At 68.8% G+C, this 114,051-nt stretch carries 99 protein-coding genes and 3 tRNA genes (1 of these 102 only partly in view); 49 read left to right on the forward strand and 53 right to left on the reverse strand.

Going from position 1 to position 114,051, the window contains the following annotated elements; all coding sequences use genetic code 11:
- Positions 1-158: 158 nt before the first annotated feature.
- Entirely contained in the window at positions 159-866 is a 708-nt protein-coding gene (locus ACWGQ1_RS11140) for an FtsX-like permease family protein (protein ID WP_452312970.1), read from the forward strand.
- Positions 867-1,152: 286 nt separating this feature from the next.
- On the opposite strand, the gene ACWGQ1_RS11145 is transcribed toward ACWGQ1_RS11140, so the two are convergent.
- The 8 genes from ACWGQ1_RS11145 to ACWGQ1_RS11180 all read right to left on the reverse strand — a co-directional run bounded on the left by ACWGQ1_RS11145 (position 1,153) and on the right by ACWGQ1_RS11180 (position 10,663).
- A complete protein-coding gene (locus ACWGQ1_RS11145) occupies positions 1,153-2,223 on the reverse strand; it encodes a hypothetical protein (protein ID WP_136035618.1) in 1,071 nt (356 codons plus the stop codon).
- On the reverse strand, positions 2,220-2,840 hold the full coding sequence (locus tag ACWGQ1_RS11150; protein WP_136033269.1) for an ATP-binding cassette domain-containing protein: 621 nt from the start codon (positions 2,838-2,840) through the stop codon (positions 2,220-2,222). Before ACWGQ1_RS11150 ends, ACWGQ1_RS11145 begins: the two co-directional genes overlap by 4 nt.
- Entirely contained in the window at positions 2,831-3,847 is a 1,017-nt protein-coding gene (locus tag ACWGQ1_RS11155; protein ID WP_136033267.1) for a hypothetical protein, read from the reverse strand. Before ACWGQ1_RS11155 ends, ACWGQ1_RS11150 begins: the two co-directional genes overlap by 10 nt.
- 20 nt (positions 3,848-3,867) lie before the next feature.
- Complete coding sequence (locus tag ACWGQ1_RS11160) at positions 3,868-4,488, reverse strand: hypothetical protein (protein WP_452312971.1); 621 nt, start codon at positions 4,486-4,488, stop codon at positions 3,868-3,870.
- Positions 4,489-4,702: 214 nt separating this feature from the next.
- Positions 4,703-4,990, reverse strand: a complete 288-nt coding sequence (locus ACWGQ1_RS11165) for a lactococcin 972 family bacteriocin (RefSeq protein ID WP_452312972.1) — start codon at positions 4,988-4,990, stop codon at positions 4,703-4,705.
- 445 nt (positions 4,991-5,435) lie between these two features.
- Positions 5,436-7,214 carry an RNA-guided endonuclease TnpB family protein gene (locus ACWGQ1_RS11170; protein WP_452312973.1) on the reverse strand — a complete coding sequence of 593 codons (1,779 nt, stop codon included), beginning with the start codon at positions 7,212-7,214 and terminating at the stop codon, positions 5,436-5,438.
- Positions 7,215-7,536: 322 nt separating this feature from the next.
- Entirely contained in the window at positions 7,537-10,233 is a 2,697-nt protein-coding gene (locus ACWGQ1_RS11175; protein ID WP_452312974.1) for a phosphoribosyltransferase-like protein, read from the reverse strand.
- 10 nt (positions 10,234-10,243) lie between these two features.
- A complete protein-coding gene (locus tag ACWGQ1_RS11180) occupies positions 10,244-10,663 on the reverse strand; it encodes a hypothetical protein (protein ID WP_452312975.1) in 420 nt (139 codons plus the stop codon).
- Between the two features lie 220 nt (positions 10,664-10,883).
- Here ACWGQ1_RS11180 and ACWGQ1_RS11185 point away from each other — a divergent pair, with 220 nt between their 5' ends.
- A complete protein-coding gene (locus tag ACWGQ1_RS11185) occupies positions 10,884-11,594 on the forward strand; it encodes a DUF6338 family protein (RefSeq protein WP_452312976.1) in 711 nt (236 codons plus the stop codon).
- A gap of 447 nt (positions 11,595-12,041) precedes the next feature.
- On the opposite strand, the gene ACWGQ1_RS11190 is transcribed toward ACWGQ1_RS11185, so the two are convergent.
- Complete coding sequence (locus ACWGQ1_RS11190) at positions 12,042-12,935, reverse strand: hypothetical protein (protein ID WP_452312977.1); 894 nt, start codon at positions 12,933-12,935, stop codon at positions 12,042-12,044.
- A 337-nt stretch (positions 12,936-13,272) separates the two neighbouring features.
- Between ACWGQ1_RS11190 and ACWGQ1_RS11195 the strand changes: the two genes are divergently transcribed.
- Complete coding sequence (locus ACWGQ1_RS11195; protein WP_452312978.1) at positions 13,273-14,292, forward strand: DUF4236 domain-containing protein; 1,020 nt, start codon at positions 13,273-13,275, stop codon at positions 14,290-14,292.
- A gap of 48 nt (positions 14,293-14,340) precedes the next feature.
- Here the strand turns inward: ACWGQ1_RS11195 and ACWGQ1_RS11200 are convergent, their stop codons facing one another.
- Entirely contained in the window at positions 14,341-15,597 is a 1,257-nt protein-coding gene (locus ACWGQ1_RS11200; RefSeq protein ID WP_452312979.1) for a hypothetical protein, read from the reverse strand.
- A 1-nt stretch (position 15,598) separates the two neighbouring features.
- Positions 15,599-16,126, reverse strand: coding sequence for a hypothetical protein (locus ACWGQ1_RS11205; RefSeq protein WP_452312980.1), 528 nt, complete (start codon positions 16,124-16,126; stop codon positions 15,599-15,601).
- Positions 16,127-16,213: 87 nt separating this feature from the next.
- Here ACWGQ1_RS11205 and ACWGQ1_RS11210 point away from each other — a divergent pair, with 87 nt between their 5' ends.
- The 3 genes from ACWGQ1_RS11210 (at position 16,214) to ACWGQ1_RS11220 (ending at position 17,723) form a co-directional block, all read left to right on the forward strand.
- Entirely contained in the window at positions 16,214-16,759 is a 546-nt protein-coding gene (locus tag ACWGQ1_RS11210) for a hypothetical protein (protein WP_452312981.1), read from the forward strand.
- Between the two features lies 1 nt (position 16,760).
- Positions 16,761-16,976: a hypothetical protein gene (locus ACWGQ1_RS11215; RefSeq protein WP_452312982.1), complete on the forward strand. Its 216-nt coding sequence runs from the start codon at positions 16,761-16,763 to the stop codon at positions 16,974-16,976.
- Between the two features lie 417 nt (positions 16,977-17,393).
- A complete protein-coding gene (locus ACWGQ1_RS11220) occupies positions 17,394-17,723 on the forward strand; it encodes a hypothetical protein (protein ID WP_452312983.1) in 330 nt (109 codons plus the stop codon).
- 143 nt (positions 17,724-17,866) lie between these two features.
- Here the strand turns inward: ACWGQ1_RS11220 and ACWGQ1_RS11225 are convergent, their stop codons facing one another.
- Positions 17,867-18,214 carry a hypothetical protein gene (locus ACWGQ1_RS11225; protein ID WP_452312984.1) on the reverse strand — a complete coding sequence of 116 codons (348 nt, stop codon included), beginning with the start codon at positions 18,212-18,214 and terminating at the stop codon, positions 17,867-17,869.
- On the opposite strand from ACWGQ1_RS11225, the gene ACWGQ1_RS11230 reads away from it, so the two are divergent.
- Positions 18,206-18,541: a hypothetical protein gene (locus ACWGQ1_RS11230; protein WP_452312985.1), complete on the forward strand. Its 336-nt coding sequence runs from the start codon at positions 18,206-18,208 to the stop codon at positions 18,539-18,541. The two genes, ACWGQ1_RS11225 and ACWGQ1_RS11230, sit on opposite strands and share 9 nt — an antisense overlap.
- A 211-nt stretch (positions 18,542-18,752) precedes the next feature.
- On the opposite strand, the gene ACWGQ1_RS11235 is transcribed toward ACWGQ1_RS11230, so the two are convergent.
- Positions 18,753-18,835 (reverse strand) — tRNA-Leu (locus ACWGQ1_RS11235).
- Between the two features lie 144 nt (positions 18,836-18,979).
- On the opposite strand from ACWGQ1_RS11235, the gene ACWGQ1_RS11240 reads away from it, so the two are divergent.
- Genes ACWGQ1_RS11240 through pknB form a run of 7 tightly spaced genes read left to right on the forward strand, consistent with a single transcriptional unit; the run spans position 18,980 to position 27,832 of the window.
- Positions 18,980-19,702 (forward strand): FhaA domain-containing protein, encoded by a 723-nt coding sequence (locus ACWGQ1_RS11240; protein WP_136035625.1) that lies wholly within the window; start codon positions 18,980-18,982, stop codon positions 19,700-19,702.
- Positions 19,702-20,217: an FHA domain-containing protein FhaB/FipA gene (locus ACWGQ1_RS11245; protein ID WP_136033230.1), complete on the forward strand. Its 516-nt coding sequence runs from the start codon at positions 19,702-19,704 to the stop codon at positions 20,215-20,217. The genes ACWGQ1_RS11240 and ACWGQ1_RS11245 overlap by 1 nt, the downstream gene beginning before the upstream one ends.
- A gap of 7 nt (positions 20,218-20,224) precedes the next feature.
- Positions 20,225-21,529 (forward strand): PP2C family protein-serine/threonine phosphatase, encoded by a 1,305-nt coding sequence (locus ACWGQ1_RS11250; protein WP_136033227.1) that lies wholly within the window; start codon positions 20,225-20,227, stop codon positions 21,527-21,529.
- Positions 21,526-22,911 (forward strand): FtsW/RodA/SpoVE family cell cycle protein, encoded by a 1,386-nt coding sequence (locus ACWGQ1_RS11255; RefSeq protein WP_452312986.1) that lies wholly within the window; start codon positions 21,526-21,528, stop codon positions 22,909-22,911. The genes ACWGQ1_RS11250 and ACWGQ1_RS11255 overlap by 4 nt, the downstream gene beginning before the upstream one ends.
- Before the next feature lies 1 nt (position 22,912).
- Positions 22,913-24,367: a peptidoglycan D,D-transpeptidase FtsI family protein gene (locus ACWGQ1_RS11260; RefSeq protein ID WP_136033222.1), complete on the forward strand. Its 1,455-nt coding sequence runs from the start codon at positions 22,913-22,915 to the stop codon at positions 24,365-24,367.
- Positions 24,364-26,100: a protein kinase domain-containing protein gene (locus tag ACWGQ1_RS11265; RefSeq protein ID WP_452312987.1), complete on the forward strand. Its 1,737-nt coding sequence runs from the start codon at positions 24,364-24,366 to the stop codon at positions 26,098-26,100. The genes ACWGQ1_RS11260 and ACWGQ1_RS11265 overlap by 4 nt, the downstream gene beginning before the upstream one ends.
- A gap of 40 nt (positions 26,101-26,140) precedes the next feature.
- Positions 26,141-27,832: a Stk1 family PASTA domain-containing Ser/Thr kinase gene (pknB, locus tag ACWGQ1_RS11270; protein ID WP_206252142.1), complete on the forward strand. Its 1,692-nt coding sequence runs from the start codon at positions 26,141-26,143 to the stop codon at positions 27,830-27,832.
- A 24-nt stretch (positions 27,833-27,856) separates the two neighbouring features.
- On the opposite strand, the gene ACWGQ1_RS11275 is transcribed toward pknB, so the two are convergent.
- Genes ACWGQ1_RS11275 through ACWGQ1_RS11285 form a run of 3 tightly spaced genes read right to left on the reverse strand, consistent with a single transcriptional unit; the run spans position 27,857 to position 29,462 of the window.
- Complete coding sequence (locus ACWGQ1_RS11275) at positions 27,857-28,489, reverse strand: glutamine amidotransferase-related protein (protein ID WP_452312988.1); 633 nt, start codon at positions 28,487-28,489, stop codon at positions 27,857-27,859.
- Positions 28,486-28,641, reverse strand: coding sequence for a hypothetical protein (locus tag ACWGQ1_RS11280; protein ID WP_168387293.1), 156 nt, complete (start codon positions 28,639-28,641; stop codon positions 28,486-28,488). The genes ACWGQ1_RS11275 and ACWGQ1_RS11280 overlap by 4 nt, the downstream gene beginning before the upstream one ends.
- A gap of 26 nt (positions 28,642-28,667) precedes the next feature.
- A complete protein-coding gene (locus tag ACWGQ1_RS11285) occupies positions 28,668-29,462 on the reverse strand; it encodes a class E sortase (protein WP_452312989.1) in 795 nt (264 codons plus the stop codon).
- A gap of 101 nt (positions 29,463-29,563) precedes the next feature.
- On the opposite strand from ACWGQ1_RS11285, the gene ACWGQ1_RS11290 reads away from it, so the two are divergent.
- The 3 genes from ACWGQ1_RS11290 (at position 29,564) to ACWGQ1_RS11300 (ending at position 30,108) form a co-directional block, all read left to right on the forward strand.
- The gene (locus ACWGQ1_RS11290; protein ID WP_136033213.1) at positions 29,564-29,803 is read left to right on the forward strand and encodes a cell division protein CrgA; all 240 of its coding nucleotides are present in this window, start codon (positions 29,564-29,566) and stop codon (positions 29,801-29,803) included.
- Between the two features lie 130 nt (positions 29,804-29,933).
- Positions 29,934-30,010: transfer RNA gene (locus tag ACWGQ1_RS11295), tRNA-Ile, on the forward strand.
- A gap of 22 nt (positions 30,011-30,032) precedes the next feature.
- A tRNA-Ala gene (locus tag ACWGQ1_RS11300) sits at positions 30,033-30,108 on the forward strand.
- A 189-nt stretch (positions 30,109-30,297) separates the two neighbouring features.
- On the opposite strand, the gene ACWGQ1_RS11305 is transcribed toward ACWGQ1_RS11300, so the two are convergent.
- From ACWGQ1_RS11305 to ACWGQ1_RS11315, 3 genes are all read right to left on the reverse strand, one after another.
- Positions 30,298-37,638 carry a DUF7507 domain-containing protein gene (locus ACWGQ1_RS11305; RefSeq protein WP_452312990.1) on the reverse strand — a complete coding sequence of 2,447 codons (7,341 nt, stop codon included), beginning with the start codon at positions 37,636-37,638 and terminating at the stop codon, positions 30,298-30,300.
- Between the two features lie 151 nt (positions 37,639-37,789).
- Positions 37,790-38,914 (reverse strand): M24 family metallopeptidase, encoded by a 1,125-nt coding sequence (locus ACWGQ1_RS11310; protein ID WP_136033712.1) that lies wholly within the window; start codon positions 38,912-38,914, stop codon positions 37,790-37,792.
- Positions 38,915-38,964: 50 nt separating this feature from the next.
- The gene (locus ACWGQ1_RS11315; protein WP_136033714.1) at positions 38,965-39,414 is read right to left on the reverse strand and encodes an iron chaperone; all 450 of its coding nucleotides are present in this window, start codon (positions 39,412-39,414) and stop codon (positions 38,965-38,967) included.
- Between the two features lie 137 nt (positions 39,415-39,551).
- Between ACWGQ1_RS11315 and ACWGQ1_RS11320 the strand changes: the two genes are divergently transcribed.
- Positions 39,552-39,974 (forward strand): NUDIX hydrolase, encoded by a 423-nt coding sequence (locus ACWGQ1_RS11320; RefSeq protein WP_136036487.1) that lies wholly within the window; start codon positions 39,552-39,554, stop codon positions 39,972-39,974.
- Between the two features lie 10 nt (positions 39,975-39,984).
- Here the strand turns inward: ACWGQ1_RS11320 and ACWGQ1_RS11325 are convergent, their stop codons facing one another.
- The gene (locus tag ACWGQ1_RS11325) at positions 39,985-40,467 is read right to left on the reverse strand and encodes an aminoacyl-tRNA deacylase (RefSeq protein ID WP_206252146.1); all 483 of its coding nucleotides are present in this window, start codon (positions 40,465-40,467) and stop codon (positions 39,985-39,987) included.
- Positions 40,464-40,961, reverse strand: a complete 498-nt coding sequence (locus ACWGQ1_RS11330) for a DNA helicase (protein ID WP_136033719.1) — start codon at positions 40,959-40,961, stop codon at positions 40,464-40,466. Before ACWGQ1_RS11330 ends, ACWGQ1_RS11325 begins: the two co-directional genes overlap by 4 nt.
- Positions 40,962-41,107: 146 nt before the next feature.
- On the opposite strand from ACWGQ1_RS11330, the gene ACWGQ1_RS11335 reads away from it, so the two are divergent.
- Together ACWGQ1_RS11335 and ACWGQ1_RS11340 are read left to right on the forward strand one after the other, a co-directional pair.
- The gene (locus tag ACWGQ1_RS11335; RefSeq protein WP_136033721.1) at positions 41,108-41,665 is read left to right on the forward strand and encodes a peptidylprolyl isomerase; all 558 of its coding nucleotides are present in this window, start codon (positions 41,108-41,110) and stop codon (positions 41,663-41,665) included.
- Between the two features lie 21 nt (positions 41,666-41,686).
- On the forward strand, positions 41,687-42,577 hold the full coding sequence (locus tag ACWGQ1_RS11340; protein ID WP_136036486.1) for a rhomboid family intramembrane serine protease: 891 nt from the start codon (positions 41,687-41,689) through the stop codon (positions 42,575-42,577).
- 158 nt (positions 42,578-42,735) lie between these two features.
- Here the strand turns inward: ACWGQ1_RS11340 and ACWGQ1_RS11345 are convergent, their stop codons facing one another.
- From ACWGQ1_RS11345 to ACWGQ1_RS11355, 3 genes are read right to left on the reverse strand one after another with little or no spacing between them, the layout of a single operon-like run.
- Positions 42,736-43,665 (reverse strand): DUF4097 family beta strand repeat-containing protein, encoded by a 930-nt coding sequence (locus ACWGQ1_RS11345; protein ID WP_247638039.1) that lies wholly within the window; start codon positions 43,663-43,665, stop codon positions 42,736-42,738.
- Complete coding sequence (locus ACWGQ1_RS11350; protein WP_136033727.1) at positions 43,662-44,351, reverse strand: LuxR C-terminal-related transcriptional regulator; 690 nt, start codon at positions 44,349-44,351, stop codon at positions 43,662-43,664. The genes ACWGQ1_RS11345 and ACWGQ1_RS11350 overlap by 4 nt, the downstream gene beginning before the upstream one ends.
- Positions 44,339-45,604, reverse strand: coding sequence for a histidine kinase (locus ACWGQ1_RS11355; protein ID WP_452312991.1), 1,266 nt, complete (start codon positions 45,602-45,604; stop codon positions 44,339-44,341). Before ACWGQ1_RS11355 ends, ACWGQ1_RS11350 begins: the two co-directional genes overlap by 13 nt.
- A 117-nt stretch (positions 45,605-45,721) precedes the next feature.
- Here ACWGQ1_RS11355 and ACWGQ1_RS11360 point away from each other — a divergent pair, with 117 nt between their 5' ends.
- Complete coding sequence (locus ACWGQ1_RS11360; RefSeq protein ID WP_206252150.1) at positions 45,722-46,432, forward strand: VIT1/CCC1 transporter family protein; 711 nt, start codon at positions 45,722-45,724, stop codon at positions 46,430-46,432.
- A gap of 65 nt (positions 46,433-46,497) precedes the next feature.
- Here the strand turns inward: ACWGQ1_RS11360 and ACWGQ1_RS11365 are convergent, their stop codons facing one another.
- From ACWGQ1_RS11365 to dnaA, 7 genes are all read right to left on the reverse strand, one after another.
- Entirely contained in the window at positions 46,498-46,902 is a 405-nt protein-coding gene (locus ACWGQ1_RS11365; RefSeq protein WP_136033734.1) for a DUF3566 domain-containing protein, read from the reverse strand.
- Positions 46,899-49,457, reverse strand: a complete 2,559-nt coding sequence (gyrA, locus tag ACWGQ1_RS11370; protein WP_136033736.1) for a DNA gyrase subunit A — start codon at positions 49,455-49,457, stop codon at positions 46,899-46,901. Before gyrA ends, ACWGQ1_RS11365 begins: the two co-directional genes overlap by 4 nt.
- A 51-nt stretch (positions 49,458-49,508) precedes the next feature.
- Positions 49,509-51,590, reverse strand: a complete 2,082-nt coding sequence (gyrB, locus tag ACWGQ1_RS11375) for a DNA topoisomerase (ATP-hydrolyzing) subunit B (protein ID WP_452312992.1) — start codon at positions 51,588-51,590, stop codon at positions 49,509-49,511.
- Positions 51,591-51,708: 118 nt separating this feature from the next.
- Positions 51,709-52,212 (reverse strand): DUF721 domain-containing protein, encoded by a 504-nt coding sequence (locus tag ACWGQ1_RS11380; protein WP_136033739.1) that lies wholly within the window; start codon positions 52,210-52,212, stop codon positions 51,709-51,711.
- Positions 52,205-53,398: a DNA replication/repair protein RecF gene (recF, locus tag ACWGQ1_RS11385; RefSeq protein WP_136033741.1), complete on the reverse strand. Its 1,194-nt coding sequence runs from the start codon at positions 53,396-53,398 to the stop codon at positions 52,205-52,207. Before recF ends, ACWGQ1_RS11380 begins: the two co-directional genes overlap by 8 nt.
- A gap of 59 nt (positions 53,399-53,457) precedes the next feature.
- Complete coding sequence (gene dnaN / locus ACWGQ1_RS11390; protein ID WP_136033743.1) at positions 53,458-54,600, reverse strand: DNA polymerase III subunit beta; 1,143 nt, start codon at positions 54,598-54,600, stop codon at positions 53,458-53,460.
- Positions 54,601-55,078: 478 nt separating this feature from the next.
- Positions 55,079-56,767 carry a chromosomal replication initiator protein DnaA gene (gene dnaA / locus ACWGQ1_RS11395; protein WP_452313030.1) on the reverse strand — a complete coding sequence of 563 codons (1,689 nt, stop codon included), beginning with the start codon at positions 56,765-56,767 and terminating at the stop codon, positions 55,079-55,081.
- A gap of 15 nt (positions 56,768-56,782) precedes the next feature.
- Between dnaA and rpmH the strand changes: the two genes are divergently transcribed.
- From rpmH to ACWGQ1_RS11480, 17 genes are all read left to right on the forward strand, one after another.
- Positions 56,783-56,920, forward strand: coding sequence for a 50S ribosomal protein L34 (rpmH, locus tag ACWGQ1_RS11400; protein WP_022879826.1), 138 nt, complete (start codon positions 56,783-56,785; stop codon positions 56,918-56,920).
- 6 nt (positions 56,921-56,926) lie between these two features.
- On the forward strand, positions 56,927-57,277 hold the full coding sequence (gene rnpA, locus ACWGQ1_RS11405; RefSeq protein ID WP_452312993.1) for a ribonuclease P protein component: 351 nt from the start codon (positions 56,927-56,929) through the stop codon (positions 57,275-57,277).
- Positions 57,274-57,624, forward strand: coding sequence for a membrane protein insertion efficiency factor YidD (yidD, locus tag ACWGQ1_RS11410; RefSeq protein ID WP_136033749.1), 351 nt, complete (start codon positions 57,274-57,276; stop codon positions 57,622-57,624). Before rnpA ends, yidD begins: the two co-directional genes overlap by 4 nt.
- Before the next feature lie 3 nt (positions 57,625-57,627).
- The gene (gene yidC, locus ACWGQ1_RS11415) at positions 57,628-58,698 is read left to right on the forward strand and encodes a membrane protein insertase YidC (RefSeq protein ID WP_136033750.1); all 1,071 of its coding nucleotides are present in this window, start codon (positions 57,628-57,630) and stop codon (positions 58,696-58,698) included.
- Complete coding sequence (locus tag ACWGQ1_RS11420) at positions 58,695-59,186, forward strand: Jag family protein (protein WP_136033753.1); 492 nt, start codon at positions 58,695-58,697, stop codon at positions 59,184-59,186. The genes yidC and ACWGQ1_RS11420 overlap by 4 nt, the downstream gene beginning before the upstream one ends.
- A complete protein-coding gene (gene rsmG / locus ACWGQ1_RS11425) occupies positions 59,186-59,851 on the forward strand; it encodes a 16S rRNA (guanine(527)-N(7))-methyltransferase RsmG (protein ID WP_247982478.1) in 666 nt (221 codons plus the stop codon). Before ACWGQ1_RS11420 ends, rsmG begins: the two co-directional genes overlap by 1 nt.
- A 3,217-nt stretch (positions 59,852-63,068) precedes the next feature.
- Positions 63,069-63,992 carry an AAA family ATPase gene (locus tag ACWGQ1_RS11430; protein ID WP_452313031.1) on the forward strand — a complete coding sequence of 308 codons (924 nt, stop codon included), beginning with the start codon at positions 63,069-63,071 and terminating at the stop codon, positions 63,990-63,992.
- A complete protein-coding gene (locus ACWGQ1_RS11435) occupies positions 63,992-64,960 on the forward strand; it encodes a ParB/RepB/Spo0J family partition protein (RefSeq protein ID WP_452312994.1) in 969 nt (322 codons plus the stop codon). The genes ACWGQ1_RS11430 and ACWGQ1_RS11435 overlap by 1 nt, the downstream gene beginning before the upstream one ends.
- 60 nt (positions 64,961-65,020) lie before the next feature.
- Positions 65,021-66,469, forward strand: a complete 1,449-nt coding sequence (locus ACWGQ1_RS11440; RefSeq protein WP_452312995.1) for a sugar porter family MFS transporter — start codon at positions 65,021-65,023, stop codon at positions 66,467-66,469.
- Between the two features lie 9 nt (positions 66,470-66,478).
- The gene (locus ACWGQ1_RS11445; RefSeq protein ID WP_136033761.1) at positions 66,479-66,814 is read left to right on the forward strand and encodes a tryptophan synthase subunit alpha; all 336 of its coding nucleotides are present in this window, start codon (positions 66,479-66,481) and stop codon (positions 66,812-66,814) included.
- A 470-nt stretch (positions 66,815-67,284) separates the two neighbouring features.
- On the forward strand, positions 67,285-68,472 hold the full coding sequence (locus ACWGQ1_RS11450; protein ID WP_452312996.1) for an exo-beta-N-acetylmuramidase NamZ domain-containing protein: 1,188 nt from the start codon (positions 67,285-67,287) through the stop codon (positions 68,470-68,472).
- Positions 68,473-68,584: 112 nt separating this feature from the next.
- A complete protein-coding gene (locus tag ACWGQ1_RS11455; protein ID WP_452312997.1) occupies positions 68,585-69,541 on the forward strand; it encodes a GNAT family N-acetyltransferase in 957 nt (318 codons plus the stop codon).
- Between the two features lie 24 nt (positions 69,542-69,565).
- Complete coding sequence (locus tag ACWGQ1_RS11460) at positions 69,566-70,870, forward strand: extracellular solute-binding protein (RefSeq protein ID WP_136033767.1); 1,305 nt, start codon at positions 69,566-69,568, stop codon at positions 70,868-70,870.
- A 66-nt stretch (positions 70,871-70,936) separates the two neighbouring features.
- A complete protein-coding gene (locus tag ACWGQ1_RS11465) occupies positions 70,937-71,911 on the forward strand; it encodes a carbohydrate ABC transporter permease (protein ID WP_205812707.1) in 975 nt (324 codons plus the stop codon).
- On the forward strand, positions 71,911-72,798 hold the full coding sequence (locus tag ACWGQ1_RS11470; protein ID WP_136033769.1) for a carbohydrate ABC transporter permease: 888 nt from the start codon (positions 71,911-71,913) through the stop codon (positions 72,796-72,798). Before ACWGQ1_RS11465 ends, ACWGQ1_RS11470 begins: the two co-directional genes overlap by 1 nt.
- A 24-nt stretch (positions 72,799-72,822) precedes the next feature.
- Positions 72,823-73,509 carry a PIG-L deacetylase family protein gene (locus tag ACWGQ1_RS11475; protein ID WP_136033771.1) on the forward strand — a complete coding sequence of 229 codons (687 nt, stop codon included), beginning with the start codon at positions 72,823-72,825 and terminating at the stop codon, positions 73,507-73,509.
- Entirely contained in the window at positions 73,506-74,156 is a 651-nt protein-coding gene (locus tag ACWGQ1_RS11480; protein ID WP_452312998.1) for a GNAT family N-acetyltransferase, read from the forward strand. The genes ACWGQ1_RS11475 and ACWGQ1_RS11480 overlap by 4 nt, the downstream gene beginning before the upstream one ends.
- A 275-nt stretch (positions 74,157-74,431) precedes the next feature.
- Here the strand turns inward: ACWGQ1_RS11480 and ACWGQ1_RS11485 are convergent, their stop codons facing one another.
- The 5 genes from ACWGQ1_RS11485 to ACWGQ1_RS11505 form a co-directional block, all read right to left on the reverse strand.
- Positions 74,432-74,956, reverse strand: coding sequence for a hypothetical protein (locus ACWGQ1_RS11485; protein WP_452312999.1), 525 nt, complete (start codon positions 74,954-74,956; stop codon positions 74,432-74,434).
- A gap of 366 nt (positions 74,957-75,322) precedes the next feature.
- On the reverse strand, positions 75,323-75,646 hold the full coding sequence (gene trxA, locus ACWGQ1_RS11490; protein ID WP_136033773.1) for a thioredoxin: 324 nt from the start codon (positions 75,644-75,646) through the stop codon (positions 75,323-75,325).
- A gap of 68 nt (positions 75,647-75,714) precedes the next feature.
- Positions 75,715-76,689 carry a thioredoxin-disulfide reductase gene (gene trxB / locus ACWGQ1_RS11495; RefSeq protein WP_136033775.1) on the reverse strand — a complete coding sequence of 325 codons (975 nt, stop codon included), beginning with the start codon at positions 76,687-76,689 and terminating at the stop codon, positions 75,715-75,717.
- A 98-nt stretch (positions 76,690-76,787) separates the two neighbouring features.
- On the reverse strand, positions 76,788-78,404 hold the full coding sequence (gene murJ, locus ACWGQ1_RS11500) for a murein biosynthesis integral membrane protein MurJ (protein WP_452313000.1): 1,617 nt from the start codon (positions 78,402-78,404) through the stop codon (positions 76,788-76,790).
- The gene (locus tag ACWGQ1_RS11505; protein ID WP_206252163.1) at positions 78,401-80,596 is read right to left on the reverse strand and encodes a DUF6049 family protein; all 2,196 of its coding nucleotides are present in this window, start codon (positions 80,594-80,596) and stop codon (positions 78,401-78,403) included. The genes murJ and ACWGQ1_RS11505 overlap by 4 nt, the downstream gene beginning before the upstream one ends.
- Positions 80,597-80,692: 96 nt before the next feature.
- Here ACWGQ1_RS11505 and ACWGQ1_RS11510 point away from each other — a divergent pair, with 96 nt between their 5' ends.
- Both ACWGQ1_RS11510 and ACWGQ1_RS11515 read left to right on the forward strand, forming a co-directional pair.
- On the forward strand, positions 80,693-82,201 hold the full coding sequence (locus ACWGQ1_RS11510) for a DUF7059 domain-containing protein (protein ID WP_452313001.1): 1,509 nt from the start codon (positions 80,693-80,695) through the stop codon (positions 82,199-82,201).
- Between the two features lie 28 nt (positions 82,202-82,229).
- Positions 82,230-83,288, forward strand: a complete 1,059-nt coding sequence (locus tag ACWGQ1_RS11515) for an LLM class flavin-dependent oxidoreductase (protein ID WP_452313002.1) — start codon at positions 82,230-82,232, stop codon at positions 83,286-83,288.
- A 32-nt stretch (positions 83,289-83,320) separates the two neighbouring features.
- Here ACWGQ1_RS11515 and ACWGQ1_RS11520 read toward each other — a convergent pair whose 3' ends face one another.
- From ACWGQ1_RS11520 to ACWGQ1_RS11565, 10 genes are all read right to left on the reverse strand, one after another.
- A complete protein-coding gene (locus ACWGQ1_RS11520; protein ID WP_452313003.1) occupies positions 83,321-85,090 on the reverse strand; it encodes an alkaline phosphatase family protein in 1,770 nt (589 codons plus the stop codon).
- A gap of 147 nt (positions 85,091-85,237) precedes the next feature.
- Positions 85,238-86,281, reverse strand: a complete 1,044-nt coding sequence (locus ACWGQ1_RS11525; protein WP_136045690.1) for an ABC transporter ATP-binding protein — start codon at positions 86,279-86,281, stop codon at positions 85,238-85,240.
- Positions 86,281-87,081 (reverse strand): ABC transporter permease, encoded by an 801-nt coding sequence (locus ACWGQ1_RS11530; RefSeq protein WP_206252167.1) that lies wholly within the window; start codon positions 87,079-87,081, stop codon positions 86,281-86,283. Before ACWGQ1_RS11530 ends, ACWGQ1_RS11525 begins: the two co-directional genes overlap by 1 nt.
- 2 nt (positions 87,082-87,083) lie before the next feature.
- Positions 87,084-87,911, reverse strand: a complete 828-nt coding sequence (locus ACWGQ1_RS11535; protein WP_136037433.1) for an ABC transporter permease — start codon at positions 87,909-87,911, stop codon at positions 87,084-87,086.
- Entirely contained in the window at positions 87,908-88,993 is a 1,086-nt protein-coding gene (locus ACWGQ1_RS11540) for an ABC transporter substrate-binding protein (protein WP_136045691.1), read from the reverse strand. Before ACWGQ1_RS11540 ends, ACWGQ1_RS11535 begins: the two co-directional genes overlap by 4 nt.
- A gap of 46 nt (positions 88,994-89,039) precedes the next feature.
- Positions 89,040-89,507 (reverse strand): DUF3830 family protein, encoded by a 468-nt coding sequence (locus ACWGQ1_RS11545; RefSeq protein ID WP_136033794.1) that lies wholly within the window; start codon positions 89,505-89,507, stop codon positions 89,040-89,042.
- Entirely contained in the window at positions 89,504-90,262 is a 759-nt protein-coding gene (locus ACWGQ1_RS11550) for a gamma-glutamyl-gamma-aminobutyrate hydrolase family protein (RefSeq protein ID WP_452313004.1), read from the reverse strand. Before ACWGQ1_RS11550 ends, ACWGQ1_RS11545 begins: the two co-directional genes overlap by 4 nt.
- On the reverse strand, positions 90,259-91,749 hold the full coding sequence (locus ACWGQ1_RS11555; RefSeq protein WP_452313005.1) for an aldehyde dehydrogenase family protein: 1,491 nt from the start codon (positions 91,747-91,749) through the stop codon (positions 90,259-90,261). Before ACWGQ1_RS11555 ends, ACWGQ1_RS11550 begins: the two co-directional genes overlap by 4 nt.
- 115 nt (positions 91,750-91,864) lie before the next feature.
- Entirely contained in the window at positions 91,865-92,890 is a 1,026-nt protein-coding gene (locus ACWGQ1_RS11560; protein ID WP_136045693.1) for an Lrp/AsnC family transcriptional regulator, read from the reverse strand.
- 107 nt (positions 92,891-92,997) lie between these two features.
- Complete coding sequence (locus tag ACWGQ1_RS11565; protein ID WP_452313006.1) at positions 92,998-95,571, reverse strand: fibronectin type III domain-containing protein; 2,574 nt, start codon at positions 95,569-95,571, stop codon at positions 92,998-93,000.
- Positions 95,572-95,702: 131 nt separating this feature from the next.
- Between ACWGQ1_RS11565 and ACWGQ1_RS11570 the strand changes: the two genes are divergently transcribed.
- Positions 95,703-97,130: a CCA tRNA nucleotidyltransferase gene (locus tag ACWGQ1_RS11570; RefSeq protein WP_452313007.1), complete on the forward strand. Its 1,428-nt coding sequence runs from the start codon at positions 95,703-95,705 to the stop codon at positions 97,128-97,130.
- A 22-nt stretch (positions 97,131-97,152) separates the two neighbouring features.
- Here ACWGQ1_RS11570 and treZ read toward each other — a convergent pair whose 3' ends face one another.
- From treZ to ACWGQ1_RS11595, 5 genes are all read right to left on the reverse strand, one after another.
- Positions 97,153-98,901 carry a malto-oligosyltrehalose trehalohydrolase gene (gene treZ, locus ACWGQ1_RS11575; RefSeq protein ID WP_452313008.1) on the reverse strand — a complete coding sequence of 583 codons (1,749 nt, stop codon included), beginning with the start codon at positions 98,899-98,901 and terminating at the stop codon, positions 97,153-97,155.
- A gap of 16 nt (positions 98,902-98,917) precedes the next feature.
- Entirely contained in the window at positions 98,918-101,266 is a 2,349-nt protein-coding gene (treY, locus tag ACWGQ1_RS11580) for a malto-oligosyltrehalose synthase (RefSeq protein WP_452313009.1), read from the reverse strand.
- Positions 101,263-103,440 (reverse strand): glycogen debranching protein GlgX, encoded by a 2,178-nt coding sequence (glgX, locus tag ACWGQ1_RS11585; protein ID WP_452313010.1) that lies wholly within the window; start codon positions 103,438-103,440, stop codon positions 101,263-101,265. Before glgX ends, treY begins: the two co-directional genes overlap by 4 nt.
- Positions 103,437-103,724 carry a hypothetical protein gene (locus tag ACWGQ1_RS11590; protein ID WP_136033824.1) on the reverse strand — a complete coding sequence of 96 codons (288 nt, stop codon included), beginning with the start codon at positions 103,722-103,724 and terminating at the stop codon, positions 103,437-103,439. Before ACWGQ1_RS11590 ends, glgX begins: the two co-directional genes overlap by 4 nt.
- A 119-nt stretch (positions 103,725-103,843) precedes the next feature.
- A complete protein-coding gene (locus tag ACWGQ1_RS11595) occupies positions 103,844-104,413 on the reverse strand; it encodes a dihydrofolate reductase family protein (RefSeq protein WP_452313011.1) in 570 nt (189 codons plus the stop codon).
- A gap of 70 nt (positions 104,414-104,483) precedes the next feature.
- On the opposite strand from ACWGQ1_RS11595, the gene ACWGQ1_RS11600 reads away from it, so the two are divergent.
- The 5 genes from ACWGQ1_RS11600 (at position 104,484) to ACWGQ1_RS11620 (ending at position 109,780) form a co-directional block, all read left to right on the forward strand.
- Positions 104,484-105,050: a TetR/AcrR family transcriptional regulator gene (locus ACWGQ1_RS11600; RefSeq protein WP_136033830.1), complete on the forward strand. Its 567-nt coding sequence runs from the start codon at positions 104,484-104,486 to the stop codon at positions 105,048-105,050.
- 111 nt (positions 105,051-105,161) lie between these two features.
- Positions 105,162-106,496, forward strand: coding sequence for a GAF domain-containing protein (locus tag ACWGQ1_RS11605; RefSeq protein ID WP_247638022.1), 1,335 nt, complete (start codon positions 105,162-105,164; stop codon positions 106,494-106,496).
- Positions 106,497-106,505: 9 nt separating this feature from the next.
- Entirely contained in the window at positions 106,506-107,618 is a 1,113-nt protein-coding gene (locus ACWGQ1_RS11610) for an epoxide hydrolase N-terminal domain-containing protein (RefSeq protein ID WP_452313012.1), read from the forward strand.
- Between the two features lie 109 nt (positions 107,619-107,727).
- Positions 107,728-109,278, forward strand: coding sequence for an acetaldehyde dehydrogenase ExaC (gene exaC / locus ACWGQ1_RS11615; RefSeq protein WP_136033837.1), 1,551 nt, complete (start codon positions 107,728-107,730; stop codon positions 109,276-109,278).
- 115 nt (positions 109,279-109,393) lie between these two features.
- On the forward strand, positions 109,394-109,780 hold the full coding sequence (locus tag ACWGQ1_RS11620; RefSeq protein WP_452313013.1) for a DUF779 domain-containing protein: 387 nt from the start codon (positions 109,394-109,396) through the stop codon (positions 109,778-109,780).
- Positions 109,781-109,791: 11 nt separating this feature from the next.
- Here ACWGQ1_RS11620 and ACWGQ1_RS11625 read toward each other — a convergent pair whose 3' ends face one another.
- Positions 109,792-110,706: a LysR substrate-binding domain-containing protein gene (locus ACWGQ1_RS11625; protein WP_452313014.1), complete on the reverse strand. Its 915-nt coding sequence runs from the start codon at positions 110,704-110,706 to the stop codon at positions 109,792-109,794.
- A gap of 104 nt (positions 110,707-110,810) precedes the next feature.
- On the opposite strand from ACWGQ1_RS11625, the gene ACWGQ1_RS11630 reads away from it, so the two are divergent.
- On the forward strand, positions 110,811-112,190 hold the full coding sequence (locus tag ACWGQ1_RS11630) for an MFS transporter (protein WP_452313015.1): 1,380 nt from the start codon (positions 110,811-110,813) through the stop codon (positions 112,188-112,190).
- Positions 112,187-112,933: a 3-hydroxybutyrate dehydrogenase gene (locus ACWGQ1_RS11635; RefSeq protein ID WP_378803054.1), complete on the forward strand. Its 747-nt coding sequence runs from the start codon at positions 112,187-112,189 to the stop codon at positions 112,931-112,933. Before ACWGQ1_RS11630 ends, ACWGQ1_RS11635 begins: the two co-directional genes overlap by 4 nt.
- A gap of 12 nt (positions 112,934-112,945) precedes the next feature.
- Here ACWGQ1_RS11635 and ACWGQ1_RS11640 read toward each other — a convergent pair whose 3' ends face one another.
- The gene (locus ACWGQ1_RS11640) at positions 112,946-113,584 is read right to left on the reverse strand and encodes a TetR/AcrR family transcriptional regulator (protein WP_136045389.1); all 639 of its coding nucleotides are present in this window, start codon (positions 113,582-113,584) and stop codon (positions 112,946-112,948) included.
- Between the two features lie 63 nt (positions 113,585-113,647).
- Here ACWGQ1_RS11640 and ACWGQ1_RS11645 point away from each other — a divergent pair, with 63 nt between their 5' ends.
- Positions 113,648-114,051: the start of a nucleotide disphospho-sugar-binding domain-containing protein gene (locus ACWGQ1_RS11645; RefSeq protein WP_452313016.1), read on the forward strand. It continues 910 nt past the right edge of the window; the window shows 404 of its 1,314 coding nt (coding positions 1-404); it begins with the start codon at positions 113,648-113,650; its stop codon lies off the right edge, out of view.

Raw genomic sequence — 114,051 nt, forward strand, 5'->3', positions numbered from 1 at the left:
CGGGAAAAGACCGGGAAACAAATGGGGGGGGGGGGGGTCATCCGGGGATGGGGGGAGGAGGGGGGTTTTTACGGAGCCCTGTCCCCCCTTCCCCCCCGCTGCGGCTCGAGGTCGACTGGGCGGAGGGGGCGGACGCCCTCGGTCCCGGCGAGGTGCTGGTGGGCACGCACCTCGCGGCGAACCTGGGCCTCGGCCCGGTCGAGCGGGCGCCCACCGTGAGCATCGACGGGGAGACGTTCGTGGTGGCCGGGGTCGTGTCGTCGTCGCCACGGCGCACGGATCTGCTGGGCAAGGCGATGATCCTCGCGGCGGCCGACGCGGCACCCCCCGTCGGCTCGGTGTCGGGCTACCTCGTGACGCGCGCGGGTGCTGCCGGCCAGGTCGCGGCGGAGGCCCCGGTGGCGTTGGATGCGTTCCGGCCGGAGCGCTTCGACGTGTCGCAGCCGCCGGCGCCGAGTGCGACCCGCGAGAAGGTGGAGGCCAGCGTCGGCATGAGTCTGGCGGTGCTCACGGCCGTGGCACTGGTCGGCGGCGTGCTGTCGATCGTGCTGGCGACGGTGAGCTCGGTCGCGGAGCGGCGCGCGGAGATCGGACTGCGGCGAGCGCTGGGGGCCAGACGGCTGCACGTGAGTGCGATGCTGGTGGCGGAGTCGATGCTGCTCGGCGTGCTCGGCGGGCTGGTGGGGGTGGTCCTGGGGATGTCGGCGATCCTGGCCGTCACGCTGGCGCGGCAGTGGACGCCGGTGTTCGACGTGCGACTCGCGCTCCTCGCCTTGGGCGGCGGTGTCGCGATCGCCTGTCTGGGCGCGATCGCCGGGGCCGTGCGAGCCGGGGCGGTCCTTCCGAACGCGGCCCTGCGCTCGTGAGCGTGTGCCCGAGTCCGCGACGCTCTCAGTGTTGCGTTCGCGGGTGCGTCGCCCGCTGCATCACCCGCGCGCGCATCGAAGGCGGCGATCACCGCGATCATGTCCTGTCCGCCCAGCCCCGCCCGATTGGCCTCGTCGAACAGGTCGCGGCTCGCGTGGATGAGGGGGTGCGCGGTCCCGGCGGCGATGAAGCCCACGGTGCGTGTGTCCATCCCCGCCTCCTCTCAGGTCAGCCGGTCGGCGCAGTGGACCATTTGTTGCGTTCCGCATGAAGAGTTCGCGCTGGCTAACGGCCCTTCACATAGTGGCCGAGCCGCCCTTCACGAACCAGGAAGAAGCCGAACGCCGTTCCCGTAAGCGTGCCCACGGAGAAGGAAAGCGCGATCTCCGCGGATCGGAGCGCCAGGCTGGGCAGCTCAGTGGGCGCGGTGATCGTCGCCGTAAGGAATCCCGCCATCCATGCCGCCGCGACAGCGGGCAGCGACCAGGCCACGCTCTCGATGAGGTGCTGAAGGTAGAGAGTTCCACGGCTCGCGCCAGCGTGCAGATTGGATGCGATCTCTACGCGACGGAACCAGACGGCCATGGCCGACAAGACGAAGCCGACCAGCGCTGCAAGGTAAGGCGCGTACCGGGTGATCCGAGACTCGTACTCGGTGGACCCAGCGAACGTGAGACCGTACTTCGTGTTCAGCTGAGAGACGATGGGTTGCTCGCTGGCCGCGGCGCCAGCTGCCGCAGGCGTGACGGAGGTGAGAAGCAGCTGTCGGAGGTCAGACCGTTGCGGCCAGGACAGCACCCAGCACTCGTCGAATGCCCCGTCGCTTGCGCTGGTCGGCGACAGCACCGCCCAGCCGAAGCCCGCGCGGCGACCGTCCGGCGGGTACGGGTAGGTGCCGCGGACAGGCGTGGGAGCGCCCGCCGTCAGAGGCAGAGCAGTCGACCCGAGATTCGAGGCGACATCCGTGCTGACATAGACTCCAGAGCCGCCGTCCTCCGCTCCAAGTACCCGTGCGAACGCAGGGGTCGTCGTATACAGGTCGAGCGGCTCGCCAGGTAGGGTTCCGGCTGTCACCTTGCCTTCCGGGCGCATCGCGCCGGCGGCGAGAACGTTCGGGGTGTCGGCGAGCGCATCGCAGGATGCTCCGTTGATACGTCCGGGGAGCGCCAGAGTCATCACGGCCGCGCCGGAGCCGCGATACTCGATCGCGTCGTCCACCGTCCGCGAGATGGTGAGGACGTCGGAGAGAACGGCGACGGTCAGGGCCAGAGTTGAGATAAAGAACAGCGCCCCGAGGCGGGACGTGCCTGAGGTGAGGTTGCGGATGATCTCCCGAAGCAGCGCGTGTGCTCTCATTCGGCGAAGGCCCTCGGCGAGTACTGGGCGAGGTCAAGGTTGATGTCGCAGGCATCCCGCGTCTCCTCATCGTGTGTTGCGACGATGACGATGGTGCGGGAGGACGCGACGTTCGAGAGGACAGCGTTTACGACATGGGCGGTTGCGCGATCCAGCTGCGCGGTCGGTTCATCGACGAGGAGAAGGTCCGGTGAGGAGGCGGCCGCCCGCGCCAGCATCAGTCGTTGCGCCTCGCCACCCGAGAGGTGGCGAAACTGTCTGTCGCGGACATCGTGCAAGTTGAATCGCCCGAGGAGCTCGAGGGCGCTCTCATCCGCCTCATCGGCGCGCATGCCGGAAGCGATGAACGGGAACGCGACGTGGTCGATCGCGGTTCGTTTCGCCACGCCGTAGGGGTTCTGGAAGACCCAACTGGTCGAGTCCACGCCGTCCATGCTCACGTGGCCGGCCGCTGGCGCGGTCCACCCCGCGAGGATCGCCATCAGCGTGCTCTTCCCCGACCCGGATGCACCGGTCAGCGCGTAGATGTGCCCCGGCGTGAACGTGTACGACAGCCCCCGGAACAGCCACGCATCACGCGAGTACGCGTGTCCCAGGTCCGACACCTCTACCCGCATGTCGGCCGTTTGCCGGGTTGCGCATCGACCGAGGCGGGCGATTCGTCTGCCGAGAAGACGACGAAGGAGTTGCCGAATTCCGACCCGACCACCGTGACGACCAACGGATCGTTGTCGACGAACACGCAGGAGGAGCCCGTGGAATCCGTCATGACAGCAGTTGCGGGGATGGCCGCGACCTGAACAGGTGTCTGCAGAACCACCGTGCCTTTGAGGGTCAGCGACGTTGCCTCCGGGGATGCGCTTGCCGCTTCCCGGAAAGCATCGGTGTTGCGGACGGCGTCGCTGGTCACCTCGGGCGGCAGTTCGCCCGCATCGCCCAGCGCTACCGGCTCCGGGAGGAGATCCAGATACCGTGCGCCGGGAAGCCGGCCTTCGGGGAGCGACACCGCAGAGATGACGACCCCGGAGTCGACCGTGGCGAGTGAGCCGCCCGGCGCCACGGAGCCACTCAACTGCGCGTCGCATTTCTCCACCGTCACGGCGGGAGAGGGGAGCCAGACGACGAGGTCTCGTGTCAGAGCCCCGTCGAGCTCGACGCCGACGGTCTTCGCGAGCGTGGTCAGCGTTCTCATCTCGTCGCGCGAGAGTGCGGAGTCGACGTTGGCAGGTTGCCCCAGACGAACGAGTTCCTCTTCGAGCGCCCGCACGTCCTGTCCTTTGTCTCCGGGAACGAGATCCCGCCACAGGGGTACAGAGGTCGAGAGGCTGAGCAGGTTGACGCCATCGACCGCCACAGACGACGTTGCCGAGCTCAAGGTCGTCCCCCGGGTACACGCCCACGACGTCACGGTTCCGGGGCGGTTCACCGCGATACTCATCGGCGGCAAGATCTCCGCCGTGAGTTCGACGCTTCGCGGATCATCGAACTCCTGCATCGTCACGGCGATGGTGGAGAGTTCGTCCTCACCCTTCAATGTGCCCGGGGTGTTCGCGGTCAGAAGCGAATAGGCCAGGCCGATGCCGAGCGCCGCGCCCACGACGAGCGTGCACCCGACGATCGTCAAGCTCGAGGAGACGGAACCTCTCATTTGTTGAAGGAGAAGTCCGCGTTGCACGCTTCGAAGATCGCGAAGCCGTGTTCATCGGTGAAGGGGAACGCCAGGTTCGGGGCGTCCTCGAGGTACTGCTCCTCCGTGTAGGACGCGGGAACAGCCTTGTTGCGGATCAGGCACTCGGTGAGCAGCTGGGTCGCGGGAACGTTCTCCGGGTTGGACGTCTGGGAACGATAGAGGTACCCGACCCAGGCCTCGCCGCTTTCCTCTTCACACCCGCCCATTCTCTGATTGGCGATCTCGCCATCCATGCCACCGGCGTTCACCTCGTAGCTCCCGTTGGCCTTGTACTCCGTCAGGGAGATGCCGTTGTCGTCGAGGCACGTCTCAAGCTTTTTCAGTACCTGCGACCATTCCTGGTCCGTGATCTGCTCATCCTCGAGGATCGCCCTCACGTCGTCTGTGTTGCTCTTCTTCCACGCCTCTTGGTACTCGGCGGCGAAGCTTCCTTGAAAAACCGGCATCCCTGCGGCGCTGTCCGCCTCGGTTGAACTCGATGAGTCGGGTGCCTCTCCCGCCCCGCACCCTGTCATGAGCGCCATCAGCACGCTCGCCGTCATCACGAGCCGAAGCGAGCGGGACTTCATTCTCATCACATACCTCTTTACTGGGCGCCGGTCGTGGTTTCGGCTCTGAGGTGGCCGCCGAACGGCCCCCGCACTACATCGCAGTCGCGAGGAGTCTCACGCGACGACCTGACTGTTCAGATCGGACCGACGTGGATGTCGTCGGTCCGATCCTTGTGAGTTCGGCGAACACGACACGGTCGTGGCGGTGGGCTGAGAGACCGTGGCGGGCTGCGTCAGCTCAGTACGTGAACCAGTACGCCTCGTTGCCGGACGCGGTTCCGGGCTGCCATGCGCGGGCCCAGATTCCGCCGTTCTGGTCTGAAGACCGAACGATGGAACCCGTGCTGTTCTTCACGCTCGACCGATGCTTCTTGGAGGCGTGGTAGTAGCTGCTGTCGTTGCCACGGTTCGACCCGTTCAGGTTCTCGTGCACGCCGTACCAGTGCTTGCCTCCGCCCGCAGCCGCTCCTTCCACCTTGGAGCTTGCGGCCCAGCCGTAGCCCAGGTCGTGGGCGCTCGCGGACACAGTTCCTCCGGCCACGATGCCAACTGCCAGCAGACCTGCCAGTAAGGATGCAGTGCGCTTCTTCATCGAGACAATCCAATCTGTCATCACACACGGATGGCGATTTACCCCCCGGTCAGAGAACGGTCCCGCACGGCCACGCCGAATTCTCGCGTGGGTCAGCTTCCCGCCTCGTGTGTTGACTCTCCCAGGATTGGTGTCTCCCGCGGTCGGCGTCGCTGGCCCCTTCTTGGGTGCTTCGACGAGTTCCTTACCAACCTTGTTGCACACCGGATCCATGTCGGTGGCGCGCCCGACAAGACACGATGAGCTCGCATGAACGTCGAAAGAGCCGGTCAAGAACAATGCCTGACCGGCTCTCTCACTCGCTGTGGGGGGGTTCAGGAAATCCGCGATCCCAGTCGGGAGTAGGGCTCGCAGAAGGGGGTTTTCAGCGCTTTCCACGCTAAGCACCTCCGTTTTCCACGACACCCCGGAAACCGTTGAGTTTCCGCGGATCTGAACTTGCCTGCACGCGCCCGGAAAGGGCACGCTTCCGCCTGCGAGGAAGACCCTCGGATCGGTGGCTTCCTGCTTCATCCGGGACTGCTTCAGCGAGCTGAAGTCTTGTGTCTCGTCCACAGGCGTAGACCGCGGGCCCCGCGGCAAGGATGTTGGTCGCGGCATTGAAGTCGCGGTCCAGGGTGACGCCACAGGGGCACTGCCAGGTGCGGACGTTCAGTGGCTTCTTGCCACCGTTCATCCCGCAGATCGAGCAGACCTGTGTCGAGGCGTAGAACCGCGGTGCCTTGACGAGGGTGACGCCCTTGCGGGTGCATGCCTCCTCAAGGAACCGGAGGAACTGGCCCCAGCCGGCATCGTTGATGCTTTTGGCCATGTTCGTGCGTGCCATGCCGGCGATGTTCAGTGTCTCGATGACGACCGTTTGGTTCTCACGGCTGAGCTTCGAGGCGAGCTGACGGGCATGGTTCTCACGAAGGTTCGCTACGCGACGATGTGCACGAGCTCGCACCCGCTTCGCCTTCACGTAGTTGTTACTCCCGGGAGTCTTCCGGGAGAGGTTCTTGTCCGCACGTCGAAGACCGTCTTCGGCCTGGCGGTAGTGACGTGGGTTAGCGATCTTCTCGCGGGTGCCGTCGGAGTAGGTGATGGCGGCGTAGTCGTTCAGGCCGACGTCAATGCCGGCTGCGCGAGGTCCGCGGGTCGGCTGCTTCGGGCGTTCGACCGGAACGCGGACGATGAACGACACCCAGAACTTGCCGTCGGGGTCTTCGCGCACGGTCACAGCACTGGAGTAACCGGGCAGGGGACGATGCCAGTTGACGGCGATGTCCTGGCTGATGTTCGCAAGGTGGAGGCGACCGCCACCCCGCCCGGTGTTCTGCCATCCGCCACGGATCGCGAAGGCATTCTCGGAGAACCGGGCGGACTTGCGTGCGGTGCGGCGTGACTTGAACTTGGGGTATCCGACTCTTCGCCCCTTGATCTTGCTGGCTGCGGAGTCGAAGAAGCGCTGGTAGGCGTCCGCGGCGTCGTGAACGGCGGCGGTGAGCGCGGTGTGCGACACCTCTGCGAGCCACGCGGTGTCGGGGTTCCGCCGGGCTTCGGTGACGAGCGTCTTCGCCGCGTCGTAGCCGGACGGGTGCTTGCCGCCGGTGGCGTGCTGCTCGCGGGCGAGGGCGATGTACGAGTTGTATACGAAGCGGCACGATCCGAACACGCGCCGAAGGCTGTCCATCGCCTCAGGTTCCGGATGGATCTGGTAGCTGTAGCGGCGGACCTCGACAGGACCGTCGTGCTCAGCGCGCTTTCTGGCGCGCGCGTCCGCCCGCATCCGGGTCCCCGCCAAACGGCATGGGGCGCACGCGCAGTCCCAGTAGCCATAGCCGCGGCGGGTGCCGTGATCCTCGTCCGGCATGACGGCGAGGTCCGGCTTCACTCGCGGCGTGCGCGGACGGGTCTTCGACCGCGCCCGCGCGACCTTGTTGCAGCGCCTGCACCGGCAGTTCCAGAACGTGTAGCCACTGGGTGTCCCGTGCGCGGCGCCAGGCATGCCCTCGGCCAGTCGCTTGGCGCGACGTGCAGCCGCCGCGGCGGTGTTGGCAGCCCGGCAGTCGGCGCACTTCGGACGACAGTGGGCATAGGCACGGGTGGTGCCATGCTCGTAGCCATCGGGCAGTTCAGGGAGGGTCACGCCCTCTTCATGCGCGGTCTCGATGGCCATGGTGACCATGTACGCGGCCGCAGTCACCATCCCGCGAAAGACGAACCCCAGGGTTAGGCGTAGTGAGTGGACATCTTCGCTTCCCCGTCCCAGCGCTTGGCAACCTCGAACGAGGTCGGCATGACATATAGCTCGGCGCCTCTCCGCTTGACCGCGCGGCATACCTTGCGTCCAATCAGCGGCGGGCCTACGCAACCCGGTGGTGGGCTGCTGACGATGACATGGTCGTACGACGGTGAGACTGAGGTGCACGAGGTAACTCGACGTCTGTAGTCTCGTCCGGTCGACGAGCAGCTTCAGCTGAGAAGAACGCTGACGGCCGCTACTTCTTCTTGCGGCGCGGGAGCAGTGGACGCCATTCGACACCGTCGACCGCGCCCTTCGCCCACAATGCCGTGAGGCAGATCGTGGGGGTGTTGTACGAGCTGACGACGAGAGTCTTGTGGTTGCCGTAGCCCAGGGCCCTCTCGGCCCGCCACTGGGCATCGTGGCGTTCCTCGCCATCGTTGAGCACTGCGTCACCGATCCGCCGGCATTCTTCGAGGAACTCGTCCTTCAGGCTCGAAGAGGTGCCTGCGCTATCCAGGACCGAGTCGACGGTGGGAAGCGTGCTCGCGTCGAGCATCACGTCGACGATGGCGTTCTTGAACCCCAGCTCGCGCATCCGCTCACGCAGGTTAGCGACTCCTTCGGTGAAACCCACGGACGCGACGACAGCGACGGGTCGTGCCCGTAGCGCATGCTGCGCGTCTTCTCGGAGCGCTCCCGCACGCTGCTCATCAAGGTTCTGTGTAGGCGCTGCTTCGAGGAGCGATTCGAAGATGCTGATGGCCGAGGCTCCGAGCCCGATGAGGTCGTCGACGAGGATGATGGGTTTGCTGGTCAGGAGCGCGTCCGACATGGACGACAGTGTCAGGCCGAGCTCGGAAGCCGAATCGCCCAGATGGTATGTGTGCACCGAAGACCCGTCCTTCGGCTCTCCCAGCGGCACCACGTGCGCGTCCTTGAACTCTTCATGCGCGTTCACGAATTCCGTCAACGCACTGTTGGCGTCGTCGCGGGAGAGCATCTTCACTCCGCCGGCCACCTTCAACGCCAGCGGAGCGAGATGGTCGGGGAACTGGACCAACCAGTCGCGGATCCGCTGCTCGTTCAGCAGCGACGACGTGTCCTGCTGCGACGGTCCCATGTACCCCTGCAGCTGGGCCATCACGGTCCGGATATCGGAGTGCGTTTCCGCGAGGTCCAGGTATTCGGGCTCTGGACGGAGATCCCGAGGCAGATCGTTGTAGTAACCGGCTGCTTCCAGACGACGACGGATATCGTGCATCTCGTCGCCGCCTAGTTTGGCGTAGGCACGCATTTCCTGGGGCACGCGGACCTTGTAGAGCTTTCGGGCGCTGACTTCGGCAGCGACATGAACCATATCCATGATCCCGCGCGGGGCGAACACGAAACCGACATCTTTGGTGTTGATGTAGGCGTCGGTCAGGCCGCGTGATTCTGCCCGCACCTTCTCGAACTTGAAGACTCGCTTATCTTCGATGAGGAACGCGCGGCTCTGATCTGACTCTGACCCGCGACCGGAACTGGTGGGTGGATCCACCCGGATGTACTTGCGGAGCTCTCCGGGGAGCTCGGTCACATGAGCGGTGCGGTCGAGCTTCTGAGCGATGACGTGCACCTGAGCGACGACTTCTTCGATGAAAGCGTCCCGGTGCGCCGGCTGGTCGGACAGCTCGCGGATAAACGCCTCATTCGCTTGGCGCGCGGACGCGTCGTTCCGATAGGCATCGAACGGCATGGTCTGGGCGAAAGCGAAAGCGCGCGCGAACAGCTGCCGGTGGCGAAGTCGGTCAAGAATCTCAGCCGCGGAATCCAGGTCGTCATCAGTCACCGGCTCGCCGGCGGCGCGGTTCCGCTCGGCGAGGACAGTTCGGTCGAGGTCCAGGAACGCCTCGTCGTTGAGTCGCAGGGGGAGCATCGGCGCCCACTCCGCCAGGAGGGGACCCACGCTCTCGATGACGGACGCAATCATCGCTTCTGCAGAGCGCACCTTGTGGTGGCGGTAGATCTTGTCGAACATGAGGCTTCGGCTGAGGGACACCTCATCTAACGCGCTCGCCCCAGATCGAGCGACGCCCGTGATGACGTGGCCGGTGGGGAGGGTCTTCACGCCGTGGATGTCCTCGGGGAGCTTGTCGGAACTCACGGGAAGCGACCGAATCTTCTGGATCAGCCTCACGACGTCGGTGACGACCGGCACTCCGCACATGGTCGCGTCGCGTGGCATGTAGTCGAGTTTGTCGGCGTCGAAAGGTCCGCTGATGAGCTCGTGGATGAGGGGGAACTGGTCGTCCACCTTCAAGCCGACAATCATCCGGGAGATGTTGTCGAGCTGCGTATCCGGAAACTTCTTCAGGGGTGAGCGTTCATAAGCTTTCGTGAACAGCTCGCGGACGGCGGGGCTACGCATCATGTAGTACGCGGCCATCTCCGACAGTTGCGGTGGAGACGACCTGTTGACCGACTTCTTGAACTCGAGCAGCACCGTGGAGGTCTCGTCGTCATCGACGAGCGCGTTCTCGACGACGTGGGACATCAGACCGTGCCCGATGTCATGGCAGAGTCCTGCCAGGCGAAGAGTGTCCTGCCACTCAGGCGGCAGGACGACGTCGTTGTGGTGTGCGTTGATGGACCCTGCCAGCTGGCCGACCTGGTGGCAGACGCCGAGGCTGTGTTCGAATCGGCTGTGATTCGCGCCGGGGTACACGAAGTGCACGACACCGAGCTGTCTGACCCGCCGCAGACGCTGCAGCAGCGGACTGTCGAGGATCACGACTTCGTGAGGTTCGAGGGCGATGGTGCCCCAGACCGGGTCGTTGAACTCCTTCGGTTGACGGCTGCCGTTCGGCCCGTCGAGCGCGTTGAGATAACCGCGAAGGAGCTGTTCAGTGAACTCGTTGATGCAGCCTTCGTACCTCTCCAGCGCCGTCGCTGGTGTCTCGTCCCCCTGCACGCTGCGGGCTCTAGCTGTATGCCCGGTACTCGCGCATGAACACCTCGGCGAGTTTCATGTACAGCTCGGGTCCGCCGGGGACGCGCGCGAGATAGCCTTCGGCATCGTCTTCGGCGATCTTCAACCGCATCTGTTGATAGGTGGGGTTGTCCAAGCTGATGAGGTCGCGCTGTACGGCCTTGGTGATGCCTTCGCGCACTTCAGGTGCATCTCCGTGCGTGTCGTCCTGTGTCAACCAGAACCTGAGGCGGACGTTGGTCCCTGCGACCGTTCGCTCGAGTTCCTCGAAGGTCTTCACCACGGCGGCGTAGAACTCGGTCTCTCGAATGGACACGACTTTCACCCGGTGTGCGGCGAGACCCGCCAGCAACCCGGTCATGAAGTCGTTCAATGTGATCCGAGCCGGAGCTTCGAGGATCGCAGAAGCCATTCTTACCTCCGCTAGTGCGTCTGTGGTCGGGGACGCTAAACCGTCGTGCCAACGACTGCGAAAGCCCGTTAGCAGGTGGATACTCCACACCATACCCTGCGGCACCCACATTCGCTCCGAAGGTGCGTGCCTGTTGCGATGGCCCGGGTCCGCGCTCGTCGACGTCCGGGGAGGGCGCGCTCCCCGGACTGGCGTCCGCGAGGGCGGATAGCCTGACGCTGTGAACGTTCCCGAGTCTCTCCCGCAAGTGCTGATTTTCATCGCGATGCTCGTGCCGGGTATCAGCTTCGTCACCGTGCGGACGTGGTTCGTGGGTTGGCGAGCTCCGGATCATGGCGCGGGCGCTCGGATCCTGGAGGCGCTGTACGTCAGCGCGATCTTCGTCATCGTTTACGTCGGCCTTGGCCTTGCCGCGTTTGGCCTGGCCAGCGAGGTGACGGGGATGGTGACGCTCGGCTCCTTCGAGAACTGGATCGACGATGGGTGGCGGGACACCCCCGCGTGGTGGATCGGGCTCGTCGTGGTCCTCCTGCTCGTGGTGATCCCGGGTGGTGTGGCGGCCGCCATGAGCTGGGTTCGCGTCGTCAAAGAGCTCGACGTCGGCGGCAACGTCGTTCGGAAGCTGCGTCGCATCAACCGCAACCAGGGGACGCCCCGCGCGTGGGACCTCGCGGGGTACGGCGCCGAGACGCCGCGATTCGTTCGCGTGAAGACGACGACAGGTGTGTATGTCGGCGGATGGTTCGATGAGCAGGGCTACGTCAGCACGTACCCGTTCGAGCGCGATATCTTCGTCGCGCACCAGTGGCGCATGAGCACGCAGGGAGAGTTCCTGGAACCGCTCAGCGATTCGCTCGGAGTGTGGGTGCCCATCACCGATGATTGCCTTGTGGAGTGGATCGATGCACCTGCGCAGAAAGAGGAGAAGTAGCGATGACCGACAAGGGACGCCAGTCCGAGCCGTTCTCCAAGGGCAGTTCCCCCCGCCGTGCGGGTGAAGGAGCCAAGCCAACCAACGGCAGCAAGCCCAGTCCTGCAGTGAAGCCACCGACCAGCGGCCCTTCCGGTGGGGCAGGCGATTCCGGCGCGTCGGACAAGTAGGTCATCGTGGTCAAGGACCATATACCGCCGCGGCGTCCGTCGAAGAGCGATGGTCAGTTCGGGGCGCGGCCTTCAACAGCACGGCCATCGACGAGTTTCGACGGTTGCACACAGACCAGCACTATCCGGGCCTCGGATACGTCAAAAAGCTGTCGATGCGCCATCACACCGAAACGCTGGCGAACTTCCACGCGCGATGACGTCGGGGAACGTTCGGCGACGGGCTTGACGAGACGAATGAGGCGCGGCCTCCCCACCCACCGACGCTCTCGAGTCGCTAGACGCTGAGTTGTGTGCCCGCTTCATAGATATCAAGCTTCACTTCTCGTAGGGCAGCGGGGAAACGACCCAGAACCTCGTTGGCCGTGTCGGCGAGCAGTTCCAGGGCTGCATCACTTTCCGCGCACACCTCTGTGAGGTCCGGAAGGACGTAGTCCGCGGGCGGGAACGTCGCGGTACGTGTGCCATCCGCGAGTGCTCTCCAGAAGCTTTCCGCAGCAACGCCTCCAGCGACGCTCTGAGGACGCCACTGGTGATAGTCCTCGGCACGCCGGGCATCCAGGTCGATCCACCGCGCGTCCTTGCGTAGACGGAGAAGCGCTTCTGCCGACGCTCGAAGCTCCGGAACGTCGGCGGCGTCGATGGAGTCCTTGACGGTCGCGAATGCTTTCTCGCTGAACTGGATCCAGTCGTTGCGGTCGGCTGAGAACGGATGAAAGCCCTTGTTGTTGCTCCAGCGCGCTTCGATCCGAGTCCGGATGTCGTCGTTCAGGAGTCCCATCCGGAGGATGACGTTGGCGAGTCCAGCGGCGGCCGCGAGAGTGTAGTAGCCCTGCATCTCGGCGAGAGCACGAACAGGAAGATGGATCTCTTGGTCGTGTGCTTTCTCCATCCAGCGGCGCGCGTCGAGGCGGAGCGTCAACGCCAACCCCAGCTGCTCGCCGGCTGAGGCGGCGCGGCCGAAGATCTCGACGGCGCGTCCCTCTTGCACTCCATTCAGCGTGGCGTGCAGTTCAGCGATCTGCGCGTTGCTCCCGACCACCTGCCACGCGTCCGCGACCTTGGCAATGTGTTTGTCCGTCTCCGTCACCGAGATCTTCTGGGTACTGAACAGTGTTCTCAGTACGGCCGAGACCTGAGTGCCTCCCCGCGGTTCATGGTTGTCCGTCATCGAATGTCTCCGTGATCTGAATGAAAGCTGCAGCGATGGGCTAGTGGTCGCGCGACTGCGCCTGCCAGCTGAGAAAGCTCCTGGTTCTCGGCACCATTGACCGTGATGGCCGTCGGGTACGTGCGTCGTTCAGGCATCAGGGCTCCTCATTGTGCCATCGCGCGTGCGCGCGACATCGTTCATGAACACTCCCATTTGCATGACGCGTGACCGTGTGGAGCGGGCGCTCTTGTCTCAGATTCTGCACTTTCGGTTAACGATATGCACCGCGGCGTCTACGCCAAGGCGATATCGTGCTGCTGACGTCAGTTGCTCGACCCAGTCAGTGAGGCAGCCCATGGGGTTCAAAGTCCGGAAATCCATCAAGATCGCACCCGGGGTGCGCTTGAACGTCTCGAACAAGAACATTGGCCTGTCGGCAGGAGTGCGCGGAGCACGCGTCAGTGTCAACACGAACGGGCGAACTACTCGCACCGTGGGTATCCCGGGAACGGGCATCTCTCACACCTCGACATCGAGCACGCGGTCGACATCGAGCGCGCGGTCGACACCGCGTCCGAAGCAGCAGCCGCAGCCGGTTCGACAGCCGAAGCCGAAGAAGGTCAAGCCCGGGCTCACGGCTCCTGCATGGGAGAAGCAGCTGTTCAAATTGATCCAGGGTGCCCCCGACGCCACGGCGATCCACGCCATCGGTCAGCAGAACCCGACGGTGGCGCCCACGGCGGCGATGGTCGAGGTCCTCCGTGTTGTCGGGCCAGCATCCGACGGTGAGCGCGGCCGAACCCTCCTGGGGTGGCTCTTCGACATCGGATATGACCCGTCCACCGACCCTTTCATCGTCAAGTACCTCGAAGCACCCGAGATCCGCATACCTATCGCTACCGGCATCACGGCCGAGATGCGGTGGGATCGCCAGGCGATGGGGCTGTTCGTGGCCGAGCTCGAGCAAGCAGCCGGGGAGCTGGATCGGGCCATCGCTGTCGTCGAGATGTTGGAGCCGACGACCGTCGCTGCTGTCTCGCTCGCCGAACTCTACGCTGACGCGGGGAGGTGGGCAGACATCGTGGACGTCACCAACGGTCTCCATAACGAAGACGCCGCCTCGACGTTCCTTCTCATCCAGCGCGGCACCGCGCTCCGCGAACTCGGGTACTTCGAGGCGTCACGGGAGGCGTTGAAGGAGGCGCTGCGAGTCCGTTCACGCCAATCCGAACTGCGCCATCTCGCCCTGGTCGCGCGTGGCCAGACATATCTCGCGGAGGGCAAGAAGTCGATGGCCCGCAAGGATTACGAGCGTGTTCTCGCCGACGACGCGTCATACCCCGGGCTGGACGAGCTCCTCGAAGCAGTCGGCTAGTCGCGAAGTCTCGCACGCAGGCCTCGTCTCAGAGCTCGCCGGGACCGCTCACCATCGTTGGTCCAGCTCCCGCCCCAGGTGGTCGGTGGCGCGGCTCCACCAACTGCCGAAGCGATCCGCCGACGACAACCCGAAGATGACGGATCCTGCTGGCATGTCGGTGAGGTGTGCGGGGTATGCCGCAACTTCGATAAAGGGAATGTCCGGGTCTGAATCTGCCGATGCCACGTCGTCGGCGATCCATCCGGGAAGGTCGTGCTGCTGGGGGCGGAGGATCTCGAGGATGTCTGGCAGTGCTGTGCGGATCAGGTTGTCGAGGTCTTTCCCGCCGTGCTGCTCTTCGAACAGGATCATCGAGATGCCGCTTCGAGCACGCATGGGGAACAAGCTGGGGTAGCTCGCACGCCGCTCGTGGAGAAGCGCGCGCAGCTGTTGGCGAAAGTCTTGGCCGCCTCCGTGTGTGGGGAGCACGCCGAGGTCGAACAGGTAGGGCGTGTAGCTGAGGCGACTGCGTACTCGACTCCAGATGCCGAACCGGTCTACGGGCAGGTCTGTCAGCAGAGATGAGAAGACCAGGTCCACCAGGTGCTGCTGCTGAGCTTGGTTCTGGTAGTCGATGCGATTCGTGATGAGCTGTCTTTGACGTTGATCCTCGTTTGTCTCTTCGTCGAATCGCGACCGGTAGTCGAGGAGCTCGTCGATCTCCCATCCAACCTCGAGCGGGTCGCGGTGATGCACACCGTGCTCGTCATCGAAAGGATCCCACCGCTCATCGAGTTCAGCAGCCGCGCGCAGGTCTTTGAGGACGTTGGCCCTCGTCTGGGCCGTGATGTGCAGCGTGGGTTCTCTCGCCGCTGCTGATGATTTCGACCTGCCCCAGAGGCTCTCGAAGACCTCTTCGCCCGGCGCGGCGATGGTTGTTCGACGCTGGGGCGCGGATGCTCGCGCGGCGGCGGCGTACAACAGCTTCACCTGACGGTCATCCGCATAGACATGACCCGCCAGTTCGTCGAGCAGCCACTTACAGATGCTGTCAACGCGAGCCCCGTTGCGAGCCGAGCTGAACAGCACGATGTCCAAGGCGATGGCCGCTCGGGGTTTCGGCCAGGATGTCAGCCTCCGTGCCCATCGGGCCCGAACATCGGTGTCGAACGCGGATGCGAGCGCAGCACGGGCCTTCTCCTTGGTGCCTTTCCGGGTCTTCTTAGTCGGAGGCTCCAGCGCGAGAGTGATGTCCAACGCCTCAGCTCGTCGATGGTGGAAGCGGGCGGACTGGCCCTCTGGTGAATCCCAGAAATCGTGCACGTCACACTCGAGCAGCGGAGTCGAGATCCGAGAGTAGCTCTCGGAGCAAGTGCCCCATGTCGGGTGTCCGGGTAGAACCGGACGGTGACGGCAACACGATGTGCTCCTGTTCCCCACCGATGCCCACGCTGATCTCTACGACTGCCGGCCAGGTAGCGCGGGAGGGCGAGAACAGCCGACCGGCTTCCGTCGCCCCGACCTCCACGATGCGGCTTCGCGGTACAGCACGAACGCTGAGCTCTTCTTGACCAAGGCGCGAGTCCGTCACCGCCCGGATGATTCTCCGGCCGGTGACGACGTCGACGGACACTGGCCCTGACTCTCCGGTGGTTGAGCTGAACACGGCGATGACCTCATCGCCTGTCGTAAGCAAAGTGATGCTCGACAGCAACCGGCCGTACCACGCGGGGATCTGGTCGGTGGAGCCGACGACGGCCTGCATGCGGACGTTGCTCCACAGCCAGTCGTGCAGATCGTCCGCGGTCCTTCGGTCCTCATCAGCGAGCGAGGTGTTCCAGGTGGCGTACATGAGGATCTCCGTTCGTCTTCTCCACCGTAGCTGCGAGCTCCGACAGCGCCAGATGGGATGTCGGCAGGGTCCCCTAGTATCAGAAGTATGGGGGAGAAAAACCGTGCTGCGGACGTAGCGACGCCGGCGGGCGCGCCCGCCAAGCCGACCGAAGAGACACGGCTGCGGAAGCAGAACTACGACCGGATTCGCATGGTCCACGATGAGCTCGACAGGCTGGGTGTGGACGCTGCCGAACGGACGCAGAGCATGGCGACGAAGGCGTCGTTCCTCGCCGTGTCTGCAGGTGTCATCATCGCCGCAGTCACTGCGCAGGTCTGGGGACACTTGGTATGGTTCGGGATCGTCGCGCTCTCCCTGGCGTGCCTCGCGCTCATCTGCGCTGCCGTTGCGCTGCGTCCCGGGCGGCGGGCTGGACTTCCGGCGCGACGAATCGCCGACAAATACATCAATTCGACCTCCTCGGTCGAAATGATTGCCCCCGCTCTCGCGGAAGAGAAGGCCACCATTCTCGCTGCCCGCGAAGACGGTCTTCGACAGCAGGCGATCTGGGTCTGGATCGGGTTCATCTGCCTGGGCGCGGCATCACTCTCACTGACCGTTGTGTTCACCGCAGAACTGCTTGGAGCCTGACATGGGACATCCCGACTTCGACCCCGACGCCGACTGGGCAGGTTCGATGGACTCGTCTGACTCCTCCGGGGGCTACCTGTACGCCGCACAGACTACGCAGGACATGCTCTCCGAAGGTCTCACCGCGAGCGGTCAGCCCCGTGTCCACCGCGTCCTCGCGGAAGACATCGACTCGGCGCAGAACCGTCGCGCGCGCCTCCAGGAATCTGGCGAGTAGTACACGATTCCCGGTAACCCTTCGCCCGTCGCGGCGACGTGGGGTGGTCGGTGGACCCTCTCGAACGCCGTGCGTGGATCGGTGCGGACATCGGCAACAACTTCGACGACGCCAACTACGACGCCGACTCAAGAGAAACGGGACCTCGGTTTCCCCAGACTCTCCACACCTTCACGGGTCGATTGAACGTGCTGTCGCTGCGTTTTCCCGCGTCTCGTGGGAGCTATCCACGGATTCGTGCCAGTTATCCCCACGTTCTGCACATAGTTATCCACAGGCGGCGTTGCCGCCGGCGTGGAAGAGGTACACAGTGGAACCGCCGTCGATGACGGATGAGGCGGATACAAAAGAGGAGCGGCTCCGGGACTGCAATCACGGGAGCCGCTCCATCACCCACTGGACCTGAGGAGGCCCCCGATGAGCGACACCCAGCCTAACCACCGCACGGCAGGAGCGACCGAGATCGCCGGCGCCGTCCGCCGGACTGCACGTACAACCCGGTCCGGGCAGGCACGTATCGCCCAGCTCCTCTTCGACCGCTATGGATGGGAGGTGGACCGCATTGCGGAGGACCTCGACATCGACATGGCAGCGGCCACGCGCCTCCTCGCCGCCGACGGAATCCATAGATGCGTGGAGTGTGCTTTCGCCTTCCACCGCGCATGTCTGGGGGAGCTCGACGTGGGCGTCGATGACGCCTCTCGCCTCTGCAAGTGCGAGTGTGACCACAACCCTGCTCTTATGTAATGCGTCTGATCTGGCTACGTGCACGATGACCACGGCGTTCAGGTTGTCCGGCCGAACCGTCTGCGTTTCTTCCTACCCGCGCAGCGCAGTCAGCGGACTCACCCTCGCGGCCCGGGCAGCGCCCAGGAACGAACTCAGGGTCGCTAGGCAGAGACCCGCGAGTACAGCCGCTGGGCCTTCTCGACCAAAACAGCGGACAGCGGTACGAGGAGTGCGTCACGTGCGAGCGGCTCCTTCTGCAGCACCACGGTAGCCGGACGCCCGACCAGCTCGGCATTGACCGCACTATCGTCCGCGGGCAAGACGACGGCAAAGTACGTGGGGGCAACGTTCTCGGCGTTCTGGCGAGGGTCCGAGCCCGCCTCCTGGGGCGCGATCTCGACGCTTGTCACGGTCGCCAGGATGGATTCCCCACCTTCGACGGCCACCCGTCGAAGAACACCCTCCGCGGCTCGGTCACCATCCACCCGCACCCCGATGTCGTGCGCCATCTGCAGCGCCACCCGTGGGGAACCAAGGAGTGGAAGGCCGTCTACGGGCAGCGCAACCAGGTCGAGTCGGTGAACCGGTCCATCAAGCACACTCGATTCACGGACCTGGAGTCGGCCGACAAGCGCCCCGGACGCGGTGAGGCCTATCACTCCATCGCCACCGCTCTCCAGGCTGTCGCCTACAACCTCCGCGTGATTGTGCGCGCCATCCGTGAGGAATGCACGCCACTCGAGAAGAAGCGTCGAAAGTCGCGCAAGAAGTTCACGATGGCGGACGTCCCCAACGCGCGGCCGGCGACCGTCGGAGCGCTCGCTCCTCCGGCATAGTTGGCATCACTCGTAAGCAACGGAACAGCTCGACCAGCCAGCCCCTTTAGGGGCTATTCGCCGTGCGTCGAAACTGCGGCGAGCGGGGATCAGCTGGGCAGATCGTCGAAGGAGCCGGAAAACGAAGCGGCGGCCGCCTCATTTCTCAATGAGGAAGCCGCCGGACTCGCATTTCATGAACTGATTCACGGTTTTTCATGAACCTGCCCTGTGCGCGAGGGGGGACTTGAACCCCCACGTCCATAAGGACACTGGCACCTGAAGCCAGCGCGTCTACCATTCCGCCACTCGCGCGAGTGTCTCGTTCCGAAGAACTCAACTTCCCGAGGATATCACGCGTTTTCGGTCGCGTTGCACACGCCCCGAGGGACCGCGGCGGCGTTCCCCCAGGTCACCTGGCTACGATGTCCCTACCGGTCGGCATGCCAGAGGAGCCCAGTGGGACTACTTGACAGCTTTGAGAAGGGTCTCGAGCGCGCAGTGAACAGCGCGTTCGCGAAGACCTTCCGCAGCGGTATACAGCCGGTGGAGATCGCCTCGGCTCTGCGCCGCGAGGCCGACACGAAGGCCGCGGTCGTCAGCCGCGACCGCATCCTCACCCCGAACAACTACGTGGTGCGGTTGAGCCCCGACGACGCCGACCGCATGCGTGGTCTCGGCGGCGCCCTCACCGACGAGTTGCACGCACTGCTCACGACGCACGCGAAGTCCCAGGGCTACAGCTTCGCCGGGCCGCTGTCGCTCACGCTCGAAGCCGACGAGAAGGTCGCGACGGGCACGGTGCGCGTCAACTCCGGCACGGTCGAGGGCCGCGTCGACTGGCAGGCCGTGGTCGACGTCGACGGCCGCCGCCACGCGCTCACCCGGGCTCGCACGGTGATCGGCCGAGGGTCCGACGCCGACATCACGATCGCCGACGCGGGCTCGAGCCGCAAGCACGCGGAGATCCTGTGGGACGGCGAGCGCGCCATGCTCCGCGACATGGGCTCCACGAACGGCACGAAGGTGAACGGCCAGAAGCTGCGCGAGGCCGCGCTGCCCTCCGACACCACGATCACGATCGGCCGCACCGACCTGGTGTTCCGCATCGTCCCCGTTGCCGCCCCCTCGCGCCCCCCGCGCCCGGGCGACGACGCGACCAGGGCGTTCGGAGCCTTCTGATGAGTGAACTCGTCCTGCTCCTGCTCCGCATCGGCTTCCTCGTCCTGCTGTGGTTCTTCGTGTTCGGTGTCGTGTACTCCCTGCGCGCCGACCTGTTCGGGGTCAAGGCGCGCAAGCTGCCCGCCGAGGCCGCCGCCGGCGCTCCGGTCGCCGCCGCGCCGGCCGCCCCCGCGAAGCCCTCCTCGTCGTCGCGCCCGTCGTCCGGCCCCGCGACCGTGGCGACCGCGAAGCGTCTGGTCATCACGTCGGGGCCGAAGGCGGGGCTGGAGCTTCCGCTCGGCGCCGACTCGATGACGATCGGCCGCTCCAGCGAATCCGCCCTCGTCATCCGCGACGACTACACCTCCAGCCACCACGCCCGCCTCCTCCTGCGCGGGGACACGTGGGCGATCCAGGACCTCGACTCCACGAACGGCACCTTCGTCGCCGGGCAGCGCGTGACCGGGGGACCGGTCGCCCTCAGCCTCGGCACCCCCGTCAAGGTGGGCGCCACGACGTTCGAGCTGAGGGCCTGACGCCGGCATGGTCTTCGAGGGCTCGAGCGTCGCGATCTCCCACACCGGGAAGGTCCGCTCCAACAACCAGGACTCCGGGTACTCCGGGGCGAACCTGTTCGTCGTCGCCGACGGCATGGGCGGTCACGCCGGTGGAGACGTCGCCTCGAGCATCGCGATCCAGCGCCTGGAGCCCCTGGACCAGCCCTACTCCTCGACGGAGGATGCGCAGGCCGCGCTGCAGGCCGCCGCGACGACCGCCGCGGGCGACCTGATCCGTGCGGCGAAGGACCGACCGGAGCTCGCGGGCCTCGGCACCACGCTCAGCGCGATCATCATGGTCGACGAGTACGCGGTGATCGGGCACATCGGCGACTCCCGCATCTATCTCTACCGTGACGACGCGCTCACGCAGATCACGGCCGACCACACGTTCGTGCAGCGCCTGGTCGACTCCGGTCGCATCACGCCGGAGGAGGCCCGCTACCACCCTCGCCGCTCGGTGCTCATGCGGGTGCTCAGCGACATGGACTCCGACCCCGAGCTCGACATGTTCGTCATGCACACGCAGCCCGGCGACCGGTGGCTGCTGTGCTCCGACGGGCTGTCCGGTGTGGTCGACGAGGCGCGGATCCTCAAGGCCATGCAGCTGGGGCTCGCACCGGGCCGCACGGCCGACAACCTCCTCAAGCAGGCGCTCGACGGGGGCGCGCCCGACAACGTCACGATCGTGCTGGTCGACGTGGGCGGGCAGCATCCCATCCACTCGGGCACCGCGACGATCGTCGGCGCCGCCTCCAACCCGTCCGGTGTGTACGTGCCGCCGGTGCGCGCACCGCGCAGCAACTGGCTGCACCCGGTGCGTCAGGCCGCGAACGAGCCGAGCCACTTCGAGCCGGCGCCCGAGTACCTGGAGGAGCTGATCGAGGAGGACCGGCGCCGTGCCAAACGCCGCCGCCTCGGCTGGATCGCCGGAGTGCTCGTGGTGATCGCGATGCTGGCCTTCGCGGCCTTCGCCGCCTACAGCTGGACGCAGACGCGGTACTTCATCGGCGCCGACGACGACAGCGTGGTGATCTTCCAGGGCGTGCAGCAGAACATCGGCCCGATCACGCTGTCCACCCCGGTGGAGGACACCGACATCCTCCTCGCCGACCTGCCGCCGTATCAGCGGGCCTCGGTCGAGCGCACGATCTCGGCCCGCTCGCTGTCCGACGCGATGGCTATCGTCGACCGGCTGCGCACGGGCGCCGAGGCGAACGTGATCGAGCAGACCCCGCTGCCCACGCCGGCGCCCACCCCGAGCGACACTCCGGCGGGGGGTGACGGATGAGCACCGACGTGCAGGCCGACACCACCGTCATCAAGGCCCTGCGGCGCCTGCGCATGCCGCAGACGCAGCGCAACCGGGAGTTCTGGCTGCTCCTGTTCGCGTGCGCCATCAGCGGCGCTGCGCTGACCCTCGTGCAGCTGGGCGCGCTGGGCGTGATCGACCCGATGATCCTGGCGATCGGCGGCGGTCTGGCCGTGCTGGCGTTCGCCCTGCACATCGTGCTGCGCTTCGTGGCGTCCGACGCCGACCCCTTCGTGCTGCCGATCGCGACCCTGCTGACCGGTCTGGGCGTGGCGATGATCTACCGGATCGACATCGCGTTCAAGAACACCGGGTGGGACGCATATTCCACCAAGCAGCTCGCGTGGACGGCGATCTCCCTCGCCGGCGCCATCGCGGTCGTGATCCTGCTGCGCAACTATCGTGTGCTCTTCCGGTACACGTACATCTTCGGCCTCGCGGGCATCCTGCTCCTGCTCCTGCCGTTCGTCCCCGGACTGCGCATCGCCGACGCGAACGCGCAGGTGTGGGTGTCGCTCGGCGGCATCTTCGCGTTCCAGCCGGGCGAGCTCGCGAAGATCTGCCTCGCGATCTTCTTCGCCGGCTACCTCGTGCGCACGCGCGAGAGCCTCACCTCGGTCGGCAAGCGCGTGCTCGGCATCACGTGGCCGCGCATGCGGGAGCTGGGTCCGGTGCTGGTGGTGTGGGCCATCTCGCTGGGGATCATCGTGTTCCAGCGCGACCTCGGCACGGGAACGCTGATCTTCGGCATGTTCGTCGCGATGCTGTACGTCGCCACCGGCAAGACCAGCTGGGTGCTGATCGGGCTCGGGCTCGTGGTCGCCGGTGTCGCCGTTGCCACGCAGATCCTCAGCTACGTGCGCGGCCGCTTCGTCAACTGGCTGTTCCTGTTCGACTCGTCGCAGGTCGACCCCGACGTGGCCGGATACCAGCCGATGCAGGGCCTCTTCGGTCTCGCCCGCGGCGGCCTCATCGGAACCGGATGGGGCCAGGGACGCCCCGAGATCACGCCGCTCGCGCACAGCGACTACATCATCACGAGCCTCGGGGAGGAGCTCGGGCTGATCGGGCTGTTCGCGATCCTGTGCCTGTACATGGTGTTCGTGAGCCGCGGTGTGCGGATCGGTCTCGCGGGTCAGGACGACTTCGGCAAGCTGCTGGCGACGGGACTGTCGTTCACGATCGCGCTGCAGGTGTTCATCATGGTCGGCGGTGTCACCCGGCTGATCCCGCTGACGGGTCTGACCACGCCGTTCCTCGCGGCCGGCGGCTCCTCGCTCGTCGCGAACTGGCTCATCGTGGCGCTGCTGCTGCGCATCTCCGACGGCGTGCGCCGTCAGCCCCGGGTGGTGATCGGCTGACATGACCAGGGAACTCCGCCGCCTCAGCATCATCATGCTGTTCATGTTCATCGCGCTGTTCGCCGCGACCAGCTGGATCCAGGTCGTCGAGTCCGACAGCCTCGCGCAGAACCCGCACAACAAGCGCACCCGTCTGGACAGCTTCGAGATCCAGCGCGGCGCGATCATCGTCGACGGCGCGGCGATCGCGAGCTCGACGCCCAGCGACGACCAGTACCGGTTCCAGCGCGTGTACACCGATCCGGCGCTGTGGGAGACGGTCACGGGGTACTTCAACCCCGCGCTCGGCTCGACCACCGGCATCGAGAAGGCGATGAACGCCGACCTCTCCGGCACCGGCTCCAACGCGTTCTTCTCCGAGATCGAGCGCATCCTGTCGGGTCAGCCGCAGCGCGGGTACAGCGTCGAGCTGTCGCTGAACACGGCCGCGCAGCGGGCTGCCGCCGAGGCGCTCGACGGTCTGCAGGGCGCGGTCGTGGCGATGGACCCGAAGACCGGGCGCATCCTCGCGATGGTGTCGACCCCCGGCTTCGACACGAACCTGATGGCGACGCACGACGCGAACGCCGCGAACGCCACCTATGACCAGCTGGTCGCCGACCCGGGCAAGCCCCTGTCGAACCGCGCGATCGCCGGCGACCTGAACCCCCCGGGCTCCACGTTCAAACTCGTCACGGCGGCCGCGGCATACGCGAGCGGCAAATGGACGCCGGAGTCCACGCTGCCCAACCCCGCGCTGTACACCCTGCCCGGCTCGTCCAACCGCGTGTCCAACGCGTGGGGCGGCACGTGCGGTCCCGGTGCGACCGTGACGATCGCCGAGGCCATCCGCCTCAGCTGCAACATCCCGATGGCGGAGCTCGCCGTGGAGCTCGGCGACGACGCGATCCGGGAGATGGCGGAGAAGTTCGGCTTCAACCGGAGCTTCGACACGCCGCTCGCCTCGACCCCGTCCAGCTACCCGCGGGCGCTCGACGACGCGCAGACCGCGCTCAGCGGTTTCGGGCAGGGACAGGTCACCGCGACACCGCTGCAGATGGCGATGGTGTCGGCCGGCATCGCGAACGACGGCGTGGTCATGAACCCGCAGATGGTGGATGCCGTGATCGGCAACGACCTGTCGGTGATCAAGGCCTTCCAGAACAGCGAGTTCGGGCGGGCGATGGAAGCCGATGTGGCGAACGAGATCACCTCCGCCATGGTCGCCAGCGTCTCAAACGGCGCGGCCCAGGGTGCAAGAATAGACGGGGTCGACGTGGCCGGTAAGACGGGCACGGCAGAGAACGGAAACAGGCCGCATACGCTGTGGTTCACCGGGTTCGCCCCGGCGGACGACCCATCGGTCGCCGTGGCGGTCGTCGTCGAGAACGGCGGCGGGCAGGGACAATCAGGGAGCGGTGACACCATCGCCGCTCCGATCGCGAAGAAGGTCATAGAGGCGGTGCTGGGCAGATGAGGCCGACGCAGGGTGTGTCGTTCGGTGGTCGTTACGAGCTGCAGTCGCGGATCGCGATCGGCGGCATGGGCGAGGTCTGGGAGGCGACGGATCACGTCATCGGGCGTACCGTCGCGATCAAGATCCTCAAGGACGAGTACATGGGGGACCCGGGGTTCCTCGAGCGGTTCCGCGCGGAGGCGCGGCACGCCGCGCTCGTCAACCACGAGGGCATCGCCAGCGTCTTCGACTACGGCGAGGAGAACGGCAGCGCCTACCTCGTCATGGAGCTCGTGCCGGGTGAGGCCCTCTCCACGATCCTCGAGCGCGACGGCGCGCTGAGCGCCGACAAGACGCTCGACATCGTGGCGCAGACGGCGTCCGCCCTGCAGGCCGCGCACGCCGCCGGCCTGGTGCACCGCGACATCAAGCCGGGCAACCTGCTGATCACGCCAGACGGCCGCGTCAAGATCACCGACTTCGGCATCGCTCGCATCGCCGACCAGGTGCCGCTGACGGCGACCGGTCAGGTGATGGGAACCGTGCAGTACCTGTCGCCCGAGCAGGCGTCCGGCCACCCCGCATCTCCCGCGACCGACACGTACTCGCTGGGCATCGTGGCGTACGAGTGCCTGGCCGGCAAGCGTCCGTTCACGGGCGAGTCGCAGGTGGCGATCGCGATGGCGCAGATCAACGAGCAGCCGCCGCCGCTGCCGCCGACCGTGCCGATCCCGGTGCAGAACCTCGTGATGGCGATGATCGCCAAGAAGCCCGCCGACCGCCCGTCCTCGGCGGCGACCGTCGCGCGGGCCGCACAGGCGCTGCGGCGCGGAGACCTGAACTCGGCGGCGATCGCTGTTCCGGCGATCGCGACCGGCGGGATCGCCGGCGACGACGACGCCACGCGCATGCTGACGGCATCGAACGACGGTGCCACGCGCATCCTCCCCACCACCGCGCAGCTGCCCACCGAGGAGGCCGTCGCGGAGGAGGAGAAGAAGAAGAAGCGCAGCGCCTGGACCTGGCCGCTGATCGCCCTGATCGCCCTGCTGATCATCGTGCTCGTGGGCACGTTGTGGGCCATGTTCGGCAACCGGGGGGAAGATCCGAAGCCGTCCGACTCGCCGACCACCGCGCAGACCACGCCGCCCCCGTCGCCCTCCACGAGCCCGACGCCCGAGGTGACGCGCGTCGACGTGGCTGCGCTGAACCTCAACGGCATGGACTGCGCCACGGCGACCGCGACGCTGGCCGACGCGGGCTTCACGAACAACGTCACGTGCGCCGACGGCGATCCCGCCCCGAGCGACGCGGAGGTTGGTCAGGTGTACCGGGTTCAGCCCACCGGGAACGTCGAGACCACGACGCCGATCGCGTTGACCGTGTACGCCGCACGCACCCCGCTGCCCACGCCGACCGACACCCCGACGCTCACGGGCGACCCGGTCGCGGGCAGCACGGTCACGGTGGCCTGGGGCACCGGTTTCACGTGCCCGAGCGGCACCACCCTGTCGGGCTACGTCGTGTCGCTGCAGAACGGCTCGTTCGTCTCGGGCGGCCCGAACTTCCAGCCGACGCAGCGCAACACGCAGGTGAAGGTCGGCGACGCGGTGGGCCAGCAGCTCATCGTCACCTACCAGGCCATGTGCTCGGGCGGCGACCAGCGCACGTCGAACGCGTCGCCCCCGCTGTCGGTCACCATCACGGCCCCCGACGATGGCGAGGGTGACGGTGGTGGCGGCGCCGAAGGGTAGCCTGTAGTCCAGCTGTTTTGTAGTTTCAGGGGGGTCATCCGTGTCGACAGAGCCACAAGTCATCGCGGGCCGGTACCGCGTCGACGAGCTCATCGGGCACGGCGGAATGGCGAAGGTGTACCGCGGGTACGACCTGACCCTCGGTCGCGAGATCGCGATCAAGATCCTCGACCCCGAGCTGGCCAGGGACACGAGCTTCCGCACGCGGTTCCGGCTGGAGGCGCAGGCGGCGTCGCGCATGTCCCACCCGTCGATCGTGCGGGTGTACGACGCGGGCGACCCGTCGACGAGCGACGCCTCGTCCGATGAGCCGCCGTACATCGTGATGGAGCTCGTCAAGGGCACCCTGCTGAAGAAGATCATCGCCGAGGGCCCGGTGCCCGTGGCCGACGCCGTCCGCTACGTCGACGGGATCCTCGAGGCGCTGGACTACTCGCACCGCGCGGGTGTGGTGCACCGCGACATCAAGCCCGGCAACGTGATGGTGACCGACAAGGGTCAGGTCAAGGTCATGGACTTCGGCATCGCCCGCGCGGTGTCCGACTCCTCCTCGACGGTCGCGGAGACCACGCAGATCATCGGCACCGCGGCGTACTTCTCGCCGGAGCAGGCCAAGGGCGAGCCGGTCGACGCCCGCGCCGACCTGTACTCCACCGGCGTGGTGCTGTACGAGCTGCTCACCGGGCGCCAGCCGTTCCGCGGCGAGTCTCCGGTCGCGGTGGCGTACCAGCACGTGAGCGAGACACCGATCCCTCCGTCCGAGGTGAACGAGGAGTCCCCGGCGGCGCTCGACCCGATCGTGCTGCGCGCGCTCGCGAAGGACCCGTACCAGCGCTTCCCCGACGCGGCGCACTTCCGCGCGGCCCTCGACTCGGCCGTGACCGGTGCCGCCCCGACGCGCAAGCAGATCGGCGCGCTCACCAGCGAGCTGTATGGCCCGAACCCGCGTCAGGCGCAGGAGACGGCGCGGTCGCTGCGGCAGCTCAGCAGCGACACCACCATGACCCGCACGCAGTCGGGCCCGCCGGTCGCGTGGATCTGGGCGGGCGTCGCGCTGCTGGCGGTGCTTCTGGCGTCGGTCCTGTTCTGGGTGGTCACGATCAGCATGCGGCCGTCCGAGGTGCCCAGCACGTCGAGGGTCGTGCCCGACCTGACCAATGTGGCGTCGGAGCGTGCGCAGGACGACCTGGCCAAGCTCGACCTCTCGTCGAAGATCGTCATCGAGTCCAGTCCCGACATCGCCGAGGGCAACGTGATCCGCACGGATCCGGAGAGCGGGGTGTCGGTCGAGCAGGGGTCCACCGTCACGCTCTACGTGTCGTCCGGCGAGGAGACCGTGGTGGTGCCGAAGCTCGAGGGCATGTCCCTGGCCGCGGCCACCGAGGCGCTGGAGAAGGCGGGGCTGCAGCTCGGCACGGTCACCCAGCGCAACGACAAGGGCCTCGCGGCGAACACCGTGATGACGGCCAGCGAGAAGGCCGACACCGAGGTGGCGCCGAACACGGTCGTGAACCTCGAGGTCGCCAGCGGCAAGGTCACCCTGTCGGATGTCGTGGGCTGGTCGGTCGATTCCGCATCGAAGGCGCTCACGGATCTCGGGCTCACCCCGGTGCCGATCGAGGAGAGCGACTGCCCCGCCACCGACCCGGCCACCGTGCACTCGATGTCGGTCGCTCCGGGCGACGTGCCGATCAACTCCTCGGTCGAGCTGCGCTACTGCACCGGTTCCTGAGGCGCAGCCGTCCGACACCCGGGGTCAGCGCGTGAGCGGGTGCAGTCGTTCTGCTCGCGACACGGCGTCCGGGTCGCCGCACAGTCGCAGCCAGTTCGCCAGCAGACGGTAGCCGCCCTCGGTGAGCACGCTCTCCGGGTGGAACTGCACCCCGTGGAACGGGAGCGTGCGGTGTTCGAGCGCCATCACCGTGCCGTCCGCCGTCCGTGCGGTCACCGCGAGCTCGGCGGGCAGGTCGCGCTCCGCGAGGGCGAGGGAGTGGTAGCGACCCGCCGCGAACGGCGAGGGGATGCCGTCGAACAGCGCCGAGCCGTCGTGCTCGACCGTCGACACCATGCCGTGCATGAGGTCCGGTGCGCCGGTCACGGGGGCACCCAGGGCCGCGCCGATCACCTGGTGGCCCAGGCACACGCCGAGCGTGGGCACGGCGGCGCGGGCGGCGAGGCGGACCGCATCGAGCGAGACGCCGGCGTCGTCGGGCGAGCCGGGCCCGGGCGACAGGAGCAGCGCGTCGTGCGCGGTGAGCAGTCCCTCGACCCGCGCCGCATCGACCTCGTCCGCCTCGACGATCGTGGTGTCGGCACCGAGCTCGTGGAGATAGCCGATCAGGGTGTGCACGAAGCTGTCGTGGTTGTCCACGACGAGCACGCGGGTCATTCGACGTCGACCTCACCCGGGGAGATGAACGGGCTGATCCAGGGGAACACGTACCAGAACAGGGCGTAGAGCACGGCGGCGACCACGACCAGCAGGATGAGCACACGCAGCCACCAGGGACCGGGCAGCAGGCGCCAGAGTGCGGCGTACATGGGTGGTGTCTCCTGATCGTTCGTGGTCACACCGACGGAGCGGCGGGCGGGGGAGGCGGGTCGGTCAGTGCGGACGGCGGTCCGTCGGCGCGCGGCTGGAAGCTCTCGAACACGCCGTAGGCGACGATCCGCTCGGCGAGCGAGTACAGGGGGGAGCACGCCGTGAGGGTGATGTACTGCTCGCCGGTCTGCTGTGCGGGCATCTGCGGCACGTCGGCCAGCACGTCGGTCTGCGTGGGCGTGACGTACTCGAGCGTGCGGAAGCGGTACGTGTACCAGCCGTCGGGGGTCTCGACCACGATCGCGTCGTTCAGTTGCAGCTTGTCGAGCTGGTTGAACGGCTTGCCCCAGGTGGTGCGGTGGCCCGCGAGGGAGAAGTTGCCGACCTCGCCGGGCATCTTCGAGTCGGTGTAGACCCCGATGCCCTTCTGGTCGAGCGTCCTGGCCCGGCTGGTCCCGCCGTAGATGCCGAAGTTGTACTCGGCGCCGAAGCGCGGGATGTGCATCTGCCCGAACCACGCCCCGTCGGCGGGGGCGGCGGGCACCGGCGCCTGGTACACCGTGGTGCCGTCGTCGGTCTCGACCTTCGGCGGCAGCGCGGGGGGATCGGCCGCCGCGAGCTGCTGCGAGATCGCCGCACCCTCGTCGTTCTTCTGGGCGGCGATGATGATGTCGCCGATCCACATCTGCCATGCGACGAAGAGGAGGACGAGGACCCCGGCGGTGAGCAGCAGTTCGCCGAGCACGCTCGCGAACGTGGCGCGCGACCGGGGCCGCTGCCGACGTCCGTGGCGCCCCCCAGGCACGGCGGATGCAGTCATGGCGTGATCTTATCCGTCGACACTGAACACGGGCTCGTGCGGAGGCACCCGTCTGTGACCGCCTCTCGTGGGCGCAGAGGTCTCCCGGGTACAATGACGGCATGGCACGTGACCGCAAGACCGAAGAACCCGTCGTCGAGCGCGCCGAGGGCGACGCCGCTCCCAACGCCGTCTGGTTCAAGCCGGTGATGATCGGCTTCATGCTTCTCGGTCTCGCGTGGATCCTCGTGTTCTACATCTCGGGGATGCAGTTCCCGATCCCGGGCCTCGACAACTGGAACCTCGCGATCGGTCTCGGCATCGCTCTCATCGGGTTCCTCATGACCACACGCTGGCGCTGACCAGCCCCTTCTCTTCCGAAGCCCCCTCGCCGCGCGAGGGGGCTTCGTCGTGCCGGCGGTGGTGTGCATCGGGCTCCTCGCGCTCGATTCGGATTTTCCGAGATTCTCCGGTAAAGTCTTGGAGGTTGACGGGGCTATAGCTCAGGCGGTTAGAGCGCTTCACTGATAATGAAGAGGTCCCAGGTTCAAGTCCTGGTAGCCCCACCATTCAATTCAAGAAATCCCTCACGGGGCCTTAGCTCAGTTGGTAGAGCGCCTGCTTTGCAAGCAGGATGTCAGGAGTTCGAATCTCCTAGGCTCCACCACCTCGGATCTCCTCCCTCCCGCGCACCGACCCCCTTCCGGTCGTGCTTCGGCATCGATCCTCACCACCGTCGCGTCGTGCTGCCGGTGTGCTCCGACTCATCCAGGCCGCGCCCCGTCGGAGCCCGGTCGGACCGCCCCACGATGTGGGTGCGCCCGACCGGGCCCCGTCGCTCGGCCCCCCGGTCGAGCTATCCGATGTCCGTCGGGCGGCGGCGCGCTCCCCTCCGGACGACGACCAGCGTGACTCCGCCCAGGATCAGGGCGAGCGCGAGCAGTGCCGCGGCCGTCTGATCCCGACCACCCGTCGTCGGCAGTCGTGCGGGTTCCGGTGTCTCCGGATCCGTGGGCGTGCTCACCGTCGACGGGTCGCTCGTGATCGGATCATCGGTCCCCGTACGTCCCGTGGCGGTAGCGACGTTGGTCAGGTCGCCACCGGTCGCTTCCGCCGCGGTCACGACATGGTCGGCCGTACAGAGAGCCTGCTCACCGGGCGCCAGCGGCACGAGCGGGCACGTGATGGCGTCGCCGCGCTCGTCCAGCATCGGGTCGTCGATGCCCAGATTCTCGATCGTGACGTTGCCCGTGTTCGCGACGGTGAAGGCGTAGTGGATCACTTCTCCCTCGTCGGCGGCGCGGTCCCGGTCGGCGTCGTCGATCACGGCCGTCTTCACGAGGGTCATCGACGGCACCTGATCAGTCGGCGTCACGACGGTGTCGGGTTCGGACGGGACGGGGTCGCCTCCGGGAGGCGTGCCGGTCGCGGTCGCGGAGTTCTCGACCCCGCCCGCGTCGACGTCGGCCTGCGTGATGACGTACGGCGCCGCGGTGCAAATCGCGACCTCTCCGGGGGCGAGCGTCGTGACATCGCACGTCACGGTGCCCACCTTCGGGTCGTTCACCCCGACATCGGCGAGGGGAACGTTGCCGGTGTTCGTGATCGTGAACGAGTACGCGATCGTGTCACCCACATCGGTCAGGCCGTTGCCGTTGACATCCACGGGGGCGCCCGCGGTCTTGTCGATCGTCGAACTCGGGGCGGACGCGACGGCCGGGGTGGTCGTGCTGTCGGGGTTGGACGGGACCGGGTCACCGTTCGGATCCGTCCCCGACGCGGTCGCCGTGTTCGCCACCTCACCCGCCTGCTCATCGTCGGCCGTGACCGTGTAGGTCGGCGCGGTGCAGCTCGCGACCTCGCCCGGGGCAAGGGTCGTGACATCACACGTCACCGTCCCGACCTTCGGGTCGCTCACGGCGATGTCGGTCGCCGTCACGGTCCCCGTGTTCGTCACGGTGAAGGTGTAGTCGATCGTGTCGCCCTCATCCGTGATGCCGTTCGCGTTCACATCCACCGGAGCACCGGCGACCTTGTCGAACAGCAGCGACGGCACCTGATCGACCGGCGTCACCACCGTGTCGGGCTCCGAGGGGACCGGATCCTCCCCGGGAGGCGTGCCGGTCGCGGTCGCGGAGTTCTCGACCCCGCCCGCGTCGACGTCGGCCTGCGTGATGACGTACGGCGCCGCGGTGCAGGTCGCGACCTCTCCGGGAGCGAGCGTCGTGACGTCGCAGGTGACGGTGCCCACCTTGGGGTCGTTCACCCCGACATCGGCCAGCGGGACGTTGCCCGTGTTCGTGATCGTGAACGAGTACGCGATCGTGTCGCCCGCATCGGTCAGGCCGTTGCCGTTGACATCCACCGGGTCACCCGCGGTCTTGTCGATCGTCGAACCCGGCGCGGACGCCTCCGACGGGGTCGTGGTCGAATCCGGGTCGGACGGGACCGGGTCACCGCCGGGCTCCGTCCCCGTGGCGGTAGCGGTATTCGCGACCTCGCCCGCCGCCTCATCCTCGGCCGTGACCGTGTAGGTCGCCGCCGAGCAGCTCGCGACGGCCCCGGGCGCCAGGGTCGTGACATCGCAGGTGACGGTCCCCGCCTTCGGGTCACTCACGGTGATGTCGGTCAGGGTCACGTTGCCGGTGTTGGTCACCGTGAACGTGTAGTCGATCGTGTCGCCCTCATCCGTGATGCCGTTCGCGTTCACGTCCACCGGAGCACCCGCGGTCTTCTCGAACGACAGCGCCGGCGCGGCCGGGACGGCCGGGGTGGTGGTGCTGTCGTCGTCGGTGGGTGCCGGGTCGCCCGCGGGGTCTGTCGCCGAGGCGGTCGCGGTGTTCGCGACCTCGCCGGCGGCCTCGTCGTCCGTGGTGACGGTGTACGCCGGGGCGGTGCAGGTGGCGACCGCGCCCGGTGCCAGGGTCGTCACATCGCAGGTCACCGTGCCGACCTTCGGATCAGCGACCGCGACATCGGTCAGGGTCACGTTGCCGGTGTTGGTCACGGTGAAGGTGTAGTCGATCGTGTCCCCGGCGTTGGTGAGGCCGTCCCCGTTCACGTCGACCGGCGTGCCGGCCACCTTGTCCAGCTCGAGCGCCGGGGTCTGGTCGGTGGGGGTGGTCGTCGTGTCGGGCTCAGACGGAACAGGGTCCTCTCCGGGTGGGGTGCCCGTGGCCGTGGCGGAGTTGTCGACGGAGCCGTTGTCCACGTCGGCCTGCGTGATCACATACGGTGCCGCGGTGCAGTTCGCAACCGCACCGGGGGCGAGCGTGGTGACATCACACGTCACCGCGCCGACCTTCGGGTCGTTCACCGTCACATCGGCCAGCGGCACGTTGCCGGTGTTGGTCACTGTGAACGTGTACGCGATCGTGTCGCCCACATCGGTCACCCCGTTGCCATTCACATCCACCGGGGCACCAGCGGTCTTCTCGACCGTCGAACTCGGAGCCGACGCCTCCGACGGCGTCGTCGTCGAATCCGGGTCGGACGGAACAGGGTCACCGTTCGGAGCCGTCCCCGACGCCGTCGCCGTGTTCGCCACCTCACCCGCAGCCTCATCCGCCGCCGTCACCGTATACGGCGCCGACGCACACGAAGCGACCTCACCCGGCGCCAGCGTCGTCACATCACACGTCACCGCACCCACCTTCGGGTCATCCACAGCGACATCCGTCACCGTCACGTTGCCGGTGTTGGTCACCGTGAACGTGTACCCGATCGTGTCACCCTCATCCGTGATGCCATTCGCATTCACATCCACCGGCGTCCCCGCCGTCTTCTCAAACGACAGCGCCGGCGCCGGCGTGACGACCGGAGTGGTCGTGCTGTCGGGGTCGGAGGCGACCGAGTCGCCGTCCGGGTCCGTGCCCGCGGCCGTCGCGGTGTTCGCGACCTCGCCCGCGGTCTCATCCGCAGCGGTGATCACGTACGGCGCCGCGGTGCAGTTCGCGACCGCACCGGGGGCCAGGGTGGTCACATCACACGTCACCGCGTCGACCTTCGGGTCGTCCACCGTGATCTCCGACACCGCCACATTGCCGGTGTTGGTCACCGTGAACGTGTACGCGATCGTGTCACCGGCGTTCGTGATGCCGTTGCCGTCGACGTCCACCGGGGCGCCCGCGACCTTGTCGATCGTGAGAGCCGCGGCCGAGGCGACGACCGGGGTCGTGGTGCTGTCGTCGGCGGTGGGGGCGGGGTCGCCGCCGGGGTCGGTGGCTGCGGCGGTCGCGGTGTTCGCCACCTCGCCCGCGGTCTCGTCCGCGGCGGTGATCGTGTACGGCGCTGCCGTGCAGGTGGCCACGGCCCCGGGAGCGAGAGTCGTGACGTCACACGTGACGGTGCCCACCTTCGGGTCGTCGACGGCTACGTCGGTCAGTGTGACGGTGCCGGTGTTCGTGACGGTGAACGTGTACGCGATGGTGTCGCCCTCGTCGGTCAGGCCGTCCGCATTCACGTCGACCGGTGTGCCCGCGGTCTTGTCCAGCACGAGCGACGCGGTCTGGTCGGTCGGGGTGCTCGTGGTGTCGGGGTCGGAGGTGATCGCAGGTTCTCCGGGCGGGGTGCCCGTGGCCGTGGCGGAGTTGTCGACCGAGCCGTTGTCGACGTCGGCCTGCGTGATCGTGTACGTCGCGGCGGTGCAGCTCGCGACCGCACCGGGAGCGAGGGTGGTCGCATCACAGGTGACCGCGCCGACCTTCGGGTCGTCCACCGCGACATCGGCGAGCGGCACGTTGCCGGTGTTGGTCACGGTGAAGGTGTAGGCGATCGTGTCGCCGGCGTCGGTCACCCCGTTGCCGTTGACGTCGACCGGAGCACCCGCTGCCTTGTCGATCGTGAGACTCGGTGCCGAGGCAACGACCGGCGTCGTCGTCGTGTCGGTGTTCGACGGGACGGCGTCACCGCCCGGGTCCGTGCCTGCGGCCGAGGCGCTGTTCACGACCTCGCCCGCGGTCTCGTCCGCAGCGGTGATCGTGTACGGCGCCGCGGTGCAGGTCGCCACGGCTCCGGGCGTCAGCGTGGTGACGTCACACGTGACGGCGCCGACGAGGGCATCCGTGACCGCGATGCCCGCCACCGTGACGTTGCCGGTGTTGGTGACGGTGAAGGTGTACGCGATGGTGTCGCCCTCGTCCGTGATGCCGTTGGCGTTCACATCCACGGGGGTGCCTGCGGTCTTGTCGAACGACAGCGCCGGCGCCTGGTCGGTGGGGGTGGTCGTGGTGTCGGGGGTGGTCACGACCGGGCCGCCCGTCGGGTCCGTGCCGTTCGCGGTGGCGGAGTTGTCCACCGAGCCGTTGTCCATGTCGGCCTGGGTGATCACGTATGGGGCGGCCGTGCAGGTCGCGACTCCCGTCGGCCCGAGCGCCGTGACATCACAGGTCACCGTGCCGACCCTGGGGTCGTTCACGGCGATGTCCGACACGGTGACGTTGCCGGTGTTGGTCACCGTGAACGTGTACGCGATGGTGTCGCCGACGTCCGTCGAGCCGTTCCCGTTGACGTCCACGGGCGTTCCCGCGGTCTTGTCGATCTCGAGGGCCGGTGCGGGTGCGACCACCGGAGTGGTGGTGCTGTCGTCGTTCGACGGGACGGCGGTGCCGCCGGGATCGGTGCCGGTGGCACTCGCGGTGTTCGCGACCTCGCCCGCGTCCTGGTCCGCGGCAGTGATCGTGTAGGCGGGCGCGGTGCAGCTCGCGACCTCACCGGGAGCCAGGGTGGTCACGTCGCAGGTCACCGCGCCGATCTTCGGGTCGGTGACGGTGATGCCACTCATCGTGACGTTGCCCGTGTTGGCGACGCTGAACGTGTAGGCGATGGTGTCGCCCGCGTCGGTGATGCCGTTCGCATTCACATCCACCGGGGCGGCGGCCGTCTTGTCGAACAGCAGTGCCGGGGCCTGCTCGGTGGGTGTCGAGGTGGTCGACTCGTTCGAGGCGATGGGGTCGCCGCTGGGGTCGGTGCCCGCCGCGGTGGCGCTGTTGTCGACGGCGCCGGCATCGGTCTCCGCCTGGGTGATGACGTAGGGCGGCGCGGTACAGGTGGCCACGGCGTCGGGTGCCAGGGTCGTGGCGTCGCACGTGATCGCGCCGAGCTTCGGATCGGTGACGGCGATGTTCGCGATGGTGGTGTTACCGGTGTTCGTGACGGTGAAGGTGTAGGCGATGGTGTCGCCGGTGTCGGTGGTCCCGTTGCCGTTGACGTCGACCGGGGTGCCCGCGGACTTCACGAGATCGAGGGTGGACAGGGCCTGCACGGTGTCGGTCGTGCTGATCGGCGTCGGCTCCTGGGTGGAGCTGGCGCTGGCGGTGTTGGTGTACGAGTCGATCGTCTCCGGCGCGGGAGTGTCCACGGTCACCTGGTAGGTGACCACGAGCGATTCGCCCGGAGGGATCGTGAACGGATCCGTCGGTCCGACGAGCGACCCGGCGACGGGATCGCCGCCGACGAGGTCGGGGTTGGTCCCTCCCGCCGCGTTGTCGCGCACGGTGGTGCCCTGCGTGGCGACGGTGGACCCGGGCACATAGGTGACGCCCGCGGGGAGCACGTCGTCGACGGTGACGCCCGTCTGCGGGATCGTCCCGGCGTTGGTCAGCGTGATCGAGTAGGTCAGCGTCTGTCCGCCGTCGACGATCCCGTCGGCGTCGTCGTTCGTCTTCGCGATCTGCATCGCCGGGGGAAGCACCTCGATCGGTGCGGAGAACGAGTTCGCCGTCTCGCCCACGATGTTCGCGGAGAGAGCCCCGGGCTCGATCGTGTTGGTCTGGGCGCCGGGTGTGACGCCGATCACCGGCACGGTGATGGTGCAGCTTCCCGGCACGATCGCCCCGTTCGGCCCGGTGGCCGCGGGGATCGAAGCACCGCTCAGGCTGACGGTCGTCCCGCCGGGGGGCGCCGTGAGTGTTGCGGCGGTACATGTCGTCGTCGCCGTGCCCGTCGGTGCGATGCGGATGTTGGAGGGCAGGTTGTCGGTCAGCGCCGCCCCGGTGATGCCGGTGGTGGGGGCGAGGTTGGTGTTGTTGATCGTGATCGTCAGGGTGGTCGTCTCGCCCTGAGCGATCGGCGACTTGGCGAAGGACTTGGAACCCGAGAGCGGCGGCAGGCAGGAGAACGCGGGGGTGTGGCCGTCGGGAGCGTTCTGCAGGGCCGTCTGATTGGCGGTGTAGGTCCAGGTGGCCGGAGCCCCGGTGGTCACGAGCCGGTCCAGCGTGCCCGTGGGCGTGGAGTATCCGGCGATGTAGACCTCGTTGCTGATCGGCGAGGCCACGGGCACGCGCATGTTCGAGCCACCCGCGGTGAACGTCCGCAGCAGCGCCCCGGTCGACGCGTCGTACACGAACGTGTGTCCGGCCTCGCCACTGGCCACGAGGTAGTTGGTGTTGGGGACGAACGTGAGTCCGTGGATCTGCTCGGTGGTCGTGATGGTGCGCACGAGGGCCGACGGCGCGGTCCTGTTGCGGATCGGGATCGACAGGACGGTCTCGCTGGCGGCGGCGATGTACGTGGCGTTGACGGCGACCGTGTGCGCCGGAGCCGCTCCCGCGATGACGCGGGACGTCGTCGTCGAGGTGCTGCTCATGTCGATCACGGAGATCCCGCCGTTGGTGCCGTCGTCCTTGGCGACGAACAGCTCGTTTCCGTAGGCATCGACCCATCCCGGACGAGAACCGGCGGCGCCGACCGTGATCACGCGGGACACGGTGTTGGTCGCGGTGTCGATCACGCTGACGGTGTTGGACCCGATGTTCGAGATGAACACCTGCGAGCCGTCGGCGGAGCTCCACGCGCCGACCGACGCGGAGAACGACGGGTGGTTGATCGTCGTGACCGCGAGGGTCGCGGTGTCGATCACCTGTACGGACCCGTTGCCGTTCGCCACGTAGACCCGCGATCCGTCCGGGAGCGACGTCACACCGTAGGGGGTGCCGCCGACGGGGATGTTCCGGATGTTCGTGTCGGTGCCGGTGTAGATCATCGAGACGGAGCCGGAGCCCGTGTTGACGAAGTACCCGACGCCCTCCGTACTCGTACAGGAGAACTGGAACTGGGCTTCGGCCGGCTTGGGCGGCGCGACGACCGTCACGAGGAGGCTGGCGAGCAGCGCGAGCAGGGCGATGATCGCCCAGCGGCGTCTCGTCTCGTTCCGTCCTGCAGTCGGCGCGATGAAATTGTGGTGTTCTGAGGCGAACATCCGACCCTCCGGCAACCCCCGCCAGATGGAATCAGCAATCGCCGGAGCACGGGGCTCCAGCACTCAGCAGGCTAGCCCCGCCGGAAATGCGACGATAGGTGACTTTAGGAATTCACCGTGATGACTTTAGGTATTCGCTGATAGCCGAAGGTCACTGCCGAGCGGCGGAGACGAGGGCGTGCGGGGCCAGGTTCACCCGCTCCGCTCCGGTGTCCGTCACGATCACGATGTCCTCGATCCGGGCGCCCCACCGACCGGGGAAGTAAATGCCCGGCTCGATGCTGAACGCCATCCCCGGCCGCAGCACGAGGTCGTTGCCGGGAGCGATGTAGGGCTCCTCGTGCACCGAGACACCGATCCCGTGGCCCGTGCGGTGCAGGAACGCCTCGCCCAGTCCGGCCTCGGCGAGCACCGTGCGCGCGGCGGCATCGACCTCGGCGGCCGTCGCCCCGGGACGCACGGCATCGACCGCGGCCTGCTGCGCCCGCACGAGCACGGCGATGCGTTCGGCCTCCTCCGCGCCGGGGTCGCCGACGACGTAGGTGCGTGTGCTGTCGGAGTTGTAGCCGCTGGGCACCGCACCGCCGATGTCGACCACGACGATGTCGCCCTCCTCGATCACCCGGTCGGAGACCTCATGATGCGGGTCGGCCCCGTTCGGACCGGATCCGACGATCACGAACTCGACCGTGCGGTGGCCCTCCTCGACGATCGCGGCGGCGATGTCGCCCGCCACCTCGCGTTCCGTCCGTCCGGCGCGCAGCCACTCGGGCACGCGGCGGTGCACGGCATCGATGGCGGCACCCGCACGCCGGAGCTCCGCGATCTCCGCGTCGTCCTTGATCATCCGCCCCTCGCGCAGCACCGGGGTCGCGAGCTCCACCCGCACCCCCAGGCGTTCCGCGATCGGCACCACGTGGAGCGCGGGCAGCGCGTCGGAGACCCCGGCCCGCTGGACCTCGCCCGCCGCCGCGAGCACCAGGGCATACGGATCCTCCCCGTCCACCCAGTCGGCGATGGTCAGACCGAGTTCGCCGGCCGCGGTGCTGCGGATCTTCGCCAGCTCCATGCGCGGCACCACGATGGTCGCGCGCGCGTCGGGGGTGAGCACCAGCGCCGTGAGCCGTTCGATCGTGTCCCCCTCGACCCCGAGCAGGTACTGGAGGTCGGGCCCCGGTCCGACGACCACGGCGTCGAGTCCGGCGTCCGCGGCGAGCGCGGCTGCACGGGTGAGTCGGGAGGCGTAGACGGAGGCGGGGAACGGGGGAGTGCTCACGGTTCCACGGTAGTGCCGGGGTGCCGTCGCTGTCTCGGCTTCGGAGCGCTTCAGCTGATGGCCTGGCGCAGCCGGTCCGCGAGGAACTCCCGGTCCTTCGGCGTCAGGTCGATCACAGCGTACGCCGTGGGCCACACGGTGCCGTCGTCGAGGTTCGAGATCGGCTCGAACCCGAACGTCCCGTAGCGCACCTTGAACTTGCTCGCGGGCTGGAAGAAGCACAGCACCTTCCCGTCTCGACCCCACGCGGGCATGCCGTAGTACGTGCGCGGCACCAGGTCGGGGGCGACTTCGGAGACCAGGTCGTGCAGCTTCCGCGCCAGCGTCCTGTCGTGCTCGTCGAGCTTGTCGATGGCCTCCGTGATATCGGCTTCGCCGGCCGCCCTCAGCTCCTCGGGCGACTTCTTGGCACGCGACCGTCGGGTGCGGGCCTCCTTCGCGGCGGCCTGCATGGCCTCGCGCTCCTCGGCGGTGAAGTTCTTCTCGTTGTCGGCGGCCATGGTTTCCGTCCTCTCGGTGTGGCTGATCTCCACAGAATAGGAACCATCCGAGCGCCGTCGCTTCTCGATTCGTGATCGATGTGCGCCGGCCGACACGTGGTCGGAGCGTGGCGTGCCCGGCGGATAGGGTGTGAGCCATGGACCTGCGCGTCGCCGCATACGGGGTCGTCACCGATGAGGGTGGCCGGCTCCTCCTGGCGCGCTGGATCGAGGGGCGTCGCACGGCGTGGACCATGCCGGGCGGCGGGCTCGAGCCGGGCGAGGCCCCGGAGGACGCGGTCCGCCGGGAGTTGCGCGAGGAGACCGGGTACACCGTGCGGGTCGGCGCGCTGCTCGGTATCCATTCGCGGGTGATCCCGGCAGGGCGGCGGGTGCACAAGGCGGCGGAACCACTCCACACACTGCGCATCGTCTACCGCGCCGAGGTCACCGGCGGACGGCTGCGCTTCGAGACCGAGGGCTCGACCGATAGGGCCGAGTGGTTTCCGCTCGCGGCCGTCGCGGGGCTGCAGCGGGTCAAGCTGGTCGACATCGCCATCCGGATGGCGGGACTCGCCTGAGCGGTCGCGGTCAGCGCTCCTCGGGAATGGAGATGTCGGCGACGGTGGCGCCGTAGGCGGCGATCAGGTCGTCGGCGTCCACGAACAGGCTGTAACCGTGCGCACCCGCTCCCATGGCGATCCGCTGCCCGACGATGGACTCGTCGGCGTACACAGGCCAATCGGTCGTGCTGCCGATCGGGACGATCGTGCCCCGCTCATACCCCGTGGCCGCGAGGGCGAGCTCGGGTTCGGGCAGTCGCAGCTTGTTGACGCCGACCACGGCACGCAGCTTGGGCCACGAGATCGACCGACCGCCGGGGACCAGGGCGAACAGATAGGTGTCGTCGGAGCGCTTCACCACGAGGGTCTTCACGATGCCGGACGGCGGGATGCCCAGGATCTCCGCGGCCTCATGCAGGCTGCGCGCCTGCGGCCGCTCGCGGATCTCGATGTCGAGTCCGCGGGCGGCCGCAGCATCCCGCACCCGCGCGTGCGGGTCGGGGGTGGTCACGCGTCGGGAGCCGACAGCGGGTCGTCGGCGACCCAGAGCTCGTCGTCGGCGCGGAGGGCCTGCCAGGCGGCGTAGAGCACTCCGACGGCCGCAGCCGCACCCAGCACGATCGCGATGACCGAGCCGAGGCCGGGGCCCTTCTTCGGAGCGACGGCCTTGCGGGCCTTGTACTCGATGCCCTGACGCTTCGCGTTGGCGACATCCCACGCGGTGAGCGCGGTGCCGACGACGCCGCCGACGATCGGCACGACCTTGTCGTCGACGACGTGCCTGCCGACCTTCACGCCGCGGTCGACCACGGGGGCGACACGACGGTTGTAGGTGTCCTGGACGGCGGGGACGAGCTGTTCCCGATTGAAGTTGCCGAGCTGACGGCCGGCCTCTCGGGCGACGTCGGCGGCGTGGCCGACGAGCACCTGCTGGTCCTCCCACAGCTGGTTGGCGTCCTTCTGAAGACGACGAAGCTGCTTCTTCCGCTTGCGGCTGAGGCTCACGATGCTCTCCTGTCCATTGGAGTACGGGTTCCCCATCTTGCCACGACACCCTGGATGGGGGGAGGGAATCGCCCGCCCCTTGCATCATCCGCCGAGGGGATGTACAGACCCGGGCCACTCATCGGAAGCTCTGCGAGAATGAGGGCATGGTTCATGCTTCCCACGTCGCAACTCTGCACACCAACCACGGTGACATCGTCATCAACCTCTTCGGCGACCACGCTCCCAAGACGGTCAAGAACTTCGTCGGCCTGGCCGACGGCACCCAGGAGTGGACGCACCCCGCCACCGGCAAGCCGGGCGAGGGTCCTCTCTACAAGGACGTCATCTTCCACCGCATCATCCCCAACTTCATGATCCAGGGCGGCGACCCGCTCGGTCAGGGTGTGGGCGGCCCCGGCTACAACTTCGATGACGAGATCAACGGGGAGCTCGACTTCAACGAGCCCTACATCCTCGCGATGGCCAACGCCGGCCTGCGCCGCAACGCCATCACCGGCAAGGTCGAGGGCACGAACGGCTCGCAGTTCTTCATCACGACCGACCCGACCCCGTGGCTGCAGGGCAAGCACACCATCTTCGGCGCCGTCGCCGACGACGCCTCGAAGAAGGTCGTCGACGCCATCGCCGCCGTGCCCACCGCGGCCGGCGACCGCCCGGTCGAGCCGGTCGTGCTGCAGTCGATCGACATCGTCGCCGCCTGACGGAAGCCACGGCCGATCCGGATGTCGACGCCCGAGTTCACGAGTAATCGCGACAACTTCTGCTACCGGCATCCGGATCGGCAGAGCTTCGTGCTCTGCCAGCGGTGTCTGCGCACCATCTGCCCCGAGTGTCAGACCCAGGCCGCCGTCGGCGTGATCTGCCCGGAGTGCATGGCGGCCGAGCGCAAGAACCGCACTCCCGCCCAGAAGAAGGCCGCCCGACGCTGGGGGAACCGCGGCGGTGCTCTGGCGATGACCCGCGGCGGCAAGCCCGTCGTCACCTACGTGCTGCTGGCGATCACGTCGTTCATCGGCCTCGTGCAGCTCATCCCCGGGCTCAACCAGCCGATCACACAGGCGCTGGGCTTCTACGCACCGTTCCTCTACCCCAACCTGTTCGCGGTGCCGTTCGAGCCGTGGCGACTGCTGACGGTGCTGTTCGTGCACGGCGGCTTCGTGCACCTCGCGCTCAACATGCTGGCGCTGTGGATGCTCGGCCAGAGCCTCGAACCCATGCTGGGGCGGGCGCGCTACCTGGCGCTGTACCTGATCAGCGGACTGGGTGGATCGGTCATGGTCGCGATCCTCGCGCCGGGCTCATGGACGGTCGGAGCATCGGGCGCCATCTTCGGTCTCCTCGCGTCGCTGTTTATCATCGGCCGCCACATCGGGGCGAACGTGACCGGGATCCTCGTCATCCTCGCGATCAACTTCGCCTTCGGGTTCTTCGCCGGGGGGATCTCCTGGCAGGCGCATCTGGGCGGGGCGATCGTGGGCGCGATCGTGGCCTTCATCTATACGCGCACGAAACGCCGTGAGCAGCGCGTGTGGCAGATCGTTTTCCTCTCGGCCCTGGTGGTTCTCCTGCTCGTGATCGTGGCGTTCGTTCCGCCGCTGCTCCTTTTGGCCTGATCCCGAGTTGTTAACAGAGTTGTTAACGCCTGTGAATAACATCGGTGTAATTCTCCCCATGCTGTGGAGAGAACTGTGGATAACTTCGCCGACGCCGTGAGCGACGGCGCCGAGGGGCCGGCACTCTCCGAGTACCGGCCCCTCCGTGCTCCCTCGTCTCAGCGCCCGGGTCGGATCGTCACGTTCCCCGCTGCGAGAGAGACGTCGATCGTGTGTCGCGCGTTCGACCCCTGATCGACGGTGGCATCGAGCGAGCCGGCGCTCACGTCCTGGGTGAGGCTGTACTCCACGTCGGGCAGCGTGAGGTCGACCGATCCCGCGCTCGCATCGACCGATGTGCGCGCGGGCGCCGAGCCCGTGAGCTCCACCGTGAGATCGCCCGCCGAGATGCCCAGGTCGGCCTCGGCCACCGAGTCCAGCACGATGTCGGCGCGCCCGGCGTTCATCTGCACGTCGAGCGTCTCCGCCGCGCCCTCGACGTCGAGCGACCCCGCGTTCACGTCGAGCTCGAGGTCACCGAAGTCACCCGTCACATCCAGGCTGCCCGCGTTGAGCGTGAGGTTCGCATCCAGACCGGCGTCGCGCAGGCTCTCGGGCAACGTCAGCACCGCGACCTCCTCGTCGCCGAACCAGTTGCCGAACCACCAGCCGAACACACCCCGCGGGCTCTTCACGACGAGTTCGTCGCCCTCCCGCTCGAACGTCCAGGCCTGCCCGCGGCCGTTCGTGACCGCCAGTTCGGCGTCGTCCACGTCACCGAACTCCACCCGCACGCTGCTCGCGTCGGCATCGAGGTCGACGCCGTCGATGCCGTCCACGCCGACGGTCTGGACCGAGTCGGGTCGGCTCGATGACATCACGGAGCCCGCGGCTGCGGCCGCCGCCGTGCCTCCGGCGCCGAGCAGGGCGAGGCCGCCCACCACGGCGGTGATCACGAGGATCGCCGTGGCGCCCGAGGAACGTCGGGGCTCGGTACCGGAGCCGCCCGGCACCATCGGTGCGGGCTCGGCCGGGGCGTGAGGTGCCGTCGCAGGGGGAGGGGTGAGCGGCGTGTGGCCGCCCTGGGGGCCCTGATCTTCGGTGGTCATCGTGCCATTCCTGTCTGTCCGGTCGGCGGCGTGGGGCCGCCCGTGTTCTCGATGTGTGCCAGGGCCGCCAGCACGCGACGGTTTCCCGACTCGTCCTGCTCGAACCCCAGCTTCTGGAAGATGGAGGTGATGTGCTTCTCGACACTCGCCTCGGAGACGAACAGCAGTCCGGCGATCGCTTGGTTCGACTTGCCCTCCGCGATCAGTGCCAGCACGGTGCGCTCACGTTCCGTGAGGCGCAGCATCCGGTCGTCGCGGTTGCGTCGCGTGAGCAGCTGCGCCACGACCTCCGGGTCGAGCACGGTCGCTCCGTCGGCGATCCGCTGCACGGACTCGATGAACTCCGCGACGTCGGCGACCCGGTCCTTCAGCAGGTAACCCAGGGGCCCTCCCTGCGCCGCGATCAGGTCAGACGCGTAGCGCTCCTCCACGTACTGCGACAGCACGAGGATCGGAAGGGACGGATGCGTCGCCCGCAGCGCCAGCGCCGCACGGATCCCCTCGTCGGTGAACGTCGGAGGAAGCCGCACGTCCAGGATGCAGAGCTCCGGGTCGGCGGATGCCACGGCCTCCGCCACACCGTCGGTGTCGGTGAGCGCGGCCACCACCTGATGACCCGCGTCTTCCAGCAGACGCACGAGCCCCTCCCGCAGCAGGACCGAGTCCTCGCAGATCAGGATGCGCATGGCACGTTCACCTCCAGGCTGGTCGGACCACCGAGCGGGCTGTCCAGGCGGAACGTTCCGCCGGCGGCGAGGATCCGGTTCGCGATGCCGTCGAGGCCGCCGCCGGGGAGCACCTGCGCGCCGCCCACGCCGTTGTCCTCCACGCGGGCCCACAGCACGTTGCCCTCGCGCAGTCGCACCGTGACCCGGGCCTCGCTCGCGCGAGAGTGCTTGGCGGCGTTGGTGAGGGATTCCGCGATCGAGAAGTACACCGCGGCCTCGGCCTCACGACTGCACCGCCCGTCCATCCGCACGTCGAGGTGCACGGGGATGTGCGAACGGCCGGCGAGTGCGGACAGCGCCGCGTCCAGCCCGCGGTCGTCGAGGACCGAGGCGTGGATGCCCCGCGCGAGCTGCCGCAGCTCGGTGATCGCCGCCTTCGTCGAGGTGTGCGCCTCCGAGATGAGGTCCTTGGCCGCGTCGGGATCGGTGTCGATCTTCTGCTGGGCCAGGCCCAGGGTCATGCCGACCGAGACGAGACGCGGCTGCACGCCGTCGTGGAGATCCCGCTCGATGCGGGTGCGCTCCACGTCGGCCGCACGCACGGCTCCCTCCCGCTGCGCCGTCGAGGCACGCACCCGCTCCGTGAGCTCGGTCTCCCGACTGCGGGCGACGATCGCCAGGGACAGGGTGCGGTGCAGGAATGCGAGTCCGATGATGCCGGCCGCCGATGCGGCGACGCCCAAGATCCCGATGAGCGGAGCCCAGGCGACGGGGATCCCGGCACCGCCGAAGGGTCCCATGATGCTGTCGGCAGAGGTCAGGGGGGCGAAGGAGATGATGATCGACCACACGAGGCTCCAGGCCAGGCGGAGCACGACCCAGCCCAGCACTGCCGAGATGGCGAAGTTCGCGACGGCACGCCACATGCGTCCGTCGACGGCCTGTCGCCCGAGGGCGCGGAGCCAGCCGGCGAAGCCGGGACGATCGCGCGGCTGCAGTCGCAGGGGCGCGAGCGGGGTGCGGTAGAGACCGGCGACGCGCGCGACCTCGAACCAGCCGAGGCCGTAGAGCGCGTAGACGAGACCGACGAGCAGGACGATACCGATGCCGGCGACGAACACGAGGCCGATCCCCGTCCCGAGCAGTGCGCCGAGGGTGGCGAAGATCCCGCCGCCGAGGACGCCGATGCCCGCCAGATGCAGGACCGTGAGGAAGAGGCGCAGCGGTGGCTTCGCCGGAGCGGCGGCCGGAGGCGCAGGCTGAGTGGTCATGTTTCCACGGTACGGGGGAGGGTGCCACGCGGGCACCGAGGCAGCCGGACACTCCGGTTCGGGTTTTCCCTACCCGGGACCGCCCTCGCCACTGTCCTCGTCTGCTTCACTGGTGGCATGACAGCCCACGAGGGAGAACCGCACGGCACCGGAGTGGGTCAGCGCCTCAACTGGCTGCGCGCCGGTGTCCTCGGAGCGAATGACGGGATCGTGTCGGTGGCATCGCTGGTCGTGGGCGTCGCCGGTGCCACCACCGATAACGCCGCGCTCCTCACCGCGGGCGTCGCCGGTCTGGTGGGTGGGGCGATCTCCATGGCTCTGGGCGAGTACGTCTCCGTGAGCAGCCAGCGCGACAGCGAGCGCGCGCTCATCGCCAAGGAGAAGGAAGAGCTGCGCACGATGCCGGAGGAGGAGCTCGCCGAGCTCACCTCCCTGTACCGCGACCGGGGGCTCACGGAGGACACCGCGCGCCGTGTGGCCGAGGAGCTCACCGCGCACGACGCTCTGTCGGCACACCTCGAGGTGGAGCTCGGCATCGATCAGGACGACCTGGTCAACCCGTGGCACGCGGCGCTGTCCTCCGCGATCGCGTTCACGCTCGGCGCGCTGCTCCCCTTGCTGGCGATCCTGCTGCCCCCGCCCGACTGGCGAGTCCCGGTGACCTTCGTCGCGGTGTTGATCGCCCTGGCCGCGACGGGCACGATCTCGGCGAGGATCGGAGGATCCGCGCCGGGCCGAGCGGCACTGCGGCTCGTGATCGGCGGAGCGCTCGCGCTGCTCGCGACGTGGCTGATCGGCACGCTCCTCGGAACGACCGGGGTGGTCTGAGCCGCCGCGCCGTGCACACGACGAAGGGCGGGTGCCGCAGCACCCGCCCTTCGTCGTGACTCGCGTCAGTTCGACATGAAGCCGACGAGCAGGCCGCCCGTCACCTTCACGGCGAGGTTGTAGATGCCGGCGATCACGGCGCCGAGCACCGTGAAGACGATCAGGTTCAGGATTGCCACGACCGCGGCGAAGGCCATCACCTGCGGCAGGCCGACGACCTCGGACAGCACGAACGCGTTGTCCGTGATGCCCTGGAGGAACTCATCTGCGGTCGACATGATGCCCGTCGCCTGGAGCACCAGGAAGATGAGGAAGAAGGAGACCATCGTGACGACGGCGAGAGCCACGGCTCCCAGGAAGGAGAGCTTCACCGCTGACCAGAAGTCGACGTACACCAGGCGGAGGCGAACCTGCTTGCCACTGGTCTTGCGGGTCGACTTCTTCGCCAGCTTGTCGGCCACTGTGCTCATGCGTCTGTATCCTCGGGTGTCTCTGTCGTCTGGGGGGCCTCGGTGTCGACATCCGCTTCGGCCTCGTCTTCTGCGAGACCGCGCTCACCGTTACGGGCGATGGCGAGGATGCGGTCGGCCTCCGTCGTGCGGGCGAACACCACTCCCATGGTGTCTCGACCCTTCGCGGGGACCTCGGCCACGGCAGAGCGTACCACCTTGCCGCTGGACAGAACCACCAAGACCTCGTCGTCCTCCGCGACGATCAGACCACCCGCGAGAGTGCCCCGATCGTCGTTCAGTTTCGCGACCTTGATGCCCGTTCCGCCACGGCCCTGGACCCGGTATTCCTCGACCGCCGTGCGCTTCGCGTACCCGCCGTCCGTGACCACGAAGACGAACTTCCCGGCGGCCGCGACCGAGGCGGACAGCAGGCAGTCGCCGTCGATCTTGAACTTCATGCCGCGCACACCGGCGGTCGCGCGGCCCATGGGGCGCAGTGCCTCGTCGGTCGCCTCGAACCGCACCGACATTCCACGGCGGCTGATGAGGAGGATGTCGTCCTCGGCGTTGACGAGCAGCGCGCTGACGAGCTCGTCCTCCTCGTTGAGCCGGATCGCGATCACGCCGCCCTGACGGTTCGTGTCGTACGCGTCGAGTCGGGTCTTCTTCACCAGACCGTCGCGGGTCGCGAGGACGAGGTAGTCGGCGACCTCATAGTCGCGGATGTCGAGCACCTGGGCGATGCTCTCGTCGGGCTGCAGGGCGAGCAGGTTGGCGACGTGGGTGCCCTTCGCGTCGCGACCGGCCTCCGGCACCTCATACGTCTTGGCGCGGTAGACGCGGCCCTTGTCCGTGAAGAACAGCAGCCAGTGGTGCGTGGTGGTGACGAAGAAGTGCTCCACGATGTCGTCGGCGCGGAGCTGGGCGCCCTTGACGCCCTTGCCACCGCGGTGCTGCGAGCGGTAGTTGTCGCTGCGCGTGCGCTTGATGTAGCCCTCGCGCGTGACGGTGACGACCATCTCCTCTTCGGCGATGAGGTCTTCCATGGAGACGTCGCCGTCGAAACCGTGCAGGATGTGCGTGCGACGCTCGTCGCCGAAGCGGTCGACGATCGCGGTGAGCTCCTCGCGGATGATCGTGCGCTGCCGGCCCTCGTCGGCGAGGATCGCCTTGTACTCGGTGATCTGCGCCTCGAGCTCGGTGGCCTGGTCGATGATCTTCTGGCGCTCGAGGGCCGCGAGGCGACGCAGCTGCATCTGCAGGATCGCATCGGCCTGGATCTCGTCGATGTCGAGGAGCTTCTGCAGGCCCTCGTTCGCGTCCGCCGTGGTCTGCGATCGGCGGATGAGCGCGATCACCTCGTCGAGGGCATCGAGCGCCTTCAGGTAGCCGCGCAGGATGTGCATGCGCTTCTCGGCCTCGTTGAGGCGGAACTGGGTGCGCCGCACGATCACGTCGATCTGGTGCGCGATCCAGTTGGTGACGAAGCCGTCGATCGCGAGCGTGCGCGGAACACCGTCGACGATCGCGAGCATGTTCGCGCCGAAGTTCTCCTGCAGCTGCGTGTGCTTGTACAGGTTGTTGAGCACGACCTTCGCGACCGCGTCACGCTTGAGCACCACGACGAGGCGCTGACCGGTGCGGTCGGAGGACTCGTCACGGATGTCCGCGATGCCGGTGATCTTCCCGTCGCGCGCGAGGTCGCCGATCTTCACCGCGACGTTGTCGGGGTTCACCTGATACGGCAGCTCGGTGATCACGAGGCACGTGCGGCCCTGGATCTCCTCGACGTTCACGACCGCGCGCATCGTGATCGAGCCGCGACCCGTGCGATAGGCCTCGTGGATGCCCTTCGTGCCGAGGATCTGCGCGCCGGTGGGGAAGTCCGGCCCGGGGATCCGCTGGATCAGACCGTCGAGCAGCTCCTCGCGGGAGATGTCCGGGTTGTCGAGGGCCCACAGCGCCGCGTCCGACACCTCGCGCAGGTTGTGCGGCGGGATGTTCGTGGCCATGCCGACCGCGATGCCGACCGAACCGTTGACGAGCAGGTTCGGGAACCGGGCCGGCAGGACCGTCGGCTCCTGTGTCTGTCCGTCGTAGTTGTCGGTGAAGTCGACGGTCTCCTCTTCGATGTCGCGCACCATCTCGAGCGCGAGCGGAGCCATCTTCGTCTCGGTGTATCGCGGCGCCGCCGCGCCCATGTTGCCGGGGGAGCCGAAGTTCCCCTGGCCGAGCGCGAGCGGGTATCGCAGCGACCACGGCTGCACCAGGCGCACGAGAGCGTCGTAGATCGCGGAGTCACCGTGCGGGTGGTACTGCCCCATGACCTCGCCGACCACGCGGGCACACTTCGAGAACGACTTGTCCGGGCGGAATCCGCCGTCGTACATGCCGTAGATCACGCGGCGGTGCACGGGCTTGAGGCCGTCACGCACGTCGGGGAGCGCGCGCCCGACGATCACGGCCATCGCGTAGTCGAGGTAGCTGCGCTGCATCTCCGACTGCAGGTCGACCTGGTCGATCTTGCCGTGGTCGTGGCCCTCGTTGATGTCGGGACGTTCTTCGTCAGTCATGTGTTCTCTTCAATTTCCGGTCGTTGAGCGAGCGAGGAGGCGAGCTCGCGCTCAGATGTCGAGGAAGCGGACGTCCTTGGCGTTGCGCTGGATGAAGCTGCGTCGCGACTCGACGTCCTCACCCATCAGCACGCTGAAGATCTCGTCGGCGGCCGCGGCGTCTTCGATGGTCACCTGACGCAGGGTGCGCGTGGTGTGGTCCATCGTGGTCTCCCACAGCTCCTTGGCGTTCATCTCGCCGAGACCCTTGTACCGCTGGATGCCGGCGTCCTTCGGGATGCGCTTGCCGTTGTCGAGCCCGTACTTCAGGAGAGCGTCGCGCTCGGCGTCGCTGAACACGTACTCGTGCGGGGCGTTCGACCACTTGAGGCGGTAGAGCGGCGGCATCGCGAGGTACACGAAGCCGGCCTCGATGAGCCCGCGCATGTAGCGGAACAGCAGCGTGAGCAGCAGCGTGGTGATGTGCTGACCGTCGACGTCGGCGTCGGCCATGAGCACGATCTTGTGGTACCGCGCCTTCTCGATATCGAACTCCTCGCCGATGCCCGTGCCGAAGGCCTGGATCATCGCCTGGACTTCCTTGTTGCCGAGCGCCTTGTCGAGGCGCGCACGCTCGACGTTGAGGATCTTGCCGCGCAGCGCGAGGATCGCCTGCGTGTGCGGATCGCGGCCCTGCACGGCCGAGCCGCCGGCCGAGTCACCCTCCACGAGGAAGATCTCGCTGATCGACGGGTCCTTGCTCGTGCAGTCCTTGAGCTTGTCGGGCATGGCCGCAGACTCGAACACGCTCTTGCGGCGCGCGGTCTCGCGAGCCTTGCGGGCGGCGAGTCGGGCGGTCGCGGCGTCGATGGCCTTGCGGATCACGTTCTTCGCCTGGTTCGGGTTGCGCTCGAACCAGTCGCCGAGCTGGTCGCCGACGACCTTCTGCACGAAGGCCTTCGCCTCCGTGTTGCCGAGCTTGGTCTTGGTCTGGCCCTCGAACTGCGGCTCCCCGAGCTTGATGGAGATCACGGCCGTGAGGCCCTCGCGCACGTCGTCGCCGGAGAGGTTGTCGTCCTTCTCCTTGAGCAGGTTGTTGGCGCGGGCGTAGCGGTTGACCAGCGTGGTCAGTGCCGCGCGGAACCCCTCCTCGTGCGTGCCGCCCTCGTGGGTGTTGATCGTGTTCGCGTAGGTGAAGACGTTCTCGGTGTACGACGTGGTCCACTGCATCGCAACCTCGAGCGAGATCTTGCGCGTGGTGTCCTCCGACTCGAACGCGATGATCTCGTCGTTCACGACCTCGGCCTTGCGCACCTTGTTGAGGTACTCGACATAGTCGACGAGACCGCGCTCGTAGAAGAACACGTCGGACGGCTGCTTGGTGACGGCCTGCCCGTCCTCCTCCGTCTCGTACGCGGAGTCCGGGCGCTCGTCGGCCAGCTCGATCCGCAGTCCCTTGTTGAGGAACGCCATCTGCTGGAAGCGCGTACGGAGCGTGTCGTAGTCGAACTCGACCGTCTCCTGGAAGATCTCCGCGTCCGGCCAGAAGGTGATGCTGGTGCCGGTCTCGTCGGTCGCGGCACCCTTCTCCAGCTTCTGCTGGGGGACACCGCCGTTCGCGAAGCTGTGGTTCCAGACGAAGCCCTTCTGCTTCACCTCGACGTCGAAGCGCGTGGAGAGCGCGTTCACCACCGAGGAGCCGACGCCGTGCAGGCCGCCGGAGACGGCGTACGCGCCGCCGCCGAACTTGCCACCGGCGTGGAGGATCGTGAGTACGACCTCGACCGTGGACTTCGACGGGTCGGACGAGTGCGGGTCCACGGGGATGCCGCGGCCGTTGTCGACGACGCGGACGCCCCCGTCGGCCAGCAGGGTCACCAGGATCGTGTCCGCGTAGCCGGCGAGGGCCTCGTCGACCGAGTTGTCGACGATCTCGTAGACCAGGTGGTGCAGACCGCGCGGTCCCGTCGATCCGATGTACATGCCGGGGCGCTTGCGGACGGCCTCGAGGCCTTCGAGGATCTGGATCGAGTCGGCGCCGTACTCTCCCGGCTGCTGCTTCGGGCGGTTGGCGGACGACTCGGTGGTTCCCTCGGGTGCGGGGGTTCCCCCGGTGTTCGATTCCGTCTCGTCAGCAGGGGATTCAGGCGTCATCAGAGGGCATTCTCCAGATCGATAGCTCGAACTCCCATTCTAGCCGGGTTTCGAGTCGATATGCCGCTCAACGGCCGCGTGTGGCCCTCTGAGCGTGTCAGACCCCTTGCATGGTGCCCTACCCGTAGGTATCGCGCGGGCCCCGTCCTGGAACGACTCTGGGACCCCATTTCCAGGAGGGGACGTCCGGTCCGATGAAGCGGAGGTTCTCGACGCCCGCTTCCGGATACCGTCTCCCGATCTCCGTCAGGATCGTCGCGCGCATGAACTGCAGGTTCTTCGCCCAGGCAGTCGAGTCGCACTTCACCGTCAGCAGTCCACGCTCCAGCGACACCGGCTCGGAGTGCTTCGCGGTGTCGGCGCCGGCCAGGTCGGCCCATTGCCGGACGAGGTCCTCCCTGGCGAGCGTGGTCTCCCACCCTGCGTCGCGGCTGAGCCGGTCGAGCACATCGCCGAGCGTTCCGGGGTCGCGGCCCGGTGTGAAGGGGGCGTTGTCGTCGTCGACCGTGATCCGACGCTTGCGCTTCCAGTTCTTCGCACTCGGCGTCAGACCGCGCAGACGCAGGTACGTGGCGACGGTCTCGGGAGCTTCGATCACGGCGTCGGCGGCCACGTCACTCATCCGGTGCCTCCCGCTCGTCGGTGATGGTGCCCGCCGTGATCCGCACCACGTGTGCGTGCAGCACCTCGGGGATATCCTCCTCCACGGCCGCGGTGACGACCACCTGTTCGTAGCCCGCGGTGAGGGACGCGAGGCGCTGGCGTCGATCCGCGTCGAGCTCGGCGAACACGTCGTCGAGGATCAGCACCGGATCACCCGCGGGTGACTCGCTGCGCAGCAGTTCGGCCGAGGCGAGCCTCAGCGCGAGGGCCACCGACCAGGACTCCCCGTGCGAGGCGTACCCCTTGACCGGGAGGTCGCGCACGCGCAGCACGAGGTCGTCGCGGTGCGGACCCGACAGCGTGAGCCCGCGGTCGAGCTCCTGGGTTCGCTTCGCTGTCAGGGACGCGCGGAACAGCTCGGCCGTGCGAGCGACGTCGATGCGCTGCTCGGCCGCGGCCGACGACACCTCCTGCTCCTCGGCGTCGGCATCGTCCTCCGGATCGGCACCGGCCACGGACAGCGCCCACTCCAACCGGGGCCGGTGGTCGGCGCCGGCGATCGCAGCGTAGGCCTCGGCCACGGGCTGCTGCAGATCCGCGGCGAGACGCTGGCGCGCGGTGATGATCTCGGCGCCGAGCGCGACCAGCTTGTCATCCCACACGTCGAGCGTGCTCAGGCCCTCGCCGCGGACGCCCCGCGCCCTGGCTGACTTCAACAGGGCGTTGCGCTGCTTGAGCACGCGGTCGTAGTCGCCGAGCACCGCAGCCATCCGGGGGGTGCGCTGGATCAGCAGCTGATCGACGAACCGTCGTCTGGCTGACGGATCACCACGGACGATCTGCAGGTCTTCCGGCGCGAAGAGGACGACGTGGGCGTAGCGTGGCAGCTCGTTCGCCTTCGATGGCGAGCCGTTGATGCGGGCTTTGTTGGATCCCTGCCGGTTCACCTGCACCTCGACCAGCACACGCCGTTCGCCATGGGAGAGCCGCGCGCGGATGACCGCGAAGTCCTGTCCGTCTCGCACCAGCGGCGCATCCGACGACACCCGGTGCGAGCCGAGCGTGGCCAGGAAGACGACGGCCTCCGCGAGGTTCGTCTTGCCCTGTCCGTTCCGTCCGACGAGGACGTTGGGGCCGCGATGAAGAGCCAGATCAGCGGTCGCGTAATTGCGGAAATCGACCAGGTTCAGGTGCTCCACAATCACGGAGCCAGCCTACCTTTCGGGTCGGACATCCTCCCCGCCGCCGGGGCGACGCGACGCGCTCAGCGCAGGAGCAGGTTCGGCTGCAGCAGGTACTTGAACGAGTCCAGGCCCGCCTGATCCACCGACGTCTGGCTGGTGATCAGGACCGGGCTCAGCTTGTTGGCGTTGTCGCTCGACGTGAAGGTGACCCGCACGAACTCGCTCTTCACCGCGCCGAGCGCCTCGATCAGGTACTGCGGGTTGAGGCCGAGCGTGACCTCGTCACCGCCGGACAGGATGGCGTCGACCGATTCGGACGCGCGTGCGTGCTCGCTGCCGGACGCATCCATCGTGACGCCGTCGGCCGAGAAGGTGAAGCGCAGCGGGGCGGCGCGGTCGAGCACCAGGGACACGCGGCGGACGGCCTCGATCAGGTCGGCGGTGTTCACGACCGCGTAGTGATCCGTCTGCTCGGGGAACAGACGACGCACCGGCGGGAAGTTGCCCTTGATGAGCAGCGAGGTGACGGTCTTGTTGCCCGCGGTGAACGCGATGATCTCGCGGTCGCCCGCGCCGGAGAACGCGATCTGGATCGTGCCGGCGTGCCCGAACGTCTTCCCGACCTCGAGCAGGGTGCGGGCCGGGACCAGCGCGGTGGCCTCGACGGCTTCTCCGTCCCACGGCACATCCCGCAGCGAGACCCGGTAGCGGTCGGTGGCCACGAGGCTGAGCGTCTGGCCGGTCACCTCGAGCTGCACGCCGGTGAGGACCGGCGTGACGTCGTCACGCGAGGCCGCGAAGCCGACCTGGGCGATCGCGGTGCCGAAGTCATCGGCGGGGACGACACCGGAGCTGCCGGAGACCTCGGGGATCGAGGGGTATTCCTCGACCGGCATGGCCGCGAGCGTGAATCGCGCAGAGCCGCAGGTGACCGCGATGCCGCCGTCATCCTCGACGGCGATCTCGATCGGTGCGTTCGGCAGACGGCTTGCGATGTCGGACAGGAGTCGGCCGTGCACCAGGATCGTCCCCGGGGTCTCGACCGTGGCCTCGATGGTCGTCCTGGCGGATGCCTCGTAGTCGAAGGCCGAAAGGGTGAGCCCTGAACCGTCTGCCTCGATCAGCACACCGGCCAGGATCGGCTGCGGGTTGCGCTGGGGGAGGAGCTTGACGACGAAGGACACAGCCTCGCTGAAGACATCGCGGTTGACCTGAAACCTCACGGGTGCTCCCTTGTCGTCGTCATGACGGGTCGTCGTCGGGTCCTGCCAGTGCAGGGCTTCCCATGCTAGCCCTACAGTCCCGCGGATCCCTACGCCGGAGCACCGGCGACGCACCTGTCGGGTTGTCCCCACCGTCTGGTGATCGGATCGCCCCTTGAATGACTTAACTCCTTAACGGTGTTAACCGCTGTGGATACTGTGGATAAGTCGGTGGAAAGCAGACGCGAGTAGGGAACTACACGACTGTCACTTGTGGAGACGCTGAGGAATCCGCGGGTTATCGAGGATGTGGAGACTCGAGGGCTCGTGACGGTTATCCACAGGTTTCCCCATTCAGCCCACATCCTGAGCGCCGCGATCACGAATCATCCACAAGTTATCCACATGTGCATAGACGCATTTATCGGAGACGTCCGGCCGTTGTCAAGAACGACGAAGGGCGCCGTCCTCGACGGACGACGCCCTTCCTCCGGCTCCGTCAGCGACGGCCGAGTTGCGTGGTGATCTCCGTGACCTGGTTGTAGATCGAGCGGCGCTCCTTCATGAGCTCACTGATCTTCTTGTACGCATACATGACCGTGGTGTGATCCCGGTTGCCGAACAGCTGCCCGATCTTCGGCAGAGAGAGGCTCGTGCGCTCACGGCACAGATACATGGCGATTTGCCGGGCGGTCGCGATCTGCTGCGACCGGCTGGAGCCATAGAGGTCGTCGACCGTGAGCTTGAAGTACTGGGCGGTCGCCGTGATGATGTCGGTCGGCGAGATGATGTTGTCTTCCGCCGTGTCGATGATGTCGCGAAGCACGGTCTGCGCCAGCGAGATGTCGAGCGCGGAACGGTTGAGGCTGGCGAACGCCGAGACACGGATCAGCGCACCCTCGAGCTCACGGATGTTGGACGACACCACGGTGGCGATGTACTCCAGCACCTCGTCGGGGATGTGGAGCGCCTCGCTCTGCGCCTTCTTACGCAGGATCGCGATACGGGTCTCGAGGTCGGGCGCCTGGACGTCGGTGATCAGTCCCCACTCGAAGCGGCTGCGCATGCGATCTTCGAAACCGGTCAGGTGCTTCGGTGCCACGTCGCTCGTGATCACGACCTGCTTGTTGTGGTCGTGCAGCGTGTTGAACGTGTGGAAGAACGCCTCCTGCGTCTCGGCACGGCCCTGGAGGAACTGGATGTCGTCGATCAGGAGGATGTCGACATCGCGGTACCGGGCCTGGAAGGCGGCACCCCGGTTGTTCGCGATCGAGTTGATGAAATCGTTCGTGAACTCCTCGCTGGACACGTAGCGCACCTTCACGCCGGCGTAGAGGGACTGGGCATAGTCGCCGATCGCGTGAAGGAGGTGGGTCTTGCCGAGTCCGGAGTCGCCGTAGATGAACAGAGGGTTGTATGCCTTGGCCGGTGCTTCGGCGACGGCGACCGCGGCGGCGTGGGCGAAGCGGTTGGACTGGCCGATGACGAAGTTGTCGAAGGTGTACTTCGGGTTCAGCCGTGACTCGTGGCGCAGCTGCGTCGGCTGTTCCATCGGCGACTCGCGCGGCTGCTCCTGGCGACCGAAGTCGGCGACGGCGATCGGCGCGGTCGGCTGATCGGCCAGTTCGTGGTTCACCACGACCCGGTACGACGTGACCTCGTCGCCGATGTGGGCGAGGGCTTCCATGATCGGCAGCCGGAGACGCTTGTTGATCTGCGCGGCGGTCAGATCGTTCGGCACCTCGAGATACAGCGTCGCGGCCATCACTCCCGCCGGGACGGCGAGGCTCAGGAACCCCTGCAGCTGAGGAGTGACGCGATCGTCGGCTTCCAGCAGCTCCTGCACCGTGCTCCAGATCGGGACGTCGGGCTGGGCTGGTGAGGACATGGTGCTCCGGACGACGGTTCGGGTCGCGGTCGACGTGCCGTGCCCCTGTGGATAACTTCGGATGCCACGGTAGTCACACCGGCCACGAACGGCAACCTGCCCTTGAAAACACGGGGGCGTGTTGTGCGCATCGGGCGCGTCCGGGTTGTGGATAATGGCTGTGCGGTTCGCGAGAGGACTCGAGCGTCGCAGGGCGCTAATTTGCCCTGTGCGCCGCCAAGACGTACCCTTAGTCGGTTGACTTATGCCTTTTTGGGCAGTTCCCCATGTCTCCGGTCGAAGTGAATCCGGTGGCAGCATTCCCGGAGTGATCTCATGAGCAAGCGCACCTTCCAGCCCAACAACCGTCGTCGCGCCAAGAAGCACGGTTTCCGTGCTCGCATGCGTACCCGCGCCGGCCGTGCCATCCTGTCGGCACGCCGCGCGAAGGGCCGCACCGAGCTCTCTGCGTAAGCAGCCGTGCTCGCCCGCCCGTTCCGTCTGACCCGCGGGAGCGACTACCGGATGGTCGTTCGACGCGGATCGCGTTGTGGCGGGGCGCGCGTCATCACCTCGATCCTGTCGACGGGTGAGCGGCGTGAGCCGCGGTTCGGTTTCATCATCAGCAAGCAGGTGGGCACCGCCGTGGTGCGCAATGCCGTGCGTCGGCGTCTGAAAGCCGTCTGCGCGGAGGCGCTCCCGCGTGTTCCTCAGGGCACGGATGTCGTCATCCGTGCCCTTCCTGCATCCTCCGTGGCGTCGTTCGCCGAGCTGCGCACCGACGTCGAGAGGTGCCTGCAGCGTCTGGCTCCGAGCGAGGTCTCCTCATGACCGCGCTTCCCGCCTCGTCGGTCGGGACCGGGGAGATGCGCGGACGCGACATCGTGCGCAGCATCCCGCTGCTCCCGCGGAACGCGGTCATCGCCTTCCTGTCCGGGTACCGCAAGGTCATCTCCCCGCTCTATGGCGATGTCTGTGCGTACTATCCCTCCTGTTCCGCCTACGCTGTAGGTGCGGTGCAGCAGCACGGTGCCGTGCGCGGAGCCCTGCTCTCCGCGTGGCGCATCCTCCGCTGCAATCCCTGGACCAGCGGAGGCGTCGACGACGTCACGCCGCACCAACACTTCCGCTACGACCTGACCTCCCATGGTTTCGTCGTTCCCTCCCGAAAGGACTGACCGGTGGGTCTTGACCTCCTGCTCGCCAGCACCACCCCCAGCCCCGAACCGGCTGCCGGGGGGTTCGACCTGCTCGGCACGATCCTCTGGCCGCTGAAGTGGGTCGTCGAGCTCATCCTGGTCGCCTGGCACTGGCTGCTCACGGCCGTCGGCCTTCCTGCAGCCTCCGGTATCACGTGGGTGCTGTCGATCGTGGGCCTCGTGGTGGTGGTTCGTGCGGCGCTGATCCCGCTCTTCGTGAAGCAGATCAAGAGCCAGCGAAAGATGATGGAAATTGCTCCTGAACTGCGAAAAGTTCAGGAGAAGTATCGCGGGAAGAAGGATCAGCTCTCTCGCGAGGCCATGAGCCGCGAGACGATGGCGCTGTACAAGAAGCACGGCACGACGCCGATGTCGAGCTGTCTGCCGCTCCTCGTGCAGATGCCGATCTTCTTCTCGCTCTACAGCGTGCTGAGCGATGTCAGCAAGCACGCGCGAGACAACATCGGCGGTGTCGGTCTCCTCAGCCCCGAGCTGACGAAGGAGTTCTACGACGCGAAGCTCTTCGGCGTCGCCTCGTTGCACGAGACGCTGGGCAACGCGATCGATGCGCAGAACACGACGGCCATCATCATCCTGGTCACGCTCGTGGTGCTCATGATCGGGTCGCAGTTCTTCACGCAGCTGCAGATCATCTCCAAGAACCTGTCGCCCGAGGCCAAGACCGGCCAGGCGTACCAGATGCAGAAGATCATGCTCTACGTGCTGCCGCTGGGCTTCATCTTCTCGGGCGTCTTCTTCCCGCTCGGCGTCGTCGTGTACTGGTTCATCTCCAACCTGTGGACCATGGGGCAGCAGTTCCTCGTGATCCGTGAGATGCCGACCCCGGGTTCTGAGGCGGCGAAGGCCCGCGAGGAACGCCTGGCGCGCAAGGGCAAGGCCATCGATTCGTCGGGCAAGGTGGTCCCGATGTCGGTGTACGAGGCCGAGCAGCAGCGTCTGCTCGAGGAGGCCGAGAAGGCCAAGGCAGAGGCACCGAAGCGTCAGCAGCCCGTGGGTAAGAAGCGGGCGAAGAAGAAGGGAAGCGGTTCATGAGCGAGGTCGTGACCGGGAGCACGGAGCCGACGGTGGCGCAGCTGGAGCTCGAGGGCGACGTCGCCGCCGACTACCTCGAAGAGCTGCTCGACATCGCCGACATCGACGGCGATCTGAACCTCGATGTGCGTCAGGGCCGCGCCTATGTGTCGGTGGAGGCCGAGGGCGATGGACTGTCCGTGCTCTCTGCACCTGACACGGTCCAGGCGCTGCAGGAGCTCACTCGACTGGCGGTGCAGAACAAGACCGGTTCGTTCTCCCGGCTGATCCTCGATATCGGTGGTTCGCGCGACACCCGGCGTCGGCAGCTCGAAACGCTGGTCGACGCCGCGGCCGCGAAGCTCGACGAGGGGTCGTCGCAGGCGTCGCTGCCCTCGATGTCGAGCTACGAGCGGAAGCTGGTGCACGACATCGCTGCCGACCGCGGCCTCGTCTCCGAGTCGTACGGTGAGGGCGCGGACCGCCACACTGTGTTGCGTCGTCGGTGATGTCGGCGTCGGACTCGTCCACCGAACCCGGCGCACCCGAAACCGGTGTGGTCGAAGCAGAGCCGGCCGTCGCCGCTGAACTCTTCGGCGACCGTATCGATGTCGCGCGACAGTTCACGGCCGCTCTTGCTCGCGAGGGTGAGGAGCGGGGCCTGATCGGACCCCTCGAACTCCCGCGGTTGTGGACCCGTCACATTCTGAACAGCGCGATCGCCGCGCCCCTCTTCCACGGCACCGTGGCGGACATCGGGTCGGGCGCCGGGCTCCCTGGTCTGGTCCTGGCGATCGCGCGACCGGATGTCACCTGGACACTGGTCGAGCCGATGGAACGCCGGATCACCTGGTTGAACGAGCAGGTCGCGGCTCTGGGACTCGACAACGTCACGGTGCTGCGGTCGCGCGCGGAAGACGTGAAGGCGGGCGATGGATTCGATGTCGTGACCGCTCGCGCCGTGAGCGCGCTTCGGACCCTCCTTCCCCTCACAGCTCCGCTGGTCCGCGACGGAGGGGAGCTCGCCCTACTCAAGGGGGCGAACGCGGCGAACGAGATCGAGGCTGCGCAGAAGCAGATCAAGAAGTACCGCCTTTCCGAGGTGCGGGTGGAAGTTCTCGGCGAGGGAGCGCTTCCCGAGACGACTCGCGTCGTGCGTGCGCGCGTGCGGTGACGTCGCCGTTTCACGTGAAACATCCGGCCTGACGAGGCGTACACGGCACGGCTATGCCGCGGAAGTTTCGGCGGTTACTGGGGGGCGGGCTGCATTCGACGTGCGGGAGCGGACGAATCTCGCCGCAGGGGAGGACCTGGCGCCGCCGCGTCTTCGTCACGCGCCGAGCGGCGTGTCTGACCGAGCGCGTCCAACACGGACAGCACGGCGACGGTCGGTCCGGTCGGGCGAGCGTGACCTCGGCGACTCGCGGTCGCGCGATGCGATGCCTGCGATCGGTCCCGCCCGGTGTGGGGTGAGACCCCACATGGCCACGTGTCCTCCCCTCGCGGTTAGAACGTGGTGCCCGACATGCGAACACATCCCTGACCGCCGACGGAGCGTCAGCCGTTGGTGAGGGGTGTGACGGCGGCATTCCTAGACACGCACGCCCAGCGCAGTTGCACGGCGGATCGACATCGTGTGCGGTGCAGCTGGTGATTGACCGGGCGCGGGCTCGCGAGGTGGGGATGTGGTTGACCGTGCCACCAGCCGGAGGTTGCAGGCCCGCGCCCTTCCGGTGCCCGACGTCCTTACAGGTTCGATGCGCGCCGGCAGCCCGTTTCACGTGAAACATCGAAGTCAGTACCTCAGGCGGAGGCTATGTTTCACGTGAAACACGGCGAGGTCGGGCAGGTGACGGTGACGTGGCTTGCATCGCGACCGAGTGGTCCTAGTGCGGCCTTCGGTTGAGATCGATGGGCAGCGCGGTGCTGGCGGATTGATGAGCAGATCTGAGGGCATACAGGGGGTGAGTACCGCTGTTCGTGCGCTGCGGACGAACAGCGGGACGGTGGGTCGCAATCGTAGGGAAGGACTGGCCGCGGGTGCCGATGGGGCCTGCGGGGTGGTGTGCATCCTGCTCCCGCGGCGAGTCGTGTGAGAGTTTCCGCGGCCGCGGATTCACTGGGTGTCCCCAGAAGGAGCGGTGTCGGGGGAACGCAGGTTTACGTCAGCGCCCTGTATGTCGGGTGGTGCGGGCCTGACCGCGGTAAGACACTGCAACCGATCATCCGAGCGGATACGACGAGGAGCCCGAGTCCGGGAGTCATCGACGCGGGAGATGGCCATGTTGCGTGAGCTTCATGGTGGTCAGCTCCCGGGAGGGGAGAAGGCTTTGGGGTGGCGGGAGGTCGGATGCGCCGGGCACGGGGCGGTGGCACGCTGTGTAAACACAGCGGAACGGGCGGGGAGTCGAGATGTGTGGGCGAGCGGTGGCGCAGTCGGTAGGGCGCGAGGGAGTGCGCGGGTGCGTTCGTTGCGCAGCGTCAGGGACTCCGGTAGTCGGGGCACTACAGATGAGGGAGATGAGGCGCCTCAGAAAGGGGCTGTCACGGGCCGAGGAGTTGAGGCGTCCCTGTATCGAACGGGAATGTGTGATGGGCGCCGGGGGTGACGGCGTCGCGCCGACGAGGGGAAGATGATGGGTGGTTGCACCTCTGGTGCTGAGGCTTCGATGAGCTGGGCTCGACAGTGACCCGTGTGGTGAGGCTTCGATGAGCTGATGTCCACAGGGCTCCGTGTAGTGAGGCTTCGATGAGCTGGGGGTCCACAGTTCCCTGGCTGGGGGTGGGGAGGGCAGGGACGAGCGCGAGGTGCGGCGACCGGGTGGGACGACGTGGTGCGGGCTTGCAGGGTCGGGGCATTCCGCGCGTGCGGTTGCTCAGGTGAAAGGGGTGGGCAGGGCGCGGATGACGATGGAGTCGGGGACGTGTGGGTGCGGTGCCGGGGGTCGTGCGGGGTGTCCTGTGGGGTGTCCTGTGGGTGAGGAGAAGCATGAGAGTCGGTCGGAGAGGGACGCCAGGCTCAGCTGGGGATGTCGTGCGGGCCTTGCTTGCGTGAGGGGTGGGTGCGCGGTACGGATGACGATGGCGTGGGGGAGTGGAGGGCATGTGGCACCCGGCGGCACGGTGTCGGCGGAGTGCCCGGGTGCGGCGAGGGACATCAGCGGCCAGCTGCACGAGCCGTGAGTGCAGAGCATCTGCCCGAATCGGGCCGTTCCGCACCGGAAGCTGTGGGGCGAGGCACGGGGAGACGGGACTGCACGGCCATGAGCGGGCCTGCCGAGTCAGGAGCGGGGGCCTCCGACCGGCTGTCGCGGGCTGGTGGCGAGTCGTCGGTGAGCGCAAGACGCACGAGCGGGCGCGACCGCCGAAGGTGCGGTGTTCATGCGGGGAAGATGTGGGCGTGGGGAGGAGGCGGGTCTGGGCCAGACGCGGGCGTGGGGCAAACGCCGGCGTGGGTCAGACGCGGGCGTGAGGAAGAGCCGCGCGTAGGGGAGGGGCGGCCGCAGGGAAGAAGCGGCCCGGGGGAAGAGGTGCGCGTAGGGGGGGAGGTGGCCGTAGGGGATGAGGCGGGCGTAGGGGGGAGGTGGCCGTAGGGGATGAGGCGGGCGTAGGGAGGAGGTGGCCGTAGGGGATGAGGCGGGCGTAGGGAGGAGGCGGCCGTAGGGGAAGAAGCGGGCGTAGGGAAGAAGCGGGGTGGGGAAGAAGCGGGGTGGGGACGAAGCGGGGCGGGGAAGAGCGGCTACCGAGGGTGGAGGCATGCGGGCCCCGACAACACGGAGGTCCGTCGGCTCACGAGACGCAGTGGACGACCGACCGCACCAGGGAAATGCGCGGACGTGCGGTGTTGGCCCGATGGGGGGCAAGCCCGGACGGAGACGGGACCGCGTGTGCTGGATCGCGGGGAGGGCTGGGTGAGCCGCGAGGTCGGGGCCATGAGGGGCGAGGCGACGCGGTCGCTGACGGACCGAACACGCCGCGGAACAGGCGCGGTGTTTCACGTGAAACGGTGGAAGGCGCCAATGGGGGGCGGCGTTCGCCGGGGCAGGTCGGGGCTTCTTCCAGAACCGTCGCGGGCGGGGGAGGAGGTGTCGAGGGGGCAGCTCACGCGGCGGTTCATATGGAACTGAGCGTGGATGCGCCTGGTCGGGGATCTCCAGCGCGAGCGAGGAGGCCCGGGAGCTGTTTCAGACAACCGATAGCGGTCATCGTTGCGGCACCGGGAGCGCGCGCGGCGCTCGCTGCGACGAGGAACTCCCGGAATCGATGCGGCTGCCGGTCGTGGGCCGGTACGAGCCGCGGACGGAAGTGCGCTCAGCGTCGATGCTGACGGGCCTGCGCGGTTCGAGGTCCGTCCCTGCGGTTAGAGTGGGATGCGGCCCCGAAAGGAGTGGATGTTTCACGTGAAACAGTCCGAAAAGACACCGGCAAACGACTCGTTCGGGATGGATACCCCACTTGCTCGCGAGCTCGCCGACCTCTCCGCGCGCCGCAGGGCCCTCGAAGCCGTTCACGTGGAGTTCACCGGGGAGACCCGGGTGCTTACCGTGTCGAACCAGAAAGGCGGCGTCGGCAAGACCACGAGTGCGGTGAACATCGCCTCCGCGCTGGCCGGACTCGGTGCCTCGGTTCTCGTGATCGACCTCGACCCCCAGGGGAATGCGTCCACGGCACTCGGGGTTCCGCACAACGCGGACACGCCGAGCGTGTATGACGTGCTGATCGATGAGTTCCCGCTCGCGGAGATCGTGCAGCCCAGCCCGGAGAACCCACGACTGTTCTGTGCTCCGAGCACCATCCACCTGGCGGGCGCCGAGATCGAACTGGTGGCACAGGTCGCGCGGGAACATCGGCTCCGACGCGCTCTGCAGGACTACCTCGTCGACCACCCGGTGGACTTCGTGATCATCGATTGCCCGCCCTCGCTCGGGCTTCTGACGATCAACGCCTTCACCGCAGCCTCCGAGGTCTTCATCCCCATCCAGTGCGAGTACTACGCGCTGGAGGGTCTGAGCCAGCTTCTGGGAAGCATCCAGATGATCCAGAAGCACCTCAACCCGTCCCTGCACCTCTCCACCATCCTGCTGACGATGTTCGATGGCCGTACCCGGCTGGCGCAGCAGGTTGCGGAAGAGGTTCGGACGCATTTCCCCACCCAGGTGCTGAACACCGTCATCCCTCGGTCGGTCCGCGTGTCCGAGGCCCCCAGTTTCGGCCAGACGGTCATCGCGTACGACGGGCAGTCCGCCGGCGCGATCGCCTACCGCGAGGCCGCTGTCGAGATCGCGTCCCGTGTGACGCAGAGCAAGGAGAAGTAATGGCGAAGCGCACTGGACTCGGCCGGGGCATCGGTGCCCTCATTCCGACCGCGGATCAGGCGGAGCGACCCGTCGACGTGTTCTTCCCCGGCGCGAGCCTGCGCCCGGACACGACCGACTCCGGCGCAGCCGCGGTTGCGGAAGCTGCCCTCGAGGCGGTCCCCGGCATCCACCTGGTGCAGGTCGACCCGCACGCGATCGTGCCGAACCCGCGTCAGCCGCGGACACACTTCGACCCGGAGGACCTGGCCGAACTCGTGCACAGCGTGCGGGAGTTCGGGGTGCTCCAGCCGGTGGTCGTGCGCAAGAACGGCGACGGCGACTACGAACTCATCATGGGGGAGCGTCGGACGCGGGCTGCACGCGAAGCCGGGCTCGACGCGATCCCGGCCATTGTGCGCGACACCGCCGACGAGGACCTCCTGCGCGATGCGCTCCTCGAGAACCTGCACCGCTCCGAGCTGAACCCGCTGGAAGAGGCATCGGCGTACCAGCAGCTGCTCGAGGATTTCGGCATCACCCAGGAAGAGCTCGCAACCCGCATCGGCCGGTCTCGTCCGCAGATCAGCAACACCATCCGCCTGCTCAAACTGCCCGTCCCCGTGCAGCAGCGCGTCGCAGCCGGAGTGCTGTCGGCCGGTCACGCCCGCGCGATCCTGAGCCTCGACACCCCGGAGGCGATGCAGCGCCTTGCCGATAAGGTCGTGAACGAAGACCTGTCGGTGCGCGCGACGGAGGTCGCCGCCAAGGCGCAGCCGAGCGCGGGGAAGACCCCGAAGGCCACGCCGGGAGCGCGACGGGCCTATCTGGACGAGGTGGCGGGCAAGCTCGGCGATCGCCTGAACACGCGGGTGAAGATCTCGCTCGGGACGCGAAAGGGCCAGGTCACGATCGATTTCGCGTCGATCCAGGACCTCAACCGCATCCTCGAGGAGCTGGGCGAAGAAGGGTACGGCTCCGCGCGCTGACCCCGCACGGTGTCAGGGAGGGCCTAGACTCGCGTCATCTTGACGATGCGGGGGTAGGTCATGAGCAGAGCAGCTGACGCGGCGAGCATCAAGCGCCGTGTGATCGCGGTCAGTATCGCCGCGGCATTGGGTGGCTTCCTCTTCGGCTTCGACACCGCGGTGATCAACGGTGCCGTCGACGCTCTCGCGGGCGACGTGTCCGGGTTCGACCTCGGTACCGGCCTCAAGGGCTTCGCCGTGTCGTCCGCGCTGATCGGTTGCGCGGTCGGCGCCTGGTTCGCCGGCCCGATCTCGAACAAGTTCGGGCGCATCCCGGTCATGGTCGTCGCAGCCGCCATGTTCTTCGTCTCCGCGATCGGCTCCGGTCTGGCCTTCAGCGTGGTCGACCTCATCATCTGGCGCGTGATCGGCGGACTGGGCGTGGGGGCAGCCTCGGTCATCGCTCCGGCGTACATCGCCGAGGTGTCGCCGGCCGCCATCCGCGGAAGACTCGGCTCGCTGCAGCAGCTCGCGATCGTCACGGGTATCTTCGCCGCCCTCCTCTCCGACGCGCTGCTCGCGGGAATCGCCGGCGAGGCGGATCAGCCGCTGTGGGGGCTCACCGCCTGGCGCTGGATGTTCATGGTCGCGGCCATCCCCGCGCTCGTCTACGGGCTCGTCTCACTCCGGCTGCCGGAGTCGCCGCGTTACCTGGTGCGCAAGGGCGAGACGAAACGCGCCGCAGAAGTGCTCCAGACCGTCACGGGCACGATCGACACCGAGGCGAAGATCAAGGAGATCACCGGGACGATCGACACCGAGCGCGCCGAGTCGCTGCGTGACCTGCGAGGGAATCGCCTCGGGCTCAAGCCGATCGTCTGGATCGGCATCCTGCTGTCGGTGTTCCAACAGTTCGTCGGCATCAATGTCATCTTCTACTACTCCACCACGCTCTGGCAGTCGGTCGGTTTCGACGAGTCCAGCGCCCTGCTGACCTCGGTGATCACCTCCGTGACGAACATCGTGGTGACGATCGTGGCGATCCTCCTGGTCGACAAGGTCGGCCGGCGGATCATGCTGCTCGTCGGTTCGGTCGGCATGACCGTCACCCTCGGACTGATGGCGCTGGCGTTCTCCTTCGGCACGCTGGATGCGCAGGGCACCGCAACGCTGCCCGACCCCTGGGCCACCGTCGCCCTCATCTGCGCGAACGGATTCGTGGTGTTCTTCGGGGCCAGCTGGGGACCCCTCGTCTGGGTGCTCCTCGGCGAGATCTTCCCGAACTCGATCCGTGCTGGCGCACTCGCCGTGGCGGCCGCAGCGCAGTGGGTCGCGAACTTCTTCATCTCCACGACGTTCCCGGCCTTCGCGGAGATCGGACTCACCTTCGCGTACGGGTTCTACGCGTTCTTCGCCCTGCTGTCGTTCTTCTTCGTGTTCTTCAAGGTGCCCGAGACCAAGGGCCGGGAGCTCGAGGACATGACCGAGGACGCGAAGGTCGAGCGCCGACGGGGTCGCGCACGCGCGTAGGCTGGACGGATGACCGAGTCCGTCCCGCGCCGCGCCAGCCTGGAAGTGCTGCGCGCCGAAGCGGCCGACGAACTCGCGGTGCTGATCCAGGAGCGGCTGCTGGGCGGGGAAGACCCGTGGGAGTTCATGGAGGAGCTGCCGAGCGTCGACGAGCTCGTGGTGTACCTGCTCCGCGCTGACAACATCGCCGCGAACGACGGCGTGCGACCCAACGCCGCGCGGCACTACCGCGTGCTGCGCCAGATCGCCCTGGAGTACCCGGAGCTCACGCCGGCGGTGTGGGGACTGCTCGACGAGCAGCAGCGCCATCGCCGGTGGGATCCGCGCATCGCTGACGCCTCCTGACGTCTTTGTCTGTCCCTCCGCGGGGCGTCCGCACGCACCGGCGGGTGAGGCTCGACACGCGTGGATGCGTGGGGCGATGCAACGGCGTAGGCGCGCGATGCGGCAGCGTAGGGAAGGGATGGGCCCGGGCGCGCGACGCGGCGGAACGGGAAATGCGTGGGCTGGGCAGGCGAGGGGACGGCATCGGGCGATGCAAGGGCGTGGGGGCGCGACGCGGCGGCGCGGGGAATGCGTGGGGCGGGGGCATGCTGCGGCGCGGGTGGCGGTGTGGGGGCGAGGGAGATGTGGAGGTGGGGGCTCGACCGGCGCCGACGCGACGGAGGCGGATGATCAGGGACGGGTGCGACGCACAAGACTTCTGAACATGATTTTCATAAATCGCTTCATGCTGGTAAAAAGGTGACAGCAACGCGGCGGGGCGGGCACTGACCGGCACTTCCGTGTGTTCATGAAAGACAAGGGAGTTCGCCATGACGTCACGCCTACGCATCGGAGCGGAGCGTGCAGCAGACCGGGCCGACCTGATCCCCGGGAGCAGGATCGGCCTGCTCACCAACTTCACCGGGACCATGCCCGACCTGTCCCGGAACATCGATGCGTTCACGGCCGCGGGTGTGCGACTGCATCACCTGTTCGGCCCCGAGCACGGTCTCGACGGCTCGGTGCAGGCGGGGGAGAGCACCGCGATCGAGCGCGACGAACGCTCCGGGCTCCCGTTCAGCGACACCTACCTCACCGAGGGCGCTGCGCTGGACGACATGATCGCCGCGTCCGGCGTGGATGCCCTCGCCTTCGACATGCAGGACATCGGGGTGCGCTTCTACACCTACATCTGGACCATGTACGACGCGATGCGCAGCGCCGCGCGCCTCGGGCTGCCGTTCACCGTGCTCGACCGACCGAATCCGCTGGGCGGCGCCGTGCTCGCGGGCCCCGGGATCGAGGGCGAGCGCTTCACGAGCTTCGTGGGGCGCAGCGACATCCACCAGCGCCACGGCCTCACCGCCGGGGAGCTGGCACGCCTCTTCGCGCGCCGCGACCTCGCCGCGGAGGGCCTCGAGCTCGACCTGCACGTGGTGACGCTGACGGACTGGGACCCCACGCGGGACTGGACCGCCACCGGACTGCCGTGGGTGCCGCCGTCGCCCAACATCCCCACGCTCGACTCGGTGTACGCGTTCGCCGGCACCGGGCTCGTCGAGGGCACGACCCTGAGCGAGGGGCGCGGCACCACGCGGCCGTTCGAGACCATCGGCGCTCCGTTCCTGACGGCCGCGTTCTCGGAGGACCTGCGCGGACGCGACCTGCCGGGTGTGCTGTTCCGCGACATCGCGTTCCAGCCGACGTTCCACAAGCACGTGGGGGAGACCGCTCGAGGCGTGCAACTGCACATCACCGACCACCGGGCGTATGACCCGGTGGGGACCGCCCTGGCGGTACTGGAGGCCGCCCGTACGTCGGCGCCGGATGACGTGCACAGCCTGGATGCGGGACAGCGGCTCGATCCAGGCGACTCCGGCTACGCGCTCGACCGCCTGTGGGGGTCCACCAGCCTCCGTGAGGCGCTGAACGCCGGGCGGGACCTGGCGGCGCTGTCCGCGGGGCCTCAGCGGGTCGCGGACGCGTACGGCGACGACGTGCTGCTCTACCCACGCTGAAAACTATTTCCGTCATGTTAATCGTGACCAAAACTTATTGACATCGACGCGACGGTGAATGTACTTTCATTCCCATCGCGCTGCCGCACCCCCTTCACCCGAGGAGATATCAATGGAGAGCATCGTCCGGACCTTCCGCGCGGGAGACGGCCCCGAGATCGCGCAAGCCTGGACCGAAGCGGCGCCCGCCGACGGCATCAGCTACGAGCGGTTCCGCGACCTGATCCTGCTCGACCGCAACTTCGACGCCGACGGACTCTTCCTCGCCGAGTCCGACGGCGACATCGTCGGCGCGGTCTACGCCGTCCGCCGCCAGATCGCGGCCGACGGCGACGACCTGGAGTCCACCTCCGGCTGGATCCCGTTCTTCTTCGTCGTCCCGTCCGCCCGACGCCACGGCATCGCCACCACCCTGATGGCCGCCGCGAAGGAGTGGCTGCGCGGGCACGGCGTCGAGACCGTCTACTTCTCGTCGTACACGCCCAACTACTTCCTCCCCGGGCTCGACGCCGACCGCTACCCCGAAGCCGACGCGTTCCTGCGCTCCGCCGGCTTCCAGACGCAGTACACCTCGGTCGCCATGGACCGCACGCTCAACGACTACGCCATGCCCGACGACGTGCGCGCCCGCATCGCCGAGCTCCGGGACCAGGGCTGGACGTTCTTCTCACCGACGGGCGACGACCTGGTCGACCTGATCGAGATCGCCGGCACCTTCAACGCCGACTGGTCGCGCGGTATCCGCGAGGGCGTGCTCGGCGGACAGTCGCTCGAGCGCATCATGGTCTGCCGCAACCCCGAGGGCGCCATGCTCGGCTGGGCCATGCACGGCACGTACGAGAACGTGCTGGAGCGCTTCGGCCCATTCGGGGTGCTGCCGGAGAGCCGCGGCACGGGACTCGGGAAGATCCTGCTGCACCTCACGCTCGAGCGCATGCGCGCCCTGGGCGCCCACAGCGCCTGGTTCCTGTGGACCGAGGAGACCTCCGCCGCCGGACACCTGTACCTGAACACCGGGTTCGAGATCACTCGCACCTTCACGATCCTGCACGCCCCCACCGCCGCCTGACGCGGCCCACCCGAGAGGAATCACATGAAGTCTGCAGCACAGCGTCACCGCCGACGCCTGGTGACCACCGTCGCGCTCACGGGCGCGGCCGCGCTCGCCCTCGCCGGATGCACCACCGGGGCGGAAGGGGGCGGAGACGACGGCGTCGTGAAGCTCACCTTCCTCAGCCACTACGGCAGCGACCCGTTCAAGACCGGGATCGGCGACCTCATCGACCAGTGGAACGAGGAGAACCCCGACATCCAGGTGACCTCGCAGGCCGTCAACTTCGACGAGCTGCTCACCACCCTCAACGTGCGCCAGACCGGCGGACGCGGTGCCGACATCGTCAGCTCGTACTCCCTGTGGGGCGGGCAGCTGCAGGCCAACGGCGTGCTCTCCGCTCCACCCAAGGACGTCGCGGCCGACATCACCGACAACTACAGCCCCGCGGCGCTCGCCTCGGTCACGACCGGTGACGGCGAGATCCTCGGATACCCGACCGAGTTCAACACGTACGCGCTGTTCTACAACAAGCAGCTCCTCGCCGACGCGGGCTACGACGCCCCGCCGGCGAACTGGGACGAGCTGGTCGAGGCCGCCAACGCCACCACGAAGAAGGACGGCTCGGGCAACACGATCGTGCAGGGCCTCTCCCTCATCCAGGACGGCGACAACCACACGGTGCACCCGTTCCTGTCGCTGCTCGACTCCGCCGGTGGCGAGTTCCTCGCGGCCGACGGGAAGTCCGCCATGGACGACAAGGCCGAGGACGTGATGCAGCTCGAGTCCGACCTGGCCGAGACCGGCGCCACCTCGACCTCGATCATGCCGACGAAGGCGTTCCCCACGGGCGGCGTGGCCATGGCCGTGCAGGCCGGCTGGTGGATCGGCAGCCTGAAGGCCTCGATGGGCGACGACTACGCCAACGTCGGCGTCGCCCCCGTGCCCGGCCCGGAGACCGGTGACGTGGGCTCCCTCGCCTACAGCTTCTTCACCGGCGTGAACTCCGGCAGCCAGCACCAGGAAGAGGCCTGGAAGTTCCTCAGCTGGCTCAACTCGCACGAGAACGAGGACGGCGTCACCGCCCTCGGCGACTTCCTCGCCACGCAGGGCCTGATCCCGCCGCGCACCACGGACGCGGAGATCCTCGGCCCGAAGTACCTCGCCGAGGAGCCGAACCTCGAGGCGATCTACGCCGCCGCCGACTACGCGATGGCCGAGTCGAACGCGTCGAACGCCTACGAGGCGAAGACCGCCACCAACACGGCGCTCAACGACATCATCGTCAACGGCGCCGACGTGAAGACCACCTTCTCGAAGCTGGTCAAGGAGATCGACGCCCAGTAGCACCACCGGAGGGCGGGGACCACGCGCGTCCCCGCCCTCCACCCCGAGACCACCCACGGAGGGCCGATGGCCAACCCCACTCTCATGACGGCGGCGCAGGAAGCCGCGGAGGACACGATCGCGGTGACGACGGTCGGGAAGAAGGCCAAGCCGCGTTCGCGTCGGTTCCGCCGCGAAGCCCGCGCCGGCTACCTGTTCCTCGCGCCCTCCCTGCTGTTCTTCACCGTCTTCCTGATCCTGCCCACGTTCTTCGCGATCTTCCTGTCGCTGTCGACCTGGGGCGGATACGACCTCACCAAGATCGAGTTCACCGGATTCCAGAACTACCTGGAGATCCTGCAGATCGACAGCACGTTCGTGCAGCCGATCCTCATCAACACGTTCCTGTTCGCGATCATCGCCGTGATCCTCGCGGTCGGCGGCTCGGTCGTCGTCGCCCAGCTCATCGAACGCCTCAAGTTCCAGGGCTTCTGGCGGTTCCTGTACTTCCTCCCCGTCGTGGCCACCGTGGTCGCGATCGGCAACGTGTGGAAGATGCTCTACCAGCCGGCCGGCCTCATCAACGCCGTGCTCAACGCCCTCGGCGTGAACTCCATCGGCTTCCTGTCCGACCCGAACCTCGCCCTCCCAGCGGTCGCCGTGGTGCAGGCGTGGGCCTCGATCGGCGCGGCCGTGCTCATCCTCACGGCGGGCATCAAGGGCATCGACAAGACCATGTACGAGGCCGCGGAGATCGACGGCGCGAACTCCTGGCGCACGTTCTGGAGCATCACGCTGCCGCTGCTGCGGCCCTCCCTGGTGTTCGTCTTCATCACCCAGTGCATCGCCGGGCTGCAGTCGTTCGCGCTCATCATCGTGATGACCAAGGACGGCGGACCCGCGAACGCCACGAACGTCGCCGCGTTCGAGATGTACCAGCAGGCGTTCAAGTTCGGCGCCTGGGGCACCGCGAGCGCCATGGCCATGGTGCTCTTCCTGATCATCTTCATCATCACGCTGCTCCAGCTCTGGATCAGCCGTCGCACCGGAGGAGACGACTGATGGGCGTCCGTCAGCGCAAGCGCCACCCGTTCCCGTGGATCTCCTACCTCGTGGTCGCCATCGGTGGCGTGATGATGGTGGTCCCGTTCTTCGACACGGTCTTCAGCTCGCTGAAGGGCCCCGGTGAGTACGGCATCTTCCCGTACCGGTTCTTCCCGGAGAACTGGACCTGGGACAACTACACCGCCGCGTTCGAGCAGCTGCAGCTGGACAAGCTGTTCTTCAACAGCACGGTCGTGACGCTCGTGGTCACCGCGTCGGTGCTCATCACCTCCGCGATGGCGGGCTACGCGCTCGCGAAGCTGCGGTTCCGCGGTCGCGACGTGATCTTCCGGTTCGTGCTCGCGACCATGATGCTGCCGCCGTTCCTGCTGCTGATCCCCGACTTCCTGATCATGCTGAACTGGCCGCTGGTGGGCGGCAACAACATCCTCGGCCAGGGCGGGTTCGGCGGTATGACGAACAACATCGTCTCGCTCATGCTGCCGTTCCTCGTCAGCGGGTTCGGCATCTTCCTGATGCGCCAGTTCATGGTGGGCGTGCCCGACGAGATGCTCGAGGCCGCGCGCATCGACGGTGCGGGGGAGTGGCGGCTGTTCTTCAACATCGTGCTGCCGCAGGCGACGCCGGTGGCCATCACCCTCGGCGTGATCACGTTCGTCGGCCAGTGGAACGAGTACATCTGGTCGTCGCTGATCGCCTCCGCCAACCCCGACCTGATGACGCTGCCCGTCGGCATCCAGATGCTGCAGAGCTTCATCGACCCGAACCGCACCATGCCGATCGTGATGGCCGGCATCGTCATCAGCACCCTCCCGGTGCTGCTGATCTTCCTCTTCCTGCAGAAGTACTACGTCCGCGGCGTCATGCTCAGCGGAATGAAGTGACCCCCACGAAACGGAGTGATGACAATGGGTAGGACCGTACTCGCCATCGGCGGGCACATCGGCGACATGGACCTCACGGCGGGTCCGACCCTCGCCAAGATGGTGCAGGAGGGGGACCGGGCGATCATCCTCGCGTGCACCTACGGCGAGCGGGGCCACCCCACGATCGCGCCCGACGAGTACCGGAAGCAGAAGGTGGCGGAGGGCGAGGCCTTCGCGGCGGCGATCGGTGCCGAGTTCCGCGTGCTGGACTACTCCGACGGCTTCCTGCCCGACGACGACTCCGCCGCGGAGCAGATCGCTGACATCATCCGGCAGGAGAAGCCCGAGATCCTCATCACGCACTGGACCACGAGCATCCACCGCGACCACGAGCGCGCGGCGATCCTCGCGGAGCGCGGCCGGTTCCTCGCGTCTCTCCCCGTGGACAGCCCGTACGGACGCCACGGCATCTCGCAGTTCCTGCACGCGGACAACTGGGAAGACGCGGAGGGTTTCACGCCCGACCTGTACGTGGACATCCCCGACGCCGCGTTCGAGACCTGGCGGGCAGCCATCCAGGGCCAGGCCTTCGCCCGCGGAGAGACCTACGGGTTCCGGTACATCGACTACTACAGCGCGAACATGCTCGCGAAGGGCTGCCTGGCCGGCACCACCCGGGCGTGCGGCTTCAAGCGCGGCGACAAGGGCGCCGAGCTGGCAGGGCCGTGAGCCCCGAGCGCTCGACCGAAGGGCCGGAGGTGCGTCTGCGCCTCCGGCCCTTCCGCGTGGGCGACGAGGACGACCTCGCCGCCGTGTGCCTGCGCACGGGAGACTCGGGCGCCGACGCCACCGGCCTCTACCGCTCGCCACGGCTGCTGGGGGAGGTGTTCGCGCTGCCCTACGCGGCGTGGAGCCCCGAGACGTGTGTCGTGCTCGACGCCGGCGACCGCGTACTCGGGTACGTGGTGTGCGCGCCCGACACGACCGCATACGAGCAGTGGTTCCGGCACGCGTGGTGGCCTCCCCGCGAGGCGCGGCATCGGGGCGACCGCGCCGACGGGGGCAGGGATGCGACCATCGTCGCGTTCGCCCGGAGGATCGGCGAAGGTCGGGTGCCGTTCGTGGACCGCTACCCCGCACATCTGCACATCGACCTGCTGCCCGAGGCGCAGGGCCACGGGTGGGGGCGGCGGTTGATCGACACGCTCGCGGCGCTGCTGCGCGACCGGGGCGTGCCCGGGCTGCAGCTGACCGCCGGGACGCGCAACACCGGCGCCATCGCGTTCTACCGTCGCCTCGGCTTCGCGGAGCTGCGTCGGACGGACGACGGCGTGACGTTCGGGATGCTCCTCGACGACGTGACCCCGCGGCACTGAGGGGCGGGCACGCAGAAGGGGCCGCACCCCCGGGAGGTGCGGCCCCTTCTCGTCGTCCGGGGAGGATCAGCCGATCACCTGCCCGTGCTCATCCGTCCTGGGTTCTTCGTCAGTCTTCCGACTCACGTCTTCTCGAAGGCGACGAAGCTCCGCATGGACGCTGTCTCGAAAGCGCCGGATCATCACGATGAGCGCGACAAGGAGGATTGCCGGAGAGGCGACAAGGAGGACGCCTACGCCAACGAGGAGCGGATTCATCTGTCGCTTCTATCTCGTCACCAGTTGGCATTAACGTTGGCGGACCCACTGGTCACATCCAAATCGAGATATGGGTATGACGATCCGATCCCAGTGACAACTGTGCAATAGGCGCGAAGCCTGACCTTCGTTGAGGATGGCGCGCCCAGAGAGTCCTTTTGACACGCGCCGCCAGCAGCCTGAATGTCCCAATCCCAGGTGTTTGCAAGGCTAGCGCCGGCGCCTCCTGAGTACTGATAGTAGTTAGCGTGGAACATCATGGTCAGAACTCCGTTGTTCTTCTCGATCTTGCAATTGGAGTACGAGGCGACCCCGGTGCTGAGCAGATAGGTACAACCACTGATTGCTGACCGCGTGGCCACGGCCGTTCCATCATCAGTCGGATGTTCGACAGACGTGATTGAGACTGAGCCGTCTGGGAACACCGAACGCTCATAATCGGTGATGCCCTGGCGATACTCGGATACCGAGACCGGTGCGATGCCCGACGAATTGTCCCACGCCTCACCTGCCGCGTATTTCGCGAGCAGATCATCGATCATGTCTGGGTCCACGCCCAGCTGGGTCAAGTTGGACGTCAGATCGCTTAGCGTCTCAGGATCAATCTGCGACGAGTCGGAAGCGGATGCCGGAAGGCTCCCTGACGCAGCAAGAAGAACTGCAGCGACTCCGGAGATCACAAGCCTGGTCGATCGATACATCTCTGTACTCCTCAGTTTCGAGTGCTCGCTTTCAAGACCCGACCCAACACCTCAGTTGCTTGACGCTCGCACGTAACACGTTACACCGCGGACGGTTTGCGCGGTGCAAGATTCCGTGCGCCCGTTCTGATCGATGACGGGAGGGCCGGGGACGCAGAAGGGGCCGCACCCCCGGGAGGTGCGGCCCCTTCTCGTCGTCCGGGAGGATCAGCCGATGAAGTCGGCGAGGTCCTTCTCGAGGGCGAACTTCGGCTTGGCGCCGATGATGGTCGTCTTGACCTCGCCGCCGTGGAAGACCTTCATCGCCGGGATCGACGTGATCTGGTACTTCATGGCGAGCTCGGGGTTCTCGTCGACGTTGAGCTTGAGGATGGTGATCTTGTCGGGGTTGTCGGCCTGGATCTCGTCCAGCACCGGCGCGACCATACGACACGGACCGCACCACTCGGCCCAGAAGTCCACCAGCACGGGACCATCGGCCTGCAGCACGTCCTGCTCCCAGGTCGCCTGGCTCGTTGCCTTTGCACTCATCAGAGTTCTCCTTGTTCGAGGTTCGCCTGCTACAACAACGGGCGAGGGGAAAGTGTTCCCGGCGCTGATCAGGCCGTGATGACCTCGGCGGCCTCCGCGGCGGGGACCTCGACCGAGGCGTCCTCCAGATCGGCGAGGAAGTGCTCCGCGTCGAGCGCGGCGACCGTGCCGGTGCCGGCGGCGGTGATGGCCTGACGGTAGGTCGGGTCGATCACGTCGCCCGCCGCGAACACCCCGGGGACCGAGGTGCGGGAGGAGCGGCCGTCGACCCAGATCGTGCCCTCGGACGTGAGCTCGAGCTTGTCGTGCACGAGGTGCGTGCGCGGGTCGTTGCCGATCGCGATGAAGAGGCCGTCGAGGGGCAGGTCGCGCAGCGAGCCGTCGACCGTGGACCGCAGCTGCACACCGGTGACCGCGGTCTCGCCGAGGATCTCCGCGACCTCGCTGTTCCACACGAACTCGATCTTCTCGTTCGCGAACGCCCGCTCCTGCATGATCTTCGAGGCGCGCAGCGTGTCCTTGCGGTGGATCACGTACACCTTGTCGGCGAAGCGCGTGAGGAAGGTCGCCTCCTCCATCGCCGAGTCGCCGCCGCCGACGACCGCGATGGTCTTCTGGCGGAAGAAGAAGCCGTCGCACGTGGCGCACCAGGACACGCCGAAGCCCGACAGGCGCTCCTCGCCCTCGATGCCGAGCTTGCGGTAGGCCGAGCCCGTCGCATAGATGATGGTCTTCGCCTCGTGCGTGGCGCCGGAGCCGAGCGTGACCTTCTTGACCGGGCCGGCGACATCGAGCTCGGTGACGTCGTCGTACAGGACCTCGGTGCCGAACTTCTCGGCCTGCTCCTGGAACTTGGCCATCAGCTCGGGGCCCTGGATGCCCTCCGGGAAGCCCGGGTAGTTCTCGACCTCGGTGGTGTTCATCAGCTCACCGCCGACCTCGACCGAGCTCGCGATGAGCAGCGGCTCCAGGTTCGCGCGTGCGGCGTAGATGGCAGCCGTGAATCCGGCGGGGCCGGAGCCGATGATGATGACCTGACGCATGTGATCTCCGTTAGAAAGGCGGTGCCGTCGAAAGACGTCCGACTGCTTCAACCCATGGTAACCGCGGGGCATTCCCCAGCGGCAGGCGCGCGCGGGCCTCAGCGACCAGGGAGGAAACGGCGCATCAGGCCGCCCGCCGCCTTCAGCTCGGGCGCCCGCATCGCCGCCAGCAGCGCGATGTAGACCGCGACCACGACGAGGCCGATGATCGCCGTGCCCACGGCGCCCTGGATCTTGTCCGAGGCGGTCCAGCCGCCGGCGCCGCCCATCAGCTGGAACACGCCCCACCCGGCGAAGCCCGCGGGAATCGCCGCCACCGCGAAGCGGCCGATCGAGGTCGCCCACGTGCGCACGCCGAGACCGCCGAGGCGACGATGCAGAAGCCAGGTCGCGACGATCGTCTGCAGGGTGCTCGCGACGGACTGGCCGAGGGCGACCGCGGCCGCGAGCATCGTGATAGGGATCACCCCGGCCTGGTACAGCCCGCCCGCGAGCAGCGCCGTCGCGACGATGAGGACGCACTGGAAGATCGTGAACCAGAACGGCGTGCGGGTGTCGTCGTAGGCGTAGAAGGTGCGCTGCACGATGAACAGGATCGTCAGCGGGATCAGGCTCACGAGATAGCACAGCAGCACCAGCGCGGCGGCCTCGGCGTCGGGCGCGGAGCTCGTGAACACGCGCGACGCGGGGATCGCAGCGGCGGCCACGGCGGCGACGGCCGCCACGATGAAGAACAGCAGCGTGCGGATGCTGCGCGAGATGTCGGCGCGCACCTCGGGGTCGCGTCCGGCCGCGGCGTGCTCGCTGATCTGCGTGAAGTAGGGCGTCCCGATCGACAGCACGATCACGGAGTACGGCAGCATGAAGATCAGCCACGCGTTCGCGGTGACCGTCGCGGAGGCGCCCGAACCGGAAGCCTCGCTCACGATGTTGCCCTGGAGCACGCCGGCGGCCAGGCTCGCGAACGCCATCAGGAAGGTCCAGCCGGCGAGCTTGCCGACTGTGCCGAGGCCCACGCCGCGCCAGTGGAAGTCGGGCTTGAGGGCCAGCCCGGTGCGCCGCCAGAACACGAGCAGCACCAGCGCCTGCAGCGCGATGCCGAGCGTGGCCGTGCCGCCGAGCGTGGCGATCATCGCGGGCGTCCACTCCGCCGCCTTCGTCGGCACCGGGGCGAACAGCGCCCCCAGGATCAGGAAGCCGATGATCGAGACGATGTTGTTGACGACCGGTGCCCACGTGAACGGGCCGAAGATGCGTCGCGCGTTGAGGGCCTCGCCCAGCAGCGCGTACAGGCCGTAGAAGAGGATCTGCGGGAGGCACCAGTAGGCGAGCGCGGTCGCCAGGGCCTGCGCCTCCAGCGGCGCCCGGCCAGCGACGAGCACGACCAGCCACGGCGCGGCGATCGTCGCGACAGCGGTGGTCGCGACCAGCACGACCGTGCCGAGCGTGAACAGCTTCGAGATGAACGCGTTGCCGCCGTCGGCGTCGGCCGTGGCCTTCACGATCTGCGGCACGATCACCGCCGTCAGCACGCCGACCGAGATCAGCGAGAACACGCTGTTGGGCAGGGTGTTGGCGAAGGTGAAGGCGTCGGCGGCCTCCGAGCCCACGGCGCCGAGCACGCCCACCAGCACGATGCTGCGGAGCAGACCGGTGAGGCGTGACACCAGGGTGCCGGCACCGATGATGGCGCTCGCGCGTCCGAGGCTCGTCACGGGGTCTCCTTCGTCGGCGGGGCGTCGCGGTCGAGTGCGCGCTCCTGCGCCGCCGCCTCGGCCTCCTTCTCCTCGATCAGCTCGTCGACGGCCACCTCGACCGCGTGCTCCTCGATGGCCTCCCGGCGCTTGCGGCGCACCGTGCGCACCACGCCGAGGGCGATGAGCAGCACGGCGAGGCCGCCGAACACCACGAGCCCGATCGTCTCCCACTCCGCGCGCACCGCCACCCGCACCGACTGCTCGGACTGGATGGGCACGCCCGTGGGGCTGGACAGGCTGAGCCGGAGGTCGAGCTCGCCGCTGCCCACCCGCGCCGACACGGGCACCTTGACCCGCGTGCTCGACTGGGGCTGCACGACCGTCTCGATCATGGGCTTCACCTCGAGGCGCGGGTCGCTCGGCGAGGCGGACAGCCGCACGGTCACCGGCCACGGGAGGTCGTTGCGCACCGCGATCGGCAAGTCGGCGTTCGCGGTGAGGAGCTGGATGGTGCTCGACGGGGGGATGCTCACGCTCGACAGGGTCGTGGTCGTGCGGGCGCGGTGGGCCGCGACCTTCTCGGCAAACGCGGCGTCGGACGACCCCACCGCGATCGTGCGCAGGATGCGCATCCGCTCCGGGGCGAGCAGCACGTCGGGCTCGCTCAGGATCGACGAGAACGCGGTGAGCGACTGCTCGTCGGTGAGCAGGTTCACGAGGTCGGCCGAGCGGGGGGCGGCGGCCGCCTCCGGCAGCGTGACCGCGACGGGAGCGGCGGCGCGGACCGTCGACAGCTCGAACCCGACGGAGTCGGCGGCGGAGATCGCGTCGCGCAGTGCGTCGGCCGTGCGGGTCTCGTCGCGGTCGAGTCCGACCAGCAGCGGTGCGCCGCCCGTGGCGCCCTGCGCCAGGAACAGCTGCGCGGCGGCCTCCGCGAGCAGACGCTGCCGCACGACCGGATCCGACGCCCCGGCGGCGCCCGAGAGCGCAGCGGACGTCGCGGCGTCGGTCACCAGCAGGTCCTGTCCGCCCGCGGTGGCGTGTGCGGCGGTGGGTCCGCCGACCGTGTCGGACGACACGACCGTGGTCGTGCCCTGGCCGAGGTACCCCGCGAACGCCGTCACGTCGGCCTGGGTGAGGTCCTGCTCCGGCCACACGATGCGGGGGAGAGCGCCGTCGACCTCGGTGAGCGTCGCGTCGTCGGGCAGGGCGGGCGCGTTCGTGCTCCCCGGCGAGGGGCTCGGTGTCGACCCCGGCGCGGACGTGGGCTCGGCGGTGGCCTGCTGCTGCGGGAACGCGGCGGGGTCGAGGAGGGCGGCGAACGGCAGCGGGGACAGCAGCGCGCTCAGGCCCGTCTGCGCCTGCACCGTGACGTCGGCATCACCGAACTGCAGCGCGAACCGGGGGTTGGGGAGCTCGTCGAGCCGCGTCAGCCACTCCCTCGCCGACTCCGGTGCCGCGGTGCCGAGGGCGCGGATCGACGCGAGGATCGCGGGGTCGATCGCGAGTACGGCCGTGGTGCCGGAGACCCCGTCGAGCTGCGCCGTGAGCGCGCCCTCCGGTGCGGTCAGCGTCGTGAGCTCCTCCGCCGTCAGCAGGGCGCCGCCGGCCGGGGTCGCGGTGACGGGCACGAGGACGCCGACCGGGCTCGCCGAGGGCGCGTTGACCACCAGCACGCTCGTGGCCGTGGTGTCCCACGTGGCCGCGCGCTCGCCGCCGGTGTCGCCCGTGCGCGCCCCGGTCAGTGCCGCCCGCAGCGGGTAGACGCCGGGGGCCAGGGTCTCGATGGTCTCCTGCGGCACGAACACCGTGGTCGTGGCGATGCCGTCCGGGTCGGCGGCCTTCGACGCCTCATCGCCGAGCGAGACGAAGGAGCCGTCCGTCTCACCGTCGTCGAGCCAGTCGCTCACGGCGTCGGAGGTGGTGAGGGGCGTGCTGCCGAGCTCGATCTCGACCCGTCCGGCGCTCAGCTCGGTCTCGGTGCCGTTGGTGATCGTGACGACGGCTGACGTGGAGGTGCCGGGGGCGACCACGCCGCGCAGCCCTGCGGAGACGTGCAGCTCGACCGTGCGGGTGTCGTCGTCGCTCTTCTGATCCGCGGCGGCCGCGACCGCGGGAACCGCGACAGCGCACACGGAGGCGGCGATCACCGCGGCCGCCAGCCGTCGCAGGCGCACACGGAGGCCCGTGTGGGGGGTGATCGCGGTCATGAAGGTCTTCCTCGAACGCCGGGGAGGGGCGGATCGTGAGTACTGACCCTGCGATTCTAGGAGGCGCGAGGGAGGAGAACCCTGAAGACGCGTAGAGTGACGGCCGTGTCCGACGCCCCCGCACCCGTCCCCGACCCCGTCCGCAGCGCCCGCCTCGCCGCCGATCTCGACGCCGCCGACCTGCGGTCGGACCCGCTCCGGCAGCTGTGGGGCACGGAGGCCGACGACGCGCTCGGCCGCGGCATGCGCGAGCCGATCCTCCGCGCGATCGCCGACGACGACGGTGTGCTCGCGACCCTCGGCCGCCTGTTCGTGCTCGGGCTCCCGCAGCCGGAGGCCGCCGTCGCGTCGGCCCTTCCGACGCTCGGAGTGGACGGCCTCGTGGCCCTGGGGCTCGCGCGCGTCGAGCGCGACACGGTCGCACCGTGCGCGCTGCTGCGCCCGCAGTCGTTCGTCGACGCCGACGGGGTGGGCGAGTGGTGGATCGCGAGCGACCTCGACGAGGTGGCGCTGGACGGCCCCTTGCCCGCCGACCACGTGCTGGGCGTGGGCGGGGCGTCGCGCACCCTCGCGGAGACCGTCGTGCCGGTGCAGGTGGAGCGCGCGCTCGACCTCGGCACGGGCTGCGGCATCCAGGCGCTGCTGGTCGCCCGGCGCGCGGGAACGGTGGTCGCGACCGACATCTCCCGCCGCGCCCTCGCCTACGCCGAGCTCAACGCGCAGCTCAACGGCGTGACGAACATCGACTTCCGCCACGGCAGCATGTTCGACCCGGTCGCGGGGGAGGCGTTCGACCTGATCGTGTCGAACCCGCCGTTCGTGATCACCCCGCGCACCGAGGGCGTGCCCGCGTACGAGTACCGCGACGGCGGGCTCGTCGGCGACGCGCTGGTGGAGACGTTCGTGCGCGCGGCCCCGGCGCACCTCACCCGCGGGGGCATCGCGCAGCTGCTCGGCAACTGGGAGTCGCGGCAGGGCGTCACCGGGCTCGCGCGGCTCGAGGCGTGGGTGCCCGCCGACCTCGACCTGTGGGTGATCGAGCGCGAGGAGTTGACGCCCCTGGCGTACGCGGAACTGTGGATCCGCGACGGAGGCACCACGCCCCGCGATGCCGCGTTCGTGCCGCTGCTCACCGCGTGGCTCGACGACTTCGCGGCCCGCGGCGTGACCGCGGTCGGGTTCGGGTACGTGCTGCTGCGCCGCGGCGGCGGCGAGCCTCTGCGGCGGGTGGAACGGCTCGGACAGTCGGTGTCGAACGTGGGCGCGGCGCTCGCCGCGGGGCTCGCCGCGCACGACGTGCTCGCGGCGGGGCTGCCGTCGACGCTGCTCGTGGCGCCCGACGTGACCGAGGCCAGACACCTCATGCCGGGCGACGACGACCCCAGCGTGATCGAGCTGCGGCAGGGCGGTGGCTTCGCGCGCACGGTGGGGGTGGACTCCGCGCTCGCCGGGTTCGTCGGCGCGTGCGACGGGGAGCTCACGGTGGCGCAGATCGTCGGCGCGCTGGCCGACCTGTTCGACGTGCCGCTGGCGGACCTGTGGGCCGACCTGGAGCCGAAGATCCGCTCCCTCGTGCGCGACGGCTTCCTGACACCGGGGGAATAGACGCGGCATCCATGCGTTCGAATACATCATGAAGGCTTTCGGATTCCTCTCCTTCGGGCACTACGCAGACGTGCCCGGCTCGGCGACCCGCACCGCGGGCGACATGCTGAAGCAGACGATCGAGATCGCGGAGGGGGCCGACGAGCTGGGCGTGAACGGCGCGTACGTGCGCGTGCACCACTGGGCGCGCCAGGCCGCCTCCCCCATGCCGCTGCTGACCGCCATGGCCGCGCGCACCGAGCGCATCGAGGTCGGCACCGGCGTGATCGACATGCGCTACGAGAACCCCTTCCAGTTCGCGGAGGAGGCCGCCGCGCTCGACCTCATCGCCGACGGCCGCATCGCCCTCGGCGTGAGCCGTGGTTCACCCGAGACCGCGCTGCGCGGCTACGAGACGTTCGGCTTCCGCGACACCGAGGACCCGGAGCGCGGCAGTGTGCTGGCGCGCGAGAAGTTCGAGATCTTCCTGCGCGCCATCGACGGGGAGCGCCTCGCCCCGGGCGACCCGCGCATGGTGGGTGCCGGGCAGTACCTGGCCATCGAGCCGCAGTCGCCCACCCTCCGCGACCACATCTGGTGGGGCTCCGGCTCGCGCGCCACGGCCGAGGAGACCGGACGCCAGGGCCTCAACATGATGAGCTCCACCCTCGTGACCGAGGCCACGGGACAGCCGTTCCACGAGCTGCAGCGCGAGCAGATCGACCTGTTCCGCGCCGCGTACAAGGAGGCCGGGCACACCGGGACCCCGCGGGTGTCGGTGAGCCGCAGCGTCTTCCCGCTGATCTCCGACATGGACCGCGCCTACTTCGGGCTGCGCAGCGAGGAGAACGGCGACCAGATCGGCGTGATCGACGGGTTCCGCTCCACGTTCGGCAAGACCTACGCCGCCGAGCCCGACGTGCTCATCCAGCAGCTGCTCGCGGACGAGGCCGTGATGGCCGCGGACACCCTCATGCTCACGATCCCCAACCAGCTCGGCCCGGAGTACAACCTGCACGTGCTGGAGGCGTTCGCGGAGCACGTGGCCCCGGGGCTCGGGTGGAAGCCGAACACCGAGGGACCCGTGCAGGGCGACCCGGTCGCCTGACGCCGGTCGCCCCGCGCCGTCCGCGGCTCGGATCAGCCCTTCGCGGGGCCGAACAGCTCCTCGCCGTGCTCGTGCAGGAGCTTGTACGCGTCGGCGAAGGTCTGCGGCTCGGGCTCGCCGGGCGTGCCGTAGCGCGCGATGAGCAGGCCGAGCAGCCCGCGTGCCGGCGGGGTCAGCGGCTTGAGGTGGTCCGCCTCGTTCGGCTGCGGCGTGCCCTCCTCGGGGTTCGGCGGCGTGTAGGCCGGGGTGGTCACGGGCCAGTCGGCCGGATGCCGCGGCCTGTCGAGGTTCACCACGTTCATGAGCGTGTTCGCCGACTGGTCGCGGTCGTTGAGCGGCTTCAGGCCGTGCAACCGCGACAGCGTCGCGGTGACCGAGCCGTGGTGCATCTCGTCGTGGATGATGGTGCCGCGGCGTGTGTACGCCGACACCGCGATCGCGGGCACCCGGCAGCCCAGACGGTCGAACGTGAAGCCCATCTCGCCGGCCTTCGTGTCGGGCGTCGGTTTCGTGGCGGCGGGCGGCGGCACGTGGTCGTAGCAGCCGCCGTGCTCGTCGAACGTGATGAGCAGCAGGGTGTTCACGGCGTTCGAGCCGTCGGGCGTCGCACTCGTGCGCACCGCCTCGTAGATGTCGTGGATCAGGCGGTCACCGGCGCGCACGTCCGAGATGGCGCTGTCGAACACCGGCTCGCCGTCGACCACGCTCTCCCGCGGCGACCCGAACGGCGGGTGGAAGTCGTTGTGGTCGTAGACCATCCGCGGCTCGATGAACGCGTAGGCGGGGAGGGTGCCGTTCTTCGCATCGGCGTAGAAGTCCTCCATCGTGCCGAAGTGCTCGGTGCGCCAGTACTTCTCCAGCACCGCGGCGTGCAGCATGCCCGTGAACGACACGAGCTGCAGCTTGTCGATGTAGATTTTCCAGCTGACCTTCGCGTCTTCCAGCCGGTTGAACACGGTGGGTGCCGCGGGGGCGTCGATCCACTTCCTGTAGCCGCCGCCGGCCTGGTTCGTGACGAAGCCGTGCGAGGTGGACGCGTGGAAGAACGAGCGGTTGCAGAACGTCTGCGAGGGGACGGCCGCGTACCAGTGGTCGAACACGGCGAACTCCGACGCCAGGGTCGACAGCACCGGCAGCATCTCGGGCGAGAACGAGCCCATGATGTGCCGGGCCTCGTCGACGCTCGGCTCCGTGCCGCCGCGGAGCCGCCGGAAGTTGATGATGTAGTCCTCGAGGAAGCCCGACATCGTCGCCTTCTCGCCGTGCGTCGGGGCGTTGAACGGCGCGGACATCTGGTCGACGAACAGGTCGGCGTTGGTCTTCGGGTCGACCGTGCCGAAGATCTGGGTGTTGACGTGCGGGTACTCCTCGCCCGGGTCGGGGTCGGGCAGGCTCATGATCCGGTCGGTGTCGCCCTGGTAGACGTGCGCATCGACCACGGTGCCGTCGGCGGCCGTGTTGCTGTGCGAGCCGAACGCGAGACCCTCGAACGTCTCGCCCTTCGGCAGCGTGTCCTTCGTGTAGAGGTAGCCGAGCAGGTTGTCGAACGAGCGGTTCTCGCCCATCACCACGACCACGTGGTCGAAGCCCGGCTCCTTCCGCGGCGTGAGGGCGGCGAACGGATCATCGCCGGTCGCGAAGCCGTCGCGCGGGTTGTTCCCCGCCACGGACGCGCCGATCGCCGCGCCTCCGGCCCCGCCGATGACGGCCCCCGCGAGTGCGGCACCCCCCACCTTGAAGAACCCGCGGCGGGACGTGTCGCGGGGGGCGGGAGACGGGGAGGGGGAGTCTTCGTCGGCCATGCGCCGATCCTATGACCGGGCGGGGCGGCTCCGCAGGGGTTGGGCGCTGTTCACAACTCCGGAGAAATCGAGCCCCATGGCCGGATCGCAGCGCAGGAGACGACGTGTCGCCCGAGAACTCCGGAGTTGTGAATGGTTGAGGGCGGGTCAGGCGGCGGGGATCCAGAGCACGGCGCCGTCGCGCCAGCCGAGGCCGGCGGGGCCCTCGGGGATCGGCTGCTCGTGGCGGGGGCGGACGACGCGCAGCCGCTTCCCGGCGAACTCGACGATGTAGACCACGTCGGCACCGCGGTACACGTGCGCCACGACCTCGACCGCCACCGGGGCGTCCGCGCCGACCGTCGGCGCCAGGTGCAGGTCCTCCTGACGCAGCACCACCTCGCCCGAGCCGTCGGCGCCCGCACCGGTCAGCGGCACCTGCACGCCCGTGCCGTCGACCGTCGCGGTCACACCGGAGCGGGTCGCGGGGAGCAGGTTCGCCGCCCCGATGAAGTCCGCCGCGAACGGGGTGCGCGGGGAGCCGTACAGCTCGGCGGGCGCACCCTCCTGCTCGATCACGCCGCCGTTCATCAGCACGATCCGGTCGGACAGGCTCATGGCCTCCTCCTGGTCGTGCGTGACGAACACCGTGGTGAGGCCGAGGGTGCGGTGCAGCTCCTTCAGCTCCACCTGCATGTCTTCCCGCAGTCGCGCGTCGAGGTTCGACAGGGGCTCGTCGAGCAGCAGCACCCGCGGCTCGAACGCGATCGCTCGGGCGAGGGCCACGCGCTGCTGCTGGCCGCCGGACAGCTGGGCGGGCATGCGGTCGGCGAGGTGACCCATCTGCACGCGCTCCAGCGCCCGCACCGCGAGCTCCTTCTGCTCGGCCTTGGGCTTGTCGCCGGCCATCCGCAGCCCGAAGCGCACGTTCTCGACCACGCTCATGTGCGGGAACAGCGCATAGCTCTGGAACATCATGCCGAGGTGCCGCTTCTCGGGCGGCAGCTTCGTGACGTCCTGTCCCGCGATCTCGATCGTGCCGCTGCTGGGCGACTCGAGCCCGGCGATGCAGCGGAGCAGCGTGGTCTTGCCGCAGCCCGACGGACCGAGCAGCGAGACGAACTCGCCGGACCGCATCGAGAGGTCGATGCCCTTGAGCACCTTCGTCCCCTTGAAGTCCTTGGTGAGTGAGGTGATGGTGAGCGTTGTCATCAGACGAACAACCTTCCCAGGCCGATGATGCGTTCGAGGACGATCATGAGGACGACGGTGAGCAGGACCATGAGGGTCGAGACGGCCGCCACGGTGGGCGACGTGCTGAACTCCAGCTGGCCGTAGATGGCGATGGGCAGCGTCTCCAGCTGCGGGGTGCGCAGGAAGAGGGCTATGACCGCATCGTCGAACGAGATGTTGAAGGCGAAGAACGCGCCGGCCGCGATGCCGGGGCGGGCGATGGGGAGCACGACGAGCCGGTAACGGTTCCAGGTGCTGGCGCCGAGGGTGCGCGCGGCCTCCTCGGTGAAGTGGTCGGCGCGCGTCATCACCCCGGTCACGGTGCGCATCACGTACGGGATGGCGATGACCACGTGGATCGCGATCAGCACGCCGACGTTCGGCGAGCCGATCGTCAGGGACGCGATCGACAGCGCACCGATGGCGAGGATGATCGTGGGGATCGTCAGCGGCGACATCAGCAGCGCCTGGATCGCGGCCCCGCCGGGGACGCGGAAGCGGGTGAGCGCCAGCGCGGCCGCCGTGCCGATCGCCGCGGCGACGATCGCGACCGTCACACCCACCACGAGGCTCAGGCGGAACGGCTCCAGGTAGGTGTCGGAGGTGAGCGCCTCCACGTACCAGTCGAGCGTGAAGCCCTGACCGGGGAACGTGAGGAAGCGGTTCTCGCCCACCGAGGCGCCGGCGACGACGAGCAGCGGCACGAGCATGTACAGCGTCACGACGACGCCGAGGAGGATCGCGAGGATCCGGCCGAGGATCGGAACGGAACGGACCATGGTCACACCTTCTGCTTCCCGAGCCGGGACGTGGCCGCGAGCACGAGCATGACGCCCGCGAACAGCAGCACGGCCTGCGCCGCCGCGAACGCCCAGTCGAGGTTGGTGGTCGCGTCGACGTAGATGGTCTGCGCGAACACGGGGATCTGCGAGCCGCCGATGAAGCGGGGGGTGATGAACGAGCTCACCGACAGCACGAACACCAGCGAGGCGCCCGCGACGATGCCCGGCACCGACAGCGGCAGCACCACGTGGCGCAGCGTGCGCCAGAAGCCGGCGCCGAGCGTGCGCGACGCCTCTTCCAGCTGCGGCCTGATGCCGGAGATCACGCCGAGGATGCTGAGCACCGCGAACGGCAGGAGCACCTGCACCATCGCGATCACCACGCCCGTCTCGGTGCCGAGGAAGCCCTGGGTGCCGCCGACGAGGAGCTCCGCGCCGGGGATCTGCATCATCAGGCCCGACGGACCCATCAGCACCACCCAGCCGAACGTGCGCACCACGACGCTGGTCATCAGCGGCAGGATCACCACGATCAGCAGGAACGAGCGCACCTTCGAGCCGGCCCTGGCCATGATGTACGACAGCGGGATGGCGATGACCAGCGTGATCACCGTCTGGATCACCCCCAGGCGGAGCGAACGCAGCGCCGCCTGGAGGTGATATTCGCTCGCGAACAAGCGGGTGAAGTTGTCGAGGGTGAACCCGCCTGCCGGCGATTGCACGCTCATGAGAAGCATGCCGGCCACCGGGGTGAGGAAGGCGAGCGCGAGCAGCACGATCGCCGGCAGGAGCAGGAGCCAGGGCTCCCTACGGGTTCGGACGCTCATTTGGTGATCAGCGCATTCCACTCATCGGTCCACGCCTGACGCGACGCGGCGATGTCGCCGGGCGCGTAGACGACGACGTCGTCGAGCTCGTCGCCGGTCAGCACGGACTCGGCCGCCTCGTCCGACAGCTCGGCCTTGGTGTTGACCGGGGAGTAGCGCATGTTCTCCGCGAAGACGGCCTGCGCCTCCGGGCGCAGCTCGAAGTCGATGAACAGCTTCGCCAGGTCGGGGTTGTCGCGACCCTCGACCACGTTCGCGGTGATGAGCGACGCCGTCGCACCCTCCTCGGGCACGATGAACTCCACCGGGAGACCCGCGTCCTGCAGCGTGCCCGCGTAGTCCATGGCGTACGGCGCGAGCCAGGTGTCGCGCTGGGCGAATGCGGTCTGCAGGTCGGGCGAGGTCGGCACCACGATCGCGTCGCCCGACGAGGCCAGGGCCCCGAGCTCCGAGATCGCCTCGGACGGGTCGTCGATGCCGCCGCCGAGGGTGTCGGCCACCCGCAGCATCGACAGCACGCCGTACGTGTTCGAGAAGTCGGTCAGCGCGATGTGACCGGCGTACGCGTCGTCGAACAGGTCCTCCCACGAGGTGGGCGCCGGAGCGTCCGCCTCGGTGTTGTAGACCAGGCCGATCGGGGCGAGCTGGATGACGGGGCCCTCGCCGCGCTCGAGACCGGCGGTCGCGATGTCGATCAGGTCGCCGGACTCCGACAGGTCGTCGGCGGCGATCGGCGCGATGAGGCCCTGCTCGGCGGCGGTGAACTCCTGGCCGCCGGAGAAGTGCACGACGTCGATCTGCGGGCTCGCCTTCTGGGCGGTGACCTGCGCGAGCGCGTCGGCGCTGTACAGGGTGATCAGCTCGACCTTCGCGCCCGTCTCCTCCTCGAACGGGTCGACGACGGCCTCGATGAAGGCCTTCTCCCAGTCGCCGCCGAACGACGTGACGACCAGGGTCTCGCCGGCGAACTCCTTCTCGCCGCCGGACGCGGAGGACTCGTCGTCACCGGCGGCACAGCCGGCGAGGACGAGGGCGCCGGTGGCGACGAGCGCTCCGGCGGTGAGGATTCTGCGGGTGTTCATGCACTGCTCCTTCGGGATGGGTCCAGCACGGGGGGAGGGGTGACGCCTAGAGGCGTCCGAGGGTGAGCTGCTTCGCTCCGTCGATGCGGATCGCGGCGCTCTCCTGAGCGAACTCCGCGAGTCCTTCGGTGATGCCGGCCCAGATGTTGACGGGTGTCCATCCGAGCGGGCCGAGAATACGGGCACCACGATCGTAGAAGACGCCGATCTCATACCACTCGAACGGCAGCCCGCCCATCTGCATCGGGCGCTGCCAGTACCACTGCAGATCACCGGGTGCGGGCACGACCTGCTGGTTCTCGGCGGGCACGGCCTCCGGGTCGAAGTTCTGCGCCTCCTCGGGCAGTCCCATCATGACCTCGGGCCCGGCGTACATCGCGTGCATGGTCTGCATGGTGACCGGCTTCTCCAGCGCGCCCCACATCGCCTCGCACGTGCGGGGGGCGAGGTCCTCGAACAGCGTGGCGACGGCGCGGACGCCGTTCTCGTACTCGAGGAAGATCTGCTTGGTCATCGGGTTCCTTTCTTCGCGGCGGAGGATTCCGCCGCTCGTTCACGGGCGGCCTCGACGAACGCCGCGAACAGCGGGCGCTCCTCGGCGGCCTCATCGGGGTCGATCATCTTCTCGGGGTGCCACTGCACCGCCCAGAAGGGCCAGTCGCCGTCGGTCTCGACGGCCTCGACGATGCCGTCGGGCGCCCAGGCCACGGGCCGCAGGCCGGGCGCGGACCGATCGACGGACTGGTGGTGGATGGTGTTCACGGTCCGCTCGGTCGTGCCGTACAGGGCGGCGAGGCGGCTGTCCTCGGCGAACACGACGGGGTGCCGTGCCGAGAGCTGCTCGTCGGCGCCGCGCACCGGATGGTGATGCTCGGTGGCGGGGATGTCGACGATCAGCGAGCCGCCGAAGGCGACGGTGCTCACCTGCAGGCCGCGGCAGATCGCGAGCACGGGGAGGCCGCGGTCGCGGGCGCCGAGGGCCAGGGCGATCTCGTAGCCGTCGCGGGCGGAGTCGTACGTCTTGCCGTCCTGCGGGGCGGCGCCGTAGCGGGAGGGGTGCACGTCTTCCCCGCCGGAGAGCACCAGCCCGTCGAGACGGTCCAGCACCTCGTCCACCCCGCCGGTGGGCGGCAGCAGGACGACGGCGCCGCCGGCCGCCTCGACCGGCGCGGCGTACTCGGCACCGAGCGTGTGGGCCGGGCGACCCGTGCCGAGGTCGGTGTCGATGAGGCGGCGCCACGTGGTGATGCCGATGAGCGGGCGGGTCACGACAGCTCGATCCAGGTGGTCTTGAGGTCGGTGAACTTCTCCATCGCGTGCAGGCTCTTGTCGCGCCCGAAGCCGGAGGCCTTGACGCCCCCGAACGGGATGGTCATGTCGCCCTCCTCGAAGCAGTTGACCCACACGACCCCGGCGCGCAGGCGCCGCGAGAGGGTGTGCACGGCGTTGAGGTCGGTGCTCCACAGCGCGGCGGCGAGCCCGTACTCGGTGCCGTTCGCGATGGCCAGGGCCTCCTCCACGTCGTCGTACGCGATGACGGAGAGCACCGGGCCGAACACCTCGCGCTGTGCGACCTCGTGCTGCGGGGTGACCCCGAGCACGACGGGGGCGAAGTAGCTGCCGCCGTCGACCGCGGCGAAGCGCTCGGGGCTGCCGGCCGCCAGCTCGCCGCCCTCGGCCTGTGCCCGCTCCACGAAGCCGGCGATGCCGGAGAGCTGCTTCTCGCTGACGATCGCGCCCATCGAGGTGCCCACGTCGAACGGGTCGGCCGGGAGCGTGGTGCGGGCCACGTCGGCGGCGATCTCCAGGGCGCGGTCACGCTGCGCCCGCGGCACGAGCAGCCGCGACGAGGCCGTGCACATCTGGCCCTGGTTGTAGAAGCAGCCGTCGGCGGTCGCCCGCACGGCGCGCTCCAGGTCGGCGTCGGGGAGCACGAGGCTCGCGGTCTTGCCGCCCAGCTCGGGCCACACCCGCTTGCCGTTGGAGGCGGCGGCGTAGCCGAGGAACCGGCGGCCGACCTCGGGGGAGCCGGTGAAGGTGACGACGTCGACGTCGTGGTGCTCGCCGAGGGCCCGGCCGGCGATGTGCCCGGCACCGGGGGTGACGTTGAGCACGCCGGCGGGGATGCCCGCCTCGTGCGCGAGCTCGGCGAGGCGGAGCGCGGAGAAGGTGGTGTGCTCGGCGGGCTTGAGCACCACGCTGTTGCCGACCGCGAGCGCGGGGGCGAGCTTCCACGCGGTCATCGTGAGCGGGAAGTTCCACGGTACGACGGCGGCGACCACACCGGCGGGTTCGCGGGTGACGAGGGCGAGGCTGCCCGGCGCGGTGACGGGCAGCTCGTCGAGCACCTTGTCGACGGCCTCGCCGTACCAGCGGAAGCAGTTCACCACGGCGCGCAGCTCGGTCTGCAGGGCCTCGCGCACGGGCTTGCCCATCTCCAGCGAGATGGTGAGGGCGAGCTCTTCGGCGTTGTCGTGGATGAGCTGCGCGAACGCGATCAGGCGCTGCCCGCGCTCGCGGGGGGCGATGCGCGACCAGACGCCGGAGTCGAACGCGGCGCGGGCCGAGCGGACGGCGCGGTCGACGTCGGCGTCCGAGGCGGCGGCGATGGGCGGCAGGGCGCGACCGTCACGCGGGCTGACGGGGGCGAGCGGCTCGGCGGTGCCGTCCTCCCACGCGCCGTCGATGAACATGCGGGTGCGCAGGGTGAGCGTCGCCGCGCGGTCCGCCCAGTCGTCTCCAGTAGCCGTGAACACGATCGTCCTCTCCAGGGGTGATGGCCCTGGAGAGGATACTCGCCCTATTTCGCCACTAGGTCAAGCTATAGCGAACGATCTCGCCACTTCTTTACACTCCCGTAACAGAATCGGCCTATAGCCGGATGGCTCCCGTCGGCATGTCCTGCGCCAGCGCCTCGGGCGCCTCGTCGACGATCAGCGAGCCGCGAAGCACCGGGGTGATCACGACGAGCGACTCCACGACCTCGAGCCCGTCGTGCCCCGCGACCGCCGGTCCCGTGAGGAAGTCGTAGAACGCGTCGGCATCGGTCACCAGCACGTTCATGAGCAGCTGCGAGGTGCCCGTCGTCGCCACGATGAACTTCACCTCCGGAGCCGCGGCCAGAGCCGTGCCCACCTTCTCCAGCCGGTCCATCGGCACGCGCAGCCACACGAGCGCCTCCAGGCCCAGCCCGAACAGGCTCGGCACGATCTCGGTGCGCGGATGCATCAGGCCGCGCCGGTTCAGCGACTCCATGCGGCGCCGGGTCGTGGTCACGTTGAGGCCCAGGGCGCGGGCGAGCTGCGCCACCGGCATCCGCCCGTCCTTCAGCAGCAGCCGGATCAGCGCCTCCTCGTCGGCGCTCAGCGCATCGGCCGGATCGACCTCCGAGCCCGACGACTCGTCGAGCATGCGCACCTGCTCGTCGGTCAGCACGCCCACCCGCCAGTCGTGCCCCGAGCGGAAGAACTTCAGCACCGTGGTGACGTTGATCGACGCGATGCCGTCGACCTCCGGGAAATCGGTGAACAGCAGCTCGCGGATCGACGCGTCGTCGTGGGGAAGCAGCATGCCCGCGATGTCGCTGCTGCCCTCCAGGACCGACACCGAGGAGGCGTCGGTGCGCCGCGCGAGCGTGCGGGCGACGTGCCACAGCGCGTGCGGCTCGGTCGTGATGCGGAACAGCACGGCCCGGGCGTGCAGCACCCTCGCCGGGTCGACGTAGGTGGAGACCCGTACGAGGCCGCGGTCGAGCAGACGCTGTCCACGGCGGGCGACCGTGCGCTCCGGCAGGTCGATGGCGCGCGCGATCTCACCCCACGACGCCCGCCCGTTCACCTGCAGGGCCGCGGCCACGATCCGGTCGGTCTCGTCGGCCATCACATCGTTCGCGGGCACGGGTTCTCCTTCGCGGGTTCGGGCACGTGAAGGTTATCCCAGGACCACGACGCGCGAAGGCGCCGCCGGAGCAGAAGCCCCGGCGGCGCCCTCGGTCACGCGGGCGGCTACTCCGCCTCGGCGGACTCCACCGTCGAGGCCTCCGTCGCCAACGCACGACGGCGGCGCAGCGCGAACAGGCCGAGGCCCGCGGCGAGCAGCACGACCGCGGCGACGATGTACGGCACGCTGTCGGCACCGGTCGTCGCGAGATCGCCGTCGCTCGCGCCGCCCGAGCCGCCCTGGCCCGGAGTGGTCGCCCCGCCGCCCGCGGCCGCGGTCACGGTGAGCGCGGCCGTGACCTCGGTGCCGTCCGGCAGGATCACGGCGAGCGTGTGCGCACCGGCCGGGGTGGCCGCGGGGATCGTGACGGTGCGGGAGAACGACCCGTCGGCCGCGGCCGTCACCGTGCCCAGCGACACCGGGTCGCTGCGGAGCTCCAGCTGCAGCTCGGCACCCGCCGCGAAGCCGCTGCCCGAGACCGTGACCGTGCCGCCCGCCGCGACCGTGGTCGCGCCCAGCTCGACGGACGCGGGCTGCTCGGGCTCCGGCTCCTCGGTCACCGGGGGAGTGACCCCGGCCTCGGTCACCCACTTCTCGCCCGCGTCGGACTTGGTCACCGTGAACGTGTCGTACACGGCTCCCACGGGCAGGTCGGTCGACGCGGACGCCGTCTTCTCCGCCAGGTACGACCGGTACACGAGCTGGTTCTTCGACACGTCGATCACCTGGTACGTGGTCACGCCCTCCCCGCGCAGCACCTGGGTGGCGCCGTTGTTGGTCCAGACGTTCTTCTCCGGCGTCTCCAGGTCGTAGTGCTTCGCGCCCGAGTTCGACACCACGTACACGGGTCCCGTGGTGAGGCCGGGGGTGTCGGTCGCGTCGGTGTTCACGTAGCCGCGGGCGTACGTGTGGTCGTGGCCCATCAGCACCAGGTCGATGTCGTTGCGCTGGAACACGGGCAGCCACTCGGCACGCAGCACCGGCTCGTCACGGCCGGCCGATGCCGAGAACACCGGCTGGTGGAAGGTCACGACGTTCCACTTCGAGGGGCTGTTCTGCAGCAGCAGGTCGAGCCACGCCGCCTGGAACCGCGTCCACAGCGTGCCGATCTGCGACGACGGGCAGTCCGCGCCCGAGCACGACGGGAGGCCGGCCGGGGTGAGGAAGGTCGTGTCGCGCGTCGCGTTCAGCGTGATGAAGCGCACGCCCTGGTAGTCGGTGTAGTACGCGGTCTCCGCGGCGAACGCGCTCCAGTGCTCGAAGAACGCGCGGTACTGCTGCGCCACGGGGGAGTCGCCCTTCGCGAGGTCGGCCAGGGCGCCGATCGAGCTCATCGAGGGGTTGTTGTGCGGGTACTCGAAGGCGGCCTTCCACGCCGTGAGCAGCTTGTCGCCGGAGTACTCGTGGTTGCCGGGGGCCGCCATCACGTTGGTGCGGACGGCCGAGTCCTCCATGCCCTTGAACCAGTTGAGCCACTCGTTCTCGTTGCTCGACGTGTTGATCAGGTCGCCCGCGTGCACGGAGCCGATGGAGCGCGGTGCGTTCGCCTCGGCCTGCTTCACAACGCTCGGCCACGTGGTGTCCAGACCGATCTGGGCGTCGCCGTAGTACAGGAACTGGAAGTCGGTGGCGTTCGGGTCGGCCGTGCGGAAGGTGAACCAGTCGCTCCAGCTGCCGGGGAGACCCACGCGGTAGCGGTACTCCGTGGCCGGGGCGAGTCCGGTCACGGTGGCCGAGAAGTGCTTGTTCGGGTTGCCGTTCACGACCCCCGCGTCGTACGCGTCGACGACGCGCGTCTCACCGCCGGCCGCCGCGCCGATCTCGACCTGTCCGACCGTGTGCGAGGCGTCGCCCGCGAGCCACGAGAACGACTGCGACACCTCGGGCCGCTCGGTCGGGGTGAGGATCACGCGCGTGGGCGGGGCGATCACCGGGGTGCCGGGGTCGGACGCGGGCACGAGCGTGAGCGACGACATGTCGAAGAAGATGTCGGAGCTGGTGGCGCGGTCCTGGAACAGCGACACCGCGATGGTGTTGGTGCCGTCGTGCAGCAGTGCGCCCTCGGCGCTGAACGTGCTGGTGAGCGGGTCGCCGTTGGAGTCGCCCGCGTACTCGACGTTGGTGGTGTCGGTGATGCGGCCGTCGACGTAGCGCGCGACCTCCGTGCCGTTGATCCACACGACGAGCGCGTCGTCGTAGGTGACGGTGCTCTGCAGGGCTGCGACCTGCTCGGCGACGCCGGCCTCGAGCTCGAACGTGGTGCGGAAGAAGTACGTCGGGACGGTGGGCGCCTTCACCCCGTCGAGGTAGTGGTTCAGGAGCGTCTTCGGTGTCTGCGGCCCGACAGCGCCGAGCTTGCCGTTCTTCGCGCCGAAGCTGCCCGGAGCGGTCTTCCAGGCGCTGTCGTCGAAGGCGGGCAGGGTCCAGTCGCGCAGGGCGGCCGGGGCGGGCGACGGGTCGGTGCCGTCGTCGAGATAGTGCCAGGCGGTGTCGCCGGTGATGAGCGAGCCGGTGGGCACCTCGGGGTCGGGTGCGGCGAGGGCCGCGGGAGCGACGACGGCGCCGCCGAGCACGGCGAGCAGCGCGACGGACGTGAGTCCGCGACGCCGCCACCGCACCGCAGGGGTGGGGGAGGTCATGTCAGTCCTTCGTGGGTGGGGTTCCGTGCTCAGCCGCACGGGGCCCGTCCAGCCCATCGAAGCCGGATGACCGTCACCTGACGCCGAGACGACGGGGAGGTGAACGCGGGCGCCCCGGTACGCTGGAACCCATGCTCAACATGGCCGACGGCCTCGCCCGTCTCGGCGCGCTCGCCGAGAATCCCGTCGTCCGCACCCTCGCGCAGGCGTTCGCCGAGGCAGGGTTCGAGCTCGCCGTCGTGGGCGGACCGGTGCGCGACGCCCTGCTCGGCCGGGAGACGCACGACCTCGACTTCACCACGAACGCCTCGCCCGACCAGATCCTCGCGATCGTGAAGCCCGTGGCCTCGGCGCACTGGGACATCGGTCGCGCGTTCGGAACGATCGGCGCGCGCGTGCGGGGCGAGCAGGTCGAGATCACGACGTACCGCGCCGACAGCTACGACGGGGTCACCCGCAAGCCCACGGTCGAGTTCGGCGACACGATCGACGGCGACCTCGTGCGGCGCGACTTCACCGTGAACGCGATGGCCCTCCAGGTGCCGGCGGTGAAGCTGATCGACCCGACCGGAGGCGTGGAGGATCTGGTGGCCGGGGTCCTCCGCACGCCCGCCGACCCGCGGGTGTCGTTCGGCGACGACCCGTTGCGCATGCTGCGGGCCGCCCGCTTCAGCGCCCAGCTCGGCTTCCGCGTCGACGACGACACCGCCGCCGCGATCACCGAGCTCCGCGAGACCCTGGCGATCGTCAGCCCCGAGCGCATCCAGTCCGAGCTCGTGCGGCTGATGCAGACCGACGACCCGGTGCGCGGCATCCGCGTGCTGGTCGACACCGGCCTCATCGAGGAGTTCCTGCCCGAGGTCAGCGAGCTGCGCCTCGAGGTCGACGAGCACCACCACCACAAGGACGTGTACGAGCACTCGCTCACGGTGCTGCGCCAGGCGATCGCGCTGGAGCACACCCGGCACCCCGGCGCCGCGCCCGACGTGCCGCTGCGCATCGCCGCCCTCCTGCACGACATCGGCAAGCCGCGCACCCGCAAGCTCGAACCGGGCGGGGCCGTGACCTTCCACCACCACGACGTGGTCGGCGCGCGCATGGCCCGCAAGCGCCTGCAGGCCCTGCGCTTCGACACCGCCACGACCGACGCCGTCGCCGCCCTGATCGAGCTGCACCTGCGGTTCTTCGGCTACGCGGAGGGCACCTGGACGGACGCGGCCGTGCGCCGGTACGTGCGCGACGCGGGCGACCTGCTGGAGCGCCTCCACATCCTCACCAGGGCCGACGTGACCACGCGCAACAAGCGCAAGGCCGCCCGGCTCTCCGCGGCCTACGACGACATCGAGTCGCGCATCTCGGCGCTGCGCGAGCAGGAGGAGCTCGACGCGATCCGCCCGGAGCTCGACGGCAACCGCATCCAGCAGGTGCTGGGCATCCGCCCGGGCCGCGAGGTGGGCGAGGCGTACAAGTTCCTGCTCGACCTGCGCCTCGACGAGGGCGTGCTCGGGCCGGAGGTCGCCGAGCAGCGCCTGCGCGAATGGTGGGCCGCCCGCGGCTGACCGCCCCCTCCCCGTGCGGGGCTCAGTGCAGCGGCGGACCCACGACTGCGGCACTGTCCGGCGGCAGCGTGAGCAGGCCGTCCGCGCGCGTGTGGGCTCCGGTCGACACGAGCTCCACCGCCTCGTCCGCGACCGCGAAGACCGCCCGGGCGGGGGAGAGGTTCACCAGCACCGACAGCGCCCCCCGGTCGATGCGGTACACGCGATGCTCCGGGCGGCCGTCGGTGGCGCGCACCTCGACCCTCGCGTGCGTCGTGTCGGGCTCCGTCAGCTCCGGCCGCTCCCGGCGCAGTCGCGCGAGGTCGCGGTACAGGCGCAGCAGTCGCGCGTGCTCCGGTCGCTCGACCTCCGCCCAGTCCAGGTGCGAGCGGGCGAAGGTGTCGGGGTCCTGCGGGTCGGGCACCGCCGCCGGATCCCACCCCATGCGTGCGAACTCGGCCGTGCGGCCCTCGGCGACCGCGCGGCCCAGCTCCGGCTCCGGGTGCGACGTGAAGAACTGCCAGGGCGTGGTCGCCCCCCACTCCTCGCCCATGAACAGCATGGGCGTGCCCGGGGCCGTGAGCGTGAGCACCGCGGCGACCGCGAGGCGATCGGGCGAGAGCGTGGCGGAGAGCCGGTCGCCCGCCGCCCTGTTCCCGACCTGGTCGTGATCCTGCGCGAAGGTCACCAGCCGCCACGACGGGACCTCGGGCGGGATCGGCGCTCCGTGCGGGCGGTCGCGGAACGTGGAGAACGTGCCGTCGTGGAAGAAGCCCCGGTCGGTGACCTTCGCCACGGCCTCCGGCGATGCGAAGTCCTCGTAGTAGCCCGTGGTCTCGCCGGTGAGCGCGACGTGCACCGCGTGGTGCCAGTCGTCCGACCACTGCGCGGTGAGCCCGTACCCTCCGGCCTCGCGCGGCAGGATCAGCATCGGGTCGTTGAGGTCGGACTCGGCGATCAGCGTGAGCGGACGGTTCTGCTGCGCCGACAGCGCGTCGACCCGCTCCGACAGCTCGCGCAGCAGATGCACGGGCCGGGTGTCGTGCAGGGCGTGCACGGCGTCGAGCCGCAGGCCGTCGACGTGGAAGTCGCGCAGCCACATCAGGGCGTTGTCGATGATGTACGCCCGCACGGCCGGCTCGTCGAGGTCGACCGAGTCGCCCCACGTGGTGCTGTCGCCCTCGCGCAGGTACGGACCGAACAGGGGCAGGTAGTTGCCGCTCGGGCCGAGGTGGTTGTACACGACGTCCTGCACCACGGCGAGGCCCCGGGCGTGCGCGGCGTCCACGAAGCGCTGATACGCCGCCGGGCCGCCGTACTCCTCGTGCACCGCGAACCAGAGCACGCCGTCGTAGCCCCAGTTCCACCGCCCGTTGACGGCGTTCACGGGCAGCAGCTCGACGTGGGTCACGCCGAGCTCGACCAGATGGTCCAGCCGGGCGACCGCCGCGTCGAGCGTGCCCTCGGGTGTGAACGTGCCCAGGTGCAGCTCGTAGATCAGCCCGCCTGCGAGCTGCCTTCCGGTCCAGTCGCTGTCGGTCCACGCGAACGCGGCGGGGTCGAACGCGGCCGAGGCCTCGTGCACGCCGTCCGGCTGCCGCCGCGACCGGGGGTCGGGGCGCAGGTGCTCGTCGTCGTCGATCAGGAAGCCGTAGCGCTCCCCGTCCGCCAGGATGCCGTCGCCCCGCCACCAGCCGTCGGCCGCAGCCGTGAGCTCCGTGTCGGTCGCGGTGCCGTCGGCCGCGAGCCGCCGCAGCCGCATCCGCCGTGCCCGCGGAGCCCACACCTCCATCACGACCGTGTCCCCCTCACCGCGCGAGCTCGATGAGCGCCACGGGATACGTGTCCAGCAGCTCGGCCAGCCGCACGGGCCCCGGGGCGATGCGGCGCCCGGTCAGCAGGTCGGTCCCGGGGATGTCCGGCCGCATCATCACGGTGTCGCCCCAGCCGCCGCGCCGCGCGAGGCCCACGGGCAACCGCGTCGCGATCGCGGTCGCCCCGCCGCGGTGCACCGCGACGGCATGCTCGGCGGCCGCCCCCTCCACCACGGCCGGGCGGTAGAAGCGGAACAGCTCCGGGTTGTCGCGGCGCAGGCGCAGCGCCCGGGAGGTGACCAGGAGCTTCGCGGCGCCGGAGTCGTCGATCGGCGGGAGGATGCCGCGGGCGACCTCGGCATCCAGCTCCCTCAGCATCCGCGCCCGCAGCGCGAAGTCGACCGGACGACGGTTGTCGGGGTCGACCAGCGACAGGTCCCACAGCTCGGAGCCCTGATACACGTCGGGCACGCCGGGGCCGGTGAGCTGCAGCAGCTTGGCGGCGAGCGAGTTCGAGCGGCCGTGGCCCGCGATCTCCGCGACGAAGCGGTCGAGGATCGGGGCGGCGTCGCCCTCGACGGCCTGGGCGACGGCCGCGAGACCCTCCTCGAACGCGGCGTCGGGGCGCTGCCAGGTGGTGCGCTCCGCCGCCTCGCGCGCGGCCTTGGTGGCGTACGCCAGCAGGCGCTCGGACGGGATCGGCCACGCGCCGACCGCGGCCTGCCACAGCAGGGCGTCGAGCGGACCGTGGCCCGTGGTCGCCACGGCGCGCAGCTCCTTCAGCACCTCGGCCCATCGCTCCGGGATCTCGGACAGCACCGCTAGCCGCGCCCGGACGTCTTCCGAGCGCTTGGTGTCGTGCGTGGAGAGCGTGGTCATCGAGTACGGCCAGGCGGCGAGCCGTGCCCGCTGCGCCTCGTGGAACTCCTCGACCGTGACCGCGGGGATCGACGGGTCGGCCCCGACCTCCGTGAGCGTGCCCAGCCGCGTGTACCGGTAGAACGCGGTGTCCTCCACGCCCTTCGCCATGACAGCGCCGGTCACCTGGGGGAACCGCTGCGCGACCTCCAGCGACGTGTCCCTCAGCAGGGGTTCGAGTTCGGTGAACGCCGCGTCGAGGTCGGGGCGCCGCCGCCGCGCCTCCGCGAACGCCGCGCGCAGGTGCTCGCTGCCCTCGGGCAGATAGGCGCGGTACACCGGGAAGCACGCGACCAGCTCGGCGAGGGCGTCGTCGGCGTGCACGATGCCGCGCGGCAGGGTGCGCACGAGGCGCCGCACCTCCGCGACCAGCAGGGTGTCCGCGATCATCCGCTTCGTGTCGTGGATCAGGTCGGGCCACGCCGGCGCGGGCGGAAGCCCCGTCTCGGCGCGCAGTCGTGCGTCCAGGCGGTCGAGTGCGGCCACGCCGTCGCGGTCGACGAACAGCCGGTCCAGCTCGGCCAGCGCGTCGTATCCCGTGGTGCCGTCCGTGCGCCACCAGGCCGGCAGCGCCTCGCCCGGCTCTAGGATCTTCTCCACGAGGGTGTACGCGCGACCGGTCGCGTCGGCCAGCTGCTCCAGGTAGCCGCCCGGGTCGACCAGGCCGTCCGGGTGGTCGACGCGGAGCCCGTCCGCGAGGCCCTCGCGCAGCCAGTGCAGGATCTCGCGGTGCGAGTCGGCGAACACGTCCGGCATCTCCACGCGCACCCCGGCGAGCTCGGACACCGCGAAGAAGCGCCGGTAGGTGAGGTCGGTGTTCTGGTCCTCCCAGTACCGCAGCTCGTAGTGCTGGGCGGCGAGCAGTCGCGGCAGGTCGTCCGCGAGCGCGGCGGTGCCGGGGGCGAGGGGCAGCTCGTGCTCGAAGTAGCGCAGCACGCCGTCGGGGGCGTCGGCGGCCGGGGTCGCGTCGACCACGAGCTCGCCGTTCGCGCGGGCCTCGTCGGGCGCGGAGCCGAGCAGCGGCAGCAGGATCCGTCCGCCGCCGGCCGCCCAGTCGATGTCGAAGGCCGCCGCGCGCCTGGTCTGCCGCCCGAGCCGCAGGACCTCCCACCACCACGGGTTCTGTCGCGGCACCGCGACGCCCACGTGGTTGGGCACGATGTCGACCAGCACGCCCAGCCCCGCGTCGTGCGCGGCCGCGGCGAAGCGCTCGAGACCGGCCTCGCCGCCGCGGTCCGCGTCCACGCGGGTGTGGTCGACCACGTCGTACCCGTGGGTGGAGCCGTGCACGGCCGCGAGCAGCGGCGAGACGTACACCCACGAGGCCCCGAGGTCGGCGAGGTACGGCGCGAGCTCGGCCGCCGCGTCGAGCGGGAGGTCCCGGCTGATCTGCAGGCGGTACGTCGACAGTGGCCGTCGGGTCATGCGTCGGCCTGCTCGCTCTGCGAGCGGAGCGAGGCGTCCACGGAGTCGTCGGTCGCGAGGGGTTCGCCGTCGATCTCGCGCAGCACGATCATGGCCTTGCCCTCCAGCGGGATCGTGGCGCGGGCATCGAGCGGACGGGTGTCGTCGATGTCGCCGGCGGTGTCGACGGCCACCGACCACTCGCGGCCGTGGCGTTCGTCGGGCAGCACCAGCTCGACGGGTTCGTCTCCGCTGTTGAAGTACACCAGGAAGTTCACGTCCTCCACCGGGCGGCCGCGGCGGTCGTTCTCGCGGATGCCGCGGCCGTTGAGGAACATCCCTACCGAGCGTCCGAAGCCCGAGTCCCAGTCCTCCGGTGCCATCGGGCCGCCATCGGGCCGCAGCCAGACGACATCCGGGATCCGCTTGCCGTCGTCCGCGCTCGCCGGTCGCCCGTCGAAGAAGCGGCTGCGGCGGAAGGTCGGGTGCTCGCGCCGGAGTCGTGCGACCGCGGCGGTGAACTCCACGAGCGGCAGGTCGGCGGCGTCCCAGTCGATCCAGGTGAGCTCGTTGTCCTGCGCGTAGCCGTTGTTGTTGCCGTGCTGTGTGCGCCCCAGCTCGTCGCCGTGCGAGATCATCGGCACGCCCTGCGACAGCAGCAGCGTGGCGAGGAAGTTGCGCTGCTGGCGCGCTCGCCGCCGGTTCACCTCGACGTCGTCGGTCGGACCCTCGACGCCGTTGTTGTCGGAGCGGTTGTGCGATTCGCCGTCGTTGTTGTCCTCGCCGTTGTCCTCGTTGTGCTTGTCGTTGTACGACACGAGGTCGCGCAGCGTGAAGCCGTCGTGCGCGGTGACGAAGTTGATCGATGCGACTGGCCGCCGTCCGGAGTGCTCGTACAGGTCGGCCGAGCCGGTGAGGCGGGCCGCGAACTCGCCCAGCGCCTGCGGTTCGCCGCGCCAGAAGTCGCGCACGGTGTCGCGGTACTTGCCGTTCCACTCCGACCACTGCGGCGGGAAGTTGCCCACCTGATAGCCGCCCGGCCCCACGTCCCACGGCTCGGCGATCAGCTTGACCTGCGACACCACCGGGTCCTGCTGCACGAGCTCGAAGAACGCGGCGAGGCGGTCGACGTCGTAGAACTCGCGGGCGAGCGTGGAGGCGAGGTCGAAGCGGAACCCGTCGACGTGCATCTCCGTGACCCAGTAGCGCAGCGAGTCCATGAGCAGCTGCAGGGCGTGCGGGTTGCCGGCGTTGAGGCTGTTCCCGGTGCCGGTGTAGTCGGTGTAGTAGCGGCGGTCCTCTTCCAGGCGGTAGTACGCCTCGTTGTCGATCCCGCGCATCGAGAGGGTGGGCCCGAGGTGGTTGCCCTCGGCGGTGTGGTTGTAGACCACGTCGAGGATGACCTCGATGCCGGCCTCGTGGAGGGTGCGCACCATGGCGCGGAACTCCTGCACCTGCTGGCCGTGCTGACCGGTCGCCGAATAGGCGTTGTGCGGGGCGAAGAACCCGAGGGTGTTGTAGCCCCAGTAGTTCGACAGACCCTTGTCCTGCAGCACCGAGTCGTTGACGAACTGGTGCACGGGCATGAGCTCCAGCGCGGTGACGCCGAGGCGCTGCAGGTGCTCGACGACGGCGGGGTGGGCGATGCCGGCGTAGGTGCCGCGCAGCTCCTCCGGGATCTCGGGGTGACGCTGGGTGAGGCCCTTCACGTGCGCCTCGTAGATCACGGTCTCGGCGTACGGGGTCTTGAGGCGACGGTCGCCCGCCCACTCGAAGAACGGGTTGATCACGACGCCCTTGACCATCGCGGCGGCGGAGTCGTCGTCGTTGCGGGAGTCGGGGTCGCCGAAGTCGTAGCCGAACAGCGACTGCCCCCAGTCGATGTCGCCGGCGACGGCCTTGGCGTAGGGGTCGAGCAGCAGCTTGTTCGGGTTGAAGCGCCGGCCCTGCGCGGGGTCGTGCGGGCCGTGCACGCGATACCCGTACAGCTGCCCCGGCTGCACGGTGGGCAGGTAGCCGTGCCACACGTACGCGTCGACCTCGGTGAGCGGCACCCGGGTCTCGGTGCCGTCGTCGTCGAACAGGCAGAGCTCCACGCTCTCCGCGCCCTCGCTGAAGAGGGCGAAGTTGGTGCCCTGCCCGTCGAACGTCGCGCCCAGCGGGTAGGCCTCGCCCGGCCAGATCTCGCGGCTCATCCGGCGAGGGCGTGGTGGCGCGAACCGGCGGCCATGGCACTCACGATGCCGACGGCGTGGTCGAACTCGTAGACCTGCGCGACCTCGACGGCGCGCGCATAGGGGTGACCGAGGTAGCAGACGTAGAGGGGCGGCACGACGTCAATGTAACCCACGGGCGAGGCGGGGTCGACGACATATCTGTCGAAGTCGATCCGCTCGCAGGACTGCTCAGCGGCACCGGCGGACGGAGGCGTCTGCGTGCGCTGCGGGGAGCCAGTGGGGATGGGGGTCTCGACGTTCATGGCGTCTCTCCTGACTCGTGGGTGTGACCTCACGATAGGAAGCGGGACGGATTCGGAGAACGCCATTGCCAGGGCGGCCGGGAGGGGGTATGGGACCCGCCCTCCGGGCCGCCGGGCGCTCAGTTCTCGCGGCGCCTCTCGAATTCCGAGAACACGACGCCGGACTCGTACGCGGTCGTCTCCACGGCGTCGAACCGCTCGGGGCGATACGGGCGCTCGCCGAAGAGGGGGATGCCCGAGCCGAAGAGGAGCGGCTGGCGTTTGAGCACGAGCCGGTCGATCTCGTCGGCGAGGGTGGCCGCGAGGGCGCCGCCTCCGCACAGCCAGATCGCACCGCCGTCCTCCTGCTTGAGCCGGCGAACGACCTCGACGGGGTCTTCCGCCGTCACCTCCAGGTTCTCGGCCTCGGCCGTGTGCGCGCGGCTGAACACGATCTGGCGCAGGTGCCGGTACGGGCTCGGCAGGCCGCCCACCTGATAGGTGTTCCAGCCCATCAGCACGGTGTCGAACACGTCGTTACGCTGCTCGATGCCCAGCGCCTCGGCGGCGACGGTGGGGATCGTGTCGGCGAACCGGGCGTTGATGCCGTCCATGTGGTCGCCCTCGACGAGGAAGGCGTCGAACTCTCCGCCCGGTCCGGCGATGAAGCCGTCGAGCGTGACGGCCACGTAATACACGAGTTCTCGCATGATTCTCCAATCACTACATCTGTCGCGGTTGAGACTACAACAAACGTAGTGATTGCGCTAGGGTCGAGGCATGGTCAAGAACGAGTCGCGTCGCCGCGTGATCGCCGACGCCGGGCTGACGGTGCTGGCCCGCGAGGGCTCGCGCGGACTCACCCACCGGGCCGTCGACGTCGAGGCGCAGGTGCCCACGGGGACCACGTCGAACTACTTCCGCAGCCGCGAGGCCCTGATCGAAGGACTCGTCGACCGCATCGGGGAACGGCTCGCTCCGACCCCCGAGGATCTGGAGCGCCGCGCCGCCGGCACCCCCGGCCCCGCGCTGTTCGCCGACTACGTGCGCGACATCGTGCGTCGGCTCACCGGCGACCGCGACGTGACGCTCGCCCTGTTCGAGCTGCGCCTGGAGAGCGCCCGGCGCCCCGAGCTCGCGGCCGTGCTCGGCGCGTGGCAGCGCGCGGGCTTCGACGCCGACGTGGCCTTCAACACCGCGGCGGGCCTGCCCGGCGGACGCGCGGAGATCGCCCTGTTCCACTACGCGATCGACGGCCTCCTGCTCGACCGCCTCACCACCCCGATCGACCCCGACACCTCGACCGATGCCGTGATCGACGCCCTGGTCGCGGGCCTGCTCCGCTGAGCCTTCGAGCCCCTGCCCGGGAGGAGTCCCGCGGGGGCGCGAGGCGATATTCCGCCGGAGGTCCAACGCTCCTACACTGAGGGCACGCCCGTTCTCGACGAAGGAGATCGCGTGTCTGCACCGTGGCAGGGAACCCACGGGTCTCTCCCCGAGGCCCCGCGCCTGCTCGTCGAGCGTGCGCACGAGGAGCTGATCGCCGGGAACCTCGACGACCGCCGCCTGCAGGAGGTGCGCCCGCTCGTCCGGGAGTCGTGGGAGCGGTCATGGCGGGGTCGCGTCGGACCGGAAGGGCTTCCGCCGCTCGACCTGCACGCCGAGGAGCTGGAGGAGTACCGCCTCGCGCATCCGCTCGCCTCCGCGATGGACCTGATCCGTGCCCTGCTGCTGCCGGGCTCCTCGGAGGACTCCGGGGTCGTGATCGCCGTCGGCGACCAGGCCGGGCGGCTGCTGTGGATCGAGGGCGACGCGCAGCTGCGCTCGCTCACCGACGGCATGGGCTTCGTGGCGGGGGCGAACTGGTCGGAGGCCGCCGTGGGCACCAGCGCACCGGGCACCGCGCTCGCCCTCGGGCAGTCGGTGCAGATCCGCGGCGCCGAGCACTACAACCGGCTCGTGCACCCGTGGTCGTGCAGCGCGGCGCCCGTGCGCGACCCGGAGACCCAGCGGGTGCTCGGCGTGATCGACATCACCGGCGGCGCCGAGGTCGTCACCCCGCAGGCCCGGCTGCTCGTTGACGCGACCGCCCGTGCCGTCGAGTCCGAGCTGATGGTGGCCCGGCTGCGGCGGCGCGCCGAATCCCCGCGCGGCCGTCCCTCCCCGAAGCCCCGAGCGACGGCGACCGCCCGCGCGCGGCTGCACGTGCTCGGCCGCGACCGCGCGCGGCTGGAGACGGAGTCCGCGCACGAGGAGGCGGTGATCGAGCTGAGCGCGCGGCACGCCGCCATCCTCCTGATGCTCGCGGTGCACCGGCAGGGGCTCTCCGCCGAACGGCTGTGCGAGCTGGTGTACGGGCCCGACGTGTCGCCCGACACCCTGCGCCCGGAGATGGTGCGGCTGCGGAAGGTGCTGGAGCGCGCGGCTCCCGACCTGGTGCCCGAGTCCCGCCCGTACCGGCTGCCCGTGCCGCTCGAGACCGACGCCCACGACGTGCTGTCGCTGCTCGACCGCGGCGCCCACCGCGTCGCGCTCACCGCCTACCGCGGCGCCGTGCTGCCCGAGTCGACCTCACCGGGCGTGGAGGAGTTCCGCGACACCGTGCGCGCGGCGCTCCGGGAGGCGATGCTGTCGGAGGCGAGTCTCGACGTGCTGCTCGCGTACGCGGACATCCCCGAGGGGCGGGAAGACGCGGAGGTGCTGCGGCTCGCGCTGGAGATGCTGCCCGCGCGCTCGCCGCGGCGGGCGGGCCTGGTCACCCGCATCGAACGCGCTGTCGGTGGCCCCGCGTAGCGTCCGGGCATGACCGAGATCCGTCCGTTCCGCGTGCACGTGTCCGACGAGGTGCTCGACGATCTGCGCGCCCGCCTTCGACGCGCGCGGCTGCTCGACGACTCGCCGCGGCGCATGCGCTCCGGCATGAACGCGGCCTGGCTGCGCGAGCTCGTGCAGTCCTGGGCGGAGTGGGACTGGCGGGCGCGGGAGGAGTGGCTCAACGGCTTCCCGCAGTTCCTCGCCGAGGTCGACGGCACCGACATCCACTTCGCGCACCTGCGCTCCGAGCGGCCCGACGCCCCGGCGCTGCTCCTCATGCACGGCTGGCCGCACACGTTCGCGCTGCAGCTCGACGCCGCGGCGGTCCTCGACGACGTCCACGTGGTGGTCGCCAGCCTGCCCGGTTTCGCGTTCTCGCAGCCCTACGCCGACGGTCCGGCCGACGAGCGGCGCTTCGCCGCCACGATGCACCGGCTGATGACCGAGGTGCTGGGCTACGACTCCTACGTCACCTACGGAGAAGACGTCTCGGCGAACGTGAGCGATCTGATCGCCGCGTCATACCGCGAGCAGGTGGCGGGCATCGTCGCGACCCATGCGCACTTCGGCACGCCGGAGGAGCGGGCGGCCAGCGACGACCCGGAGGTGCAGGCGTTCTTCGCCCGGCTCGACGCCGAGCACGGACCGAACGGGTCGTACGGGCACGTGCAGTGGGCGCGGCCCGACACGCTGGCCGCGGCGCTCAACGACTCCCCGGCGGGGCTGCTCGCGTGGATCGCCGAGAAGCTGTCGGAGTGGGCCGACACCGACGGCGACGACCCGGCGGCCGTGGAGGCCGTGATCTCGCGCGACCGCATCCTCACCGAGGCGATGATCTACTGGGTCACGCAGAGCATCGCGAGCTCCTTCCGGCCGTACTACGAGGGCGCCGACACTCCCGCTCCGATGCCGCCGGTCACGGTACCCGCCGCGGTGTTCATCCAGCGCCACGAGCACGACTACCCCGAGGGGCTCGCCCGCGGCTACTACCGCGACCTGCGCGTGTTCGAGCGGCTCGAGCACGGCGGGCACTTCACGATCGCCGAGGTACCGGGGGCGATGGCCGAGCGGTTCCGCGCCTTCCTCGCCGCGCTCCCCTGAGGCTGCAACCTCCTGCAACGTTGCGCACGGGGCTGCAACGGGGAGCCGCCTACCGTCGGAGACAGCCGCTGAGCATCGAGGCCGCGGCCCACCCGTCGAAGGAGACCCCATGACCATCGTCGAAGAAGACGTGTCCCTCGCCTACGCCGCTCCGGGGCAGCCCGGTGCCGTGGCCACCTATCGCCCCCGCTACGGGCACTACATCGGCGGCGAGTTCGTCGAGCCCGTGAAGGGCCAGTACTTCGAGAACATCAGCCCGGTCAACGGCAAGCCCTTCACCGAGGTGGGCCGCGGCACGAGCGAAGACGTCGACCGCGCGGTCGACGTGGCGTGGAGGGCATTCGCCACCTGGGGCAAGACCAGCCCCGCCGAGCGTTCGGTGCTGCTGAACCGCATCGCCGACCGGATGGAGCAGCACCTGGAGGCCATCGCGGTCGCCGAGACCTGGGAGAACGGCAAGCCCGTGCGGGAGACCCTCGCCGCCGACATCCCCCTCGCGATCGACCATTTCCGTTACTTCGCCGGGGTCCTGCGGGCGCAGGAGGGCGGCATCAGCCAGCTCGACGAGAACACCGTCGCGTACCACTTCCACGAGCCGCTGGGCGTGGTCGGACAGATCATCCCGTGGAACTTCCCGATCCTGATGGCCGTGTGGAAGCTGGCGCCGGCGCTCGCCGCGGGCAACTGCATCGTCATCAAGCCGGCCGAGCAGACCCCCGCCTCGATCCTGTTCCTGTTCGACCTGATCGGCGACCTCATCCCGGCCGGCGTCGTGAACATCGTGAACGGGTTCGGCATCGAGGCCGGGGCGCCGCTCGCGCAGCACAAGCGCATCCGCAAGGTGGCGTTCACGGGCGAGACCACGACCGGGCGGCTGATCATGCAGTACGCGTCGCAGAACCTCATCCCGGTGACGCTGGAACTGGGAGGCAAGAGCCCGAACGTGTTCTTCGAAGACGTCGCGCGCTCCACGACCGACCCGTTCTACGACAAGGCGCTCGAGGGCTTCACGATGTTCGCGCTGAACCAGGGCGAGGTGTGCACGTGCCCGTCGCGGGCGCTCATCCAGCGCTCGATCTACGACGGCTTCCTCGCCGACGGGCTGGAGCGGGTGAAGAAGGTCGTGCAGGGCAACCCGCTCGACCCGGCGACGATGATCGGCGCGCAGGCGTCGAACGACCAGCTGGAGAAGATCCTCAGCTACATCGACATCGGGAAGCAGGGCGGGGCGCGACTGCTCGCGGGCGGTGAGCGGGCCGACCTCGGCGGCGACCTGAGCGACGGGTTCTACGTGCAGCCGACCGTGTTCGAGGGCACGAACGACATGCGCATCTTCCAGGAGGAGATCTTCGGCCCTGTGCTGTCGGTCACCTCGTTCGACGACTTCGCCGACGCGATCTCGATCGCCAACGACACCCTGTACGGTCTCGGCGCGGGGGTGTGGAGCCGCAGCGGCGACACGGCCTACCGCGCCGGCCGGGCGATCGAGGCCGGTCGGGTGTGGACGAACACGTACCACCAGTACCCGGCGCACGCCGCGTTCGGCGGGTACAAGCAGTCCGGCGTCGGCCGGGAGAACCACAAGATGATGCTCGACCACTACCAGCAGACGAAGAACCTCCTGGTGTCGTACGCCGAGGGCCCGATGGGCTTCTTCTGATCCGCCTCCCGGGCGGGCGCGGCAGCGTCCGCCCGGGATACTCCGGTCGTCGAGCGAGCGACGCGCGAGCGGCGGGGTCTCGCTCGACGACCGGGCACCACGGAAGGACGAGCACATGACGGAGAGCACCCCCGAGCGGGTCGCGGTGTCGGAGCCCGCGGCCGCACTCGTGCGTGAACTGACCGCGCAGCACGGTCCGCTCATGTTCCACCAGTCGGGCGGCTGCTGCGACGGCTCCGCGCCCATGTGCTACCCCGTGGGGATGTTCCTCACCGGTCCGGGCGATGTGCTGCTCGGACGGCTCGACGTGGGGCTGACCGAGCCCGTGGAGGTGTTCATGTCGGCGTCGCAGTTCGAGTACTGGAAGTACACACACCTCACGATCGACGTGGTCCCCGGCCGCGGCGCCGGCTTCAGCGTGGAGGGCCCGACGGGTCTGCGGTTCCTCATCCGCTCGCGCATGCTCGACCCCGCCGAGCTCCTCTCCCTCGGCCTCGCCTGACCGTACGACGCTCACGCGGTGAGGCCGTCGAGCATCGCCCGGGAGGCGCGGGTGCGGGCGCGCAGCGCGTCGGCGAGGGCGGCGACCGCGGGGAGCCGCAGCGACTCGGGCCGGGCGACCATGTAGTACGGCAGCTTCTCGGCGAACACCGACGGCAGCAGTCGCACCAGGTCGTCGTGGCGGTCGGCGGCGAAGCACGGCAGCAGCCCGATGCCCGCGCCCGCCCTGGTCGCCTCCACGTGCACGAACACGTTCGTCGACGTGAGGCCGTCCTGCATCCCGGGCACGAGCCGGCGCGGGAGGTCGAGTGCGTCCACCTGCAGCATCGAGTCGACGAAGTACACCAGGCGATGCCGCTCCAGCTCCTCCCGCGTGGCCGGCGTGCCCGTGCGCGCGAGGTAGTCGCGCGAGGCGTACATGCCGAGCGTGTAGGTGCCGAGCTTCACCGCGTGGGCTCTGCGGGTCTGGGGTGCGCCGACCACCACCTCCAGGTCGAGCCCGGCGCGGTGCTCGGCCGCCCGCCGCGTCGCGGCGACGATCTCGACGGTCAGCCGCGGATGCTCGAGGCGCAGGTCGGCGATGGCGGGCGCCGCGATGTAGGCGCTGAAGCCGTCCGTGGCCGACATCCGCACGACGCCCGCGACCGGGTCTGGGGTGTCGCCGCCGCCGTCGTCGAGCTGCGACAGTGCGGCCTCGATGCGTCCTCCGGTCTCGGCGGCGGTGCGCCCGAGGTCGGTGAGTTCCCATCCGGATGCGGACTGAGCCACGACCCGTCCGCCGAAGGCGTCTTCCAGGGCGGCGATGCGCCGGGCGACCGTGGTGTGGTCGAGGCCGAGGTGCGTCGCGGCGCTCGTGTAGCGGCCGGTGCGGGCGACCGCGAGCAGCACGAGCAGGTCGTCAGCCCGGGGTCGCCTCGTCGCCTCCATTCTGCAATTATGCACAGGGGCTGCGCGTGACTGGGCATTGCTGCAGCCTCAGCGCCCGCCGACACTGGTCGGGAGGTGTCACCGTCGACACCCGAAGGAGAGACATGGCATCCCCCACTGCTGCATCCCCGACCGCCGCACCCCCGTCGAAGCTCAAGCGCGTCGTCGCGGCCTCCATGGCCGGCACCGTCGTCGAGTGGTACGAGTTCTTCCTCTACGCCACCGCCGCGAGCCTGGTGTTCGGCACCTACTTCTTCCCCGCGACCGGCTCCCCGCTCGACGGCATCATCGCCGCCTTCGTCACCTACGCGGTCGGCTTCATCGCGCGCCCGCTCGGCGGCATCGTGTTCGGGCAGATCGGCGACCGCTTCGGCCGCAAGCCCACCCTGCAGGCCACGATCATCATCGTCGGCGCCGCGACGTTCCTGATGGGCTGCCTGCCCGGGTTCCAGAGCATCGGCTACTGGGCCCCCGCGATGCTCGTGGCGCTGCGGTTCATCCAGGGCTTCGCGGTCGGCGGCGAGTGGGGCGGCGCGGTGCTGCTGGTCGCGGAGCAGAGCCCCGACCGCTCGCGTGCGTTCTGGTCGAGCTGGCCGCAGGCCGCCGTCCCGGTGGGCAACCTGCTCGCCACGCTCGTGCTGCTCGTGAGCTCGTGGGTCATGAGCTCCGCCGCGTTCCTCGAGTGGGGCTGGCGCATCGCGTTCTGGCTGTCCGCCGTGATCGTCCTCGTCGGCTACTACATCCGCCGTCACGTGGAGGAGGCGCCGATCTTCCTGGAGGCGAAGGCCCAGGTCGAGGCCGAGAAGGCCACCTCCTACGGCGTCGTCGAGGTGCTGCGCCGCTACCCGGTCGGCATCGTGCAGGCCATGGGCCTCCGGTTCGCGGAGAACATCGTCTACTACATCGTCGTCAGCTTCACGATCGTGTACCTCAAGACCGTGCACGAGTACGACACCAGCCAGCTGCTGCTGGCGCTGCTGATCGCACACGTGGTGCACTTCGCGGTCATCCCGCAGCTCGGCCGGCTCGCCGACCGCTGGGGCCGCAAGCCCGTGTACCTGACCGGCGCGATCCTCAGCGCGACGTGGGCGTTCTTCGCCTTCCCGCTGTTCGACACCCTCAACCCGGTGCTGATCGTGCTCGCGGTGACGATCGGGCTCTGCTTCCACGCGTTCATGTACGCGCCGCAGCCGGCCGTGATGGCGGAGCTGTTCCCGACGCGCATGCGCTACTCGGGGGTTTCGCTGGGCTCGCAGGTGACGGCCATCCTCGCCGGCTCGCTCGCGCCGATCCTGGCGATCCAGTGGCTGCGCGACTTCGGCTCCTGGCTGCCGATCGCGATCTACATCGTGATCGCCTGCGTGGTCACGGCGATCGCCGTGCTGTCGCTGCGCGAGACCACCGGCATCTCCCTGCAGGCGATCGACGACGAGGACGCGGCGCGCACCGCGGCACGGCTGGACGCGGAGAAGGCCATCGCATGACGGATCTGTCCGGACGCCGGGCCCTCGTGACGGGCGGAGCGAGCGGGATCGGCGCCGCGTGCGTGCGCGCGTTCGCCGCCGCGGGGGCCCGGGTGACCGTCGCCGACATCGACGGCGACGCGGCGCGGGCCCTCGCGGCGGAGGTGGGCGGGGAGGCGTGGCAGGTGGACCTGTCCGACGTCGCCGCGCTCGCCGAGGTGCGGATCGACACCGACATCCTCGTGAACAACGCGGGCGTGCAGCACGTCAGCCCCATCGAGGAGTTCGATCCGGAGCGGTTCTCGTTCCTCCTGCGGCTGATGCTGGAGGCGCCGTTCCTGCTGATCCGCGCCGCCCTCCCCGGCATGTACGAGCGAGGGTTCGGGCGGGTGCTGAACGTGTCGAGCGTGCACGGCCTGCGGGCCTCGCCGTTCAAGGCGGCGTATGTCGCGGCCAAGCACGGGCTGGAGGGCCTGTCGAAGGTCACGGCGCTGGAGGGCGCGGCCCACGGGGTGACGAGCAACTGCCTGAATCCGGGCTACGTGCGCACGCCGTTGGTGGAGAAGCAGATCGCGGACCAGGCGCGGCTGCACGGCATCGCGGAGGACGAGGTGCTGGAATCGGTGCTGCTCACCGAGTCCGCGATCAAGCGGCTGGTGGAACCGGAGGAGGTCGCGGCGCTCGCGCTGTGGCTCGCGGGCGACGCGGCGGGCATGATCACCGGAGCAAGCCACACGATGGATGGCGGCTGGTCGGCGCGCTGACGCGCAGGCGCGTCAGGGGCGTGTGACCTCGGCGAGCACCGTCGTACGCAGCCAGTCGGCGTAGCGGGCGGGCGTCCACCCGGACTGCGCGACCAGCTGCTGGTAGCTCTCGGGCGACAGCAGGAACGACAGGGCATCGGCGGTCGCGTCGGTGTCGGTGGCCGCGGGGGCGATGCCGCGCCGCACCAGCTCCGCCACGAACCCGCGGTAGTCCGCCGCCCGGTTGTCCAGGATGCGGCGGAGCGCTTCGTCGACGACGGGGTCGGACAGCGCGGCCCCGAGCAGGACGGTCCACAGGCCGTGCCCGCGCTGGTTGGCCGTGGTGATCTGGGTGAGCACGCCGTCGAGGAATGCGTCGTCGGGCAGGTCGAGCAGTCCGGAGGCGACCTCCGTCTCCACGAGTGACTCCGCGGCCTCCGACCCGGAGAACGTCACCTCGAACGCGGCGATCAGCAGCTCGGCCTTCGCCGCGGTGGTCTTCACGGTCTCGGCCGACACCCCGGCCTCGCGGGCGATGGCAGCGATCGTGGTCGCCTGGTACCCCTGCGACGCGAAGAGGCGGGCGGCTGCGGCGACGATGCGCGCTCGCGTCTCCTGGGCCTGGCGGGTGCGCAGGGCGGACGTGTAGGCACGCGGGGCGGCTTCAGCCATTGACTTTCCTCAGGGGGTGATGAATACTTCGACGGTATAGTCAATCCTAACCGAAGGCACGCCATGTCCAGCTACCTCCTCACCTGCACTCCCGCTCACGGTCACGTGCTGTCCCTCCTGCAGGTCGCCCGGCACCTGGTCGACGCCGGGCACGAGGTCGGATTCCTCACCAGCGCCCGCTACGCCGACCGGGTGCTGGCCAGCGGCGCCCGCTTCCTTCCGCTGCCGCCCGAGGCCGACGTCGACCTCGACGACGCCGACGGCGCGTTCCCCGAGCGTGCGGGTCTCACCGGCCCCGCAGCACTCCGGTTCGACATGAGCACGCTGTTCGTGCGGCCCGGTGCCGCCCAGCTCGCGGCCGTGCGCGCCGAGCTCGCCTCCCGTCGCATCGACGCCGTCCTCACCGAGCCGCTCTTCGTCGGGGGTGCGCTGCTGCAGCTCCTGCCCGCGGCCGAGCGGCCGCCCGT

The organism is Microbacterium sp. NPDC055599, assembly GCF_053618975.1.

Bases quoted from the DNA above. Each gene is read 5' to 3' on its own strand.
- ACWGQ1_RS11145 (WP_136035618.1), bottom strand. From the start codon at position 2,223: ATGAGAGCACACGCGCTGCTTCGGGAGATCATCCGCAACCTCACCTCA.
- ACWGQ1_RS11150 (WP_136033269.1), bottom strand. From the start codon at position 2,840: ATGCGGGTAGAGGTGTCGGACCTGGGACACGCGTACTCGCGTGATGCG.
- ACWGQ1_RS11160 (WP_452312971.1), bottom strand. From the start codon at position 4,488: ATGAGAATGAAGTCCCGCTCGCTTCGGCTCGTGATGACGGCGAGCGTG.
- ACWGQ1_RS11170 (WP_452312973.1), bottom strand. From the start codon at position 7,214: ATGGCCATCGAGACCGCGCATGAAGAGGGCGTGACCCTCCCTGAACTG.
- ACWGQ1_RS11180 (WP_452312975.1), bottom strand. From the start codon at position 10,663: ATGGCTTCTGCGATCCTCGAAGCTCCGGCTCGGATCACATTGAACGAC.
- ACWGQ1_RS11190 (WP_452312977.1), bottom strand. From the start codon at position 12,935: ATGACGGACAACCATGAACCGCGGGGAGGCACTCAGGTCTCGGCCGTA.
- ACWGQ1_RS11195 (WP_452312978.1), top strand. From the start codon at position 13,273: ATGGGGTTCAAAGTCCGGAAATCCATCAAGATCGCACCCGGGGTGCGC.
- ACWGQ1_RS11205 (WP_452312980.1), bottom strand. From the start codon at position 16,126: ATGTACGCCACCTGGAACACCTCGCTCGCTGATGAGGACCGAAGGACC.
- ACWGQ1_RS11210 (WP_452312981.1), top strand. From the start codon at position 16,214: ATGGGGGAGAAAAACCGTGCTGCGGACGTAGCGACGCCGGCGGGCGCG.
- ACWGQ1_RS11215 (WP_452312982.1), top strand. From the start codon at position 16,761: ATGGGACATCCCGACTTCGACCCCGACGCCGACTGGGCAGGTTCGATG.
- ACWGQ1_RS11220 (WP_452312983.1), top strand. From the start codon at position 17,394: ATGAGCGACACCCAGCCTAACCACCGCACGGCAGGAGCGACCGAGATC.
- ACWGQ1_RS11225 (WP_452312984.1), bottom strand. From the start codon at position 18,214: ATGGCGCACGACATCGGGGTGCGGGTGGATGGTGACCGAGCCGCGGAG.
- ACWGQ1_RS11245 (WP_136033230.1), top strand. From the start codon at position 19,702: ATGAGTGAACTCGTCCTGCTCCTGCTCCGCATCGGCTTCCTCGTCCTG.
- ACWGQ1_RS11250 (WP_136033227.1), top strand. From the start codon at position 20,225: ATGGTCTTCGAGGGCTCGAGCGTCGCGATCTCCCACACCGGGAAGGTC.
- ACWGQ1_RS11255 (WP_452312986.1), top strand. From the start codon at position 21,526: ATGAGCACCGACGTGCAGGCCGACACCACCGTCATCAAGGCCCTGCGG.
- ACWGQ1_RS11260 (WP_136033222.1), top strand. From the start codon at position 22,913: ATGACCAGGGAACTCCGCCGCCTCAGCATCATCATGCTGTTCATGTTC.
- ACWGQ1_RS11265 (WP_452312987.1), top strand. From the start codon at position 24,364: ATGAGGCCGACGCAGGGTGTGTCGTTCGGTGGTCGTTACGAGCTGCAG.
- ACWGQ1_RS11275 (WP_452312988.1), bottom strand. From the start codon at position 28,489: ATGACCCGCGTGCTCGTCGTGGACAACCACGACAGCTTCGTGCACACC.
- ACWGQ1_RS11280 (WP_168387293.1), bottom strand. From the start codon at position 28,641: ATGTACGCCGCACTCTGGCGCCTGCTGCCCGGTCCCTGGTGGCTGCGT.
- ACWGQ1_RS11285 (WP_452312989.1), bottom strand. From the start codon at position 29,462: ATGACTGCATCCGCCGTGCCTGGGGGGCGCCACGGACGTCGGCAGCGG.
- ACWGQ1_RS11290 (WP_136033213.1), top strand. From the start codon at position 29,564: ATGGCACGTGACCGCAAGACCGAAGAACCCGTCGTCGAGCGCGCCGAG.
- ACWGQ1_RS11305 (WP_452312990.1), bottom strand. From the start codon at position 37,638: ATGTTCGCCTCAGAACACCACAATTTCATCGCGCCGACTGCAGGACGG.
- ACWGQ1_RS11315 (WP_136033714.1), bottom strand. From the start codon at position 39,414: ATGGCCGCCGACAACGAGAAGAACTTCACCGCCGAGGAGCGCGAGGCC.
- ACWGQ1_RS11320 (WP_136036487.1), top strand. From the start codon at position 39,552: ATGGACCTGCGCGTCGCCGCATACGGGGTCGTCACCGATGAGGGTGGC.
- ACWGQ1_RS11335 (WP_136033721.1), top strand. From the start codon at position 41,108: ATGGTTCATGCTTCCCACGTCGCAACTCTGCACACCAACCACGGTGAC.
- ACWGQ1_RS11340 (WP_136036486.1), top strand. From the start codon at position 41,687: ATGTCGACGCCCGAGTTCACGAGTAATCGCGACAACTTCTGCTACCGG.
- ACWGQ1_RS11345 (WP_247638039.1), bottom strand. From the start codon at position 43,665: ATGACCACCGAAGATCAGGGCCCCCAGGGCGGCCACACGCCGCTCACC.
- ACWGQ1_RS11350 (WP_136033727.1), bottom strand. From the start codon at position 44,351: ATGCGCATCCTGATCTGCGAGGACTCGGTCCTGCTGCGGGAGGGGCTC.
- ACWGQ1_RS11355 (WP_452312991.1), bottom strand. From the start codon at position 45,604: ATGACCACTCAGCCTGCGCCTCCGGCCGCCGCTCCGGCGAAGCCACCG.
- ACWGQ1_RS11360 (WP_206252150.1), top strand. From the start codon at position 45,722: ATGACAGCCCACGAGGGAGAACCGCACGGCACCGGAGTGGGTCAGCGC.
- ACWGQ1_RS11365 (WP_136033734.1), bottom strand. From the start codon at position 46,902: ATGAGCACAGTGGCCGACAAGCTGGCGAAGAAGTCGACCCGCAAGACC.
- gyrA (WP_136033736.1), bottom strand. From the start codon at position 49,457: ATGACTGACGAAGAACGTCCCGACATCAACGAGGGCCACGACCACGGC.
- gyrB (WP_452312992.1), bottom strand. From the start codon at position 51,590: ATGACGCCTGAATCCCCTGCTGACGAGACGGAATCGAACACCGGGGGA.
- ACWGQ1_RS11380 (WP_136033739.1), bottom strand. From the start codon at position 52,212: ATGAGTGACGTGGCCGCCGACGCCGTGATCGAAGCTCCCGAGACCGTC.
- dnaA (WP_452313030.1), bottom strand. From the start codon at position 56,767: ATGCTGCCACCGGATTCACTTCGACCGGAGACATGGGGAACTGCCCAA.
- rpmH (WP_022879826.1), top strand. From the start codon at position 56,783: ATGAGCAAGCGCACCTTCCAGCCCAACAACCGTCGTCGCGCCAAGAAG.
- yidD (WP_136033749.1), top strand. From the start codon at position 57,274: ATGACCGCGCTTCCCGCCTCGTCGGTCGGGACCGGGGAGATGCGCGGA.
- ACWGQ1_RS11420 (WP_136033753.1), top strand. From the start codon at position 58,695: ATGAGCGAGGTCGTGACCGGGAGCACGGAGCCGACGGTGGCGCAGCTG.
- rsmG (WP_247982478.1), top strand. From the start codon at position 59,186: ATGTCGGCGTCGGACTCGTCCACCGAACCCGGCGCACCCGAAACCGGT.
- ACWGQ1_RS11430 (WP_452313031.1), top strand. From the start codon at position 63,069: ATGTTTCACGTGAAACAGTCCGAAAAGACACCGGCAAACGACTCGTTC.
- ACWGQ1_RS11435 (WP_452312994.1), top strand. From the start codon at position 63,992: ATGGCGAAGCGCACTGGACTCGGCCGGGGCATCGGTGCCCTCATTCCG.
- ACWGQ1_RS11440 (WP_452312995.1), top strand. From the start codon at position 65,021: ATGAGCAGAGCAGCTGACGCGGCGAGCATCAAGCGCCGTGTGATCGCG.
- ACWGQ1_RS11445 (WP_136033761.1), top strand. From the start codon at position 66,479: ATGACCGAGTCCGTCCCGCGCCGCGCCAGCCTGGAAGTGCTGCGCGCC.
- ACWGQ1_RS11450 (WP_452312996.1), top strand. From the start codon at position 67,285: ATGACGTCACGCCTACGCATCGGAGCGGAGCGTGCAGCAGACCGGGCC.
- ACWGQ1_RS11455 (WP_452312997.1), top strand. From the start codon at position 68,585: ATGGAGAGCATCGTCCGGACCTTCCGCGCGGGAGACGGCCCCGAGATC.
- ACWGQ1_RS11460 (WP_136033767.1), top strand. From the start codon at position 69,566: ATGAAGTCTGCAGCACAGCGTCACCGCCGACGCCTGGTGACCACCGTC.
- ACWGQ1_RS11465 (WP_205812707.1), top strand. From the start codon at position 70,937: ATGGCCAACCCCACTCTCATGACGGCGGCGCAGGAAGCCGCGGAGGAC.
- ACWGQ1_RS11470 (WP_136033769.1), top strand. From the start codon at position 71,911: ATGGGCGTCCGTCAGCGCAAGCGCCACCCGTTCCCGTGGATCTCCTAC.
- ACWGQ1_RS11475 (WP_136033771.1), top strand. From the start codon at position 72,823: ATGGGTAGGACCGTACTCGCCATCGGCGGGCACATCGGCGACATGGAC.
- ACWGQ1_RS11485 (WP_452312999.1), bottom strand. From the start codon at position 74,956: ATGATCGATGATCTGCTCGCGAAATACGCGGCAGGTGAGGCGTGGGAC.
- trxA (WP_136033773.1), bottom strand. From the start codon at position 75,646: ATGAGTGCAAAGGCAACGAGCCAGGCGACCTGGGAGCAGGACGTGCTG.
- trxB (WP_136033775.1), bottom strand. From the start codon at position 76,689: ATGCGTCAGGTCATCATCATCGGCTCCGGCCCCGCCGGATTCACGGCT.
- ACWGQ1_RS11505 (WP_206252163.1), bottom strand. From the start codon at position 80,596: ATGACCGCGATCACCCCCCACACGGGCCTCCGTGTGCGCCTGCGACGG.
- ACWGQ1_RS11515 (WP_452313002.1), top strand. From the start codon at position 82,230: ATGAAGGCTTTCGGATTCCTCTCCTTCGGGCACTACGCAGACGTGCCC.
- ACWGQ1_RS11520 (WP_452313003.1), bottom strand. From the start codon at position 85,090: ATGGCCGACGAAGACTCCCCCTCCCCGTCTCCCGCCCCCCGCGACACG.
- ACWGQ1_RS11525 (WP_136045690.1), bottom strand. From the start codon at position 86,281: ATGACAACGCTCACCATCACCTCACTCACCAAGGACTTCAAGGGGACG.
- ACWGQ1_RS11530 (WP_206252167.1), bottom strand. From the start codon at position 87,081: ATGGTCCGTTCCGTTCCGATCCTCGGCCGGATCCTCGCGATCCTCCTC.
- ACWGQ1_RS11535 (WP_136037433.1), bottom strand. From the start codon at position 87,911: ATGAGCGTCCGAACCCGTAGGGAGCCCTGGCTCCTGCTCCTGCCGGCG.
- ACWGQ1_RS11540 (WP_136045691.1), bottom strand. From the start codon at position 88,993: ATGAACACCCGCAGAATCCTCACCGCCGGAGCGCTCGTCGCCACCGGC.
- ACWGQ1_RS11545 (WP_136033794.1), bottom strand. From the start codon at position 89,507: ATGACCAAGCAGATCTTCCTCGAGTACGAGAACGGCGTCCGCGCCGTC.
- ACWGQ1_RS11565 (WP_452313006.1), bottom strand. From the start codon at position 95,571: ATGACCTCCCCCACCCCTGCGGTGCGGTGGCGGCGTCGCGGACTCACG.
- ACWGQ1_RS11570 (WP_452313007.1), top strand. From the start codon at position 95,703: ATGCTCAACATGGCCGACGGCCTCGCCCGTCTCGGCGCGCTCGCCGAG.
- treZ (WP_452313008.1), bottom strand. From the start codon at position 98,901: ATGGAGGTGTGGGCTCCGCGGGCACGGCGGATGCGGCTGCGGCGGCTC.
- treY (WP_452313009.1), bottom strand. From the start codon at position 101,266: ATGACCCGACGGCCACTGTCGACGTACCGCCTGCAGATCAGCCGGGAC.
- glgX (WP_452313010.1), bottom strand. From the start codon at position 103,440: ATGAGCCGCGAGATCTGGCCGGGCGAGGCCTACCCGCTGGGCGCGACG.
- ACWGQ1_RS11590 (WP_136033824.1), bottom strand. From the start codon at position 103,724: ATGAACGTCGAGACCCCCATCCCCACTGGCTCCCCGCAGCGCACGCAG.
- ACWGQ1_RS11595 (WP_452313011.1), bottom strand. From the start codon at position 104,413: ATGCGAGAACTCGTGTATTACGTGGCCGTCACGCTCGACGGCTTCATC.
- ACWGQ1_RS11600 (WP_136033830.1), top strand. From the start codon at position 104,484: ATGGTCAAGAACGAGTCGCGTCGCCGCGTGATCGCCGACGCCGGGCTG.
- ACWGQ1_RS11610 (WP_452313012.1), top strand. From the start codon at position 106,506: ATGACCGAGATCCGTCCGTTCCGCGTGCACGTGTCCGACGAGGTGCTC.
- exaC (WP_136033837.1), top strand. From the start codon at position 107,728: ATGACCATCGTCGAAGAAGACGTGTCCCTCGCCTACGCCGCTCCGGGG.
- ACWGQ1_RS11620 (WP_452313013.1), top strand. From the start codon at position 109,394: ATGACGGAGAGCACCCCCGAGCGGGTCGCGGTGTCGGAGCCCGCGGCC.
- ACWGQ1_RS11625 (WP_452313014.1), bottom strand. From the start codon at position 110,706: ATGGAGGCGACGAGGCGACCCCGGGCTGACGACCTGCTCGTGCTGCTC.
- ACWGQ1_RS11630 (WP_452313015.1), top strand. From the start codon at position 110,811: ATGGCATCCCCCACTGCTGCATCCCCGACCGCCGCACCCCCGTCGAAG.
- ACWGQ1_RS11635 (WP_378803054.1), top strand. From the start codon at position 112,187: ATGACGGATCTGTCCGGACGCCGGGCCCTCGTGACGGGCGGAGCGAGC.
- ACWGQ1_RS11640 (WP_136045389.1), bottom strand. From the start codon at position 113,584: ATGGCTGAAGCCGCCCCGCGTGCCTACACGTCCGCCCTGCGCACCCGC.